112 protein-coding genes (2 of these 112 cut by a window edge) are annotated in these 115,343 nt (G+C 59.6%); 29 read left to right on the top strand and 83 right to left on the bottom strand.

The window, feature by feature from the left end:
- The 59 genes from IB250_RS23205 to IB250_RS22915 all read right to left on the bottom strand — a co-directional run.
- Nucleotides 1–9, bottom strand: the start of a protein-coding gene (locus IB250_RS23205) for a chemotaxis protein CheA (protein ID WP_192345722.1). It extends 2,232 nt beyond the left edge of the window; 9 of the gene's 2,241 nt are visible here — the first part of the coding sequence; it begins with the start codon at nt 7–9; the stop codon falls past the left edge of the window.
- A gap of 54 nt (nt 10–63) precedes the next feature.
- A complete protein-coding gene (locus tag IB250_RS23200; protein WP_095051772.1) occupies nt 64–852 on the bottom strand; it encodes a protein phosphatase CheZ in 789 nt (262 codons plus the stop codon).
- Nucleotides 853–882: 30 nt separating this feature from the next.
- Nucleotides 883–1,254 (bottom strand): chemotaxis response regulator CheY, encoded by a 372-nt coding sequence (locus IB250_RS23195; RefSeq protein ID WP_008072643.1) that lies wholly within the window; start codon nt 1,252–1,254, stop codon nt 883–885.
- Nucleotides 1,255–1,422: 168 nt separating this feature from the next.
- Nucleotides 1,423–2,163 (bottom strand): RNA polymerase sigma factor FliA, encoded by a 741-nt coding sequence (fliA, locus tag IB250_RS23190; protein ID WP_007894214.1) that lies wholly within the window; start codon nt 2,161–2,163, stop codon nt 1,423–1,425.
- On the bottom strand, nt 2,160–2,990 hold the full coding sequence (gene fleN, locus IB250_RS23185; protein ID WP_003222917.1) for a flagellar synthesis regulator FleN: 831 nt from the start codon (nt 2,988–2,990) through the stop codon (nt 2,160–2,162). The genes fliA and fleN overlap by 4 nt, the downstream gene beginning before the upstream one ends.
- A 116-nt stretch (nt 2,991–3,106) precedes the next feature.
- Nucleotides 3,107–4,435: a flagellar biosynthesis protein FlhF gene (gene flhF / locus IB250_RS23180; protein WP_192345721.1), complete on the bottom strand. Its 1,329-nt coding sequence runs from the start codon at nt 4,433–4,435 to the stop codon at nt 3,107–3,109.
- 11 nt (nt 4,436–4,446) lie between these two features.
- On the bottom strand, nt 4,447–6,576 hold the full coding sequence (flhA, locus tag IB250_RS23175) for a flagellar biosynthesis protein FlhA (RefSeq protein WP_192345720.1): 2,130 nt from the start codon (nt 6,574–6,576) through the stop codon (nt 4,447–4,449).
- Nucleotides 6,577–7,242: 666 nt separating this feature from the next.
- Nucleotides 7,243–7,455, bottom strand: coding sequence for a hypothetical protein (locus tag IB250_RS23170; RefSeq protein WP_192345719.1), 213 nt, complete (start codon nt 7,453–7,455; stop codon nt 7,243–7,245).
- A gap of 357 nt (nt 7,456–7,812) precedes the next feature.
- Nucleotides 7,813–8,952, bottom strand: coding sequence for a flagellar biosynthesis protein FlhB (flhB, locus tag IB250_RS23165; protein ID WP_192345718.1), 1,140 nt, complete (start codon nt 8,950–8,952; stop codon nt 7,813–7,815).
- A 3-nt stretch (nt 8,953–8,955) separates the two neighbouring features.
- Complete coding sequence (fliR, locus tag IB250_RS23160) at nt 8,956–9,738, bottom strand: flagellar biosynthetic protein FliR (protein WP_192345717.1); 783 nt, start codon at nt 9,736–9,738, stop codon at nt 8,956–8,958.
- A gap of 3 nt (nt 9,739–9,741) precedes the next feature.
- A complete protein-coding gene (gene fliQ, locus IB250_RS23155; protein ID WP_007948918.1) occupies nt 9,742–10,011 on the bottom strand; it encodes a flagellar biosynthesis protein FliQ in 270 nt (89 codons plus the stop codon).
- On the bottom strand, nt 10,008–10,766 hold the full coding sequence (fliP, locus tag IB250_RS23150) for a flagellar type III secretion system pore protein FliP (RefSeq protein ID WP_030130550.1): 759 nt from the start codon (nt 10,764–10,766) through the stop codon (nt 10,008–10,010). Before fliP ends, fliQ begins: the two co-directional genes overlap by 4 nt.
- Nucleotides 10,766–11,227, bottom strand: coding sequence for a flagellar biosynthetic protein FliO (gene fliO, locus IB250_RS23145; RefSeq protein WP_192345716.1), 462 nt, complete (start codon nt 11,225–11,227; stop codon nt 10,766–10,768). The genes fliP and fliO overlap by 1 nt, the downstream gene beginning before the upstream one ends.
- Nucleotides 11,228–11,686, bottom strand: a complete 459-nt coding sequence (fliN, locus tag IB250_RS23140) for a flagellar motor switch protein FliN (protein WP_095052254.1) — start codon at nt 11,684–11,686, stop codon at nt 11,228–11,230.
- 69 nt (nt 11,687–11,755) lie between these two features.
- Nucleotides 11,756–12,724, bottom strand: a complete 969-nt coding sequence (fliM, locus tag IB250_RS23135) for a flagellar motor switch protein FliM (protein ID WP_008072629.1) — start codon at nt 12,722–12,724, stop codon at nt 11,756–11,758.
- 9 nt (nt 12,725–12,733) lie between these two features.
- Nucleotides 12,734–13,237 carry a flagellar basal body-associated protein FliL gene (fliL, locus tag IB250_RS23130; RefSeq protein ID WP_008072628.1) on the bottom strand — a complete coding sequence of 168 codons (504 nt, stop codon included), beginning with the start codon at nt 13,235–13,237 and terminating at the stop codon, nt 12,734–12,736.
- Nucleotides 13,238–13,462: 225 nt separating this feature from the next.
- On the bottom strand, nt 13,463–14,824 hold the full coding sequence (locus IB250_RS23125) for a flagellar hook-length control protein FliK (protein WP_192345715.1): 1,362 nt from the start codon (nt 14,822–14,824) through the stop codon (nt 13,463–13,465).
- Between the two features lie 83 nt (nt 14,825–14,907).
- Entirely contained in the window at nt 14,908–15,276 is a 369-nt protein-coding gene (locus IB250_RS23120) for an Hpt domain-containing protein (protein ID WP_007894201.1), read from the bottom strand.
- A gap of 31 nt (nt 15,277–15,307) precedes the next feature.
- Nucleotides 15,308–17,011: a fused response regulator/phosphatase gene (locus IB250_RS23115; RefSeq protein ID WP_192345714.1), complete on the bottom strand. Its 1,704-nt coding sequence runs from the start codon at nt 17,009–17,011 to the stop codon at nt 15,308–15,310.
- 5 nt (nt 17,012–17,016) lie between these two features.
- Nucleotides 17,017–17,322: an STAS domain-containing protein gene (locus IB250_RS23110; protein ID WP_192345713.1), complete on the bottom strand. Its 306-nt coding sequence runs from the start codon at nt 17,320–17,322 to the stop codon at nt 17,017–17,019.
- Nucleotides 17,323–17,532: 210 nt separating this feature from the next.
- A complete protein-coding gene (gene fliJ, locus IB250_RS23105; RefSeq protein ID WP_063342911.1) occupies nt 17,533–17,982 on the bottom strand; it encodes a flagellar export protein FliJ in 450 nt (149 codons plus the stop codon).
- A gap of 6 nt (nt 17,983–17,988) precedes the next feature.
- Complete coding sequence (fliI, locus tag IB250_RS23100) at nt 17,989–19,347, bottom strand: flagellar protein export ATPase FliI (protein WP_123496036.1); 1,359 nt, start codon at nt 19,345–19,347, stop codon at nt 17,989–17,991.
- The gene (gene fliH / locus IB250_RS23095) at nt 19,337–20,146 is read right to left on the bottom strand and encodes a flagellar assembly protein FliH (RefSeq protein ID WP_192345712.1); all 810 of its coding nucleotides are present in this window, start codon (nt 20,144–20,146) and stop codon (nt 19,337–19,339) included. Before fliH ends, fliI begins: the two co-directional genes overlap by 11 nt.
- A gap of 7 nt (nt 20,147–20,153) precedes the next feature.
- Nucleotides 20,154–21,173 carry a flagellar motor switch protein FliG gene (gene fliG / locus IB250_RS23090; RefSeq protein WP_007894195.1) on the bottom strand — a complete coding sequence of 340 codons (1,020 nt, stop codon included), beginning with the start codon at nt 21,171–21,173 and terminating at the stop codon, nt 20,154–20,156.
- Nucleotides 21,166–22,953, bottom strand: a complete 1,788-nt coding sequence (gene fliF / locus IB250_RS23085; RefSeq protein WP_123496032.1) for a flagellar basal-body MS-ring/collar protein FliF — start codon at nt 22,951–22,953, stop codon at nt 21,166–21,168. The genes fliG and fliF overlap by 8 nt, the downstream gene beginning before the upstream one ends.
- 15 nt (nt 22,954–22,968) lie before the next feature.
- The gene (gene fliE / locus IB250_RS23080; RefSeq protein WP_008072611.1) at nt 22,969–23,298 is read right to left on the bottom strand and encodes a flagellar hook-basal body complex protein FliE; all 330 of its coding nucleotides are present in this window, start codon (nt 23,296–23,298) and stop codon (nt 22,969–22,971) included.
- 291 nt (nt 23,299–23,589) lie between these two features.
- Complete coding sequence (fleR, locus tag IB250_RS23075) at nt 23,590–24,975, bottom strand: sigma-54-dependent response regulator transcription factor FleR (RefSeq protein WP_192345711.1); 1,386 nt, start codon at nt 24,973–24,975, stop codon at nt 23,590–23,592.
- 5 nt (nt 24,976–24,980) lie between these two features.
- Nucleotides 24,981–26,186 (bottom strand): sensor histidine kinase, encoded by a 1,206-nt coding sequence (locus tag IB250_RS23070; protein ID WP_192345793.1) that lies wholly within the window; start codon nt 26,184–26,186, stop codon nt 24,981–24,983.
- 128 nt (nt 26,187–26,314) lie between these two features.
- Nucleotides 26,315–27,790, bottom strand: coding sequence for a sigma-54 dependent transcriptional regulator (locus IB250_RS23065; RefSeq protein WP_007894189.1), 1,476 nt, complete (start codon nt 27,788–27,790; stop codon nt 26,315–26,317).
- 172 nt (nt 27,791–27,962) lie between these two features.
- The gene (locus IB250_RS23060; protein WP_008006639.1) at nt 27,963–28,259 is read right to left on the bottom strand and encodes a hypothetical protein; all 297 of its coding nucleotides are present in this window, start codon (nt 28,257–28,259) and stop codon (nt 27,963–27,965) included.
- A gap of 10 nt (nt 28,260–28,269) precedes the next feature.
- Nucleotides 28,270–28,665: a flagellar export chaperone FliS gene (gene fliS, locus IB250_RS23055; RefSeq protein WP_123496026.1), complete on the bottom strand. Its 396-nt coding sequence runs from the start codon at nt 28,663–28,665 to the stop codon at nt 28,270–28,272.
- Nucleotides 28,666–28,791: 126 nt separating this feature from the next.
- The gene (gene fliD, locus IB250_RS23050; protein ID WP_192345710.1) at nt 28,792–30,222 is read right to left on the bottom strand and encodes a flagellar filament capping protein FliD; all 1,431 of its coding nucleotides are present in this window, start codon (nt 30,220–30,222) and stop codon (nt 28,792–28,794) included.
- Nucleotides 30,223–30,304: 82 nt separating this feature from the next.
- Complete coding sequence (locus IB250_RS23045) at nt 30,305–30,670, bottom strand: flagellar protein FlaG (protein WP_192345709.1); 366 nt, start codon at nt 30,668–30,670, stop codon at nt 30,305–30,307.
- Between the two features lie 71 nt (nt 30,671–30,741).
- On the bottom strand, nt 30,742–31,593 hold the full coding sequence (locus tag IB250_RS23040; protein ID WP_008072599.1) for a flagellin domain-containing protein: 852 nt from the start codon (nt 31,591–31,593) through the stop codon (nt 30,742–30,744).
- Nucleotides 31,594–31,846: 253 nt separating this feature from the next.
- Nucleotides 31,847–32,116: a hypothetical protein gene (locus IB250_RS23035; RefSeq protein WP_192345708.1), complete on the bottom strand. Its 270-nt coding sequence runs from the start codon at nt 32,114–32,116 to the stop codon at nt 31,847–31,849.
- Nucleotides 32,113–33,405 carry a motility associated factor glycosyltransferase family protein gene (locus tag IB250_RS23030; protein WP_192345707.1) on the bottom strand — a complete coding sequence of 431 codons (1,293 nt, stop codon included), beginning with the start codon at nt 33,403–33,405 and terminating at the stop codon, nt 32,113–32,115. Before IB250_RS23030 ends, IB250_RS23035 begins: the two co-directional genes overlap by 4 nt.
- A gap of 83 nt (nt 33,406–33,488) precedes the next feature.
- A complete protein-coding gene (locus IB250_RS23025; RefSeq protein WP_192345706.1) occupies nt 33,489–34,415 on the bottom strand; it encodes a ketoacyl-ACP synthase III in 927 nt (308 codons plus the stop codon).
- Nucleotides 34,416–34,645: 230 nt separating this feature from the next.
- A complete protein-coding gene (pseI, locus tag IB250_RS23020; protein ID WP_192345705.1) occupies nt 34,646–35,698 on the bottom strand; it encodes a pseudaminic acid synthase in 1,053 nt (350 codons plus the stop codon).
- Nucleotides 35,695–37,194, bottom strand: coding sequence for a UDP-2,4-diacetamido-2,4,6-trideoxy-beta-L-altropyranose hydrolase (gene pseG / locus IB250_RS23015; protein ID WP_192345704.1), 1,500 nt, complete (start codon nt 37,192–37,194; stop codon nt 35,695–35,697). The genes pseI and pseG overlap by 4 nt, the downstream gene beginning before the upstream one ends.
- Nucleotides 37,191–37,886, bottom strand: coding sequence for a pseudaminic acid cytidylyltransferase (gene pseF / locus IB250_RS23010; protein ID WP_192345703.1), 696 nt, complete (start codon nt 37,884–37,886; stop codon nt 37,191–37,193). The genes pseG and pseF overlap by 4 nt, the downstream gene beginning before the upstream one ends.
- A 6-nt stretch (nt 37,887–37,892) precedes the next feature.
- On the bottom strand, nt 37,893–39,056 hold the full coding sequence (gene pseC / locus IB250_RS23005) for a UDP-4-amino-4,6-dideoxy-N-acetyl-beta-L-altrosamine transaminase (protein ID WP_192345702.1): 1,164 nt from the start codon (nt 39,054–39,056) through the stop codon (nt 37,893–37,895).
- Nucleotides 39,053–40,054 carry a UDP-N-acetylglucosamine 4,6-dehydratase (inverting) gene (gene pseB / locus IB250_RS23000; protein ID WP_192345701.1) on the bottom strand — a complete coding sequence of 334 codons (1,002 nt, stop codon included), beginning with the start codon at nt 40,052–40,054 and terminating at the stop codon, nt 39,053–39,055. Before pseB ends, pseC begins: the two co-directional genes overlap by 4 nt.
- Before the next feature lie 30 nt (nt 40,055–40,084).
- Nucleotides 40,085–43,021: a TIGR00180 family glycosyltransferase gene (locus IB250_RS22995; protein WP_192345700.1), complete on the bottom strand. Its 2,937-nt coding sequence runs from the start codon at nt 43,019–43,021 to the stop codon at nt 40,085–40,087.
- A 51-nt stretch (nt 43,022–43,072) separates the two neighbouring features.
- Nucleotides 43,073–43,810, bottom strand: coding sequence for a cephalosporin hydroxylase family protein (locus IB250_RS22990; protein ID WP_192345699.1), 738 nt, complete (start codon nt 43,808–43,810; stop codon nt 43,073–43,075).
- A 16-nt stretch (nt 43,811–43,826) separates the two neighbouring features.
- The gene (locus tag IB250_RS22985; RefSeq protein ID WP_192345698.1) at nt 43,827–44,897 is read right to left on the bottom strand and encodes a class I SAM-dependent methyltransferase; all 1,071 of its coding nucleotides are present in this window, start codon (nt 44,895–44,897) and stop codon (nt 43,827–43,829) included.
- Nucleotides 44,887–45,744 carry an NAD-dependent epimerase/dehydratase family protein gene (locus tag IB250_RS22980; RefSeq protein ID WP_192345697.1) on the bottom strand — a complete coding sequence of 286 codons (858 nt, stop codon included), beginning with the start codon at nt 45,742–45,744 and terminating at the stop codon, nt 44,887–44,889. The genes IB250_RS22985 and IB250_RS22980 overlap by 11 nt, the downstream gene beginning before the upstream one ends.
- Nucleotides 45,741–46,967: a class I SAM-dependent methyltransferase gene (locus tag IB250_RS22975; protein ID WP_192345696.1), complete on the bottom strand. Its 1,227-nt coding sequence runs from the start codon at nt 46,965–46,967 to the stop codon at nt 45,741–45,743. Before IB250_RS22975 ends, IB250_RS22980 begins: the two co-directional genes overlap by 4 nt.
- Nucleotides 46,964–47,524, bottom strand: coding sequence for a dTDP-4-dehydrorhamnose 3,5-epimerase family protein (locus IB250_RS22970; protein WP_192345695.1), 561 nt, complete (start codon nt 47,522–47,524; stop codon nt 46,964–46,966). Before IB250_RS22970 ends, IB250_RS22975 begins: the two co-directional genes overlap by 4 nt.
- The gene (gene rfbG, locus IB250_RS22965; RefSeq protein WP_192345694.1) at nt 47,521–48,603 is read right to left on the bottom strand and encodes a CDP-glucose 4,6-dehydratase; all 1,083 of its coding nucleotides are present in this window, start codon (nt 48,601–48,603) and stop codon (nt 47,521–47,523) included. Before rfbG ends, IB250_RS22970 begins: the two co-directional genes overlap by 4 nt.
- Complete coding sequence (rfbF, locus tag IB250_RS22960) at nt 48,585–49,358, bottom strand: glucose-1-phosphate cytidylyltransferase (protein ID WP_192345693.1); 774 nt, start codon at nt 49,356–49,358, stop codon at nt 48,585–48,587. The genes rfbG and rfbF overlap by 19 nt, the downstream gene beginning before the upstream one ends.
- Nucleotides 49,359–49,610: 252 nt before the next feature.
- Complete coding sequence (locus IB250_RS22955; RefSeq protein ID WP_192345692.1) at nt 49,611–53,183, bottom strand: glycosyltransferase; 3,573 nt, start codon at nt 53,181–53,183, stop codon at nt 49,611–49,613.
- A gap of 94 nt (nt 53,184–53,277) precedes the next feature.
- On the bottom strand, nt 53,278–54,843 hold the full coding sequence (locus tag IB250_RS22950; protein WP_192345691.1) for a flagellar hook-associated protein 3: 1,566 nt from the start codon (nt 54,841–54,843) through the stop codon (nt 53,278–53,280).
- 13 nt (nt 54,844–54,856) lie between these two features.
- Nucleotides 54,857–56,917, bottom strand: coding sequence for a flagellar hook-associated protein FlgK (gene flgK, locus IB250_RS22945; RefSeq protein ID WP_192345690.1), 2,061 nt, complete (start codon nt 56,915–56,917; stop codon nt 54,857–54,859).
- A gap of 23 nt (nt 56,918–56,940) precedes the next feature.
- Entirely contained in the window at nt 56,941–58,239 is a 1,299-nt protein-coding gene (flgJ, locus tag IB250_RS22940) for a flagellar assembly peptidoglycan hydrolase FlgJ (protein ID WP_192345689.1), read from the bottom strand.
- 11 nt (nt 58,240–58,250) lie between these two features.
- Entirely contained in the window at nt 58,251–59,360 is a 1,110-nt protein-coding gene (locus tag IB250_RS22935) for a flagellar basal body P-ring protein FlgI (protein ID WP_008072568.1), read from the bottom strand.
- Between the two features lie 18 nt (nt 59,361–59,378).
- Nucleotides 59,379–60,074, bottom strand: a complete 696-nt coding sequence (gene flgH, locus IB250_RS22930; RefSeq protein ID WP_052966739.1) for a flagellar basal body L-ring protein FlgH — start codon at nt 60,072–60,074, stop codon at nt 59,379–59,381.
- Between the two features lie 52 nt (nt 60,075–60,126).
- On the bottom strand, nt 60,127–60,912 hold the full coding sequence (gene flgG, locus IB250_RS22925; RefSeq protein WP_008011001.1) for a flagellar basal-body rod protein FlgG: 786 nt from the start codon (nt 60,910–60,912) through the stop codon (nt 60,127–60,129).
- 45 nt (nt 60,913–60,957) lie between these two features.
- The gene (locus IB250_RS22920) at nt 60,958–61,698 is read right to left on the bottom strand and encodes a flagellar basal body rod protein FlgF (protein ID WP_008074885.1); all 741 of its coding nucleotides are present in this window, start codon (nt 61,696–61,698) and stop codon (nt 60,958–60,960) included.
- A gap of 321 nt (nt 61,699–62,019) precedes the next feature.
- Nucleotides 62,020–63,579: a sigma-54-dependent phenylalanine hydroxylase transcriptional regulator PhhR gene (locus IB250_RS22915; protein WP_008074886.1), complete on the bottom strand. Its 1,560-nt coding sequence runs from the start codon at nt 63,577–63,579 to the stop codon at nt 62,020–62,022.
- Nucleotides 63,580–63,977: 398 nt separating this feature from the next.
- Here IB250_RS22915 and phhA point away from each other — a divergent pair, with 398 nt between their 5' ends.
- The 6 genes from phhA (at nt 63,978) to IB250_RS22890 (ending at nt 68,388) form a co-directional block, all read left to right on the top strand.
- The gene (gene phhA, locus IB250_RS22910; protein WP_008074887.1) at nt 63,978–64,763 is read left to right on the top strand and encodes a phenylalanine 4-monooxygenase; all 786 of its coding nucleotides are present in this window, start codon (nt 63,978–63,980) and stop codon (nt 64,761–64,763) included.
- A 105-nt stretch (nt 64,764–64,868) separates the two neighbouring features.
- Nucleotides 64,869–65,225: a 4a-hydroxytetrahydrobiopterin dehydratase gene (locus tag IB250_RS22905; protein WP_010457024.1), complete on the top strand. Its 357-nt coding sequence runs from the start codon at nt 64,869–64,871 to the stop codon at nt 65,223–65,225.
- Nucleotides 65,225–66,418 (top strand): amino acid aminotransferase, encoded by a 1,194-nt coding sequence (locus tag IB250_RS22900; protein ID WP_225603749.1) that lies wholly within the window; start codon nt 65,225–65,227, stop codon nt 66,416–66,418. The genes IB250_RS22905 and IB250_RS22900 overlap by 1 nt, the downstream gene beginning before the upstream one ends.
- Nucleotides 66,419–66,695: 277 nt before the next feature.
- Entirely contained in the window at nt 66,696–66,827 is a 132-nt protein-coding gene (locus IB250_RS28835) for a hypothetical protein (RefSeq protein WP_256348506.1), read from the top strand.
- 75 nt (nt 66,828–66,902) lie between these two features.
- Nucleotides 66,903–67,085 carry a hypothetical protein gene (locus tag IB250_RS22895; protein WP_192345688.1) on the top strand — a complete coding sequence of 61 codons (183 nt, stop codon included), beginning with the start codon at nt 66,903–66,905 and terminating at the stop codon, nt 67,083–67,085.
- 103 nt (nt 67,086–67,188) lie between these two features.
- On the top strand, nt 67,189–68,388 hold the full coding sequence (locus tag IB250_RS22890; protein ID WP_192345687.1) for an MFS transporter: 1,200 nt from the start codon (nt 67,189–67,191) through the stop codon (nt 68,386–68,388).
- Here the strand turns inward: IB250_RS22890 and arfB are convergent.
- Complete coding sequence (gene arfB / locus IB250_RS22885; RefSeq protein WP_192345686.1) at nt 68,385–68,798, bottom strand: alternative ribosome rescue aminoacyl-tRNA hydrolase ArfB; 414 nt, start codon at nt 68,796–68,798, stop codon at nt 68,385–68,387. The two genes, IB250_RS22890 and arfB, sit on opposite strands and share 4 nt — an antisense overlap.
- 281 nt (nt 68,799–69,079) lie before the next feature.
- On the bottom strand, nt 69,080–70,501 hold the full coding sequence (locus IB250_RS22880; RefSeq protein ID WP_192345685.1) for an amino acid permease: 1,422 nt from the start codon (nt 70,499–70,501) through the stop codon (nt 69,080–69,082).
- Nucleotides 70,502–71,448: 947 nt separating this feature from the next.
- Here IB250_RS22880 and IB250_RS22875 point away from each other — a divergent pair.
- Entirely contained in the window at nt 71,449–71,586 is a 138-nt protein-coding gene (locus tag IB250_RS22875; RefSeq protein ID WP_192345684.1) for a hypothetical protein, read from the top strand.
- A 67-nt stretch (nt 71,587–71,653) separates the two neighbouring features.
- Nucleotides 71,654–72,619, top strand: a complete 966-nt coding sequence (locus IB250_RS22870) for a leucyl aminopeptidase (protein ID WP_192345683.1) — start codon at nt 71,654–71,656, stop codon at nt 72,617–72,619.
- A gap of 183 nt (nt 72,620–72,802) precedes the next feature.
- Here IB250_RS22870 and rluB read toward each other — a convergent pair whose 3' ends face one another.
- From rluB to IB250_RS22845, 5 genes are all read right to left on the bottom strand, one after another.
- A complete protein-coding gene (rluB, locus tag IB250_RS22865) occupies nt 72,803–74,068 on the bottom strand; it encodes a 23S rRNA pseudouridine(2605) synthase RluB (RefSeq protein ID WP_192345682.1) in 1,266 nt (421 codons plus the stop codon).
- A gap of 300 nt (nt 74,069–74,368) precedes the next feature.
- Entirely contained in the window at nt 74,369–75,343 is a 975-nt protein-coding gene (gene scpB, locus IB250_RS22860; RefSeq protein WP_192345681.1) for an SMC-Scp complex subunit ScpB, read from the bottom strand.
- An 11-nt stretch (nt 75,344–75,354) separates the two neighbouring features.
- Nucleotides 75,355–76,113 (bottom strand): segregation and condensation protein A, encoded by a 759-nt coding sequence (locus IB250_RS22855; RefSeq protein WP_192345791.1) that lies wholly within the window; start codon nt 76,111–76,113, stop codon nt 75,355–75,357.
- A 60-nt stretch (nt 76,114–76,173) separates the two neighbouring features.
- Complete coding sequence (locus IB250_RS22850) at nt 76,174–76,803, bottom strand: L-threonylcarbamoyladenylate synthase (RefSeq protein ID WP_192345680.1); 630 nt, start codon at nt 76,801–76,803, stop codon at nt 76,174–76,176.
- A 13-nt stretch (nt 76,804–76,816) separates the two neighbouring features.
- Complete coding sequence (locus IB250_RS22845) at nt 76,817–77,680, bottom strand: PHP domain-containing protein (RefSeq protein ID WP_192345679.1); 864 nt, start codon at nt 77,678–77,680, stop codon at nt 76,817–76,819.
- 87 nt (nt 77,681–77,767) lie between these two features.
- Between IB250_RS22845 and IB250_RS22840 the strand changes: the two genes are divergently transcribed.
- From IB250_RS22840 to IB250_RS22815, 6 genes are all read left to right on the top strand, one after another.
- Nucleotides 77,768–78,364, top strand: a complete 597-nt coding sequence (locus IB250_RS22840) for a septation protein A (RefSeq protein WP_123495966.1) — start codon at nt 77,768–77,770, stop codon at nt 78,362–78,364.
- Nucleotide 78,365: 1 nt separating this feature from the next.
- Nucleotides 78,366–78,665 (top strand): YciI family protein, encoded by a 300-nt coding sequence (locus IB250_RS22835; protein WP_008074905.1) that lies wholly within the window; start codon nt 78,366–78,368, stop codon nt 78,663–78,665.
- Between the two features lie 110 nt (nt 78,666–78,775).
- Nucleotides 78,776–79,189 (top strand): translation initiation factor 2, encoded by a 414-nt coding sequence (locus IB250_RS22830; RefSeq protein WP_192345678.1) that lies wholly within the window; start codon nt 78,776–78,778, stop codon nt 79,187–79,189.
- 7 nt (nt 79,190–79,196) lie between these two features.
- Nucleotides 79,197–79,874 carry a response regulator transcription factor gene (locus IB250_RS22825; protein WP_007895023.1) on the top strand — a complete coding sequence of 226 codons (678 nt, stop codon included), beginning with the start codon at nt 79,197–79,199 and terminating at the stop codon, nt 79,872–79,874.
- A gap of 366 nt (nt 79,875–80,240) precedes the next feature.
- Nucleotides 80,241–80,690 carry a Spy/CpxP family protein refolding chaperone gene (locus IB250_RS22820; protein ID WP_192345677.1) on the top strand — a complete coding sequence of 150 codons (450 nt, stop codon included), beginning with the start codon at nt 80,241–80,243 and terminating at the stop codon, nt 80,688–80,690.
- A gap of 176 nt (nt 80,691–80,866) precedes the next feature.
- Nucleotides 80,867–82,207, top strand: coding sequence for an ATP-binding protein (locus tag IB250_RS22815; protein ID WP_192345676.1), 1,341 nt, complete (start codon nt 80,867–80,869; stop codon nt 82,205–82,207).
- 124 nt (nt 82,208–82,331) lie between these two features.
- On the opposite strand, the gene IB250_RS22810 is transcribed toward IB250_RS22815, so the two are convergent.
- Entirely contained in the window at nt 82,332–82,898 is a 567-nt protein-coding gene (locus tag IB250_RS22810) for an NAD(P)H nitroreductase (protein ID WP_192345675.1), read from the bottom strand.
- 122 nt (nt 82,899–83,020) lie between these two features.
- On the opposite strand from IB250_RS22810, the gene IB250_RS22805 reads away from it, so the two are divergent.
- Nucleotides 83,021–84,475, top strand: coding sequence for a TrkH family potassium uptake protein (locus IB250_RS22805; RefSeq protein WP_192345674.1), 1,455 nt, complete (start codon nt 83,021–83,023; stop codon nt 84,473–84,475).
- Here the strand turns inward: IB250_RS22805 and IB250_RS22800 are convergent.
- Complete coding sequence (locus tag IB250_RS22800; RefSeq protein ID WP_225603743.1) at nt 84,432–85,493, bottom strand: AraC family transcriptional regulator; 1,062 nt, start codon at nt 85,491–85,493, stop codon at nt 84,432–84,434. The genes IB250_RS22805 and IB250_RS22800 overlap by 44 nt on opposite strands.
- 158 nt (nt 85,494–85,651) lie before the next feature.
- On the opposite strand from IB250_RS22800, the gene IB250_RS22795 reads away from it, so the two are divergent.
- Together IB250_RS22795 and IB250_RS22790 are read left to right on the top strand one after the other, a co-directional pair.
- Entirely contained in the window at nt 85,652–85,963 is a 312-nt protein-coding gene (locus IB250_RS22795) for an Mpo1-like protein (RefSeq protein WP_192345673.1), read from the top strand.
- Between the two features lie 156 nt (nt 85,964–86,119).
- Nucleotides 86,120–86,710: an HD domain-containing protein gene (locus tag IB250_RS22790; protein ID WP_192345672.1), complete on the top strand. Its 591-nt coding sequence runs from the start codon at nt 86,120–86,122 to the stop codon at nt 86,708–86,710.
- Between the two features lie 96 nt (nt 86,711–86,806).
- Here IB250_RS22790 and IB250_RS22785 read toward each other — a convergent pair whose 3' ends face one another.
- The gene (locus IB250_RS22785; RefSeq protein WP_192345671.1) at nt 86,807–87,622 is read right to left on the bottom strand and encodes a UDP-2,3-diacylglucosamine diphosphatase; all 816 of its coding nucleotides are present in this window, start codon (nt 87,620–87,622) and stop codon (nt 86,807–86,809) included.
- A gap of 136 nt (nt 87,623–87,758) precedes the next feature.
- Between IB250_RS22785 and IB250_RS22780 the strand changes: the two genes are divergently transcribed.
- Complete coding sequence (locus tag IB250_RS22780) at nt 87,759–88,517, top strand: helix-turn-helix transcriptional regulator (RefSeq protein WP_192345670.1); 759 nt, start codon at nt 87,759–87,761, stop codon at nt 88,515–88,517.
- 237 nt (nt 88,518–88,754) lie between these two features.
- Nucleotides 88,755–89,648: a DMT family transporter gene (locus IB250_RS22775; protein WP_192345669.1), complete on the top strand. Its 894-nt coding sequence runs from the start codon at nt 88,755–88,757 to the stop codon at nt 89,646–89,648.
- On the opposite strand, the gene IB250_RS22770 is transcribed toward IB250_RS22775, so the two are convergent.
- The 4 genes from IB250_RS22770 to recQ all read right to left on the bottom strand — a co-directional run bounded on the left by IB250_RS22770 (nt 89,642) and on the right by recQ (nt 94,696).
- Nucleotides 89,642–89,929, bottom strand: a complete 288-nt coding sequence (locus IB250_RS22770; RefSeq protein WP_192345668.1) for a SelT/SelW/SelH family protein — start codon at nt 89,927–89,929, stop codon at nt 89,642–89,644. The genes IB250_RS22775 and IB250_RS22770 overlap by 7 nt on opposite strands.
- Nucleotides 89,930–90,073: 144 nt before the next feature.
- The gene (locus IB250_RS22765) at nt 90,074–91,885 is read right to left on the bottom strand and encodes a FimV/HubP family polar landmark protein (protein WP_192345667.1); all 1,812 of its coding nucleotides are present in this window, start codon (nt 91,883–91,885) and stop codon (nt 90,074–90,076) included.
- Between the two features lie 128 nt (nt 91,886–92,013).
- Nucleotides 92,014–92,448: a MarR family transcriptional regulator gene (locus IB250_RS22760; RefSeq protein WP_008074924.1), complete on the bottom strand. Its 435-nt coding sequence runs from the start codon at nt 92,446–92,448 to the stop codon at nt 92,014–92,016.
- A gap of 121 nt (nt 92,449–92,569) precedes the next feature.
- Nucleotides 92,570–94,696 carry a DNA helicase RecQ gene (gene recQ / locus IB250_RS22755; RefSeq protein ID WP_192345666.1) on the bottom strand — a complete coding sequence of 709 codons (2,127 nt, stop codon included), beginning with the start codon at nt 94,694–94,696 and terminating at the stop codon, nt 92,570–92,572.
- A 422-nt stretch (nt 94,697–95,118) separates the two neighbouring features.
- Here recQ and IB250_RS22750 point away from each other — a divergent pair, with 422 nt between their 5' ends.
- The 4 genes from IB250_RS22750 (at nt 95,119) to lapD (ending at nt 98,993) form a co-directional block, all read left to right on the top strand.
- Complete coding sequence (locus IB250_RS22750; RefSeq protein WP_192345665.1) at nt 95,119–95,706, top strand: YecA family protein; 588 nt, start codon at nt 95,119–95,121, stop codon at nt 95,704–95,706.
- Between the two features lie 10 nt (nt 95,707–95,716).
- Nucleotides 95,717–96,112 carry a YbaN family protein gene (locus IB250_RS22745; protein ID WP_008074929.1) on the top strand — a complete coding sequence of 132 codons (396 nt, stop codon included), beginning with the start codon at nt 95,717–95,719 and terminating at the stop codon, nt 96,110–96,112.
- A gap of 210 nt (nt 96,113–96,322) precedes the next feature.
- Complete coding sequence (gene lapG, locus IB250_RS22740) at nt 96,323–97,030, top strand: cysteine protease LapG (protein WP_192345664.1); 708 nt, start codon at nt 96,323–96,325, stop codon at nt 97,028–97,030.
- Between the two features lie 22 nt (nt 97,031–97,052).
- Nucleotides 97,053–98,993 carry a cyclic di-GMP receptor LapD gene (gene lapD, locus IB250_RS22735; protein WP_192345663.1) on the top strand — a complete coding sequence of 647 codons (1,941 nt, stop codon included), beginning with the start codon at nt 97,053–97,055 and terminating at the stop codon, nt 98,991–98,993.
- Between the two features lie 26 nt (nt 98,994–99,019).
- Here lapD and IB250_RS22730 read toward each other — a convergent pair whose 3' ends face one another.
- The 10 genes from IB250_RS22730 to IB250_RS22685 form a co-directional block, all read right to left on the bottom strand.
- On the bottom strand, nt 99,020–100,075 hold the full coding sequence (locus IB250_RS22730; protein ID WP_192345662.1) for an AI-2E family transporter: 1,056 nt from the start codon (nt 100,073–100,075) through the stop codon (nt 99,020–99,022).
- An 82-nt stretch (nt 100,076–100,157) separates the two neighbouring features.
- Nucleotides 100,158–100,964, bottom strand: a complete 807-nt coding sequence (locus IB250_RS22725; RefSeq protein WP_192345661.1) for a DUF4892 domain-containing protein — start codon at nt 100,962–100,964, stop codon at nt 100,158–100,160.
- Nucleotides 100,965–100,972: 8 nt separating this feature from the next.
- Nucleotides 100,973–101,632, bottom strand: coding sequence for a glutathione S-transferase family protein (locus IB250_RS22720; protein WP_192345660.1), 660 nt, complete (start codon nt 101,630–101,632; stop codon nt 100,973–100,975).
- Between the two features lie 50 nt (nt 101,633–101,682).
- The gene (locus IB250_RS22715) at nt 101,683–102,537 is read right to left on the bottom strand and encodes an alpha/beta hydrolase (protein WP_192345659.1); all 855 of its coding nucleotides are present in this window, start codon (nt 102,535–102,537) and stop codon (nt 101,683–101,685) included.
- Nucleotides 102,534–103,340, bottom strand: a complete 807-nt coding sequence (locus IB250_RS22710) for an alpha/beta fold hydrolase (RefSeq protein ID WP_192345658.1) — start codon at nt 103,338–103,340, stop codon at nt 102,534–102,536. The genes IB250_RS22715 and IB250_RS22710 overlap by 4 nt, the downstream gene beginning before the upstream one ends.
- A gap of 277 nt (nt 103,341–103,617) precedes the next feature.
- Complete coding sequence (locus IB250_RS22705; RefSeq protein WP_192345657.1) at nt 103,618–104,061, bottom strand: hotdog fold thioesterase; 444 nt, start codon at nt 104,059–104,061, stop codon at nt 103,618–103,620.
- Between the two features lie 32 nt (nt 104,062–104,093).
- Nucleotides 104,094–105,761: an AMP-binding protein gene (locus IB250_RS22700; protein ID WP_192345656.1), complete on the bottom strand. Its 1,668-nt coding sequence runs from the start codon at nt 105,759–105,761 to the stop codon at nt 104,094–104,096.
- Between the two features lie 221 nt (nt 105,762–105,982).
- Entirely contained in the window at nt 105,983–106,435 is a 453-nt protein-coding gene (gene sixA, locus IB250_RS22695) for a phosphohistidine phosphatase SixA (RefSeq protein WP_192345655.1), read from the bottom strand.
- Nucleotides 106,432–106,779 (bottom strand): DUF4389 domain-containing protein, encoded by a 348-nt coding sequence (locus tag IB250_RS22690; RefSeq protein ID WP_008011673.1) that lies wholly within the window; start codon nt 106,777–106,779, stop codon nt 106,432–106,434. Before IB250_RS22690 ends, sixA begins: the two co-directional genes overlap by 4 nt.
- A 30-nt stretch (nt 106,780–106,809) precedes the next feature.
- Nucleotides 106,810–107,835 (bottom strand): NAD(P)H-dependent glycerol-3-phosphate dehydrogenase, encoded by a 1,026-nt coding sequence (locus IB250_RS22685; RefSeq protein WP_123495919.1) that lies wholly within the window; start codon nt 107,833–107,835, stop codon nt 106,810–106,812.
- Between the two features lie 196 nt (nt 107,836–108,031).
- Between IB250_RS22685 and IB250_RS22680 the strand changes: the two genes are divergently transcribed.
- From IB250_RS22680 to IB250_RS22655, 6 genes are all read left to right on the top strand, one after another.
- A complete protein-coding gene (locus IB250_RS22680; protein WP_192345654.1) occupies nt 108,032–110,155 on the top strand; it encodes a TonB-dependent receptor plug domain-containing protein in 2,124 nt (707 codons plus the stop codon).
- Between the two features lies 1 nt (nt 110,156).
- The gene (locus tag IB250_RS22675; RefSeq protein WP_192345653.1) at nt 110,157–111,089 is read left to right on the top strand and encodes an ABC transporter substrate-binding protein; all 933 of its coding nucleotides are present in this window, start codon (nt 110,157–110,159) and stop codon (nt 111,087–111,089) included.
- Nucleotides 111,086–112,987, top strand: coding sequence for a response regulator (locus tag IB250_RS22670; protein ID WP_192345652.1), 1,902 nt, complete (start codon nt 111,086–111,088; stop codon nt 112,985–112,987). Before IB250_RS22675 ends, IB250_RS22670 begins: the two co-directional genes overlap by 4 nt.
- Before the next feature lie 247 nt (nt 112,988–113,234).
- On the top strand, nt 113,235–113,750 hold the full coding sequence (gene fabA, locus IB250_RS22665; RefSeq protein WP_018926285.1) for a 3-hydroxyacyl-[acyl-carrier-protein] dehydratase FabA: 516 nt from the start codon (nt 113,235–113,237) through the stop codon (nt 113,748–113,750).
- Nucleotides 113,751–113,761: 11 nt separating this feature from the next.
- Complete coding sequence (gene fabB / locus IB250_RS22660; RefSeq protein WP_123495910.1) at nt 113,762–114,982, top strand: beta-ketoacyl-ACP synthase I; 1,221 nt, start codon at nt 113,762–113,764, stop codon at nt 114,980–114,982.
- Nucleotides 114,983–115,301: 319 nt separating this feature from the next.
- Nucleotides 115,302–115,343, top strand: partial view of a hypothetical protein gene (locus IB250_RS22655; RefSeq protein ID WP_192345651.1) — the 5' end (the start) only. 147 nt of this gene lie beyond the right edge of the window; only the first 42 of its 189 coding nucleotides appear in the window; its start codon is at nt 115,302–115,304; the stop codon falls past the right edge of the window.

Below are 115,343 nucleotides of genomic sequence, written 5' to 3'. Positions count from 1 at the left end.
GAAGCTCATTAAGGGGGGTGCTCCTGAGGTCTAAAAACCTAAAAAACCTAAAATGCCAAAACTCTAGAATCCTAGGCTGGATAACAAATCGTCCACATCGTCCTGACCGGACACAACGTCTTCTCTTTTATCGGCATGAATCTGCGGACCTTCACCCTGAGAGAGATGTTTTTGCGGATCTTTTTCAGCCAGCATCGCTTCACGGTCATGTTCGATACCCGCAAAGCGGTCGACCTGACTGGCCATGAGCACGAGCTTGAGCAGGTTGCTTTCAACTTCGGTGACCAACTGGGTCACGCGCTTGATCACCTGACCGGTGAGGTCCTGGTAATCCTGGGCCAGCAGAATGTCGTTGAGGTTGCTCGACACGATGCGGTTGTCTTCACTGCTGCGGGTCAGGAAACCGTCGACCCGCCGAGCCAGTTCGCGGAACTCTTCGGCCCCGACTTCGCGACGCATGAACCGTCCCCAATCCGTGCTCAGCGCCTGAGCTTCGTCGCTCAGGCTGTTGATCAGCGGTGTGGCGTTTTCCACCAGGTCCATGGTGCGGTTGGCCGCGGCCTCGGTCAGCTTGACCACATACCCCAGGCGCTCGGTGGCATCCGTGATCTGAGACACTTCCTCGGCTTGCGGCATGTGCGGGTCAATCTGGAAATTGACGATCGCGCTATGCAGCTCGCGAGTGAGCTTGCCCACTTCCTGATACAGGCCGCGGTCACGGGTCTGGTTGAGCTCATGGATCAGTTGCACAGCGTCGCCGAACCTGCCTTTTTCAAGGCTTTCGACCAGTTCGACCGCGTGTTTTTTCAGGGTCGACTCAAAATCACCCTGTGAAGATTCGTTATGCTCCATAGCTCCCCCGTGACGGACTGGCTTTGCACATCAACCGATGCGTTCGAAGATCTTTTCAATCTTGTCTTTCAACGCTTGAGCCGTGAATGGCTTGACCACATAGCCGTTCACGCCCGCCTGAGCGGCTTCGATGATTTGCTCGCGCTTGGCTTCGGCCGTGACCATCAACACCGGCAGGTGTTTGAGTTTTTCATCGGCACGCACGTGGCGCAGCAGATCAATACCGGTCATGCCGGGCATGTTCCAGTCCGTTACCAGAAAGTCGATGCTCCCGCTGTTGAGGACCGGAATCGCGGTAATACCGTCATCCGCCTCGACCGTGTTGGTGAACCCAAGGTCACGCAACAGGTTTTTTATGATCCGCCGCATCGTTGAGAAGTCATCAACAATGAGGATTTTCATATTCTTGTCCAATTCGACCTCCAAGCAGTCTTAAAACGCGCGCAGCACCTGAACGCGCCGTTAAATCAATTCGGCGTAACACTCAACAGTTGTATGGATTACAACGGGCCGTGGCCGATGCAGCAAAATGCCGTACCCACCTCGTTCGCAGTGTCCCCACACTGCCTGTCAGCGCGCTCGCCACTCCCCCAAACGCCCCCGCAAACGGGCCGCGCACTGGCTGTGTAACTGGCTGACCCGCGATTCGCTGACCCCCAGGACCTCACCGATTTCCTTGAGATTCAACTCTTCGTCGTAGTACAGCGCCAACACCAGTCGCTCACGCTCCGGCAAATTGGCAATCGCGTCCGCCAGCGCCGCCTGGAAGCGTTCATCTTCCAGATCGCGTGACGGCTCGAGATGAGCACTGGCGCCATCCTCGTGCAGCCCTTCGTGTTCGCCGTCCTGCAACAGATCGTCGAAACTGAATAACCGGCTACCGAGGGTGTCGTTCAAAATCCCGTAATAATCGTCGAGACTCAATTGGAGTTCGGCCGCAACTTCGTGATCTTTAGCGTCACGGCCGGTTTTAGCTTCAATCGAGCGAATTGCGTCGCTGACCATGCGGGTATTGCGGTGAACCGAACGTGGCGCCCAGTCCCCCTTGCGCACTTCATCGAGCATCGCGCCGCGGATTCGAATGCCCGCGTACGTCTCGAAGCTCGCGCCTTTGCTGGCGTCGTATTTGGTTGATACTTCAAGCAGGCCGATCATCCCGGCCTGGATCAGGTCTTCGACCTGGACACTGGCCGGCAAACGCGCCAGCAAGTGATAGGCAATGCGTTTGACCAGTGGTGCGTAACGCTCGATCAGCTCGTACTGCGCGTCACGTGCCGACTTCTTGTAGAGGTTGTAGCCACTGGCTGTCATAGGACGGGTCCTGCGGTCTGTTGCACGAGGCGTTCGACGAAAAACTCCAGGTGCCCACGCGGGTTGGCCGGCAGTGGCCAGGTATCGACCTTCTGCGCAATGGCCTTGAATGCCAGGGCGCATTTGGAACGCGGGAAGGCTTCGTAGACAGCACGCTGCTTCTGCACGGCCTTGCGCACGCTTTCGTCGTAAGGCACGGCACCAACGTACTGTAAGGCGACGTCGAGGAAACGATCCGTGACCTTGGTCAACTTGGCGAACAGATTGCGGCCTTCCTGCGGGCTCTGCGCCATGTTGGCCAGGACGCGGAAGCGGTTCATGCCGTAGTCGCGATTCAGCAATTTGATCAGCGCGTAGGCGTCGGTAATCGAGGTCGGCTCATCGCACACCACCAGCAGCACTTCCTGGGCTGCGCGAACGAAACTGACTACCGAGTCACCAATACCCGCAGCGGTGTCGATCACCAATACGTCGAGGTTGTCGCCGATGTCGCTGAAAGCCTGGATCAGGCCGGCATGCTGGGCCGGGCTCAAATGAACCATGCTCTGGGTGCCGGACGCCGCCGGGACGATGCGGATGCCGCCGGGTCCTTGCAACAGCACGTCGCGCAGCTCACAGCGGCCTTCGATCACGTCGGCCAGCGTGCGTTTGGGTGTCAGTCCCAGCAGGACGTCGACGTTCGCCAGTCCCAGATCGGCATCCAGCAGCATGACGCGCCGGCCGAGCTCAGCTAGAGCCAGGGACAAGTTCACTGACACGTTAGTCTTCCCGACGCCACCTTTGCCGCCGGTCACCGCGATCACCTGTACGGGATGCATGCTGCCCATGTTATTTCTTTACCTTGTCTTACTTAGACGGAGGCCACATTACTGGCTGCGCGTTCATCAACAGAACAATGCATGGCAGACCATCGATGTAGGTACAAAAACTGTTCATTAGTACCTCAGCCAACCTGCTTGGTCGGGCTGTGGTAAATATCAGCGAACATGTCAGCCATGGCTTCTTCGCTGGGTTCTTCCTGCATTTGCACGCTAACGGCGCGGCTGACCAACTGATGACGACGCGGCAGATGCAAATCATCCGGAATCCGCGGACCATCGGTCAGGTAAGCCACCGGCAGTTCATGACTGATGGCCAGGCTCAACACCTCGCCCAAGCTTGCCGTTTCATCCAGTTTAGTCAGGATGCAGCCGGCAAGGCCGCAACGTTTGTAACTGTGATAAGCGGCGGTTAGAACCTGTTTCTGGCTAGTGGTTGCCAAGACCAGATAATTTTTTGATTTGATGCCCCGTCCGGCCAGGCTTTCGAGCTGCATGCGCAGTGCCGGATCGCTGGCTTGCAGGCCGGCGGTATCGATCAGCACCACGCGTTTGCGCAGCAAAGGCTCCAGCGCCTGCACCAGCGATTGGCCCGGGTCGACGTGGGTGACCGACACGTTGAGGATGCGGCCCAGGGTCTTGAGCTGTTCCTGAGCGCCGATGCGATAGCTGTCCATGCTCACCAGCGCGATGTTTTGCGCGCCGTACTTGAGCACATAACGCGCTGCGAGCTTGGCTAGCGTGGTGGTCTTGCCCATGCCGGCCGGGCCAACCATGGCAATCACACCACCCTCTTCCAGTGGCTCGACTTGCGGAGTGGCGATCATCCGCGCCAGGTGCGCGAGCAACATGCGCCAGGCCTGACGGGGTTCATCAATATCGGTAATCAGTGCCAGCAGATCGCGCGACAACGGGCCGGACAGACCGATGCGTTGCAGGCGACGCCAGAGGTTGGCCTGGGCCGGACGGCTGCCTTGCAGCTGATTCCAGGCCAGCGAGCCGAGTTGCACTTCCATCAGTTCACGCAAGCTGTTGAGCTCGAAACGCATCGAATCGAAGGCTCGCGGGTCAACTCCACCGGAGGCTGGCGCGGGGGCTGGTGCAGCACGACGAGGTTCAGCGTAAGTCGATTCGATCAGTGGCTCGGCGGCGGTCAGCGGCAGGCCGGCGAACAATTGGCGATTGGTGCTGTTGTCGCTCTCGCCGTCGCTACGCAGGCTCAATTCGGCCTGGGCGGTCACGATCCGCGACTGAGTCTTGCGCAGCTCGTCCTCGAGCTCCATGTTCGGAACACGCGGGGCCAGCGCCGACAATTTGTAATCCAGGGCAGCCGTCAGCTCGACACCGCCGGCAATCCGGCGATTGCCAATGATGGCGGCATCAGCGCCCAGCTCATCACGAACCAGTTTCATGGCCTGACGCATATCGGCGGCGAAAAAACGCTTAACTTGCATAAACCACTACCTCAGCCGTTGGGCCCTACTGTCGCAACGATGGTCACTTGCTTGTTGTCAGGGATTTCCTGGTAAGCCAACACATGCAAACCCGGGACTGCCAGTCGGCCGAATCGCGAGAGCATCGCGCGAACCGGACCGGCCACCAGCAGAATCACCGGTTGACCTTGCATTTCCTGACGCTGCGCCGCTTCGATCAACGAACGTTGCAGTTTCTCTGCCATGCTTGGCTCCAGCAGAACGCCCTCTTCCGAGCCTTGTCCTGCCTTCTGAAGACTATTGAGCAATATTTGTTCCAACCTTGGCTCCAAGGTGATCACAGGCAGCTGCGACTCAGTGCCTACAATGCTTTGGACGATTGCACGGGATACGCCGACGCGCACCGCGGCCACCAAAGCGGCAGTATCTTGACTCTTGGCGGCGTTATTCGCGATGGCTTCGGCGATGCTGCGAATGTCCCGTACCGGCACCTGTTCGGCCAGTAATGCTTGCAAGACCTTGAGCAGCTGCGACAGCGTAACCACCCCCGGCACCAGTTCCTCAGCCAGTTTCGGTGAGCTTTTGGCCAGCAATTGCATGAGTTGCTGGACTTCTTCGTGGCCGATCAACTCGCTGGAGTGCTTGTACAAAATCTGGTTCAAGTGGGTTGCCACGACTGTACTGGCATCGACCACGGTGTAGCCGAGGGATTGCGCCTGGGCACGCTGGCTGATTTCGATCCAGACCGCCTCCAGACCAAAAGCCGGATCTTTGGCGGTAATGCCATTGAGCGTGCCGTAGACCTGCCCCGGGTTAATCGCCAGTTCGCGGTCCGGGTAAATCTCGGCCTCGGCCAGGATCACGCCCATCAGGGTCAGGCGGTAGGCGCTTGGCGCCAGGTCGAGGTTGTCACGGATATGCACCGTCGGCATCAGAAAGCCCAGGTCCTGGGACAGCTTTTTACGCACGCCCTTGATCCGTGCCAGCAACTGACCACCCTGGTTGCGATCCACCAGCGGGATCAGGCGGTAGCCGACTTCCAGGCCGATCATGTCGATCGGGGTCACGTCATCCCAGCCAAGCTCTTTGGTTTCCTGGGCGCGAGCCGGCGATGGCAACAGTTCCTGCTGACGCTTGACCTCTTGCAGGGCCTGAACCTTGACCGTGTTCTGCTTCTTCCAGAACAGGTAAGCGCCGCCGGCCGCCAAGGCGGCCATGCTGAGAAAGGAGAAGTGCGGCATGCCTGGCACCAGACCCATCACCGCCATCAAGCCAGCGGCCACTGCCAAGGCTTTCGGCGAGGCGAACATCTGACGATTGATCTGCTTGCCCATGTCTTCCGAGCCGGAAGCACGGGTCACCATGATCGCAGCGGCAGTCGACAACAGCAGTGATGGCAATTGCGCCACCAAACCGTCACCGATGGTCAACAAGGCGTACACCCGACCGGCATCGCCAAAGGTCATGCCGTGCTGGAAGATACCGACCGCCATGCCGCCGATCAGGTTGATGAACAGAATCAGCAGGCCGGCGATGGCGTCACCGCGCACGAACTTGCTGGCACCGTCCATGGAACCGTAGAACTCGGCCTCCTGGGCCACTTCCATCCGGCGCAGTTTCGCCTGGTTCTGATCGATCAGGCCGGCGTTCAAGTCGGCATCGATGGCCATCTGTTTGCCGGGCATCGCATCGAGGGTAAAACGCGCGCTCACCTCGGAAATCCGCCCGGCACCCTTGGTCACTACGACAAAGTTGATGATCATCAAAATCGCGAAGACCACGATACCAACCACGTAGTTGCCGCCGATCACCACCTCACCGAAGGCCTGAATCACCTTACCGGCGGCGGCATGGCCATCCTGCCCGTGGAGCATCACCACCCGTGTCGAGGCCACGTTCAACGCCAGTCGCAACAACGTCGCCACCAGCAGAATGGTCGGGAACACCGCAAAATCCAGTGGCCGCAAGGCGTACACGCAGACCAGCAACACGACGATGGACAAGGCAATGTTGAAGGTGAAAAACACGTCCAGCAGGAACGGCGGCACTGGCAGCATCATCATGGCCAGCATGACCAGCAGCAACAGCGGCACGCCCAGATTGCCCCGACTGAGGTCGGCAACGTTTGTGCGTGCAGTGTTGATTAACTGAGAGCGATCCACCGGTTTTCCCCGTTCCTTTAAAGCAAACTTTTGACGCCTGAAGCAGGCGCAGGGCGGCTATTGCAAGAAGCCTTCCAACTTTTGCTTCAGCGAAAAAAGGGCTTGCGGCAAGGAGTTATGACGCGGGATGAGGTGGCATCTGCAAGGTCGCTCGCGGGCATGCCTCGCCTACGATTCTGTGGGAGCGAGGCTCACCCGCGAGCGACCTTGCCTCCAACCAATCGGAACAACAACTTTCCGAGCCTGTAAAAATCTTGAACAGTTGTTCATTGGAATTAATATTTCCAGCATGACCGGAAAAACAGTTAGAGCCAATATGATAGATAAGCCCACCAAGTTCGGGCCGGACAGTATTGATAAAAACATTCAGATTACCGGGAATATGCTGCCTAGCCATTTCTTCGAAACGCTCGCCCCAAGAGACAACTTGCCCCCCACCAAATAACCGACAGTTCCCTCCAACTGCTTATATTCAGTCTTGCGTCGTTCCATAGGTCATCCATCAGACCTGAATTGATAGGGCACTGCCGCCTTTACCCAGCACGACAGAGCTAGAGGCGATGTTGTGGGTCAGTTCCAGCAGCCCGAGCCGGACTCATTAAAAATCCGATACCAGCTTAGGTATCGGATTCTGATTTTTTGCAACCAAAGATCAAGCAGAGAGGCTTATCGATTGGCATTAAGCTTTTTAGCTGCCAGTCCTACTAGATAGGCCGTTAAGGCCTCCCATTTCATTTCTTTTTCCTTATCAAAAAATTGGACTTCCAAGGTAAGACTCCCTTGGCCGCCGTGTGTAAAAAAATGCACATCGTGTAGTACACCGACATCAAAGTCGTATCTGGGCTCGATCGATTTTAGTTTAATTTCACTAGCTGCCATGTTCTCAACCCTCTATCCATGATAATTGCTGTTCCCTCGAAACTCGTCGAGACCACTGAGTTGCGGGGAAGTGTAGGGACGATTTCCCTGGCGCCATCACATCGCAGTTCCAGCCCCTCGTCTACTATCAAAAGTAACAGGTAGAGGAGGTTCTCCGACGGGCGGCTTGAAACAGTTAAGCCTTATTTGGAAAGGCGAGCACAAAGTTATCGCATACGTTGGGAGGGGCATATCTCACAAAACGTGCTCGCCTATGCTCGCCACACCAACAGACCAAGAGGTGCGGCCTGAATTAACAACAGATTACAACGTCGATGATGCTTGTCCGCACAGTACTTGCGAAATCACAATTTTCTCTCAGGCATCACGCCGCAAATCCGGTGGAATCGGCAAATCATCCTGGAGCGGATCCGGGCGTTTGCCCTTGCCGGCGCGGTACTGGCGAATCTGGTAGACGTAGGCCAGTACTTGGGCGACCGCCAGATACAGCCCACCGGGGATTTCCTGCTCCAGCTCGGTGGAGTAGTAGATCGAACGCGCCAGCGCCGGCGATTCGAGCAGCAGCACATTGTTGGCCACGGCGATTTCGCGGATTTTCAAGGCAAGGAAATCGCTACCCTTGGCCAACAGCACCGGCGCATTGCCTTTGTCCGGGTCGTACTTGAGGGCTACGGCATAGTGAGTCGGGTTGGTGATGACCACGTCGGCCTCGGGAATGGCCGCCATCATCCGCCGCTGCGACATCTCGCGTTGCAACTGGCGAATGCGCTGCTTGACCTCTGGTTTACCTTCCTGATCCTTGTGCTCGTCGCGCACTTCCTGCTTGGTCATCTGCAGCTTCTTGTGGCTTTCCCAGAGCTGCACCGGCACGTCGACCACGGCGATGATGATCAGCCCGCAAGCCATCCACAAGGTACTCCAGCCGACCACCTGCAAGCTGTGAATGATCGCCATGTCCAATGGCTCGTGGGCGATGCGCAACAGATCATCGATGTCCGACGACAGGACCGCCAACGCCACGAACAAGACGATGAAAAACTTCGCCAGAGCCTTGAGCAGCTCAACCAAAGCCTTGGCCGAGAACATCCGTTTCAGGCCCGCGCCGGGGTTCATGCGACTGAACTTGGGCGCCATGGAGCCGGCCGCGAACAGCCAGCCACCGAGAGAGATCGGGCCGATCAACGCAGCCAACAGCAAAGTGATCATCACCGGCTGAATCGCCAACAGGGCAATCTGTCCCGAGTGCAGCAAGAAGGTACCCATGTTGCGCTGATCCAGAATCACTTCCCGCGACAGCGTGAAGTTCATCCGCATCAGCTCCATCATGTCCTGCGCCAATGCACCACCGAAAATCAGTAGTGCACCGGCGCCGGCGAGCATGACCGCCAGAGTATTGAGCTCCTTGGAGCGCGCAATTTCGCCCTTCTCACGGGAGTCCTTTTTACGTTTCTCCGTGGGGTCTTCTGTTTTGTCCTGACCGCTTTCGCTCTCAGCCATGACTCAGCGCGCCCGTGCCAGTTCGCGTAACAACTGCAAAGCCTCGGCGGCCAGCGGTTGATACTGATTGAGAATGTCTGCCAGACCGACCCAGACAATGAACAGCCCGAGCACCAGGGTCAGCGGGAAGCCGATCGAGAAGATGTTCAACTGCGGCGCCGCACGGGTCATCACGCCAAACGCAATGTTGACCACCAGCAACGCCGTGATCGCCGGCAACACCAGTAACAGCGCCGCACCAAGTACCCAGCCGAGTTTGCCGGCCAATTCCCAGAAATGATGGACCATCAAGCCGCCGCCGACCGGCAGCGTGGTGAAGCTTTCGGTGAGCACTTCGAACACCACCAGATGGCCGTTCATTGACAGGAACAGCAGGGTCACCAGCATGGTGAAAAACTGCCCGATCACCGCCACCGACACACCGTTCGTAGGGTCGACCATCGAGGCGAAGCCCATGCCCATCTGGATCGCGACAATTTGCCCGGCAACCACGAACGCCTGGAAGAACAGCTGCAAGGAGAATCCCAGTACCGCACCGATGATGATCTGTTCGGCAATCAGCAGCAGCGCACTCAAGTCCAGCGCATTGACGGCGGGCATGGGCGGCAGCCCCGGCGCAATGACCACGGTGATCGCCAGCGCGAAGTACAAACGCACGCGCGTGGGCACCAGCGTCGTGCCGAAAATCGGCATGACCATCAGCAACGAACCGATGCGAAACAACGGCAACATGAACGTTGCCACCCAGGTGCTGATCTGGGTATCGGTCAACTGCAGCAGCGACATGGTTTAGCCGATGACCTGAGGAATACTGCCGTACAGCTGCAGGATGTATTCCATGAAAGTCTGCACCAGCCACGGACCGGCAACGATCAGCGTCACCAGCATCACCAGCAGGCGCGGCAGGAAGCTCAGGGTCTGTTCGTTGATCTGGGTGGCGGCCTGGAACATCGCCACCAACAAACCCACCAGCAAGCTCGGGATCACCAGCACGGCGACCATCATGGTGGTCAGCCACAGCGCTTCACGAAAGATGTCTACGGCCACTTCCGGCGTCATGGTGAAACGCCGCCAAAGCTGCTGGCCAAGGTACCGATGATCAACGCCCAACCATCCACCAGCACAAACAACATGATTTTGAACGGCAGGGAAATGATCAGTGGCGAGAGCATCATCATACCCATCGCCATCAACACGCTAGCCACCACAAGATCGATGATCAGGAACGGGATGAAGATCATGAAGCCGATCTGGAACGCGGTTTTCAGCTCAGAGGTCACGAATGCCGGCACCAGAATCGTCAGTGGCGCCTGATCAGGCGAAGCAATGTCAGTGCGCTTGGACAAGCGCATGAACAGTTCCAGATCGCTGCTGCGAGTCTGGGCCAGCATGAAGTCCTTGATCGGCACCTGTGCCTTGGTCACGGCATCCTGAGCGGTGAGTTTCTCCGCCAGATACGGCTGCAAGGCATCCTGATTCACGCGATCGAACACCGGCGCCATGATGAACATGGTGAGGAACAACGCCATGCCGGTGAGGATCTGGTTCGACGGTGTCTGCTGCAAGCCCAGGGCCTGACGCAGGATCGAGAACACGATGATGATCCGGGTGAAACTGGTCATCAGCATGACGAACGCCGGGATGAAACTCAGCGCAGTCATGATCAGCAGAATTTGCAGGCTGACCGAGTATTCCTGAGCGCCTTCGGCGTTAGTGCCCAAGGTAATTGCCGGGATCGACAACGGATCGGCGGCGAACGCCAGCGGCGCGGCCAGCATCAGGGCCAGCGTCAAGACGATGCGTAACGCACCCATTACTTCTTATCCTTCTGATCCTTGCCGAGCATTTTCAGCAGATGCTGGGCAAATTCCGGCGTGGCTTTCTCGGCATTTTCCAGCACCTGCACCGGTTCCTTGAGTACATGCAACGCGGTGATGTTGCCGGGACTCAGGCCGAGCAGAATCTGTTCGTTGCCGACCTGCACCAGCATCAAACGGTCCCGGGGACCCAGCGCGCGCGAACCGATCAGCTCGATCACCTGACCCTTGCCGGCCGGCCCGGCCTGCTGGACCCGGCGCAGCAGCCAGGCGAGGAAGAAGATCAACCCCAGCACCAGCACCAAGCCGAATACCAATTGCGTCAATTGCCCCGCCACACCGCTGCTGACGGCCGGCGTGGCAACCGCTGTCGCTGCTGTCGTTACCGGCTCGGCCGCCAACGCGCTGAACGGCAAGGCCAGCGCCAACCCCAGCACAAAACCCGGAACCTTTTTCACTCAGCGCAGCTTCTTGATGCGTTCGCTTGGGCTGATCACGTCGGTCAGGCGGATGCCGAACTTTTCGTTGACCACCACCACTTCACCGTGGGCGATGAGCGTGCCGTTGACCAGCACGTCCAGCGGCTCGCCGGCCAGACGGTCAAGCTCGATCACCGACCCCTGGTTGAGTTGCAGCAGGTTGCGGATGTTGATATCAGTGCTGCCGACTTCCATGGAAATCGACACCGGAATATCGAGGATCACGTCCAGGTTCGGACCGTCCAGCGTCACCGGATCGTTGTTCCTCGGCACGCTGCCAAACTCTTCCATCGGCAGACGGTTGGACGGCGAACCGGCGGCGTCGGCGGCCAGCAAGGCATCGATATCGTCCTGCCCGGCGTCACCGGTTTCTTGCAGGGCCGCAGCCCACTCATCAGCCAGTGCCTGGTCGTCCTGGGCGTTCATATCGTCGTTCATCATTTGTCCTCGGCGGGCACCTGCTCAATCAAGAGCAGTCAATTAAAGGGGGGGGGGGGAGAGCGCCGGTCAGCGGCGCTCGATCGGCTCGATCACTTGCAACGCGAGGTTGCCCTTGTGCGAGCCCATCTTGACCTTGAAGGCCGGTACGCCGTTGGCGCGCATGATCATTTCTTCCGGCATCTCGACCGGAATAATGTCCCCGGGCTGCATGTGCAGGATGTCGCGAAGGCGCAGCTGACGGCGGGCCACGGTGGCACCGATCGGTACATCGACGTCCAGCACGTCCTGGCGCAAGGCGTTGATCCAGCGTTCGTCCTGATCGTCGAGGTCCGACTGGAAGCCGGCGTCGAGCATTTCGCGCACCGGCTCGATCATCGAATACGGCATGGTCACGTGCAGGTCGCCGCCACCACCATCGAGTTCGATGTGGAACGTCGACACCACGACCGCTTCGCTCGGGCCGACGATGTTGGCCATGGCCGGGTTCACTTCCGAGTTGATGTACTCGAAGTTCACTTCCATGATCGCCTGCCAGGCTTCCTTCAAATCGACGAAGGCCTGTTCCAGCACCATGCGCACCACACGCAGTTCAGTAGGGGTGAATTCACGCCCTTCGATCTTCGCGTGACGGCCATCGCCGCCGAAGAAGTTGTCCACCAGTTTGAACACCAGTTTGGCGTCGAGGATGAACAGTGCCGTGCCGCGCAGCGGTTTGATCTTGACCAGGTTGAGGCTGGTCGGCACGTACAGCGAGTGCACGTATTCGCCGAACTTCATCACCTGCACGCCACCGACGGCAACGTCCGCCGAGCGGCGCAGCATGTTGAACATGCTGATGCGGGTGTAGCGGGCGAAACGCTCGTTGATCATTTCCAGGGTCGGCATGCGTCCACGGACGATGCGATCCTGGCTGGTCAGGTCGTAGCTTTTGACGCTGCCGGGTTCGGCAGCGTTATCGGTCTGTACCAGACCATCGTCGACGCCATGCAACAGCGCATCGATCTCATCTTGGGACAGCAGGTCCTGCACGGCCATGTCGTGTTCCTACTGCAGTACGAAATTAGTGAAAAGCAATTGTTCGATCACCACTTTGCCAAGCTCTTTCTGCGCCACTTCCTGGACGCTGGCGGTGGCCTTCTGGCGCAACATTTCCTGGCCGACCGGGGTCGCCAGCGTGGCGAAATCCTGACCGGAAAACAGCATCACCAGGTTATTGCGAATCACCGGCATGTGGACTTTGAGCGCTTCCAGATCGGCCTGATTGCGGCCCTGCAGGGTGATGCTCACCTGCATGTAGCGCTGGCGACCGTTCTGGTTGTAGTTGGCCACGAAAGCCGGCGCCATGGGCTCGAAGATCGCTGGCTGCTTGCCGATCACCGCCGTTTCAGCCGCGGGGGCAGGCTTGCTCTGGGCGCTATGCATGAAGAACCAGGTCGCCCCCACGGACAAGCCGATCGCCAGCAACAGGGCCACGACGATCACGATGATCAGCTTGATTTTGCCTTTGGTTGCGGGGTCTTTCACGGGTGCTGCGTCGCTCTTAGCCATGCCAATAATCCGTCACTATTCGGGTTTTCACAGTCGCACGGCAAGGCAAGAGCAAGTGTTATGCCAGAAGTGTCTGGAGGGAGTTGAGGCGCGGAGTTAAGAGACACCACAAAACAAATGTGGGAGCGGGCTTGCCCGCGATGAGGTCGTCACATTCAACATATAAGTCGAATGTTAGATCGCCATCGCGGGCAAGCCCGCTCCCACAAGGGGTGTTGCGCTTGATCAGGCGTAGTAGTCGACGGCGCTCGAACCAATCACGCTGGTAGCCGTAGCAGCCACCTCGGCGACAGTCGCGGGAAGCTCATCATCGGCAGACTCGAGGCGACCGCCATTGGCGTTGGCACGCCCACCCTGCCCCTGTTGAGCCTGTTCCTGACCCTGCCCCTGCCAGCCACGGGACTGATCGGAAACGTTGACGTCGACCTGGCCCATGCCCTGCTGCGCGAACATGTCACGCAGGCGATGCATTTGCCCGTCGAGCGCTTCACGAACGCTTGGATGGGCACTCATGAAGGTCACCTGGGTCTGCTGATCCGGAACCATGTTCACCCGAATATCCAGGCGCCCCAGCTCGGCCGGTTGCAACTGAATGTCGGCCGCCTTGAGATTGGCGCTGGACAGGTACATCACCCGGTTGACCACCTCTTCGGTCCAACCGCTCTGATGCATGGCGATTGGCTGGTTTACCGGTAATGCATTGGCAGTCTTCGGCGTTGCCGCCTGGGTCAATGCCGCCAGACGGTTGGCGAAATCATCGACACGGGTATCGCTGCTGGCGGACTTGAGATCCTTGAGGCCGTCATCGATCAGGCCACTGAAAGCCTTCTCGCCGCCCTGGCTGGTGCTGTCCTGATCGGCTTGCACATCGAGCATGCCCGCCATGCCCGTGGCAAAGTTCTGTGCCGAAGTTGGCTCGCCGTCGACTTGAGCCGAGATCGGTGCCGCCTTGGGCTGGGCCTGGCTGGCGGGCGAAACGTGCCCGCCCTGCTCCATGGCCATGCGCAAGGCTGGCAGCGCATCGAGAGGATCGGCTTCGGGATCGAAATCCGGATCGATGGTTGCAACAGTCTGTGCCGCAGCCGCAGTAACGACGGCAGCGACAGGTGCCTCAACTTGTGATTGCGCAGTGGCCACAACTGTTGGCGTTTCCGGCACAGGAGCGGGCAACACCGGCTGCACCACCAACGCAGGATCGAGGGCCGGATCGACAGGCGCGGTATCAGCCACCGGCGTCGACGCCTCGGCCGTATCCGACGCGTCATCGCTGGCCGTCTTGTCGTCAGCCTGCGCCGGTTTATCGGCGGGCAAGGATTTGCCGCTATCGGCAACCGTCGGTTCCGGGGCGGCAGACTTGTCGTTGCTGACGTCCTTTTTGCCGACGCTGTCCGAGACTTTGTCGCGTGCGGGTTTAGCCGAGCCGTCCGCCATGGCGGAGGGTTTATTCTGCGCCTGATTGGCATAGACCTGAGCGAAGCTGGAGGCCTTGTCCCCGGGCTCGGCCGTCAGCGCCGGTGCATTGGCGGATGCGGCTTGAGCCTTGGCCGTCGTGGCGGCCTGAAGAAGGATGTTTGGGGTAACGGGCATAAAACGGTCTCCGCTGCACTGGGATCGTAGGTACAGTTGAGTAAGTTATTAGCAAGGGTCGAGCCAGCTTTGTTCGCTGGCTGCTAAAAACGCCGGACGGATGCTGGTTCAGCCAGGGAACGCTGGCGTTCCGCCTCGTAGAGCGGTCGGACAATAGCGAATTCGCCGTCAATGTCATCAATGAGCCGTTCAATGCCAACAAGACTCTTTTCTTTGGCACGCTGCTCCAGCTCACCGCACAGTTTGGCCAGATAACTGGCGCCCATGTTGCTGCTGCTACCTTTGAAACTATGGGCAGCATTCATAAGCTGCGCGGCATCCTCGGCCTTTCGCAGGACGCGTAAACGCTCTTCGGAATCGGCGAGAAAGGTATCGAGCAATTCTGGATACCCGTCCTCCATAACTTCCTGCAACGCGCTCAGCACGTCACGGTCCAGATGTGTGTCGTCCACTTGTTCACTCCTTGATCAAGAATGCCTGGCATTATGCCAGAGCCTCCCAGAAAAACTCCACGCGAGCACTTCTTCCATTATCGGACCAGGTCGCATGATCGCTCAACTGGCGGATCAAATTGACCCCACGTCCTGACAGACGGACGTCATCGACGGGACGCGCCATGACCCGCGCCACATCGAAGCCTTTGCCACTGTCTTCGACCCGGACCACCAGGCAACCGCCCTCGCCTTTTGGCGTCACCTGCAAATGCACCCGCACATAGCCATCGCGCAACTCGTCCAGGCGTGCATTGCGCTGCTGATAATAACGCGCAAAACCTGCCGCATCGCGTTTCAAACTCGAATCCAGGCCCAACACGCCATGCTCCAGAGCATTGGAATAAAGCTCTGCCAGCACACTGTAGAGTGCGCCACTCTGAGCCCGCAGACCATGCACCTCAAGCAGCAACTGCAACAAGTACGGCAGAGGATTGAAGCGCTTGAGGGTGGCGGCGCGGAACTCGAAACTCACCGACCAGTCCAGCGGGCACGACTGGCCGCTGTCGGAATACACTGGCGTCGGCGGGCTCAGTTGCGCGGCCTCCAGCAGACGGACCTCGACCATGCTCACGTCATCACGAGCCTCGCCACGAAAATCCCGCAGTGCCTGCTCGATCTCTTCAAACAGTGCATCGGGCTGACGATTGGTTGCAAACACTTGCTCCAGCCGCTCTACGCCAAACAACTGCTCATTGGCATCACAGGTATCGATCACCCCATCGGACAGCAGGAACACCCGATCGCCGACGGCCATCGGGAACACCTCGGTGCGATCATCGAAGGTTTGCGAGCTCAGTACGCCCAGCGGCAAGTGCCGCGCCGTCAGCGCCGTGCGCTCGCCACTGGCGATACTGTGCAGGTATCCGTCCGGCATCCCGCCGTTCCATACTTCCACCGACCCTCGCTGAAAGCTCAGGCACAGCAGCGCCGCACAGCAGAACATGTCCACCGGCAAAATACGTTTGAGCTTGGCGTTCATCTCGCGCAGGGTTTCGGACAAACCGTAACCCTTGGCCGTCATGCCATAGAAGACTTCGGCCAACGGCATGGCACCGACAGCGGCCGGCAAACCATGGCCGGTAAAATCACCGAGCAGCACATGCATGTCGCCAGCCGGAGTGAACGCGGCCAGCAACAGATCGCCATTGAACAGCGCATAGGGCGATTGCAGGTAACGGATGTTCGGGGCATTCAGGCAACCGGAGTGAGCGACCTTGTCGAACACGGCTTTGGCTACCCGTTGTTCGTTGAGCAGGTAATCGTGGTGCCTGGCGATCAGGTCGCGCTGCTCCAGCACCGTGGCTTGCAAACGTCGCAAGCGGTCCATCGCCTTGACCTTGGCCGCGAGGATCACCTGGTTGTAAGGCTTTGCCAGAAAATCGTCGCCTCCGGCCTCCAGACAACGGGCCAAGGCTTCGCTTTCGGTCAGCGACGTCAAAAAGATGATCGGCACCAGGGTTTCGCCGGCCAGCGCCTTGATCTGCTGCGCCGCCTCGAAACCGTCCATCACCGGCATCATGGCGTCCATCAGCACCAGGTGCGGTCGCTGCGAGCGGAATACTTCAACCGCCTCGGCGCCGTTGGCGGCCGTCAGCACTTCATGGCCCTGGCGCCGGACGATCGTCGACAGCAGCATGCGATCGGCCGCACTGTCTTCGGCGATCAGAATCGTCAGCGGTTCGAGCGACTGCATGACGGTCAACTGATGTCGAACAGTTTGTCGAAATTGGAGATGGCGAGGATTTTCTTCACATCGGAACTGCTGTTGACGACGCGAATATCGGAGTTGTCGCCACCGGCGTGATCGCGCAGCAAGAGCAACATGCCCAACGCCGAGCTGTCGAGATAAGTGGCTTTCTTCAGGTCCACCACAATGGAATCGGGTTTACTGTTGAGTTTTTCGTAGGACTCGCGAAACTCCTGATGCCGACCGAAATCGAATCGCCCCTCGATCGAAATCGTCAGCTTTTTCCCATCTTGAGATACTTCTGTAACGACTGACATTTCACGGCTTCCTTGTCATTGGCGAACGAACGTACGTGTACAAGGTTTAGCACCTGATGGGTGCTGGAGCAAGGCTGAAGAGTTGTTCGGTTTGTGAAATCGCTTTCGCGGGCAAGCCTCGCTCCTACGAAAAATGGTCGAACACACCGTTGCGCTCGACACTGCCTCTGTAGGAGCGAGGCTTGCCCGCGAAGAACGATAACGCGGTCTTCAATACGGATCCTGACGCGGCAACCGCTGGGACAGCTCATCGAGCAGCTTCTGCTCGCGCTTGTCTTCCAGTTGCCGCGCTTCATCCCTGTAGCGCTGAACCAGTTTGCGCAAGCCTTCGACCCGGGCAAACGCCTGCTGCCAGGCTTCCCGGGATTTGTTCAGGTTATTTTGGTGCCAGTTCAGGCTCTGACGCTGCTGGTCGATGGCCGTGCCCAATTGTGCGAGAAACCCCTGATAACCCAGCAACCATTGGCCCGACACGCCGCTACTGCCGCGTACGATCCATTGTTCCTGGTATTCGAGGCGGAAGTTTTCCAGGTCGGCGAGTTTGCTTTCCGCCAGGCGAACCTGGCCCTGAAAGTGCCCCAGGCGCAGGACCGCGGTCTTTTCGGCCTTTTCAGCCATTTCCACCACAGGCGCCAGTCGTGCTGCGCGGCTCGAGGCCATGACGGGTTAACCGCCCGGCGCTGGCGCAAAGATCGAAGCGAGATGGTTCTCGCTGGCGCCCATGCTGATGTTGTCGTTCAAGCCCTGGCGCAGGTACATGGTCATGGCCGGTTGCAGACTGATCGCGGTATCGGTTTCGCGATCACCGCCAGACACATAGGCGCCGACACTGATCAAGTCGCGGCTCTGCTGATAGCGCGACCAGTATTGCTTGAACGTCTGCGCGTGGTTCATGTGCTTGATGCCCACCACCGACGGCATGACCCGGCTGATGGAGGCTTCGATATCGATGGCCGGGTAATGCCCTTCCTCGGCCAGACGCCGGGACAGCACAATGTGTCCGTCGAGCACACCCCGCGCCGAGTCGGCGATCGGGTCTTGCTGATCGTCGCCTTCGGACAATACCGTGTAGAACGCGGTGATCGAACCGCCGCCCTTTTCAGCGTTACCGGCCCGCTCCACCAGTTTCGGCAACTTGGCGAACACTGACGGCGGATAGCCTTTAGTCGCTGGAGGTTCGCCGATGGCCAGGGCGATTTCCCGCTGGGCCTGGGCGAAGCGGGTCAGGGAATCCATGAGCAACAGGACGTTCTTGCCCTTGTCGCGAAAATACTCGGCGATTCGCGTGCAGTACATGGCCGCGCGCAGCCGCATCAGCGGCGCATCGTCCGCTGGCGACGCCACCACCACCGAACGCTTGAGCCCTTCTTCACCGAGGATGTGCTCAATGAATTCTTTAACTTCTCGACCTCGCTCACCGATCAGCCCGACGACGATGATGTCGGCCTCGGTGAAGCGGGTCATCATGCCCAGCAGCACACTCTTGCCCACGCCAGTACCGGCGAACAGCCCGAGCCGCTGACCGCGACCCACCGTCAACAAACCGTTGATGCAGCGAATGCCCACGTCCAGTGGCTCGCTGATCGGTTCGCGCTTGAGCGGGTTGATAGTCGGGCCGTCCATCGGCACCCAATCTTCTGCCTTCATGCCCCCCTTGCCATCCAGCGCACGCCCGGCGCCATCGAGCACCCGCCCGAGCATGCTCATGCCCATGGGCAAGCGACCGGTATCAGCCAGGGGAACCACACGGGCACCGGGGGCGATGCCGGCGACGCTGCCAACTGGCATCAGAAAGACTTTGCTGCCAGAGAAACCCATGACCTCGGCTTCAACCTGCACCGGGTGATAACTGTCATCGTTGATGACCATGCAGCGGCTGCCCATGGCGGCGCGCAAGCCTTCGGCCTCGAGGGTCAGGCCGACCATGCGCAGCAGGCGACCTTCGAGGATCGGCGCACTGGCAAGCTCCGTGGCCTCGGCGTAGCTGCCGAGGCGCTTGGCGAAGCTGGTGCGATCAAGGCGCATCGGGATCGTCCAGTGTCGGCTCGACCGGTGTAACCGCGGGTTTTTCGTCGATTGGCAGTTCCAGGCTCAGGTCCGGTGCGGCCGGGTGCAGCGCCTGATCGTGCAATTGATCGAACAGCTTGGCCATGACTTGGGTAACACGGGTTTCGATGGTGGCGTCGATACGGCTGTGCTCCGTTTCGACCCGGCAGCCGCCCGGCAACAAGGACTCGTCCTCGACAATGCGCCAGGTTTCTTCATGGCGCTCGCGCAGGGCTTTGACCTGTTCGAAATCCTGCGGATTGATGTACAGCCGCACATTGCCCACACCCAGCGGCAAAAGCTTGAGCGCTTCGCGCATGACGTGTTCGATCTGCGTCGAGTCGATGGCCAGTTCGCGCTGAATCACTTGTTTGGTGATGTGCTGCACGAGGTCAACCAGCGATTTTTCGATCTGCGTGTCCTGCTCGGCAATCGGCTCGAACAGGTTGGTCATCAGTTGCTCCAGGCCCGCGATCTTGGCCGTCAGGGCCACTTCGGCTTCCTGACGGACCTTGAGCGTGGTGCTGTGAAAACCTTCTTTCTCGCCAACGGCGAAGCCTTCGTTGTAGGCCTCCTGGCGAATGCTCTCGAGCTCTTCGAGGGTCAGTGGCTGGACTTCTTCCAGCGGCACTTCTTCCATTTCCGGCGGTTCGGGTTCCGGTTCCGGCTCGGGTTCTGGCACAAACGGGTCGAAGCTGGGCAACGACCAGATGTCGAAACCACCGACGTCCTTGGCACGGATCAGGTCGGTATTGGACTCATCATGTTTGGACGACATAGTGACCTTAGATCATCTCTTCGCCGCCCTTCCCGCCGAGAACGATTTCTCCGGCTTCGGCCATACGGCGGGCAATGGTGAGGATTTCTTTCTGTGCGGTTTCCACGTCGCTGACGCGCACCGGGCCTTTGGCCTCGAGGTCGTCGCGCAACAGTTCGGCCGCCCGTTTGGACATGTTCTTGAAGATCTTTTCCTTGACGCCTTCGTCCGAGCCTTTGAGGGCCAGCACCAGGACGTCCGAGGACACTTCGCGCAACAGCGCCTGAATGCCACGGTCGTCGACATCGGACAGGTTGTTGAACACGAACATGAGGTCTTCGATCTGACCGGACAGGTCTTCGTCGACTTCGCGGATCGAGTCCATCAGCTGACCTTCGATCGAGCTGTCGAGGAAGTTCATGATGTCGGCCGCACGCTTGATGCCACCCAGGGTGGTGCGCGAGGCATTCGAGTTGCCGGAGAACTGCTTCTCGAGAATCTGGTTGAGTTCTTTCAGGGCTGCCGGTTGCACGGTGTTCAGCGAAGAGACTCGCAGGATGATGTCCAACCGGACCTTGTGGTCGAAGTTGCCCAGCACTTCACCGGCCTGATCCGGGTCGAGGTAGGCGACCACGATTGCCTGGATCTGCGGGTGCTCGTAACGGATCACGTCGGCGACGGCGCGAGGCTCCATCCACTTCAGACTGTCGAGGCCACTGGTGTTGCCGCCCAGCAGGATCCGGTCGATCAGGCCGTTGGCCTTGTCTTCGCCCAATGCCTGAGTGAGCATTTTGCGCACGTAGTCATCGGAGCCGACGCCCAGGCTGGTCTGGTCGCCGACGATGTCGACGAACTCGCTCATCACCTGTTCGACCTGCTCACGGTGCACGTTGCCCATCTGGGCCATCGCCACGCCCACACGCTGGACCTCTTTGGGCCCCATGTGGCGCAGCACTTGCGCAGCATCGGTGGAACCGAGGGACAGCAGCAGAATCGCGGCTTTGTCGACCTTGGTCAGTTTGGCGGCAACGGCTCGGTTATCACTCATCTGCGTTAATCCACTCTTTCACGACCTGGGCCACGCGACCCGGATCTTCTGCCACCAGACTCTTGATTGCGTTCAACTGTGCGTCATAGCCTTCGCTCGGGCTCGGCAGCAGGATGCTGGTCGGGCCACCAAGGCTGACGCGGTCGTTGGACAGTTCGCCGTCCAGGCCGCCCATGCCACCGAGCTCCACGTCGCTGCCCAGGCCTGCAAGTTGCTTGTCTTTGCCGCCACCGGTGATGTTGTTGAGCACCGGACGCAGCACACCGAACACCAGCACCAGGATGAACAACACACCCAGCACTTGCTTGACGATGTCCCAGAACCACGGCTGGGAATAGAACGGAATCTCGGCAATCACTTCACCGCGCTCGGCGGAGAACGGCATGTTGATCACACTGACGCTGTCGCCACGGCTGGCGTCGAAACCGACGGCGTCCTGTACCAGACGAGTGAAGCGCGCCAATTCATCGGCGCTCCACGGCGCGCGAGTCGTTTCGCCGTTGGCCGCGTTGACCTTGACCTGATCATCCACCACCACCGACACCGACAGGCGATTCAAACGGCCCTGCTGTTGTTTGGTGTGACTGATGGAACGGTCGAGTTCGAAGTTCTTGGTGGATTGTTGACGCTTGTCCGCCGGGTACGGCGCCAGCATCGGCTGGCCGGTGGCCGGGTCCATGATTTGCTGACCGTTGGCATCGAGCAATGGCTGGCCTGGTTGCACCATGCCGGCCGACGCGGTGGCGCCACCGGTGGTTTGCGGCGCCGAGGCTGGCGATGGCGGCTGGTTGCTCAGGGCACCCGGCACACCTTGCGGGCCATTGCTGGCGGTGCGCTGTTCGTTGACCGATTGCTCACTGCGCAACGCCGGCTGATCCGGGTTGAATTGCTCGGAAGTCGACTCGACGGCGCTGAAATCCACATCGGCCGACACTTCGGCTTTATAGCGATCATTACCCAACACCGGTTGCAGGATGTTGTGTACCCGCTGGGTCAACATGCTTTCCATGCGACGACTGTAATCGAATTGCTTGCCGGCCATGGTCAGTTCGGAGTTTTCCGCCTGATCCGACAGCAGGTTGCCCTTCTGATCGACCACTGTGATCTGCGACTTGCTCAGTTCAGGAACGCTGGTGGCAACCAGATTAATGATAGCGACGACCTGGCCCGGCTCCAGCGAGCGACCGGAATAGAGTTCAACCAGAACCGAAGCGCTGGGCTTGCGCTCGTCACGCACGAACACCGAACTTTTCGGAATCGCCAGGTGCACGCGGGCACCCTTGACGTTGTTCAGGCTGGAAATGGTCCGGGCCAGTTCGCCTTCGAGGCCGCGACGATAACGGGTCGCTTCCATGAACTGGCTAGTGCCCAGCCCCTGCTCCTTGTCGAGGATCTCAAAACCGATGTTGCCGTCGCTGGGAGTGACACCAGCGCCCGCGAGCTTGAGCCGCGCACGGGACAGGTCATCGGCCTTGACCAGCAAGGCACCGGAGTTCGGTTCAACGGTATAGGGGATGTCGGCTGCGGCCAGGGTTTCCATGACCTGCTTGGCGTCCATACCGGCAAGGCTGCCGTACAGAGGCCGGTAGTCTGGCTGCTGGGACCACAACACCACGGCAAAACCAATCGCCACGCTCGCGGCCAGGCCGACCAACAGGCCCACCTGACGCAACATGGTCATCTCGGAGAGGTTTTCCAGGAAGGACAACCCGAACAGCGGCGGTTTGCCGTCTATTGGAGTGGCCTTGGCCGGAACATTATCGGCGATTGCTTCTGCCATGACTCAATCTCGTCCTTAAACCGGCATCTGCATGATGTCTTGGTATGCCTGAACCAGCTTGTTACGCACTTGGGTCAACGCTTGAAAAGACACGCTGGCCTTCTGCGAGGAAATCATCACGTCCGTCAGATCGACGCCGCTTTTACCGATCTCGAAAGCACTGGCCAACTGATTTGACGCCTGCTGGGTGTCGTTCACTTTATTGACGGCCTGACCGAGCATGTCGGAAAAGCTGCTGCCACCCAATTCAGGGACTGCGGCAGTCGATTTCGGCGCAGACATGGCATCCATTTGCATGGAGCGCATATCCAGCATCAACCGATTGAATTCAATACCTTGGCTCATGGTTTCTCTCTTTGACGAAGCTACGTCTCTGGCTACCCGCAATTTTTTGACACTCACTCGGCGGGTAGTGAGGTGTTAGCAACAAGGGTGCCAGCTCGGTGATCGCTTTAAACAAAAGCCTTCCGGATCTTGCTCAACCTTGAACCACCGCAAAACAAATGTGGGAGCGGGCTTGCTCGCGAATACGGTTTCCCATTCAACAGAGATGCTGGCTGGTTTACAGCTTTCGCGAGCAAGTCGAATCGTCGCACCGCCGCTCCCACATTTGGATCGGTGTTGCTGCGTCAACTTTCAGGTGGCGAACAAGTAGCCTTCCACATCCATACCGGCGTCACGCATTTGCGCCAGCTTGTAGCGCAAGGTGCGCGGGCTGATGCCCAGTCGCTCGGCGGCTTCTTTGCGACGGCCACGCTCGGAACGCAAAGTGTCGATGATCATCTGAAATTCACGGCGCCGCAGGTCATCGCCGAGGGCGCCCGCCGATTCAGCTTCGACGTCCACCGTACGTGTGGGGGGCGACGCCAATGGCGGCAACGGCGCACACGCCACAGGCCCGGTCAGGCAAAAATCCTGCGGCTGGATCAAACCGCCCTGCTGCAGAATCAAGGCTCGCTGGATCGCGTTATCCAGCTCACGGACGTTGCCCGGCCACGGATAAGCGATCAGGCAAACTTGCGCCTCGGGCGAGAGCTTCGCCGCGGCATGCTTCATTTTATTGACGTACTTGGCCAACAGTCGCTCGGCCAGCGGCAGGATATCGGCGGTGCGCTCGCGCAGCGGACGCCAGGCCAGCGGGAACACCGAAAGGCGATAGTAAAGATCTTCGCGAAAACGCCCCGCCGTCACTTCGGCGGCAAGGTCACGGTTGGTGGTAGCCACCACTCGAATGTCCAGCGTGATCGGCTTGCGTGCGCCGACTCGCTCGACTTCACGCTCTTGCAATACGCGCAGTAATTTGGCTTGAAGGCCGAGGGGCATTTCGGAGATTTCATCGAGCAGAATCGTGCCGCCATCGGCCTGCTCGAACTTGCCGGCCTGCGCCGCAATGGCGCCAGTGAACGAGCCCTTTTCGTGACCGAACAAGGTGGCTTCGAGCATATTGTCCGGGATCGCTGCACAGTTGATCGCAATGAATGGCTGACTGGCGCGATGAGAATGCTGATGGATGTAACGTGCCAGCACTTCCTTGCCGGTCCCGGACTCACCGGAGATCAACACCGTGGAGTCACTGCGTGCCACCCGCGCAGCCAGTTCTAGCAATTGCGCACTGGCGGGCTCGAATGCCACGGGCCCTTCACTCTCGGTCACGCCCAGATTGCCCAGTGCGTGCCGCGCCACCAGGTCGAGCAAGGCTTTGGGCTCGAATGGCTTGACCAGATAATCCGCCGCGCCCTGACGCATGGCGTCGACTGCGCGTTCGACCGCACCGTGAGCGGTCATCAGTAATACAGGCAGTTGCGGCTGACGAGCCCGCAGCAATCCAAGCAGTTGATGACCATCCATGCCCGGCATGTTGACGTCGCTGAGCACCAGGTTAAATGCCTCGGCGCCGACCGCAGCCAGCGCCTCTTCCGCCGAACCGACCGCTGTGTAATCGTGACCGGCAAGGAGCAGCGTATCGGCCAATGCTTCCCGTAGCGCGCGGTCATCCTCGACCAGTAAAACCTTGATGGCCATGTCCTTCACTTCGCTCCCTGAGCGCTGGGTTGTTCAGCAGAAAAAAGCGGCAAGATCACCTGCGCGCAGGTGCCGCGACCCGGCCGCGAGCGCAATTGCAATTCTCCCTGATGGGCACGGGCGACTGCCTTGACCACGGTCAGGCCCAGGCCGGTGCCGGTGGTTTTAGTGGTGAAAAACGGTTCACCCAAACGCGCCAGTACCTTCGTGTCGATACCGCTGCCGCTGTCGCTGATGCACAAGCGCAGGTTGTTGCCGCGGGTATACAGGTGAACCTTTAAACGAACGTCGCCGGCGCTGGCCTGGATGGCATTCTCGATCAGGTTGAGGATCGCCCCGACCAAGGTGTCGCGATTACACAGCAACTCACCGGCGTGACTGTCACACTGCCAGCGAATCGGCAAGTCCTGAACGTGGGTCAGCGCTGCCGCTTGCAGCGACTGCATCAGCATCTTGGGGCTCACGCGATCGGTCAGCGGCAGCTCGCCGCGGGCGAACACCAGCATGTCGCGAACCTGGTGTTCGAGTTCATGCAGACGCTCTTTCAGGCGCCCGGCAAAACGTTGCTGGGTCTCGACCGGCAACTGCTGCTCAGTCAAATGACTGGCGTAGAGCAACGCAGCGGACAACGGCGTGCGAATCTGATGAGCCAACGAGGCAACCATACGCCCCAGAGACGACAGGCGTTCGTGGCGAGCCAGTTGATCTTGCAGATGACGGGTTTCAGTCAGGTCGTTGAGCAGCACCAACTGACCGGGCTCGGCGTCCAACGAACGCGTGGCGATCGACAGACGTCGACCGTCCTTGAGAGAGATTTCGTGGCCGTCGTCTTCGCGCGGTGCAAAGCATCGCGCAATCACATGACGCCACAGCTCGCCTTCGAGGGGCAGCCCGAGCAGTTCACTCGCGGCGGGATTTGCTTCGCGCACGATGCCTTGGGCGTCGATGACGATGACACCGCCGGGCAACAGATCGAGGAGATTTTGCAGGCGATTAGCCAGACGTTCTTTTTCCGCCAGCTCCTGCATGCGCTGAGCACTGACCACCGCCAGCTCGCCCTTGAGCTCGGTGACCCGGGCTTCGAGCATGCTGTAGGAATCGGTCAATTGGCTCGACATCTGGCTGAACAGCGCAAATGCCTGCTCAAGGCCAAGCCGGCTTGCCTGCTCTACGGACGACGGTTGCCCCGAAGCATCAAGGGCAGGAGACATCTGGGCGGCTTGGGGCATCGGGCTCTCTCGCGTGGTTGACCGTCAGTTAAACGGAACGTTGCGAGGGATGTAGCAATACCCGTGCCTAAAAAAAACCACCTATAAATGAAGGAGTTGAAAAACAGGCGTCAATCATCCGCCTGTTCATCACCGTCACGACGACTCATGCCGTACTTGCGCATCTTCTCCACCAGCGTGGTACGACGAATACGCAGTCGTTCTGCCGCCCTCGCCACGATGCCATTAGCATCATCCAACGCCTGCTGGATCAGCCCTTGTTCCAGACCACCGAGGTAGTCCTTCAAGTCCAGGCCTTCCGGTGGCAGCAGGGCATTGGCGGTGAAGTCCGGGGTATGACCGTTAATGGCCACCCGCTCTTCAAGATCGCTGCGCAGGCTGTCGACCAGTTGCTCGTCTTCGTCATCGACGTAGCGGAATTTCTTCGGCAACTCGACCACGCCGATCACCCCGTACGGGTGCATGATCGCCATGCGCTCCACCAGATTGGCAAGCTCGCGAACGTTGCCCGGCCAGCCATGACGGCACAGCGACATGATCGCCGCCGAATTGAAACGGATCGAACCGCGCTTCTCGTGCTCCATGCGCGAGATCAACTCGTTCATCAGCAGCGGAATGTCTTCGACGCGTTCGCGCAATGGTGCCATCTCGATCGGGAACACGTTCAAGCGATAGTAGAGGTCTTCGCGGAAAGTGCCGATCTCGATCATGCTTTCGAGATTCTTGTGGGTCGCCGCAATGATCCGCACATCGACGCTTTGGGTCTTGTTGCTGCCCACGCGCTCGAAGGTGCGTTCCTGCAAGACGCGCAGCAGCTTGACCTGCATCGGCAACGGCATGTCGCCGATTTCGTCGAGGAACAGTGTACCGCCGTTGGCCAGCTCGAAACGCCCGGCACGACTGGTGATCGCTCCGGTGAAGGCACCCTTCTCATGGCCGAACAATTCGCTTTCGAGCAACTCGGCCGGAATAGCACCGCAGTTGACCGGCACGAACGGCGCATCACGCCGCTTGGAGTGGTAGTGCAGGTTGCGCGCGACCACTTCCTTGCCGGTCCCGGACTCGCCGAGGATCAGCACGCTGGCATCAGTATCGGCCACTTGCTGCATCATCTGACGGACGTGTTGAATCGCCCGGCTGGTGCCGACGAGGCTACGGAAAAGATTGGGTTCACGGTGACGACCGCGCTCACGCGCCTGGTCATACATCTCGCGATAGACCTGCGCACGGTGCAACGAGTCGAGCAATTTGCTGTAGCTGGGTGGCATTTCGAGCGTCGAAAGCACTCGACGACGCTGGTCTTCCGGCAAGTCAATGGAAGAATTATCGCCCATTAACAAAACTGGAAGGAACTCATCCCAGGTTGAGAGTGTCTTTAACAGGCCCAAAAGTGCACCAGGAGCATTTACCGTCCCGATGAGGACACAGATTACTTCACGACTTGATGACAAAGAGCCGACAGCCTGCTGCCAGTCATGGCTGCCACAGGGTAAATTTTCTTCGCCGAGAAAATTTAAAATCACCGCCAAATCGCGGCGGCGGACGCTATCGTCATCAATCAGCAGAATTTTGGTTTCACGCCACATGCAATAGCAACTTCCCTAGTCAACTCAATGCCCAAAATGAGGGGCAAGCTAGACGCTTGCAGACACGTTATGCCTGTAGACGCCTGAAATCTGGAACCAGCCACTAGTTAAGTCAAAAAACCGTGCACAGTCAAATTTATGGCGCACTATGTTTGGATTAACTGAGGGTTAACTACCCAAACAGATGGTAAACCTTTGCCGCGCTCTGCGCTTGGTGGATCTGCGACATCTCGTCGACTATCGCCTGGCGCTCCCCCGTCGCCGCCTCCAGAAGCTGTTTATACACCCCCAGCAACTCCTCAAGGTTGTCGCGCAACGCGGCCTCGTCCACCGAAGCTTCACTCAAGACGTCTTCCATGCAGGAACGGCAAGCCAGGTCCAATTCACCAATGGCCTCCCAGTTGCGCTCGGCCAATGCACCGACGAGGGCATCGCGGGTTTGTTCGATTCGCTGCAAGACAAGACTCATGGTGATCTCCTTAAAACTGCGGACCCGGCGCGGCAATGGCATCCCAACCGTCTTTGACCGTGCGAAGCAGGTCAGCGACTTCGTCGAGAATTTTTGGATCGGTCTTGAGATTGGCTTCAGCCAGGCGCTTCATCATGTAGGTGTAGAGATTATCCAGCTCAGTCACCGAGTCGGCCTGATTTTCCAGATCCAGACCTTCACGCAAACCACCGATGATGCCGATGGCCTTACCGATCAGAACACCTTTATTCGGAATATCCTTACGCTCCATCGCGCCTTTGGCCTGGGCGATACGATCCAGGCCGCCTTCCATCAGCATCTGCACCAAACGATGCGGGCTGGCTTCGGAAGTTTGCGCCTGAGCGCCAATCTTCTGGTATTGGCGAAGGGCTAACATTGGATTCATGTTGTACCTCATCAGAAATCTGTGGTTCGTATAACCAGTGTATCGACGACGCGTCAAAAAACTTTAGATTCAAAAACAAAAAGCCCGGAGCGTGTGAACGCTGCCGGGCTTTTGGCACTGTAAAGGTTACGAGTTCTTCTGTTGCGCGGTCATCGCTTCAAACATCGACGTGATGTTGCTGGCTGTCGCCTTCAACTTGCCGACCAGGGTGTCCATGTCGTTGTACTTTTTGGTCAGTACCGCGGTCAGGGTCTCGATTCGGCGATCCAGGGCTGCCTGGTCATTGCTCAGCTTTTTCTTGGTTGAATCGAGGCTCTTGGCACGCGCATCCAGGATCGAGTCGACTGCTTTGCCATTGACGGTTTTACCTTCGGTGTAAGGCTTGATCGCATTGTTCATACGCTCAATCAGACCGTTGGTACCGGTGAACAGTGTCTGAACCTCACCGCCCAGCTTCTTGTCGTTCATTGCAGTGTTGAACTTGGTGCTGTCGAAATCCAGTGCGCCGGTCTTCTGGTTAGTGGTGATACCCAACTGGGAAAGCACGGTCAGCTTGTCGCCGGCACCGGTCTGGGACAGTGGGCCCCGCAAGGAATCCAGAATCGAACGTGGCAGCGGATCACCGGTCAGCGCCGCGGAAACGGTCAGCTTGCCATCGTCATCCAGGGACGGCTTGGTCAACGAAGTCACAGCGTTGGCGACGGCGTTGTACGCATCGACGAACTTCTGGATCGACGCCTTCAGACCATCATTGTTGGACGCCACGGTGACGGTCGACTTGCCCGTGGTGAGCAAACTCAGGCTCAACCCGGAGATCGTCTTGTCGATGGTGTTGGACTTGCTGGTCATCGCCAGACCGTCGACGCTAAACACCGCGTCCTGGGCCGGAGCACCAATAGCCCCCGAAGAAGTGGCAGTCGGCGGGGTGGCCATCGGGGCGGTCCCATCAATTTCCAGACCGGCAATACCGCTGGCAGAAATGTCGGAACCCGCGCCAGTCGTCGTGGAGCCCAGCACCAGGCGCGAGCCGAAGCTGTCGGTCACAATGTTGGCGCTCAAGCCACTGGATTGGTATTGGCTGTTGATCGAATCACGCACCGATTGCAGCGTGGCGCCTGCGCCCACAGTTACCGGATAGCTTTTGCCATTTTGCGTGATGGTCAGCGTGCCAGCAGGGATCGCACTGGTTGTACCACCGGCAAACGCAGCAGAGGCGACTTTCGAGGAGGTGGCCAGTGCGGTGACGTCGACCACGTAATTACCGGCGACAGCCGTGTTGCTGGACGTAGCGGTCAACACTTTTACATCGGACGACGTCGCGGCGAAACCCGTGAACTGAGGGGTTGTCGTACTACCCAGATCGGTAAGCGCTTTCTGAAACGTAGCCAACAGCGACTTCAAGGTACCAATCCCGGAAATACTCGCCGAGTTAGTGGCGGTTCCACGATCGATCTGACCTTGCTTGGCCGCTTTGTCAGCGTTTACCAAGGCTTTGACGATAGCACCAGTATCAAGGCCGGAACCTAAACCTGTGCCCGGTAGAATTGGACTTGCCATGTGGAACTCCCTTCAGTGTGTCGCCGGCCTTTTGACCACTACAACGCCCAAAAGAACATAGCAACAAAATTCGTGCCAGTTGTCAGGCCTTAGCGCTGAACAACAAGCTGCTTGCATCATTCAAACTATTGGCCAGTTTCAGGACTTCTTCGTTGGGGATCTGACGGATCACCTCACCGGATTCGCTGGCAATGACTTTGACGACCACTTTGCCCGATGGCTCATCGATCGAGAATTCCAGGTTGCGCTTGACCGACTGAACGAATTTTTCAATTTCCTGAACAGCCATCTTCAGTTTGTCCTGCTCGGTCTGTTCGCTCTTCTCTTTTTCCTTCACGACAGCTACTGGAGCAACTACCGCTCGAGGCTTCTCCGCCGGCTTGTCGGCAACAGTCGTCGCCTGCTTGGCCGCAGGATAAGACAAGTTCAGCTTGACGCTCATATCCATGTCCATCACCTCTTAAAGTAAAAAGCGAGAGAGCGCGACAAACGCACTCCCCCGCCAAAACGCATCAGCTATTACTGAAGCAGTTTCAGTACAGCGGATGGCAGTTGGTTGGCCTGAGCCAGAACTGCGGTGGAAGCTTGTTGCAGAGTTTGTTGCTTGGTCAGCTGTGCAGTTTCAGCAGCGAAGTCGGTATCTTGTACGCGACCCAGTGCAGCACTGGCGTTTTCGTTGATGTTCTGCAGGTTGGAGATGGTGCTGGACAGACGGTTTTGTGCAGCACCGAGGTCAGCACGGCTGGAGTTGATCTTGGCCAGAGCGGCGTCGATTTTGGTCAGCGCGTTGTTCATCGAAGCTTCGGCGGTTGCCGAGTTGTTACCAGTGATCTGAACGGTAGCCGAGTCAACCGACAGGGTAGCTGCGTCGAAGCCGCTGTCCAGGGTCAGAGTGATCTGGTTGGTAGCGCCGGTGTTGGAACCAACCTGGAAGGTCATGGTGCCAGCGGTGCCGTCGATCAGGTTCTTGCCGTTCAGGTTGGTCGACTTGGCGATACGAGTCAGCTCGTCCGACATCGAAGCGAATTCTTTGTTCAGAGCAGCACGGTCAGCAGTACCGTTCGAGTCGTTTCGCGATTGAACAGCCAGTTCACGCATACGCTGCAGAATGTTGGTCGATTCTTGCATCGCGCCTTCAGCGGTCTGAGCGATCGAGATACCGTCGTTGGCGTTTTTGATAGCCATGGTCTGACCGCGGATCTGCGAAGTCATACGGGTAGCGATTTGCAGGCCGGCAGCGTCGTCTTTAGCGCTGTTGATTTTCAGGCCGGAAGACAGGCGAGTCATCGACGTCGACAGAGCGTCGGAAGCGCGGTTCAGGTTTTTCTGAACGTTCAACGATGTGACGTTGGTGTTTACTGTTAAAGCCATGACGAATTCCTCGTTGGTTGGGTACTGCGGCTTCCGGCCCTGGCAACCGCCGGGTATGGCCTAGAGAACCTTCGTAATAGTTATCGTCGGGATTGGAACTTGCTTTAGGGGATTTTGAAAAATATTTGCCATCACGTTGCCACCCTCCGCAAATCAAGGGCTTGGCTGTGTTCAAGCAGCGAAAAAATGACGTCAGGGAAATGCCGGTGACAGACTGGCGAGGACTCGCCTGCACCGGCAGAAGGGAAATTGTTTAAATGGACAGACTGTCGCGCAGCAACTGGACCAGTTCGTATTCCAGATAGTCCGCCAGCGCCAGCCAATTTTGCGCCTCCTGGCATTCGAGCATCTGGCCGAGCAACAGCACCCACTGCTGCTGAACAACCTGCGGCGTCAGATCAAAGGACGGTTGCACCGCAACGATCAGCTCGATCATCGCCAGCCCGGCTTCTACATCACGTCCCAAACGGAACAATGCCGCGCATTGCTCAGAGTCGACGACAAAGGATTCAAGCCCGCTCATGACACCCACTCCGGATGAAAAGCCGTACCGGCAATCATCGCGCCTGCCCGGCTGCTGTTATAGAAGCGCACCTGAGGATGCCCTGCGATAAAGCGCTCCAGCTCACACAGGTAACTGCGAAAATTGAGCTGGGTCTTGATGCGTTGACCGTTACCATCGAGCACCCAATGCTTGGCGGCGCCCAGTTGCGGTCCCAGATCGCCATCGTTCCAGCCCGCATGGGTCTTGTCATTGGGAAAGGCAAAGTCGGCACCGAACAAGGTGATCTGTGCTGCGCCCATCTTCACCGCAAGGTCTACCGCGGGATGAATCACGCTACCGCCGACATACAGTTCGCCTTTGGGCTGTTGCCGACGCATCTGCTGGTAAATCGGGCTGGCGGAGTAACTGGCATAGCGCGGTCCCTGCCAGGCTTCAAGCACTAGGGGATCGACCATGGGCATATACGCCAGGATGATATCGGTCGTGCCTTCATAGGGTAGATGCCGTGCCGAGATGCGCTGGTCGATGCTGACCACCACATCAGGTCGGATCCCGTGATCGATCAGTGGTCGGTAAGCCGTATCGACACAGATGAACAACGGCCGTTCGGCCTGATTACGAATCGCGAGCAAGGTCTCGAAATGCTGCTCAAGGCTCGGGCCCGTGGCAATGACGAACACCTCCTGCCCTTTGCGCCAGCCGAATAACTCGGCCACATCTCGATCACCCTGCACCAGTTCCAGACTCGCCTGCAAGCGTTCGACGATGTCCGGAGCCTGAGGGTCGAACTCGCGATTATTGAACGCCAGGTGGGTTTCGCTGATCAGGCGATCGCGGATCTTGGCATTGAAGTCATCGGCCAGCACCAGCTCGGACGGCAAGGCAAAGAACGGCAGCTGAATTTCTGCCAGATCACCGGCATATAACAATTCAACTCGCGGATCGCTGAGCCACTGCTGCTGATCGAGCAATTGCAGCACCAAGGCAAACACCGCACCGTTGAGGATGTGCACATACAAACGCTCGAGCCCGGCGCGCTGTAGCAACTTCATCTGCAGATCGCCAAGACCAGTGCCGTAGACATGCACCACCGGACTGTCGATGGGCAGGCTGTCGGCCTGAAGCCTGGCCTCGCGGGTGCGGTCATGGCGACTGGTCAGCTGGATACCGTTGATGCTCAACGTCGAGCCCAGGCCTTCGACCAGATCGGCCTGCAACAGGCTCGCGTCTTCAACCAGCAAGCGCGCAGACAGCAGCGGCCAGCGGCGCTGTATGACCTCGGCGTTGCGCTCAAAGAACTCGCTCATGGAGCCTCGCTTTTCATTCGGGCAAAAAAATAGCGTTCAAGGTTACACCTTGAACGCTTTTTTTGTGCCTGGCTTTTAGAAGCTCAAGGACGATAGATGATCGCCGACCCCCAGGACAAACCAACACCGAAACCGCTGAGCGCCACGCGCTTCCACTTGGAATCGAGCACGTGTTTTTCCAGCAGCAACGGAATGCTCGACGACACGGTATTACCGGTTTCGACCATGTCCTTGATGAACTTCTCAGGCTCGCCCTCGAAGCGTCGCGCCACCGCGTCGACAATCGCCGCGCTGCCCTGGTGAATGCAGAAGGCATCGATATCGTCAGCCGTCAGGCCCGAGTCGCCGAGCAGCTCATGCAAATGCGCGGGCACTTTGAGCAGCGCGAAGTTGAAGACCTGACGACCGTTCATGAAGAACACCCCGTCGGAAACCTTCAGGTGCGGCGCGCCGGAACCGTCGGTGCCGAACTTGGCCTTGCCCAGCTGCCACGGGGCATCTTCGCCCATCCAGGTAGCGGTGGCGGCATCGCCGAAGAGCATGGTGGTGTTGCGGTCTTCCGGATCGACGATCTTCGAGTACGGATCAGCGGTCACCAGCAAGCCATTCTTCAGGCCCGCGGCTTCCATGAAGCCCTTGATGGCGTAGATGCCGTAGACGTAACCCGAGCAGCCCAGGGAAATATCGAACGCTGCCACGGTCGTCGGCAGGCCCAGTTTGTCCTGAACAATGGCAGCAGTGTGCGGCAGACCTTCTTCGTCACCGTTCTGGGTGACGACGATCAACACGTCGATGGCTTCACGCTTCAAATCGGGATTGTTGGCGAACAGCGCGTTGACTGCTTCGACACACAGGTCCGAAGTTTCTTGCCCCGCATCTTTGCGCGGCAGGAAGGCCGAACCGATTTTACCCAGGATGAATTCTTCATCCTTTTCGAATTTTGCACCTTGTGCGTAATTGTCCACGCCGGCTACAGGAACGTAGCTCGCAATGCTCTTTATGCCAATCATTACGGCTTCCCAATAATAAACAGCCCAATACCACCGCTCGCAAGGAATCGAGGGGCGCCGACAAACAACGAATAAACGTCGCCCTCAAGGGGGTGACAGCGGGAAGAATAAAAGGCCATCACTGGGCTAAAAACAGTCCAGGCGCCATCTCCCCTTTTCATACAATACAGTGAAGATGCGCGTTATGACTCGCAGGTCACGCTATTTTGCCGAATCAGCCGCACAAGCGGTTATTCAACCAACGACCAATCCAGCGGTGTTCCGCGCTTGATGGGCTGGCGCGCACGGCGGCCCAGAAGGGTTTCAGCGTGTTTGGGGGCCAGCCCCAGGCCAGGCCGGATGGCCCGCAGATTGGCAACGGTGAAAGGCTCACCGGCGGCCATGTCCCGAGTGACGTATAGCGAACGTCGGTATACCAGAGATTTGCGCTCGGCCTCGGTCACGCCGTAATGCACCTGTCCCATGGCCTGCCAGGCGCGTTCGGTCTCTACCACCAGGCTGGCGAGTTCAGCCGGTTCCAGGGAGAAGCTGGCGTCCACGCCACCGGCGGCACGGTCGAGGGTGAAGTGTTTTTCCACCACCGTCGCCCCCAGCGCTACCGCGGCGACGGACACTCCAACGCCCATCGAATGATCGGATAAACCGACTTCACAGCCAAACAACTCCCGCAGATGAGGGATGGTGCGCACGTTGCTATTGGCGGGCGTCGCCGGGTACGTGCTGGTGCACTTGAGCAACACCAGGTCCTTGCAACCGGCCTCACGGGCGGCGCGCACGGTTTCGTCGAGTTCGGCGATGCTGGCCATGCCAGTGGAGATGATCAGCGGCTTGCCGGTGGCAGCGACCCGCCGGATCAACGGCAGGTCGGTGTTCTCGAAACTGGCGATCTTGTAGGCCGGCACGTCCAGGCTTTCGAGGAAGTCCACCGCGCTGTCATCGAACGGTGTGGAGAACGCCAGCATGCCCAATTCCTTGGCCCGGGCGAAAATCGGCGCGTGCCATTCCCACGGCGTATGGGCCTTCTCGTACAGCGCGTACAGCGAAGAACCGGCCCACAGGCTGTTGGGGTCCTTGATGAAGAACTCGCCTTCAGACAGATCCAGGGTCATGGTCTCGGCGGTATAGGTTTGCAGCTTCAAGGCATGCGCGCCGGCCTTGGCCGCGGCTTCGACGATGTGCAGCGCCACGTCCAGCGACTGGTTATGGTTGCCGCTCATCTCGGCAATGATGAACGGCGGCGCATCGGCACCGATGGTGCGGTTGCCGATCTTGAAACTGGTCATGGGTGATCCTTTAAAACGCGTGTGAATACACAAGCACTCTGAGTGAAACCTGCCTCGCGGAAAACTTTCAGCGACGCTGAATTGGCCGGCAGCACCTGAGCGGTGATGGCTTCCAGTCGCGGCCAATGAGCGGTGACGAAGGCTTCGCCCCGCGCCAGCAGCGCCCTGCCCCAGCCCAGGCCAAATCGGCCTTCGAACAGATAAATCGAGACTTCGGCGCGAGCATCGTCGAGGTCGTAACGCAGCACACCGACCGGGCCATCATCCGCTTCGGCGATCAACAGCAACCGCCGCGGATTGCTCAGGCTCGCGGCCAGCCAGGTCTGATGCCGTTGCCAGTCAATGACGTGCGTGTCAAGCGACCAGCGCCGAACCGCTTCGGCATTGCGCCCATCGAACAACAATTGCGCATCATCCTGAGTGGCCTGACGAACCTGCAACACCGCCCCCGCCAGCGCTGCCGCCACCCGCTGCGCCCCACGGCCATCGACCAACTGCCGCGAACGTTCAGCCAGACTCTGACGAATCCCCTGATTGCCCACGACAAAACCGATGGTCTGATGCAACTGCTCGACGCTGACCCGGTCGCGATTGCCCAGGAACACATGAGCACCCGAGGTCGCCATCACCTCGCCGTTGGCCTGCTGATTATTCGAAACCGCAATGCAGATCGTCGGCAGCCCCATGGCCGCCCGCTCCCAGCTGGTACCGCCACCGGCACCGATGAACAGGTCAGCCTCGGTCATCAACTGGTAGAAATCGCTGACAAAACGGTGCAGGCGCCAGTTAGGACGATAATCCACCAGACTCTGCATCTGCTCCCAGGCCGGGTTGTCGGCACCTGCCACGAAATCAACTTCCAGCTCATGGAAGTCCGCCAATGCCAGCATCGCGTGATGGGTCTGCATGGCCGCGTCGAAGCCGCCGAAGTTCACCAGCACGCGCCTGGCTCGAGGTTTGATCTCGATCGCCGGGCAACAGAACTCATCGCGCAGCAAGGCAAACCGTGGGCCGAGTAAAGTCTGGCAATCGGGCGTCAGCAGTGAGGCATAAGCCTCTGGCGTGCCCGACAGATTTTGATTGAGCAGCAGATCGACGCTGTATTGCCGAGTGGCCAAATCGTCTACCGCCGCAATTCGTGGAGCCCAGCGGCGCGCGGCAGTCTGCCAATGGTGATCGAGACCGTAGTGGTCAGCGATGATCCAGTCGAAAGCCGGATGACTTTCCAATACTTGCCCCAGCGCTGCAATGTCTGCCTGCCAGGGCAGCATCGACTCGATGGCCTGCTGTGGGTCTTCATCGGGGTAGCGCTCCGGCAGCGCGAAGGTCTCGAAACCCTCGGCCCGCAGACTGTCCAGTCGATGCCCGGGCAACAGACGACAGGCGAAGGCAACGTGCGCGCCCTGCTTGCGCAATACCCTGGCCAGGGTCAGGCAACGGGCGACGTGGCCACTGCCAATGGTCGGCGACGCGTCGGCGCGGATCAGCACTCTCATTGCAGCTCACCTCCCGCCTTCAAGGCGATGTAGAGGTATTCGGCGCGTTTCCAGTCTTCGAGGGTGTCGATGTCCTGCACCAGATGCCGCGGCAGAATCACCGGCAGGCTCGCCGGCGAGAACAGCACATCGCCACGCAACCAGGCTTCGCTACGCCCCCAATAGAACTGGCCGGCATCCTGAAAAGCTTCGGGCAAGTCCTGGGAACGGGTCTCGCGAAACTCCGGGTAGAGCGAGGTCAAGGCGCCCTGCTCGTCGAGGGTCAAGGCCCGTTGTACCGGGAAGCCAAAACCGGCGACTGAAAACGCGAAAGACTTGTCCGGATGCTGCACCAGCAACTCATGCCCCTGACGCAGATAACGCGCCTGTAACAGTGGCGCCGTCGCGTAGACGCAGCACGCATAGTCGAACGGCGGCAATTGCTGCAAGGCATGTACGATCACCGCTGCAGTCCCGGTGAAATCGTCGGCCAGCGCCGCGGGCCGCATGAATGGCACTTGAGCCCCATAGGCCCGTGCGACCTCGGCGATTTCTTCATCGTCGGTGCTGACGATCACCTGGTCGAACAGGTTCGACGCCAGCGCCGTGCGAATCGAACGGACGATCATCGGCACGCCGTCGAACGGCTTGAGGTTCTTGCGCGGGATTCGCTTGCTGCCACCACGGGCCGGAATGATCGCAACACAACTCAAGAGTCTCTACTCCTCAAGGATCAGTCGTCGCAATTGCTCGACCACATAGTCCTGTTGTTCATCGCTTAGCAGAGGAAACAGCGGCAGGCTGATGGCCTCGGCGTAATAACGTTCGGCCAGGGGGAAATCCCCCTCGGCAAAACCCAGGTCGCGATAGTACGGCTGCAAGTGCAGCGGAATATAGTGCAGGTTCACACCCACCCCTGCCGCTCGCAAGCCTTCGAACACCTGCCGATGGCTGAGGTTGATCCGTTCCGTCTGCAAGCGCACCACGTACAGATGCCACGCCGACTCGGCCTCGGGCTGCGCGCTGGGCAAGGTCAGCGGCAAGTACGCCAGCAACCGCTCATAACGCGCCGCCAGTTCACGCCGACGTTCGATGAAACCATCGAGCTTGTTCAACTGTGACAGACCAAGAGCCGCTTGCAGGTCGGTGATCCGGTAATTGAAGCCCAGCTCCACTTGCTGGTAATACCAGGGGCCGTGACTGGGTTCGGTCATCTGCGCAGGGTCACGGGTCATGCCGTGACTGCGCAGGCGCTGCAAGCGCTCGGCCAGCTCCGGACGATTGGTCAGAACCATGCCGCCTTCGGCGCTGGTGATGATCTTCACCGGGTGGAAACTGAACACCGTCATCGCCGCGAAATCGCCGCACCCTACCGGACGCCCGGCATAAGACGCCCCAACCGCGTGGGAAGCATCCTCGATCACGGTGAAACCATAGCGCTCGGCCAATTCAGCGATCATGCGCATATCGCAGCTCTGCCCGGAGAACGCCACCGCCACCAGCACTTTCGGCAGCATGCCGTCGCGCTCGGCGATCTCAAGCTTCGACGCCAAAGTGCAGGCGTCGAGGTTCCAGGTCAGCGGGTCGATGTCGACAAAATCGACCTCGGCGCCGCAGTAGCGACCGCAATTGGCCGAGGCCAAAAAGGTGTTCGGCGTGGTCCACAAGCGATCGCCCGGCCCGAGGCCGGCGGCGAGGCAGGCAATGTGCAACGCCGCCGTGGCATTGCACACCGCCACCGCGAAATCGGCTTGGCAACGCTCGGCCATGGCCTGTTCGAAACGCTCGATGGTCGGCCCCTGCGTCAGCCAGTCGGACTGCAACACGGCAACCACCGCGTCGATGTCTGCCTGATCGAGACTTTGCCGACCGTAGGGAATCATGCCGACAGCTCCGCGTGCAGATCAGCGATCTGGCCGACCGACAGGAAGTGCGGGTTGGTGTCGGAGCGGTACTCGAAATCTTCGCTCACCGGCCGGCCCTGCTCGCCCAGTTTGTCGACGGCAAAATCCACGTCGACGCTGGTGAAGCGAATCGACGGCTGAATGGTGTAGTGATCATCGAACTCCAGGGTCATGCGCGCGTCGTCCAGCGGCACCATCAGTTCATGGAGCTTTTCCCCCGGACGGATGCCGACGTTTTTGTGCGGCAAATGTCCAGCCATGCCCTGCGCCAGATCGACGATGCGAATCGACGGGATCTTCGGCACAAACACTTCACCGCCGTGCATGCGGGCAAAGCTGTCGAGCACAAACGTCACACCGTGATCGAGAGTTATCCAGAAACGCGTCATGCGCTCATCGGTGATCGGCAGCTCTTTGGCGCCCTCGGCAATCAGCTTGCTGAAGAACGGCACCACCGAACCCCGCGAGCCAGCCACGTTGCCGTAGCGCACCACGGAAAAGCGAGTCTGCTGTTCGCCTGCAATGTTGTTGGCGGCCACGAACAGTTTGTCCGACAGCAGCTTGGTCGCGCCGTACAGGTTGATCGGGCTGGCCGCCTTGTCGGTAGACAGTGCGACGACTTTTTTCACGCCGTTGTCGATGGCAGCGGCGATGATGTTTTCCGCGCCGTTGACGTTGGTACGAATGCATTCGGTGGGGTTGTATTCCGCAGCCGGCACTTGCTTCAGGGCCGCGGCATGCACCACGTAATCGATACCGCGCATGGCCTGACGCAAACGCTCGGCGTCGCGCACATCACCGATGAAGTAACGCATGCACGGCGCGTTGAACGTCTGCTGCATCTCGTACTGCTTGAGCTCATCGCGGGAGAACACCACCACCCGCTTGGGCTGGTACTGCTCCAGCAAGCGGCGGATGAAGTTGCGCCCGAACGAGCCGGTGCCACCAGAGATGAAAATCGATTTACCGTTGAACATGCCTTGAGTCCTTTTACCTGTCAGCCAGGCTTATGCGAGCAACTGCGCCCAGTTCACGCTGGTCGGTTCGCCGAGAGTAAAGCCCTTGCCGGTCAAGGCCAGGTTCTGGTTGTAGGCCGAGTCGTGTTCGAATCGGGCCTGCCACTTGTCGCGCAAAGCGGCGCGTGCTTGAGGCGCATCGGGCAGCAGGCCCGGGTGCAGTAATTGTGCTTGTGGCGTCCAGACTGTCAGGTAACCGGCATCGGCGACTTTCAGGCACAGGTCGATATCGCCAAAAGCTTCGTCGAAATGTTCCTCGTCCAGACCGCCCACCGCTTCGAACACGTCTTTGCGAACCATCAGACAGGCACCGGATATTGCCGAATAGTTCTGCTCGACCTGATGGCCGTTCATGTAGCCCTTGGCGTCTTTACGTTCATCGACAAAGACCGAGCCGATCTCGCCATTCAAACCCAGGACCAGACCGGCCTGGGTGGTGACGCCACGAATGTCCATCAGTTTGGCGCCAACGATGCCGACTTCCGGACGCTGGGCCTGGTTGAGCATGGCGTCGAGCCAATTGACATTGACCACTTCGGATTCCGCCGACAGCAGCACCAGGTAGTTCCCCTTGGCCTCGGCACAGGCAAAGTTGTTCAGCGCCGAGGCACTCAGGCGCTGATCGCTGCGCACTACGCGAAGTCGATCGCCCTTGCCTTCAAGGCTGCTCAGCCAGGTCGCCAGTTCTTCGGATTGGCTGTGATTGTCGGCAATCAGCACTTCGTGACGTTGATAACGGGTGCGCTGCAGCACGCTGACCAGCGCTCGTTGCAGCGACTCAAGGTTGTCCTGGCTCTGGAGGATAATCGATACCAGCGGCCGCTCAGCGTGTTGATAGTCGATCTGGTAAGTCAGCGGCAGCGTCGAGCTGACCTGAGCGCGATACCCACGCGCAGTCAGAGAACGGGTCAGCACCTGACGCTCCTGAACGCTGACTTCCTCTACCGGGGCATTGCAAATCAGCAGCGGCTCGGCCAGATGCGCCAGGCCCGCCAGCCCGCCATCCTCGATCAGACGCAGCAACAGATCGAATTCCAGCGCCTGACTGTACTCGGCCGAGAAACCGCGTGCCTGAGCCAACACATCACGCTGGATCAACCAGTGGCGCGCCATCAGCGACGGCACGCTTTGCAGCAGGTCGAGATTGACCCCGGGGCGGAACACATCCGCCAGAGCACCGTTGGCCTGACGCTGAAGCTCGTCCATCGCCACTGCACGGACACCCTCGGCACCGGCCAGCTCCAGGCTGGCGCGCAGCAAACCGCTGGCAGTGAACTGATCACCGGCCTCGGCCAGCAACAGCCAATCGGCGGTGGACTGAGCGACGATCTGGTTGATGCGCTCCACATAATTGGTCGCGGTGACTTTGACAAAGTGCACGGTGTCGCGCACGGATGTCGTCGCCGGTAAATCACCGGTAGTGAACACCACCACGTTGAACGCTTTGCAGTGACCACCGACCAAGCTGTCGAAGGTCGCCTGCAACTTGACCATGTCGGCATCCAGATCCAGCAACAGAATGCCGAACTGAGGACCGCCATTATGCTTGGCCAACTGTGCAGCGATTGCCTTGAGCTGCGCGGCATCCGGGTTGCGCGCTTCGAGCCAGCTCAGCAAGCGGCCGGACGGCATGTTCTCGAACAGTCGGCGGTCTTGCTGACCCGGTAAAGCGTTCAGTCGCTCAGCCCAGGCTTGCAGCTTGAGGCCTTCTTCCGGCTCGTCACTGTCTTTCAATGACTCCGCCAGGCGCTTGACCACCGTGCGGTTGAACACGTTCAGGCTCAAGGCCTCCCACAACCGGCTACGCACGGTGCGGTCAGTGTCGTTGGGGTGAACGCGCATCAACTCATGCTGCTTGAGCAGGATGCCTTCCAGCTCCTGAAGTTGCAGGCGACCGGCAGGCATGGCGTGCAGCAGGAATTCGAACTCGGTCAGCAGATCGAACACCGGTTTGTTGTAGAACGGCATTTCGACGAATTGCTCGGGGCCGAATGAACGAATCGGCTCTTCCCCCGCCTCGCGCCAGGCCGAGCGAATAATCATGGTGCCTTTGAGCGAGCGGCCTTCGACCAGGCAATCGGCCATGGCGGCAAAACTGTCCAGGGCAATTTGTTTGACCCGGGCCGGATCCTTGTTGTCGCTGAGTGGCGTCGGGATCGAGGCCAGGAATTGGGCAAACTGCTCGCGTTCGGCAACGCTTTTGGCGTCTTTGAAAGTCAGCACCGTCAACACGTTGGTGTTGTGGTCCGAAGCGCCATAGTTCATTTCCCGCACGGCGAACGGAATCGGCAGGATCCGCGCCTTCGCGCAGGCCAACAAGTAGAAGGTGTGGCCGATTTCCTGCCATTCGAAACTGGTGCCCGCTGGCAGAAGGCTGTACCACTGTTGCAGCAAGTCGGTACGGGTGACCGCATAGAACGGCGGCAGGAAATTATCCATGAACCGCACCACACGGTCTTCGGCCTGCTCCGAGTTGTAATCCTCATGAACCTTGCGGTCGCGACGGAAGTAGTTCACTTCCGTGGCACGGGTCAGGTACATGATCCCGTAGCCATGGCACAAGCCGTAGTCGGGATTGGCTTCGAGAAACTCCACCGACTCGGTCAGTGCGCGGTGCAGCAGGAAGTCGTCATCGGCGGCAAACACCATGTAGGGCGTGGTGACCTGATTGACACCGTAGGTGAGTTTTTCCTGCAGTCCCTTGTAGGTGTATTGCGGCAAGTGGCGATAGTCGACCGACGGGAAGTCCCGGACCATGTTCTCGTCACCCTCAGCGGACGAGTCCAGAACCAGAATCGTGCAGGGATAGCTGCTGTAGTACTGCAAGGTGCGCCGCAGGAACGCGTTCCGGTTGTGGGAAATCACCACTACCGTAAACCGCTCGTTCAGCGGTGCAACGTTGTTTTGAGCACTGTTTTGAACCTGCATCTTTCTATCCCCACAACCGGCCAATCGCCAAGAACCTGAAACCACTTTTGATTAACGAACGCGACGCAGATAGCCGTCCGGCGCTACGGTGATCAGCAGCTTGTTTTGCAGTTGCTGGTCAATTTCGAAGTCCTTGTTCTCTTCCAGGTACTTCCATACCGCAGTCTTCGGGTTGTCGCCCGGGCCCCATGGACGATCCGGAAAGAAGTCGGCCGGCATGTCTTCAACCACGGTGTCCATCACCACGCAGTAGCTGTCCACCGAAACCAACGGCGCATACAGACGCAGCTCTTCGAGCACGTGGTCGTGGGTGTGGTTGGAGTCCAGCACCAGGATGACTTTCTTGCCTTCGGCGGCAGCGCGCACTTGTGCGGCGATCGCAGGATCGATGCTCGAGCCTTCGATCATCGAAATGCGCTTGCTCATCGGGTGGCTTTCGATGGCTTCGCGGTTGTGCGCACGGATGTCCAGGTCGATGCCCAGCACTTCACCGTGGCCTTGCAGCTCCAGCAACGATGCGTAGTAGATGATCGAACCGCCGTGGGCAATGCCGCACTCGATGACCAGATCCGGTTTGACCTGCCAGATGATCTCTTGCATCGCCATCATGTCTTGCGGCAGCTGGATGATCGGACGGCCCATCCACGAGAAGTGATAGCTGTATTTGTGCTTGGCCGATTCGTTGAAGAAGTCACGGGCCAGGCCGGTGAGTTTCTGGTCGTCACCTTGGCGGGCGATTTCTGCCTGGCATTCAGCTTCGAAGGCCTTGTTGATGCTGTTGTCGGTCATTTCAAATTCTCATTGGTCACTGGAACGAAGCGCTGTCGACGGCGTGGTAGACATAGCGCCCACCAGTCATCCGCTTGATTTCTTCGAGGTAATTGGAGTTCATCACAAACAGGTTGGCGCCTTCGGGCAAGGCATCCATGGCCTCTTGGGGCGAGGACACCCGCACGCCGCTCAGGGGCAGATAACGGCCCTGTTTGGCCGGGTTGATATCCACCACGCGATCCACCGCCACACCCGCTCGTTGCAGGAACAGCGAATAAATCACGCCTTTGGACGACGCGCCCCAGATCGCCGAACCTTGCTCGGGCGCGGCCTGGATGATCTGCACGGCGCGGTCGAGGCTGGCGGTGAAACCTTCGGGCAGCGTCAGGCGCGGCACCGGTTGTTCCGGGGTCAGGCGCAACGTGGACAGGTCGGCGACGATGTACAGATACTGGCCACCGAACAGGTGACCGGCCTCATGCACCGTGCCGAACATCCGGCGCAGGTCATCGAGGCGGAAATAATTGACGTGTTCGTAGAACAGGTCGAACCAGGCACGGTGTTCGAGAATCCAGTCGAAACACGGCACTTCGACGTAGATCTGCCCGCCCTGATTGGCCTCGGCCATCTCGGCGAGAAAACTCATCGGGTTCTGGATATGCTCCAGTACATGCCGAAGCACGATGGCGTCCGCCGACAGACCCAGGCCGCGAGTGAACGGCGCCTTGATCACATCGCCGTTGTCGCCTTCGTAGGCCGGATCGATACCGGTGATCGAGTAACCCAGGCCTTTGAGCAGCTCTAAAAAATACCCCTTGCCGCAGCCGACTTCGATCAGCTCTTGCCCCTTGAAGTGGCGAGCAATGATTCCTTCGACATCGTTCAGGTGCTTCTGGAACTGGCCGGAATGCGCCTGCTCGTTCTGATAGTCAGCGTCGTAGCTGAGTTTGTCGCCGTCGAAGGCCTGATTGAAGATCAGCCCGCTCGCCTCGTCCTGCACCAACAGCATGTCGGCGCTGGCCGAAGCCCTGGCCGACTCTGGGTCGGCAAAGGTACGGTTCTGCAACACCGGCAGGTCGGCGACCCGATACAACTCATGCCTCATGCTCTGCTCCCAGTAGCTGTTGCAAGCGGTCCGCCACGCCCCAGAACGCCATCGGTTCATGGGTCGGGTAAGGGTAATGGCCCAGGTTCAAAGTGATCGATGCGCCGCGTTCACGCAGACGTTGTTCGACCAGCGCTCTGACCGATATCGGCTGGCCGCTGCAGCAATTGATCACGCCATCAAATTCGCGCTGTTGCAGGATCGCGGCGAGGTAACCGGCGGCTGTGTCGATCGCCAGGTAATCGCGCAATTGCTCGCCGGCCGACATGTTGAAGCTGGCGTCGCCGGCCTCGATTGCCCGGTCCAGCGCAGCCAATAAACTGTTAGGGTTCTGCCCTTCCCCGTGCAGGTAAAACAGCCGCGCCCATTGCAGGGTGAACGGTTGAACCTGCTGCAGATTTTCGAGGAACAGCCGTAGCGTGTTTTTCGCCAACCCGTAAGGGTTACTCGGCCGCGCCTCGGTCTGCTCGCTGAGCGGTCCGCTTTGCAGGCCATATTCAAAACAGGTGCCCGTCACCAACACCTGCGACACGTCCGCCTCGACCGCCCCCTTGATAAACCGGTAATCGGCCATAAGGTTGTGTTCGAAGTGAAACAGCGCCTGATAGTTCGGCAACCCTGGCCAGGCGAGATGCGCCAAGGCATCGACGCCATCGGTGAGTGCAGCGAAGTCCAGGTCGGCGGCATGAATATCCGCTGCCACGAATTCCACGGCGTTGATCCACGGCAGTTGCGCGGCGGTCTCGACGTTACGCGCCACGGCCCGCACCTCGCAGCCACGGGCGAGCAAGGCCGCGACAAGATGTCGGCCGACGAACCCGGTGGCACCGGTCACCAGCACTTTCACAGTACGGTCAACTCAGGCACGGCGATCACGAAACGGCCGTCCCACTGCCGTACCTGCGCCAGTTGCTGACTGACTTCGTGCAACAGATTCCATGGCAGCACCAGGATGTAATCGGGTTTCTCCAGATCGATCTGTGCCGGCGAAACGATCGGAATGCGACTGCCCGGCAAGTACTTGCCCTGTTTGTGCGGGTTGGCGTCGGCCACCCAGGCCAGCAGGTCCGGTTTGACCCCGGCGTAGTTGAGCAAGGTGTTGCCCTTGGCCGCCGCGCCATAACCGACCACGCGCTTGCCGTCGGCCTTGGCCTGCAGCAGGAAACGCAGCAGTTCGTGCTTGATACGTTCAGCCGCTGGCGCCAGGGTTGCGTAGTACTCGGTGGTTTTCACACCCGCATCAAGCTCAGCCTGCAACTGCTCGCGCACCGTCGATTGCACGGTGCGGCGTTCGCCGTCCTTGCGCTGCACGAACACCCGCAACGACCCGCCATGAGTCGTCAACTGGCTGACATCGAACACCTCCAGCCCATTGCGCTCGCACAGAATCTGCACGGCGGTCAGGGACAGATAGGAATAGTGCTCGTGATACAGCGTGTCGAACTGCTGCCCCGCCATCAGCGTCAGCAGTTGCGGAAACTCGAACGTCGCCACGCCTGTCGGCTTGAGCAAGGTGGCGAAACCACCGAGGAAATCATTGATATCCGGCACATGCGCCAACACGTTGTTGGCGGCCATCAGGTCAGCGGCCCAGCCTTCGCTGTTAAGCTGCGCAGCGGTATCGCGACCGAAGAACAATTCGCGAATCTGCAGGCCTTTTTCCCGCGCCGCCTGCGCGGTGCTGCGGGTCGGTTCGACGCCCAGACAAGGGATGCCGCGCCCCGCCACGTACTGCAACAGGTAACCATCATTGGCGGCGATTTCCACCACGCGGCTGTCGGCGGTCAGGCCGAAGCGTTCGACCATCTCGGCGACATAGCGCTCGGCGTGGGCCAGCCAGGTGCTGGAGAACGAACTGAAATACGCATACTCGGCATCAAACAGACTGTCGGCGCGGGTGTAATCCTCGGTCTGCACCAGCCAGCACTGCTGACACACCGCGACCTTCAGCGGCACCCATTGCTCGGCTTGTTCCAGGCGATCCGCATGCACGTAGGCATTGGACGGCGGCGAGGTGCCGAGATCGATCAGCGGCAGGCTCAGCGGTGCAGCGCAACCACGGCAATTCATAGACGCACTCCAGCGAAGTGTTCATCGAGCAAGGGATGGCTGGAATCCCTGGCCGACAGATTATTGACAGGCAACGGCCAGGCGATGGCCAACCGTGGATCGTTCACGCTCAAACCACCCTCATGCGCAGGCGCGTAATCGTTGCTGTGCAGGTAGAGCAATTCGGCGTCGTCGGTGAGGGTCTGGAAACCATGGGCGAACCCGGCCGGGATCAGCAGGCTGCGGCCGTCCCCGGCCTTCAGGTGCTCGGCGTGCCAGTGCAGGAAGGTCTCGGAGTCGGGCCGCAAGTCCACCGCGACATCCCAGACCTCGCCGCGCAGGCAGGTAATCAACTTGGCTTCCGGCGCATTGGAATTTTGATAATGCAGGCCGCGCACACTGCCCCGCTCGCGAGTGCAGGAATGATTGATCTGGCGGATATGAAACGTCTGGCCGAAGGCGCTCAGGCTGCCTTCGCAAAACAGCCGAGCGAAGTGCCCGCGATCATCTTCGACGCGTTTGTGTTGCACGCTGAACAGACCGGCCAGCGGCAAGGCTTTCAACAGAAATTCGCTCACAGCGCGCCTCGGTACAGGTTCAACTGGTTCAGGGTGACTTCACGCATGTCATCGCCGTTCTGCCATGCCAGGTGCCAATCGAGGGTCTGGGTCAGGCACTGCTGCAACGACCAGCGCGGTTGCCAGGCCAACAGTTGACGGGCGCGGCTGCTGTCCAGACGCAGCAGACCGGCTTCATGCAAATCACTCGGTTCGATGCGTAAGCCGCGCGCTTGCGGCCAGCGGCTGGCGAGCAACTCGACCACTTCACCGACGCTGCACATGTCCGCTTCGCTCGGGCCAAAGTTCCACGCACCGGCAAACGCCGGGCCTTGCTCGTAGAGGCCGGCGGCCAATTGCAGGTAGCCGGCCAATGGTTCCAATGCGTGCTGCCATGGGCGCACGGCTTGCGGGTAGCGCAGGGTCACCGGCTCATCCGCCGACCAGGCTTTGAGTACATCGGGAATCAGGCGCTCAGGCGCAAAGTCGCCACCGCCCAACACGTTGCCGGCACGCGCGGTGGCCAACGCCAGGCCGTGCTCGGCGTACTTGTCGGCCGGGAAAAACGATGCGGCGTAAGACTGCGCCAACAATTCGCAGCAAGCCTTGCTGCTGCTGTAAGGATCATGACCGCCAAGGGCTTCGTCCTCGCGGTACGGCCACAGCCATTCCTTGTTGGCGTAGACCTTGTCAGTGGTCACCAGCACGCAGGCGTGCACGCCGCCGACCTGGCGGATCGCTTCAAGCAGATTGAGCGTGCCCATGACGTTGCTGGAATAGGTGCCGAGCGGATCGCGATAGCCTTCGCGCACCAGCGGTTGGGCCGCCAGGTGCAGAACGATTTGCGGCTGGGTTTCGGCGATCAACTCCAGTAAGGCACCGAGATCACGCAGGTCACCGCGCTGATCATTGATGCCCTCGTGCACGCGGGCCAGTTCGAACAGGCTCGGCTCGGTGGACGGATCAAGCGAAAACCCGCTGACCTCGGCACCGAGGCTTTGCAGCCACAACGTCAACCAGCTGCCTTTGAAGCCGGTGTGGCCGGTCAGCAGAACACGTTTGCCGCGCCAGAATTGCGGACTCAGTCCCATTGCTTCCATGGGGCCTCCCCGCTCTGCCACAGCGCTTCGAGGTGGTTCTTGTCGCGCAGGGTGTCCATCGGATGCCAGAAACCTTCGTGTTCGAAGGCCTTCAACTGTTCATCCTGGGCCAGACGCGCCAAGGGCTCGGCTTCCCAAGTGGTTTCGTCACCGCCGATGTATGACAACACTTTGGGCGAAAGCACAAAGAACCCGCCATTGATCCAGCCACCGTCGCCACGGGGCTTTTCGGTGAAACCAAGCACCTGATCGCCGTGACGCTCCAGGGCACCGTAACGGCCCGGCGGTTGTACGGCGGTGACGGTCGCCAGGTGACCGTGGGCGCTGTGGTAGTCCACCAGTTGACGGATATTGATATCGGAGACGCCGTCGCCGTAGGTGAAGCAGAACGCCTCTTCGTCCTTGAGGTAACGGCCGGCGCGCAACAAGCGGCCACCGGTCATGGTTTCCTCGCCGGTGTCGATGAGGGTGACGCTCCACGGCTCGCTGTAGTTCTGATGCACGTCCATGCGGTTGTTGCGCATGTCGAAGGTGACGTCGGAGGTGTGCAGGAAGTAATTGGCGAAGAAGTCCTTGATCGCATAGCCCTTGTAGCCAAGGCAGATCACGAAATCATGAATCCCATGGGCAGAGTACTGTTTCATGATGTGCCAAAGAATTGGCTTGCCACCGATCTCGATCATCGGCTTGGGCTTGAGGTGCGACTCTTCGCTGATGCGCGTACCGAGACCACCCGCCAGAATTACTGCCTTCATCGCTGTCCTCTTGCTCTTCGCGCGGCGCGGCAGCCCCCCGCAAGGGTCGGCGAGCCGTCATGCACATCATTTACCCGCAGCCATTGGGCCGGTCATCCCCTCAGGGGTGAAGGTTTTATGGCGATATACGGGCGACTTGCAGGAAGTGAGCCAATTGCGCAGGACAAAAAAATCGCAGCCTTCGCCAGTCAACACATTCCTGTGAAGCTGTCGAAGGCTGCGATTTTTGATACTTGGAAGGTAATAGCAGAATCAGTCCGGCAACCAGCCCCATAACCAGTGATTGAGGTTGTCGCCACGCAACATGAAATCGCGATGCACCGCTTCACGCAATTCATCGCCCATGCGGTAGCTGGCATCCGGGTCAGCCAGGTGCATGCGGATCGCCTGCAGCCATTCGTCCGTGCTGTTGCTATAGACCTTGGTACACGGCAAGTGGCCACGGTAGGCCTCGGTGTCGGTGCAGATCACCGGGTACCCGCAGGCGCCGTATTCCAGCAGGCGCAGGTTGCTTTTGCAGTCGTTGAAGATATGGAATTCCAGCGGTGCCAGCGCCAGGTCAAGGTTCAGGCTGGCCAGTTTGAATGGGTAGCTCTGCAAACCGATGGTGGAGTGAAACTCGTGAACATACGGACGCAAGGCGTCAGGGCACATGCCGAAGAACACCCACTCGACTTCGTCCGCCAGTTCGCGCACAACCTCGGCAATGATCTCCAGGTCACCGGTGTGGCTGGTGCCGCCCCCCCAGCCGACTCGCGGCTTGCCGGAGGTGCGACGGTGACTGGTCAGTGTCGCCCATGGGTCCGGCGATAGCATGTTCGGCACCACGCGGATCTCGCTGTGCATACTCGACAAGGCATCGGCCAGTGGCTGAGTGGTGACCACTACGCGATCGCACAGGCCAATGCCTTCGCGCAACAGCTGCTCGGTATTGACCGGTTTGTTGCGGGCGTGGGTGTTTTTCTTCGGCGCACTGACGATGTAGTCGTCGAGTTCGAAAATTCGTAGCGCGCTGGAATACTTTTTCATCCGCAGAATGTCACCCGCGGCGCCTTCGCTGTAACGCCCTTGCAGAATGATCGTGTCGGGTGACAGACGCTCGATCTCCACGGTCGACGGCGACTCATAGGCCACCCGCGCGATCACCCGACCGGCTGCTTCGAGTTCGGCCAGCGGCGCGGTTACCCGGTAATGGCCAACGGCGGTGCTGTTAACCGGCAGACCGAGAATCAACGGCAAGGCACGGGTACAAAACGGGTTCCAGTTATTGCGCAGTGACGGCTCCAGACTGAAGCTGGAAATCCCAAGGCTCAGCGCCGGGCTGTAGGCCGGATCCTTGGCGATCTTCGGCAGCCATTTGCGATAAAAGTCCTCCTGTTCACGCTCGCGCAGCGCCAGTGTCGAAGGCTGTGCCGGCGACACATCTTGCGGCACCCATACCACGCTGGCGTAAGGCGTCCAGACCACCAGGTAGCCATCCTTGGTCGCCCGCAAACACAAATCGACGTCGCTGAGGCCTTGGGTGAAGGTCACCTCATCGAACTGCTCGAGTTCATCGAACACTTGCTTGCGCACCATCAGGCAGTGACTGCTCACCGCACTCCAGTTCTGGGTCACGTGCAAACGCTGCATGTAGCCGCGAGAACCGGCCGCTTCGCCATAAAATGGCGAACCGACGGGTCCGGCAAGACCAAGAATCAACCCGGCACTGACGATCGAGCCCTCAGGGCTGAGGATGCGGGCACCGACCACACCCACTTCGGGGCGCTGGGCGTGATTGAGCAATTCGTCCAGCCAGTCGCTGTCGCAGATTACCGTCTGCGCACTGAGCAGTAGCAAGTACTCGCCATGCGCCAGGCTCGCGGCAAAGTTACGGATCGCCGCGTCGTTGGCGTCACCGGCGTAACGCAAGACTCGCAGCATTGCGGCGCCCAGTTGCGCCATCGCTTCCAGCCAGTCGAGCATCGCCGGGTCGTCCGTGCCACTGTCGACGATCAGGATTTCGTATTGGCTATAAGCCGTGCGCTCGATCAGGCCTTCGATGCATCGCTGCAACGCGTATAGCGAATCGCCGGTCTGGATGATGATCGACACCAGCGGTCGCACCCCATGAAGGTAGTCGATGCGGTTGATCAGCGGCAACGCTTCCTGCCGGATCGCGTGCGCCACGCCAATACGATCCAGGTGTGCGCTGACCATGCCGGCGTTGCTCTCGATCACTTCGGGCAATGACAGCCAGGCGGCGAAAGACTGAGTCGACTCTACCTGGATTTCGGCGATGTGCTCGATGGTTTGCGGCCCGGCCTCTTCCACCAGACGCCATAACAAATCGTGCGGTGCCAGCTCACCGTGAGCCGGATCGAAACCGCCCAGCGCCATGAAGCGCTGCCGCTCGAAGGCCAGGGTTCGACCGACGTAGGGATAGGCGCGCATCAGGTCGAGGTTGAAATCGGGTTTGAACACCGGATCGATCGACTCGCCATCGATCAGCGCGCCTTCGTCACTGTAAGCACAGAGAATGCCCGCCGAACCGGCAATGCGTTCGGCCAGGATCAGCAGAGCCGACTCGCGCAAGGTGTCGCCAGCGTGCAGCAGATAAAACCAGTGAGCACCTTCCAGTTGCGGTACCACGGCGTTGAGCTGTTGCGCCCAATCCGCCTGGAACGGCAACTGCACCACGCGATCGTCGGTCGCACACAAGGCATCGGACAACACCAGCACTGCCTGAGGCGCGTACAGTTGCTGGCTAATACTCTGCAACGTCGTCTTGAGCCCCGCACCGTCAGCTGTGCTGTCGATCACGATAGGCACGATCTGCGGACGGTACGCCCAACTGTCGAGACGTTGCGGCATGAGCCGTTGCTCGACATCGGAGAACCTGCGGATCGTCAGCCATTCGCGATAGAAATCGGCGTAGCTTTCGCTCTCCCCGCCCACCCGGCCATTCACCACCGTGTTGCGATTGCCCAGAATGCGCACCACACACAGCTCTTCCCAGGCGTGGGGCTGGTCGGTGATTTTAGTCAGCTCGATGTAGCGCACCCAACCCGATGCCGGTGCCGATTCACCGCTGCGCGCCGCGAGCATCTGCGAAAGCCAGTTCCACTCCACGGCTGCGGCCTTGACCATTTCAGGGGTTTTGCTCAGGCGCTCCGGATACAGACGTTCAGTGCTCAACACAGTGCTCAGCGACACCAGATTGCCGCGACGCATCAAGCACACGAACAAGGCGAAATCGAGCATGGCGACGAAACCGGCACCTTCCTGAATCAGCGCCGGCAACAGCTCCAGTACATCGGTGCGGCGCATCAGGGTCGAACTGAAATTGCCGAGGAAATTCTTTGGCGTGCCTTCAAAGATCGCCAGCATGTCATCGCCCTTGAGCAAGGCGTCGTTCGGTGAGAACCGGCAGTTATCGACCCGTGGCGGCAAGATGAAATTGCCGGCGTCGCTGAGCATCCGCAGGGCAAACACCACATTCACGTCCGCGTGGTCGATCAACACCTGCGCCTGCAAGGCAATGCTCGGTGAAAACAGACGGTCGTCGTCACACAGCACTTTGATGAACTCGCCCCGGGCTTGCTCGACGCAACGCAATACGTTCTTCTGCAAACCCAGACGCTGCTGATTGCGCAAGTAACGAATCGGGTGAGCCGGCTCGACGAAGGTCTCGACAATGTCGCGGATTTCGTCGCTGGACGAATCGTCGCAGATGACGATCTCGACGTGCTCGTAGGTCTGGGCGAGCGCACTTTCCAATGCCTGGCTGAAGAAGCGCGGGTTGAAGGCTGGGATGACGATGCTGACGAGGGGGCGTTGATTCACGGCGGAAACTCTCGAGCGGCGGGCCTCTACCCTTTCAGGCAGAGGCCCCGGAACCGCTTAAAAAAAGACGGTTGGCTGCTCGGCAGGCGCAGGCTCAGACCTTGTTGAACAGGCCCAACTGAGCAATCTTGCTGAAGGCCAGTTGCGAGGCTTGCAACATGGTTTGTTGCAGGGTCAGACGGGTCATCACTTGCGCCGGATCGGAATCGCGGATCGATGATTGGGTCTGGGCATTGGCCAGCTTCAAGCTCTGGTTGGTATCGCTCTGGGTATCCAGGGCAGCACCGCGACCACCGACCGAGCTCAAGGCACTGGACAGCTGATCGGTGCCGCTGGCCAGGTTGGCAATACCGGAAGCCAATGACGCTTGCAGCTTCTGAGTAGCGATCGGATCACCGTTGGTTGGCGTATTCAGCGCGGTTTTCAACTGGCTCACGGTGTCCAGGATGTTCTGGGTTTCGTGAGTGTTGACCGCGATGCTGAACTGATCGTTGGCAGCCGGCGTACCGCTCAACGTGAAACTCACACCCGATGCAGTGGCGACGCTGCCGGCCATGGTTCCGCTAGACACAGGCTTACTGCTGGCCGTCAAAGGCGCCGCATACAGGTCGAAGGCGGTGGCGCTGGTGAACTTGAGGATCGCCGAACCGGTAGGGAAACTGGCGTGGTAATCCGCCGGGTTGGTGATGCTGCTGGTGGTGACCTGCGCCGCCGAAGGGTTGCCCGGGCTGCCGGTTGCGCTGAAGGTGTCCGGCTTGGCCGCCAGGGTAAACGTGTGGCCAGGCAGCACGGTCGCCGCCGTGTCGCCGGCGCTCAGGTTGATGTTCAGGGTCAGCTCGACGCCACGGAAAGTGACGGCCTGGCCGGTCTTGCTGGCAGGATCGAACGCGCCGCCCTGACTGGCTTCGGCAGTCACGTCATTGCCGCCCGAGTCAGTGATTTTCAGCTGGGTGCCGCTGACGAAGTCCACGGTATACGGCTCGCCGCTGCGGAATTTGGCGTTGTAGGTGACGTTCGACGACACTTGGCCGTTGGACAGGGTCACGCGGCCGTCATCCACGACCGGCGCGGTCCGGGTGACCTCGCTACGGCTGGTGTTGATCGCTTGCTGGAATGCATCCCAACCGGTGCTGTTGGTGGCCATCGACATGGTGTCGCCGATCGCCAGGTCAAGCGTTACCTGGTCACCGTTGTAGCTGTAGGTGCCATCGTTGTTACGTGTGAACGGCACGGTATCGCCCTTGGAACCGGCGAAGATGTATTTACCGTTCTCGTCTTTGCTGTTCATCAGGCTGAGCAGCTGCTCTTCGATCTGCCCCAGCTCCGATGCGTTAGCCTGGCGGTCGGCATCGGTATAACCGGCGTTGCCTGCGCCCACGGCCAATTCCTTGGCGCGTTGCAGCACGTTATTGATGCTGGTCATCACTGCTTCCGTGGTGCCCAGGGTTGCCTTGATGGTGGTGGTATTGGCTTCGTACTGATCAAGCATCGAAGCCTGCTGACCCAGTTGCAGCAAACGCGAAGCGCCGACCGGATCATCCGCCGCGGTATTCACACGAACCAGGCTGCTGGCCTCTTCGCTGCTCTTGACCACGTTGGCGAAGTTCTTCTGATAGTTGGCGGCAGAGGACTCGTAAAACTGGGCGGTAGAAATGCGCATGGGCTACGACTCCTTAAAGACTGTTGATCAGTGTGCTGAAGATTTCCTGCGCAGCCTTGATGATCTGCGAAGACGCGGTGTAGTACTGCTGATACTTGACCAGGTTGCCGGTTTCCTCATCGAGGTCGACCCCGGACAAGGAATCGCGAGCGCCCTTGGCGTTGGCCAGGATCGCTTCGGTGGCAGCGCTGTCGAGCTTGCCTTGGGCGGCTTTGGCGCCTACGCCCTCAACCAGTTTGCCGTAGGCGTCGGTCAGGGAAATGCCTTTGCTCGCCGAACCGGTATCCACGGTCTGCCTGGTCTGCAAGCCGGCCAGCGCGGTACCGTTGCGGTTGTCCAGCGTACCCGGTTGGCTGAGCGAGACGTTGATCGCAGAGCCTTGACCTGGCGAACCGGCCACGGTCATGTCAAACGACACAGTGCGCTGCACAACTGGCGGTCCCGGGTCATTGATCGCGGCGCCGCTGGCGTCGACCAGTGGAATGGTCAGGCTCAGCGTATTGTTCTGGCCCGGCACAATGGTGCCGCTGCTGAGCGGGTTACCTTTGGCATCAAGCATTTGATAAGTCTGGGTCGTACCACCCGCCGCGCCGAACACAATCTTGACCGGAGTCGACGTCTTCAGACCGTTCTGGATCGTGGTGGTGGTCGCCGTGTCGTAGATATCGAACTTCGTGGTCAGGGTTGGTTGACCGCTGGCCGGAATCGTCAATGTGCCGCTGCCGCCCGGCGCGATGGCGGCGCCCAAGGGTGCCGCGATGGCCAGGCGCTTGGAGTCGGTCATCTCGGTCTTGATGGTGGTCGCCGCGTTGCGGGTCGGGGTGATCTTGAAGGTGTCGCCGGCGGCTGCGGTGCCACCGGTGAGCTTCATCGAGAAACCATCGATCACTGGCGGCGGCGTGGTCAGCGTGCTGAATGCGCCCATGGCGGTGCCTTCAGGCAGGCGCTGCACGGTGTAGTTCGTAGCGCTGGTGAAGGTGACCTTGTAATCGTTGATGGTCAGCTTGCCGCTGTCCTCGATGCTCACCTCGAAGTTGCCTGAGCCGGCGCTGTTGCCGACCGTGGCGACGCTGCGCTGAGCCATTTGCGCGGCACTGTTGATGCTGTTGAACAGGTTCGAACCGAAGTCACCGTTCTTGTCGATGCCCTGGGCCTGGATGGAGTTCATCTGATCGGCGACGACCAGTGCCACACGCCCCAGCTCGTTCATGGCCGGGTCCAGCACGGTGCTGCGATAGCGCAGCAAGCCGCCCATTTCGCCACCGGTCATCACCGAAGTGATGTCGATGGTGCTCGAACCACGATTGAGCTGAATGGCCGAGCGCGAAGGGTCGTCTTTGCTCGGCACCACTTCCAGTTTGCTGGCGGTGCTGCCCATGACCAGCGGCTGACCGCTGCCCAGGTAAATGTCGAGGTTACCGTCACGCTCCATCACCTGCGCACCGGTGAAAGTGGACAATTGACGTACGGTCTCGTTGCGCGCATCGAGCAAGTCGTTGGGCTGGCCGCCGGCTTTGGAAACTTCGGAAATCTTCTGGTTCAGCTGGGCCACGGTGGCGGCCAGCTTGTTGATCTGATCGGCCATGTCCGCCAGGTTGCCGTTGACGTTGGCGTTCTGCTGCGTCAACTGGCTGGAGATCGAGTTGAACCGGTTGCTCAGGGCTTGCGCATCGCTAAGCAGCAGTTGGCGGGAAGCATCGTCGCCCGGCTTGGCGTTGACGTTCTGTACCGAGGCGAAGAACTTGGTCAAGGCACCATTGAGGCCGGTGCCGCTGTCCGAGAGCAACTTATCGAGCGGGCTGATCTGCCCGGCGTAGGCAGCCGAGTCGCTGTTAAGCGAAGTGGTGGTCTGCAGTTGCGCATCCAGGTAGCTGTTGTACACCCGACGCACATCGGCCAGGGTCGTACCGGTGCCGATGTAGACATTGCCGAACTGATTCGAAGCCTTGGTGCCCTGCACGGTTTGCTGGCGTGAGTACCCGGCGGTGTCGGCGTTGGCAATGTTATTGCCGGTAGTCATCAGCGCGGATTGGCCAGCGGCCAGACCCGACATCCCGATATTGAGCAAACTCATGGTTCAGACCTTATGCCTTATGCCTATAAAGGCGTAGTGGAAGCGCCCGCCGCAGCGTAGTTTTGGTAACTCGTCATCTGCTTGGCTATCTGCGAAATCTTGCTTGCGTAATCCGGGTCGGTTGCATACCCGGCTTTTTGCAACTCGCGTACAAACTGTTCTGGGTTATCGGCCGACTTCAGCACATCTTGATAGCGATTATTGCTTTGCAGCAGCGTCACAAGGTCATGGAAGCTGTCTTTGTAAGAGGCGTAGGAACGGAACTCGGCCGTCTCCTTGACCATCTCGCCATTTCTGAATTCGCTGGTGATCGCCCGCGCCGAATCGCCCTTCCAGTTACTGCTGGCCTTGATGCCGAACAGGTTGTGGCTGCTGCTGCCATCCTGGGCACGCATGACCGATTTGCCCCAACCGGTTTCCAGGGCAGCCTGAGCCACCAGGTAACGTGGATCGACACCGATACGGTCGGCAGCTTCTTTGGCCATCGGCAGCATGGTGTTGACGAATTCGTCGGCGGAACTGAAGGCTTTCTTCGCCGGCGCCAAGGGTATTTGAGCCATGGCACGACCATAAATCTGCAGGCGCCCGCTGGCCGCTGTATCCGTTTGCGCAGCCAGCCAATCGCCGTTGTACAGAGGGCCGGAACCGGTCCTGGTGCTCTGCGGCATCTGGATAGTGTTCTGCGCCGTTGTGGCCGTTGTTGCAGCGGTCGATGCCGACGGCACCAGCCCGGCGAGCAAACGATCAGCCAGTTTCGGCGGCAGCGCCAGACGCCGCTGATTGATCAGCGCCATGTCGTTGCGATGAGCGCCCTCGCCCGCGCTTGTCGGCGTCTTCACCGAGCGCGAAGCCCACAACGGACGCTCACCATTGAGACGCGACAGCGGCCCGTTGGTGGCGCCCGTACCGGCGGCAATCGGTGTTTCCACGGCGGCTTTCGCGGCAGCTTGCTTGGCGGCAGACGCTGCCGCAGCCTCACCCGGCGCCATCGGTTTGTTCTTCGACATCTGACGCATCAGCACATCCGCCAGGCCAATACCGCCGCCTTCGCGGGACAGGGAAACGGCCAACTGCTGGTCGTACATTTCCTGGTATTGCTTGGCTGCCGGCGTGTTGAGCGGGTTGTCCTGGCCCAGCGCTTCGGTGGCCGAACGCATGGACTTGAGCATTTCACCCAGAAACAGCGATTCGAATTCCTGCGCCACTTTGCGCATGTTCGCATCGCTGTTCTTGTCGCCGACCTTGAGCTGATTCAGGCGGTTCAGGTCCGAGTAGGAACCCGAATCGCTGCTGCTGACCAGACCGCTTTTGCGCATATCCATGGTCGCCGTCCTCAGATCACAATCAGATCGGCTTGCAACGCGCCGGCCTGCTTCAGCGCTTCGAGGATCGCCATCAAGTCACCCGGTGCCGCGCCGACCTGGTTCACCGCACGGACGATTTCGTCGAGGGTGGTGCCCGGGCCGAATTTGAACATCGGCTTGGCTTCTTGCTGAGCGTTGACTCGCGAGCGCGGCACAACCGCCGTCTGCCCGTTGGACAGAGGGCCGGGCTGGCTGACAATCGGATCTTCGGTGATGGTTACGGTCAGGCTGCCGTGGGTCACGGCGGCCGGGGAAACCTTGACGTTCTGGCCGATCACGATGGTGCCGGTGCGCGAGTTGATGATGACTTTCGCCACCGCCTGACCCGGGTCGACTTCGAGGTTTTCGAGGATCGACAAATAGTCGACCCGCTGGCTCGGATCGAGTGGCGCAGTCACGCGGATCGAACCACCGTCGATGGCCTGAGCGACGCCAGGGCCAAGCATGTTGTTGATCTTGTCGACGATGCGCTTGGCGGTCGTGAAGTCCGAACGGTTGAGGTTCAGGGTCAGGCTGTTGCCCTGATTGAAACCGCTTGGCACGGCACGCTCGACCGACGCACCGCCAGGGATGCGACCGGCCGACGGAACGTTGACGGTGATCTTCGAACCGTCACGTCCTTCGGCATCGAAACCGCCCACCACCAGGTTGCCCTGAGCGACGGCGTAGACGTTGCCGTCGATACCTTTGAGCGGCGTCAGCAACAACGTACCGCCACGCAGGCTCTTGGAGTTACCGATGGACGCAACGGTGATATCTATCTGTTGACCCGGCTTGGCGAACGCCGGCAGATCAGCACTGATCGACACCGCCGCGACGTTCTTCAATTGCACGTTGCCCGAACCTGCCGGCACCTTGATGCCGAACTGCGAAAGCATGTTGTTGAAGGTCTGCAGGGTGAACGGGGTCTGGGTCGTCTGATCGCCGGTGCCGTTAAGCCCGACCACCAGGCCGTAGCCGATCAATTGGTTGGAACGCACACCGGAAATACTGGCGATGTCCTTCAGCCGCTCGGCTTGGGCGTCGAAGGCTGCGGACATCAGGAGCGCAGCCACCATCAGGTGTTTGAAGTTCAACATGCTCACCAGAGAAGCCACCTAGAAAGGGAACAGCGGGCTGAGGAAGAAACGGTCGAACCAGCCTGGCTGACTCGCATCGGCAAACGCACCGGTGCCCGAATAGGTGATGCGTGCATCGGCGACGCGGGTCGACGACACGGTGTTGTCGGTGGCGATGTCATCGGCGCGAACGAGGCCGGCAATCCGCACCAGCTCATCACCGGTGTTCAGGGTCAGCCACTTCTCGCCGCGCACGGCGATGATGCCGTTGGGCAACACGTCGGCGACGGTCACGGTGATCGAACCGGTCAGGCTGTTGCTCTGGCCGGACTTGCTGTCGCCCTTGGTGGCGCGGTCACCTTCATAACCGACGTCCAGGCTCAGGCTACCGCTGCCCACTGGATCACTGGTGCTCAGGCCGCCCCCGAAAAACGAGCTCAGACCGATGTCGGTCTTGCTGTTCTTGTCGATCTGCGAGTTGGCGTTCTTGCTCGCCTGGGTGCGCTCGTTCAGGGTGATGGTGATGATGTCACCGACCCGGAACGCCTTGCGATCGCTGTACAGGTTCTGTTCGAAACCGGCCTGGTAGATCGAGCCATTATTGGCGGCAGCCGGCAGCGGCGTGCGCGGCAACACCGGGGCGTAGTAAGGGTCATTGGGCTTGGGCGGCGGGGCAACGCAGCCCGCGAGCACGACGACCCCACTCAGTGCCAGAACAGATACAAAGCGATTCATGACCCTACCTCACGGTATTGCAGGCGACCTCATGGCCGCCTCATAGACTTGATTACAGATTCTGCGTTACGAACGAGAGCATCTGGTCGGCGGTGGAGATCACCTTGGAGTTCATCTCGTAGGCGCGCTGAGTGGTGATCATGTTGACCATCTCTTCAACGGTGCTGACGTTGGACGTCTCCAGGGTGTTCTGCAGCGTGGTGCCGAAACCGGCGAGGCCCGGGGTGCCGACTTGCGGCGCGCCACTGGCAGCAGTTTCCAGGAACAGGTTGTTACCCACCGCTTGCAGACCGGCCGGGTTGATGAAGTCGGCGGTTTGCAGGTTGCCGATCACCTGGGAGGCCGGGTTGCCGGCAACGGTGATGGACACGGTGCCGTCTCGGCCGACGGTGAAGGTCTGGGCGTCGTTCGGAATGACAATGGCCGGCTCCAGGGCGAAACCGCTGGCGTTGACGATCTGGCCGTTGGAATCCAGGTGGAACGTACCGTCACGGGTGTAGGACGTGGTGCCGTCCGGCTGCAGGATCTGGAAGAAGCCGCGACCGTCGATGGCCATGTCCAACGGTTGCTCGGTGGTTTGCAGGCTGCCGGCGGTGAAGTTTTTCTGGGTGCCGACGATGCGCACACCGGTACCCACTTGCAGACCCGACGGCAATTCGCTGTCCTGGGTCGACTGGGCGCCTGGCTGGCGTTTGATCTGATACAGCAAGTCCTGGAACTCGGCGCGGTCACGTTTGAAACCCGTGGTCGATACGTTCGCCAGGTTGTTGGAAATGGTGGTGAGGTTGGTGTCCTGGGCGGACAGACCTGTTTTGGCAACCCATAGAGCCGGAAGCATTCGATTCTCCTCGTGCGCCTGTTTTACGGCGCGACGTTCTGATAATTAGCTGATCTGCAAGACCCGAGCCATGGCCTGGTCATCGTCTTTGGCGGTGTTCATCATCTTGATGTGCAGCTCGAACTGCTTGGCCAGCGCCAGCACCGAAGTCATTTCTTCCACGGCATTGACGTTGCTCGACTCAAGGAACCCGGACACCAGTTTGACGTTGGCGTCGGCCTGCGCCGGCTTGCCGTCCTTGGTGTGGATCGAACCGTCCAGGCCTTTGGTCATGTTCTTGAAGTCCGGGTTGACCAGTTTGATACGGTCGACTTCGGCCATCACGCGAGGGCCTTCACCCATCGCACGGATGCTGATGGTGCCGTCTTCGCCGACTTCGATTTGCTGCTCAGGCGGCACGGCAATCGGCCCGCCATTGCCTACCACCGGCATACCGTTGCCGGCACGCAGCACGCCCAGGGCGTCAACGTTCAAGCTGCCGGTGCGCACGTAGCTTTCACCGCCATCGGGGTTCTGCACGGCGATCCAGCCGTTGCCCTGCACCGCGACATCGAGGTCGCGACCGGTCTCTACCAGCGAACCAGGGGAGAAGTCGGTGGCCGGACGTTCGCTCATGGCAAACGCACGCGCCGGAAAGCTGTCACCAAACACCGGCATCGAACGAGCCTGTTCCAGGTCCTTCTGAAAACCGTTGGTAGAGATGTTCGCCAGGTTGTTGGCATGAGCCTTCTGCGCCAGTGCATTCTGGCTGGCGCCGGTCATTGCCACATAAAGGTACTTGTCCACACTCTTTCCTCTGCATGCCGGACGTTTGCCGCCCACCGCTGTACTGCTGAGCCATAAGCAATTTGCAGACCAACTTTTTTCTGGCGGCGCAGGGCCCGGCAAACAAAGGACTTGAGGGATTCAGAGGGGATTGGGGGAATGTATCGAAGACGAAAAACCGGCGGTGTTATGCCGGTAGGTGGCAACGGTTGACCTTGAGGTTGACTGGACTACCGCCTTCGCGAGCAAGCCCGCTCCCACATTTAATTTGTGTTCGACTCGATCAAATGTGGGAGCGGGCTTGCTCGCGAAGGGTCCATCACAGGCAAAAATAGCTATCGGCTAAGACTCAGTCTTGCCGACCTCATACTCACGCAACTTATTGGCAATGGTGGTATGCGACACCCCCAACCGCTTGCCCAGTTGCCGACTGCTCGGATGCTCGGAATACAAACGCTCCAGCACCGCTTTCTCAAAGCGCCCGACAATCTCGTCCAAGCCACCCTCAAGCGAAAAATCGCCAAGCGGCTGACGCACGCCGTAGTCCGGCAGGCGAATATGCTCGGCTTTGACGGTGCCGCCGTCGCACAGGGAAACGGCCTGGAACAGTACGTTTTCCAACTGCCGCACGTTACCCGGCCAATGATAATGACTGAGCCGTTCCATGGCCGCTGGCGCCAGTTTCGGCAACGGACAACCGATCTGCCGACTGGCCTGATCGAGGAAGTGCTCCACCAGCGGCGCCAGTCCGTCGAGGCATTCGCGTAGCGGCGGGATGTGCAGCGAGAGCACGTTCAAACGGTGGTACAAATCCTGGCGAAACTCACCGCGAGCGCACAGCTCGGACAAGTCCACTTGCGTTGCGCAGATCACCCGCACATCCAGATAAACCTCTTCATCGCTGCCGACACGACGGAAGCAACCGTCCTGCAAGAAGCGTAGTAATTTCACCTGCAAGCGCGGGCTCATTTCGCCGACGCCGTCGAGGAACAACGTACCGCCCGCCGTCAACTCCAACAGCCCAAGCTTGCCTTCGGCCCGCGCCCCTTCGAAGGCGCCGGGGCCGTAGCCGAACAATTCGGTCTCGGCCATGGACTCCGGCAGACCGGCGCAGTTGAGCGCCATCAATGGTGACTGCCCACGTGGGCTCGCCAGGTGACAGGCCCGCGCCAACAACTCTTTGCCGGTGCCGGTTTCGCCTTCTATCAATAGCGGCGCATCCAGTGGCGCCATGCGTCGTGCCTCGCGCACCACCGCCGCCATCACTTTCGAGCTCTGGAAAATGCTGTCGAAGCCACGCAATTCCTGCTTGCGCACGTTATAAATGCGCTCGCCCACCCGATCCGCCCGGTGCAACGTCAACACCGCACCGGCCATGGCCTCGCTTTCGTCATGCTCCGATTGCAGCGGCGCGATGTCGGCGAGAAACACATCGCCCTTGACCTTGACCCGCAAGCCGTTGATCCGTGACTTGTTGGCGCGCACCAGTTCCGGCAAATCGAAATCCTCGGCGTACCGCGACAGCGGTATCCCCGGCACCTCGTCCACCCGCACCCCGAGCAACTGCGCCGCTGCACGGTTGGCCGCGACGATGGAGCCGCCCATGTCGATCGACAGCACCGGAAACTCCAGGGCGCCGAGCAAGGCATTGAGTTCCATGTGCCGACGCTCACTGGGCATCAGCCCTACGCGTTTGACGCCAAATACCCCGCCAATCGCCTCAAACTTCGGACGCAACGCCTGAAACTGAATGTTGATCAGGTTCGGGCAGTGCAGGTAGATCGCATTGCCGTGCTCACCGCCCACTTCGCCGCGAGCGACGTTGATCCCGTACTCGACCAGCAGGTTGAGAATGTCGCGCAGGATACCGATGCGGTTCTGGCAGTGAACTTTGATACGCATATAAAGGCCCACAAAACGGTGAGTGAGGTTGATGCCGAGCGCACAACCTGTGGGAGCGGGCTTGCTCGCGAAAGCGTCGGACCATCCAGCATTGATGTATCAGACCGACCGCCTTCGCGAGCAAGCCCGCTCCCACAGGGTACTTGGCAGACCGACGTATTTTTCTGCCGAGGCACTCAAATAGTCGTCAAGATTATGTGACACCCGTGCGCCATTTCAAACCCGCAAATATCAATACTTGCGCCATAGCCACCAATCCGTAACAAATACTTTACGAAAAGCCGGGGTTTTTCCAACTCTCACCGCGGATCACCTGCTGCAACACCGCACGCCTTGGGGTATTTCTAGGTCTATAGCTGTACACACAACAAGAACGTATCCCCTAGCAGGAGAGCAGCATGAAGCAGACGCAATACGTGGCTCGTGAGCCCGATGCGCAAGGTTTTATCGACTACCCCGCCGAAGAACACGCGGTGTGGAACACGCTGATCACTCGCCAACTGAAAGTGGTCGAGGGCCGTGCGTGCCAGGAATACCTGGACGGTATCGAAAAACTCGGTCTGCCCCACGACCGCATTCCGCAACTCGGTGAAATCAACAAGGTCCTCGGTGAAACCACCGGTTGGCAGGTTGCCCGAGTCCCCGCACTGATTCCCTTCCAGACCTTTTTCGAATTGCTGGCGAACAAGCAGTTCCCGGTGGCGACGTTTATTCGTACCCGCGAAGAGCTGGATTACCTGCAAGAACCGGACATTTTCCACGAGATCTTTGGCCACTGTCCGCTGCTGACCAATCCCTGGTTCGCCGAATTCACCCACACCTACGGCAAACTTGGCCTACAGGCTTCCAAGGAAGAACGCGTGTATCTGGCGCGCCTGTACTGGATGACCATCGAGTTCGGCCTGGTCGACACGCCACAAGGCCTGCGCATCTATGGCGGCGGCATTCTGTCCTCGCCGAAAGAAACCGTTTACTGCTTGTCGAACGAGCCTGAGCATCAGGCCTTCGACCCGCTTGAATGCATGCGCACGCCGTACCGCATCGACATTCTGCAACCGCTGTACTTTGTCCTGCCGAACCTCAAGCGCCTGTTCGATCTGGCCCACGAAGACATCATGGGCATGGTCAAGCAAGGTATGCAGCTGGGGTTGCGCGCGCCGAAATTTCCGCCAAAAGCCGCGTGACCCGCGTCTTTTGGCATCAAGTGAGTCTGTTACGGATCGCCGCTTTGCTTTAGCGTGGTCCCACTGACGACCGTTTTTCAAAACACTCGATTTCAGGAACACATCATGTCCACATTAAACCAAGCCCATTGCGAAGCCTGCCGCGCCGACGCCCCTCAGGTCAGCGACGAAGAATTGCCGATCCTGATCAAGCAGATCCCTGACTGGAACATCGAAGTCCGCGACAGCGTGATGCAGCTGGAAAAAGTATTCCTGTTCAAGAACTTCAAACACGCGCTGGCGTTCACTAACGCCGTCGGTGAAATCTCCGAGGCCGAAGGTCACCACCCGGGCCTGCTGACCGAGTGGGGCAAAGTCACCGTCACCTGGTGGAGCCACTCCATCAAAGGCCTGCACCGCAACGACTTCATCATGGCCGCGCGCACTGACGAAGTGGCGAAGAACGCCGAGGGCCGCAAATAATGCATTTCGACGCCATCGGCCGAGTGCCCGGCGACCCGATTCTCGGCCTGATGGAGGCCTATGCGCTGGACCCTAATCCGCGCAAATTCGACCTTGGCGTGGGTGTCTACAAAGACGCCCAGGGCCAAACGCCAATCCCCGAAGCAGTGAAGCTCGCCGAGCAACACCTGGTGGATCGTCAATCCACCAAAACCTACATCGGCGGCCACGGCAATGTAGCGTTCGGCAAAGTCATCAACGAGTTGGTGCTTGGTGCGGATTCGGCGTTGATCGCCGAACAACGGGCCGGCGTCACTCAGACGCCGGGCGGTACTGGCGCGTTGCGTTTGAGCGCCGACTTCATCGCCCAATGCCTGCCGGGCCGTGGCGTGTGGTTGAGCAACCCGACCTGGCCGATCCACGAAACCATTTTCGCGGCGGCCGGGGTCAAGGTCAGTCATTACCCATACGTGGGCAGCGATAACCGTCTCGATGTGGAAGCAATGCTGGCGGTGCTCAATCAAGCACCCAAGGGCGATGTGGTGCTGCTGCATGCCTGCTGCCACAACCCGACCGGTTTCGATTTGTCCCATGACGATTGGCGTCGGGTGCTGGACGTGGTGCGCAGTCGCGATTTGCTACCTCTGATCGACTTCGCTTATCAGGGTTTCGGTGACGGCCTGGAGCAGGATGCCTGGTCGACGCGGCTGTTCGCCGCCGAGTTGCCGGAAGTGCTGATCACCAGTTCCTGTTCGAAAAACTTCGGCCTGTACCGCGACCGCACCGGCGCATTGATTGTCTGCGCGAAAACCGCCGACAAGCTGGTGGATATCCGCAGCCAACTGGCCAACATCGCCCGCAACCTGTGGTCGACGCCGCCGGATCATGGCGCCGCCGTGGTCGCGACCATCCTCGGTGATCCAGAGCTGAAAAGCCGCTGGGCCGACGAAGTGGAAGCCATGCGTTTGCGTATCGCCCAGTTGCGCAGCGGTCTGGTCGAAGCACTTGAACCCCATGGCTTGCGTGAGCGATTTGCGCACATCGGCGTGCAACGCGGGATGTTTTCCTACACCGGTTTGTCGCCGGAGCAGGTTAAGCAACTGCGCGAGCATCACAGTGTGTACATGGTGAGCTCGGGCCGGGCTAATGTGGCGGGGATTGATGCAACTCGCCTGGATCTGCTGGCCGAAGCTATCGCCGACGTCTGCAAATAAATATCAGACACTACACATCCCCTGTGGGAGCGGGCTTGCTCGCGAAAGCGGTGTGCCAGGCAACGATGATGTTGAATGACACTCCGCTTTCGCGAGCAAGCCCGCTCCCACATTTGAATGGGGTCGCCCTCTCTTGCTGACCTGTCTAGACAATCCCATCCGTCGCAACAAATGGATATAAAAGTCTATTTGTCATTTCTCCTGCTGTATCCTGCGCAGGCTTTTTTAAAAGCGCGGATCTACCAGATCTATCAACAGACTTAGCGAGGAGCGCGACATGCACGAGATCCCTAATCTCCCCTTCCCAAGCCTGCACGAAACTGAGCAGACAACCACGCAACAAGCCGGCGCCCAACAGCCCGAGATGAAAGAAGCACCTGAACGCCGCCAGGCCGACAGCGAAGACTGATACACCTGCAATGCCAGACCGTGTGGAAAGCGCTAACATGCGCTTTCCACACCGCCTGAACCGCGAGCCCGCACCATGAGCGATGATTTCACTGAAGCCCAGGCCAGCGTCCTGATCGGCACCGCCGAGAAGATGATCAAGATCTGGAACCGCCTTTCCCCCGAGAAACAAGCCGCGTTGCTGGCCCGCTTCGGCAGCGAAGAAAACGCCCTGGCCGCTCTGGTCACGACGCAACTGGTTGCCCCCGCCAAAACCTGACTCACCCCGCCTGGCAAATAGTTTTACTTTTTCACGCCCCGCGACCGTCCACGCCGCTATCATAAGCAGCCTATCTATCCTGCTGCCCCGTGGACCTTTACCCATGTCAGAAACCCAGCGCCCCATGGCGGTCACGCTGCAAGTCGTTTCCATCGTCCTGTTCACGTTCATCGGTTACCTGAATATCGGCATTCCCCTGGCTGTATTGCCGGGCTACGTCCACAGCGACCTCGGTTTCGGCGCCGTGATCGCCGGGCTGGTGATCAGCGTGCAATACCTGGCCACCCTGCTCAGCCGCCCTTACGCCGGACGCATCATCGACAACAAGGGCAGCAAACTGGCGGTGATGTACGGCCTCGCCGGCTGTGGTTTGAGCGGTGTGTTCATGTTGATTTCGGCCTGGACGCAAAGCCTGCCGACGTTAAGCCTGATCAGCCTGTTGATCGGCCGACTGGTGCTCGGCAGCGCAGAAAGCCTGGTGGGTTCCGGGTCGATCGGCTGGGGCATCGGCCGGGTCGGCGCAGCGAACACCGCCAAGGTCATCTCCTGGAACGGCATCGCCAGTTACGGCGCGCTGGCGGTCGGCGCGCCGCTGGGGGTGTTACTGGTGAGTCAACTGGGTTTATGGAGCATGGGCGTGAGCATCGTGCTGTTGGCCGTTCTGGGTCTGGCGCTGGCCTGGCCAAAAACCGCTGCACCAATCGTTGTCGGCGAACGTCTGCCGTTCATGCATGTGCTGGGGCGGGTGTTTCCTCACGGTTGCGGTCTGGCCTTGGGTTCCATCGGCTTTGGCACCATCGCTACATTCATCACCCTGTATTACGCCACTCAGCACTGGTCCAACGCGGTGCTGTGCCTGAGCCTGTTCGGCGCCAGTTTTATCGGTGCGCGATTGTTGTTCGGTAACCTGATCAATCGCCTCGGCGGCTTTCGCGTGGCGATTGCCTGCTTGTCGGTGGAAACCCTCGGACTGTTGCTGCTGTGGTTGGCACCCGATGCCCATTGGGCACTGGCCGGGGCGGCGCTGAGTGGTTTCGGTTTTTCACTGGTGTTCCCGGCCTTGGGCGTGGAAGCGGTCAACCTGGTGCCCGCCTCCAGCCGTGGCGCGGCAGTCGGGGCGTATTCGTTGTTCATCGATTTGTCGCTGGGGATCACCGGACCGCTGGCGGGTGCGATTGCGGCTGGATTCGGGTTTGCCTCGATCTTCCTGTTTGCCGCGTTGGCCGCTTTGAGTGGATTGATGCTGAGCGTCTACTTGTACCGGCAGACACCAAAGTATCGTGAAGAAAGAGAAGCGCGTTAAAAGACGACCTTTCCGCGCCCAGCCTTGATGCTGCCGCGCTTGGTCTTGGATTCGAGCCGACGCTTTTTCGAACCGAGTGTCGGTTTGGTCGGACGGCGCTTCTTCTCGACCTTGGTGGCGCTGAGGATCAACTCGGTCAACCGCTCCAGCGCATCGGCGCGATTGGCTTCCTGCGTGCGGTATTGCTGGGCCTTGATGATCAACACGCCGTCGCTGGTGATGCGACTGTCGCGCAGCGCCAGCAGCCGCTCCTTGTAGAACTCGGGCAAGGACGAGGCCGGAATGTCGAAGCGCAGGTGCACGGCGCTCGAGACCTTGTTGACGTTCTGCCCACCGGCGCCTTGCGCACGAATGGCCGTCAACTCGATCTCGGCATCCGGCAGATGCACGTTGTTGGAAATCACCAGCATTGAAAAAATTCCGGTATCAGGGCGTTCAGGATACCGCGAATGATGGATTGACCGGGCCGACCCTTTCGCGGACATGTATGGAATGTTCGCCGTACGCAGGACCAAATGTGGGAGCGGGCTTGCTCGCGAAAGCGGTGTGTCAGGCAATATTGATGTCGACTGATACTCCGCTTTCGCGAGCAAGCCCGCTCCCACAAGGGGTCCGTGCAAGTCCAAAGTTTTTTGCATCGCCCACAAAAAACCCGGCACATGGCCGGGTTTGTTGTTTCTGCGCTTTGCACTTACTTGGCTGCGGAACCTGCAGCCTGCAACGCATTTTGCGCACTACGCTTGTTCTTGATGCCGTAGCAGATCCACATGAACGCGACCCACACTGGAATCGCATACACCGAGATCTGGATGCCCGGGATCAGCAGCATCACGCCAAGGATGAACACCACGAACGCCAGGCAAACATAGTTGCCGTACGGGTACCACAGGGCCTTGAACAGCGGCGTCTGTTTGGTCTTGTCCATGTGCTGACGGAACTTGAAGTGCGAGAAGCTGATCATCGCCCAGTTGATCACCAGGGTGGCCACCACCAACGACATCAACAGTTCCAGCGCATGTTGCGGAACCAGGTAGTTCAGCAGCACGGCGACCAGGGTCACGGCAGCCGACGCCAGAATCGAACGCACCGGCACGCCACGCTTGTCGATCTTCGACAAGGCCTTTGGTGCATCGCCCTGCTCGGCCATGCCCAGCAGCATGCGGCTGTTGCAGTAGGTGCCGCTGTTGTACACCGACAGCGCCGCGGTCAGGACCACGAAGTTGAGGATGTGCGCGGCGGTGTTGCTGCCGAGCATCGAGAACACTTGCACGAACGGGCTACCGCTGTAGGCATCGCCGGACGCGTTCAGCGTCGTCAGCAGGCTGTCCCAAGGCGTCAGCGACAACAGAACCACCAATGCACCGATGTAAAAAATCAGGATCCGGTAGATCACCTGGTTGATCGCTTTCGGGATCACGGTTTTCGGTTTGTCGGCTTCGGCTGCGGTGAAACCGAGCATTTCCAGGCCGCCGAAGGAGAACATGATGATCGCCATGGCCATCACCAGACCGCTGACGCCGTTCGGGAAGAATCCGCCGTGTTCCCACAGGTTGGTTACGGAGGCTTGTGGGCCGCCGTTGCCGCTGACCAGCAGGTAACTGCCGAGCGCAATCATGCCGACGATGGCCACGACCTTGATGATCGCAAACCAGAACTCCGCCTCACCGAAGACTTTGACGTTGGCCAGGTTGATCAGGTTGATCAATACAAAGAACCCGGCTGCCGATACCCAGGTCGGGATATCCGGCGCCCAGTAGTGGATGTATTTGCCGACCGCGGTCAGCTCGGACATGCCCACCAGGATGTACAGAATCCAGCAGTTCCAGCCCGACAGGAAGCCGGCAAAACCGCCCCAGTATTTGTGCGCGAAGTGGCTGAACGAACCGGCGACCGGCTCTTCGACGATCATTTCGCCTAGTTGGCGCATGATCATGAAAGCGATGAAGCCGCAGATGGCGTAGCCGAGGATCATCGACGGGCCAGCGGATTTGAGCACGCCGGCCGAGCCGAGGAACAACCCGGTACCGATCGCGCCACCGAGGGCGATCAGTTGAATATGGCGATTTTTCAGGCCGCGTTTCAGCTCGCCTGAATGCGAGTTTTGTCCACTCATGAAAAGGGTCTCACGCAAGGTTTGATGATGTTCAGTAGACGTTGCTGCTCGGTTGCGATTTCAAGCAGCGCCGATCAAACCCCAGCGCAGGCACCAGGAGTTCAGCGTTTTTACGACAGTCATGCGTCACCTGTTTGTTTTTATCTGTGACGAAATCGAACCCGACACGCTCGTGACGCGGCGGAGTGAACAAGGCGGATAGCCTTGAGGTTTGCGCTGTTGCGCAGAGGGTCACAGTTAAAACGCGGCGCATTGTACACCTGTAACCCCCTGCTGCCAGACACCGCTGGATCAGCGCGTCGGTTGCCGGGATTGCCTGTGTCCGCCTCGAGAGTCTCGGGCGACTGCAAAAATTGAGTCAGACCTTTGCAGGTCATCGATAAGGGCAGCGGAAAAATCGCCCTTGGGGGAGAGATGGAGATGAGTCACGGCGTACATTGCGCCTCCTTCTTGTTATGCACCTGCACGACAGGCATGGGGGGCATCTCACCCTTCATACGCTGCTGAAACAAGCGCGCCAGAGCCCTTGCAGACTACAAACTCGCCGGCTGACGGCAGGTTTTCCTTACAGACCTTTCCCTTGCGGCATTCCACGGGGTTTGAGAGCCCTTTTCGTAAGGTTTTATTGACAAGGCGTAACGTAAATTTTCCAAATCAGATCCAGAAGCCCACTGACTGTAAATTGACGATAGGAAGCTTCCTAAGGAAATTTTCGGCTTAGTTTTCTGTTTTTTATTAAGAAAATTGGCTTTCGAAAAATGGAACAAATAGTTCAAATGAAAATTGTTTAATTATTTTTTTGCATTCCAAAACCCTGTGAACTAGGTTTTCAGCGACTTGCCGAACTGCATCGCCCGGCACGTTGACGCGCTCTTCAACGAGTGAAAAGCACGCCGCTGTTCTTACCGAAGCTGTTCTTACCAAAGAAGTCATCTAGGAGATTCACCATGCAAGCACTGGACAAAAACCTGGACACTGAACTGCAACTGGACGATTGGTTTGAAGCACCGACCCACGAAGCTGCCGTCGAAATGATGCAAGCCGACGCGGTTGTTCCGTTCGGCACGGCGATGTGGCCTCTGTAAGACATCCCGGCAGGCACGATCCGGCCGGTCGTGCCTGCCACTTTCTCGGTTTGTCAGGGAGGACTACATGGATAAGCAACGCGCCATCTCGCATTTCCTTTACTACCTCGAACATCACCCTGCCGTTGCCGGTATCAATCCGGCGAAAGTCTTGCTCGGCCATACCGCTGATTACGAGGCGCACACCTGCGCCATCGCCGAACAGGCCGGTAACAGCCCACGGTTCAGCTTCAGCGCGATGCGTCTGGACCTCGAACCCACCGAGTTGCTGGCCCAGGCAATTACCGACAGCGATCTGTACATTTTTTTCTACGACTCTTCCACCCTGCCCAACCCGCGTCCCGACGGCCCGGAGTTTGTCCGTGCACTGCAAGACGTGATGGCGCAGAACTGGAAGAAGTCATTGCTGTTCAAGGATTACGGCGATTACTTCTACGACACCTTCAGTGTCACCCCGCAGCGAATTGCCGGGTTGAATAGCCACTTGATCCAGCGCATGTCCCACGCCACCACCCTGAGCTTCAAAGATGATCACGGGTCGTGGTTCGAAACACCCTTGAGCAGTATCAAGAAGTGGACCGACATCAACGGTATCGGCAACTTCGACCTGGCGCCCGGCGAGATCGCTACTCATAGCGAGGCCATTAATGGGCGGGTGAAGTTTATGGGGACTTTCCTCAGTACGATTCCGTTTGCCCGCAAGTACGGCGTATTGGCGTCACCGCTGGAGTTGTGGATCGAGAACTCTACTATCAGCAAAATCGCCACCGATGTGCCGGGGCTGGAACATGACTTCAACAAGTACCTGGACGCCAATCCGTCCAATCGGCGAATCGAGGAACTGGGGATCGGCACCAACGAAGGCGTGAAAGATTTGTATGCGCGCAATGCCGGGTTCGAGGAGCGCCATTGCGGTTTGCACCTGGGTCTGGGTGGAGGTGCCAAGGGTAGCCATCATTTGGATCTGATCTTCTCCAGTGGCGTGTTGGCCCTGGATGATGACCCACTGTTTGATCGGCGGTTTGTGTTTTAAGCGAGATTAAGGGTGTTCGGACCGACGCCTTCGCGGGCAAGCCTCGCTCCTACAGGTACAGCAGTGTCCTTGTAGGAGCGAGGCTTGCCCGCGAAGAGGCCCTCACAAACACCACAAAACTAAAGACAGCCCAAAAAAAAACGCCATCCCGAGGGATGGCGTTTTTCATGCAGCGCTCACCGATTACTCAGGCTTGCGACGACCGAAGCCCGGGCGCTGGCCGGAACCGGCTGGTGCACCGCGGCGTTTGCCCGATGGCGCGTCACGGTCGACCAGGACGATGCCTGGGCGTTTCTTCGGCGCCGGCTTGGCCGGGCGCTTGGTGTCGGCCGGGCGGTCTGCCACGGGCGTACCACGACCGGCAGGCGCACCGCGATCGCTGCGACCACCGGACGGCGCGCCACGGCCTTCGCCACGCTCAGTGCGACCGTTGGCCGGACGTGGCGTGCGTGGACTGCGCTCGCCGTCCTGACGTGGTGCTGGCTTGCGGGCCGGGCGTTCGCCTTCGATCTGTGGCTCGCGGGATTCGCGCGGGCTGGCGGCGGTCGAACCCGCAGCTGGACGCAGGGTACGCACGCGTTCGGTCTTGCCCACCGGACGGGACGATTTGCGCTGCATACGCTCAAGCTTGTCTTTGCTCTTGGCGTTCATTTGCGGCATCGCCACCGGGGTCAGGCCGACTTCAGCACTGAGAATGTCGACTTCGTACTGGCTCATTTCGCGCCAGCGGCCCATCGGCAGGTCGGAGTTGAGGAACACCGGACCGAAACGCACGCGCTTCAGGCGGCTGACCACCAGGCCCTGGGATTCCCACAGACGACGGACTTCGCGGTTACGACCTTCCATCACCACGCAGTGGTACCAGTGGTTGAAACCTTCGCCACCCGGAGCCTGTTTGATGTCGGTGAACTTGGCCGGGCCGTCTTCGAGCACCACGCCTGCCTTCAGGCGTTCAATCATCTCGTCGTCGACTTCGCCACGTACACGTACCGCGTATTCACGGTCCATTTCGTAGGAGGGGTGCATCAGGCGGTTGGCCAATTCCCCGTCGGTGGTGAACATCAGCAAACCGGTGGTGTTGATGTCCAGACGACCGATGTTGATCCAGCGACCTTCTTTGGGGCGCGGCATCTTGTCGAACACGGTCGGACGACCTTCAGGGTCGTTACGGGTGCAGATTTCACCATCGGGTTTGTTGTACATGATCACGCGGCGTACCGACTCGGCGGCTTCTTCGCGCTTGATCACCCGGCCATCGATGGTGATGGCGTCATGCAGGTCGACGCGCTGGCCGAGGGTGGCGTCTTTGCCATTGACCTTGATGCGGCCGTGGCTGATCCAGGCTTCTACGTCACGGCGCGAGCCGACGCCGATACGGGCGAGGACTTTCTGCAGCTTTTCGCCTGCTGGGCCGATTTCCTGGTCGTCTTTCTGGTCGTTGATACTCATCTGGGCACCTCCCGGTGTGGTCTGTTCAGGCTTGTGCCTGAAGATGTGAAAGCTGGTCGTTTGACGAAGAGATCGCCAAAGGGTCGCGAATCATACGCTCATGGAGACGTTCGCGCATCAGAGACTAGCTGATGAATGAAGAGTTACCCGGATTTCCGCCGACTGGTGGCCGCCGAGTTTGAATTCGATACAGATCCAATGTGGGAGCGGGCTTGCTCGCGAAGGCGTTGTGTCAGGCAGCATCGATATTGAATGTGCCGCCCCCTTCGCGAGCAAGCCCGCTCCCACATTGGGTTCGTGTCAGTCTTCGAGTAGGCGGCGTTCGTTTTCGATCGCTTCGGCGAGGGCCTTGGCTTCGGCTTCTTCGTCGGTCAATTCGGGCTCGGGTTTCGGCTGTTCGAGCGCGGCGACAGCGGCCAGGAGCTTTTCGCGAGCCTCGGCGACACCAAGAATGTCGTCTTCCTGCTCTGGTTCGACTTCGGCGTCAGCCTCGACCTGAGGTCCAACTTCGGTTTCAGGCTCGGGTTGAACCGACTCCCCTTCCGTCTCGGTCATCGCCCCATCGCGCAACAAATCGTCGAAGTCGGTCTTGAGCCCCTCTTCCATGGTGTCCAGTTCCAGCAACAGAGTGTGGAAACTGGTTTCTTCCTTGGGTTCTTCCGGCTCGGCGCTGGCATCAGCCAATTCCTGCAGGCTGGCAGGCACGGGCGCGTCGTCAAAATCGAGCACAGGATCGGGTTCAAGTTCGCGCAGTTCAGCCAGCGGCGGCAGGTCGTCGAGATTCTTCAGGTTGAAGTGATCGAGAAACGCCTTGGTGGTGGCGAACATCGCCGGTTTGCCGGGTACGTCGCGGTAACCGACGATGCGGATCCACTCACGCTCCAGCAGGGTTTTCACGATGTGGCTGTTGACGGCCACGCCGCGCACGTCTTCGATCTCGCCCCGGGTGATCGGCTGGCGATACGCGATCAGGGCCATGGTTTCGAGCATGGCGCGGGAATAGCGTTGCGGCCGCTCTTCCCACAAACGTCCGACCCACGGCGCGAACTTTTCGCGGATCTGCAGGCGATACCCGGAGGCGACTTCCTTCAACTCGAAAGCACGGCCATCGCAGGATTTGGCCAGAATCGTCAGCGCTTTCTTGAACACAGGGGGCTCGGGCCGCTCGCCTTCTTCGAAGAGTTCGAACAGGCGTTCAAGCGATTGCGGTTTTCCCGAGGCCAACAGAAAGGCTTCAAGCAGTGGCGCCAGCTCGCGGGGTTCAGTCAGGTTCATGATTCAACTCGTTATTCGGCTCGGGCCCGGACATGGATCGCCGCGAACGGCTCATTCTGCACCAGCTCGACCAAGGATTCCTTGACCAGTTCGAGGATCGCCATAAAGGTCACCACCACCCCCAGGCGCCCTTCTTCAGCGGTGAACAGCTCGACAAAAGGCACAAAACCGCCGCCCTTGAGCCGTTCCAGTACATCGCTCATGCGCTCGCGGGTGGACAGCGCTTCACGGCTGATCTGGTGGCTTTCGAACATGTCGCCACGGCGCAAGACCTCGGCCATGGACATCAGCAACTCTCCCAGACTCACATCCGGCAACAGCTTGCGCGCCCGGGCTTCAGGGGCGTCGAGCTTGGGCACCACCACGTCGCGGCCGACGCGACTCAAGCCATCGATGCCTTCGGCTGCAGCCTTGAAGCGCTCGTATTCCTGCAAGCGGCGAATCAGCTCGGCGCGAGGATCGTCCTCTTCGTCTTCGATCGTCTCGGCACGGGGTAACAGCATCCGCGATTTGATCTCGGCGAGCATCGCGGCCATCACCAGGTACTCGGCGGCCAGCTCCAGGCGCACCGACTGCATCAACTCGACATAGCCCATGTACTGCCGGGTGATTTCCGCCACCGGGATGTCGAGGATGTTGATGTTCTGTTTGCGGATCAGGTACAGCAGCAAGTCGAGCGGGCCTTCGAAGGCCTCAAGAAAGACTTCGAGCGCATCCGGCGGGATGTACAGGTCCAGCGGCATTTCCATGACCGCCTGGCCATAGACCATGGCGAAAGGCAGTTCTTGCTGGGCGCCGGCCTGGCTGTCGACGGGTTCTACTGCAGACATCTAGGCCTCGGCCATGAAAGGCGCAGGGTCGCCGCAACCGACACGGATGATTTCCGGTTCGCCGTCGGCGAGGCTGATCACGGTGGACGCCTTGATCCCGCCGAAACCGCCGTCGATGATCAGGTCGACCTGATGCTCAAGCAACTGGCGCATTTCGTAAGGATCGCTCAACGGGTCGGTGTCGCCTGGCATGATCAGGGTCACGCTCATCAGCGGCTCGCCGAGTTCTTCCAGCAATGCCAGGGCAATCGGATGGCTTGGCACACGCAGGCCGATGGTGCGTTTTTTCGGGTGCAACAACAGCCGCGGGACTTCGCGGGTGGCGTTGAGAATGAAGGTGTAAGGGCCAGGCAAGTGAGCCTTGAGCACACGGAAGGTGCCGGTGTCGATCTTGGCAAACAGCCCCAACTGCGACAGGTCGCTGCAAATCAGCGCGAAGTTGTGCTTATCATCCAGCTGACGCAGCCGACGCACACGCTCCACGGCGTTTTTGTCGCCGATCTGGCAACCAATGGCGTAGGAAGAGTCTGTGGGATAAATCACCACCCCGCCGTTGCGGATGATCTCGACAGCCTGTTTGATCAGGCGCGCTTGCGGGTTTTCCGGATGAATCTGGAAAAATTGACTCACATTCTCTACCTGTTCAGACGACGGCAATAATTGGGTCATGTTTGAATCGACACCACAGTGGTGGCAGATCCTCCGGAACCGGGCGGTATTCACCGATCTCGGACCAGCCTCCAGGGCCATGAAAATCACTGCCGGCGCTGACCAGCAGACCAAACTCGCGGGCTAGAATCGCCAAACTGCCCACCTGCTCGGCGGGTTGATGGCCATTGACCACTTCTATCGCGTGGCCCCCTGCTTGAATATAGTCGGCAATCAGGCGACGACGCTTGCTGCGAGTGAAATCGTAGTGCCAGGGATGCGCCAGGCTGACCCAGGCGCCCGCGGCGCGCAGGGTTGCAACGGTGTCTTCCAGGGTCGGCCAGTGTTGTTTGACGTCGCCCAGTTTGCCGGCGCCCAGCCATTTGCGGAACGCTTCGGCGCGATCCTTGACGAAACCTTCACGCACCATCCAGTCGGCGAAGTGCGGACGGGCCGGCGCGTTGCCGCTGTCGCCCAGCTCCTGTTGAATGGCCCGAGCGCCGTCGAGCGCCCCCGGCATGCCCTTCAACGCCAACTTGCGGCTTATTTCTTCGGACCGTAACCAGCGGCCATCGTGCAATGTTGCGATGGCCTCGACCAACGGCGGCGCATTGACGTCGAAACCGTAGCCCAGCACATGGATGGTTGCCCCGCCCCAGGTGCAGGACAATTCGACGCCATTGACCAGTTGCATCCCCAGCGCCGTTGCGGCGCTACGGGCCTCGTCGAGGCCTTCAAGGGTGTCGTGATCGGTCAAGGCCAGGACTCGCACGCCTTTCTCGAACGCACGCGCAACCAGTACCGCAGGCGCGAGGGCGCCGTCGGAAGCCGTGCTATGGCAGTGCAAATCAACATTCACAGGACTGTGTAACCTCAAATCAGCTGACGCTATCGCGCGTCAATATGTTTGTTATTATGCCGCCACATCCTGCTTCTGGCTGCCACTGTGAAACAATTCATCGACTTCATCCCGCTTCTGCTGTTTTTCATCGTCTTCAAAATCGATCCACGGGTCGTCGATATCGGCGGTTATCAACTGTCTGTCGGTGGTATTTACAGCGCCACCGCCGTGCTGATCATCAGCTCCCTGGTGGTCTACGGCACGCTGTTCATCAAGCAGCGCAAGCTGGAGAAGAGCCAGTGGCTGACCCTCATCGCCTGCCTGGTCTTCGGTAGCCTGACCCTGGCGTTCCACAGCGAGACCTTCCTGAAATGGAAAGCCCCGGTGGTCAACTGGCTGTTCGCCCTCGGGTTCATCGGCAGCCACTTCATCGGTGACCAACTGCTGATCAAACGCATCATGGGCCACGCACTGACCCTGCCGGAGCCGGTCTGGACCCGTCTGAACATCGCCTGGATCGGGTTTTTCCTGTTTTGCGGTGCCGCCAACCTGTTTGTTGCGTTCACCTTCCAGAGCTACTGGGTCGACTTCAAAGTCTTCGGCAGCCTGGGCATGACGTTGCTGTTCCTGGTCGCCCAGGGCATTTACCTGTCCCGCCACCTGCACGACGCTGATACCACCACGCCAAAAACCGAGGACTGACATGCTTTACGCAATCATTGCCACAGACGTCGCCAACTCCCTGCAAGCCCGCCTGGCCGCACGGCCTGCGCACCTTGAGCGCCTGCAAGTGCTTAAAGGCGAAGGTCGTATCGTACTGGCCGGCCCGCACCCGGCCGTCGACAGCAATGATCCGGGCGCGGCGGGTTTCACCGGCAGCCTGATCGTCGCTGAATTCGATTCGCTGAGCGCCGCACAGGCCTGGGCCGATGCCGACCCGTACATTGCCGCAGGCGTCTACGCCAACGTTTTGGTCAAGCCGTTCAAGCAAGTCCTGCCGTAAAGTCCTTCAGCGCGATGAACCTTGTCGGTTCATCGCGCGTTCAATCGCTCATTATTCTCGTTTACCGGCCGACAACCTGCCCAATACTCGTATTGGAATCAGGAGTTGCGATGCGCAAAGGTCCGTTGTGTCTGATGTTGGTGACGTTGTCGATCATGGCGCCCGCCCATGGTGAAGAAAGCGCCAATGGCGGTAGTTCAACGCCGCTGTCCTTGAGCGCCGGCAGCCAGATCACCGAGTTGCAGCAGCGCTTGAAGGTAAGCGAACAGCAACGAGAAGAACTGAACAAACAACTGCAAAATACCGATAGCGAACGCGAAAGCGCTCAGTTGAGCCGGTTGCGCCAGGAGAATCAGCGCCTCAAGCTGCAACTCAAGGAGGCTCAGGCCAGCAGCCCGCTGCCACGCCTGCTGACAGATCAGCAGCAATGGTTCGTGATTGGGGGCGCAGTAGCGCTATTGGCCCTTCTCTGCGGTATCTTCGCCAGTGGTGCAACCAGAAAACGTCGGCAATGGCTAAATTGAGTGAGTCATGAGCGAGCTGTTATTAATTGATGATGACCAGGAGCTGTGTGAGCTCCTGAGTAGTTGGCTGAGCCAGGAAGGCTTTCAGGTCCGCGCCTGCCACGATGGCCAGAGCGCGCGCCGTGCGTTGGCTGAAACGTCCCCGGCGGCCGTGGTGCTGGACGTGATGCTGCCGGACGGCAGTGGCCTGGAACTGCTCAAGCAACTGCGCAACGACCATCCGGATTTGCCAGTGCTGATGCTTTCGGCCCGTGGTGAACCGCTGGATCGCATTCTCGGCCTGGAACTCGGTGCCGATGATTACCTGGCCAAACCGTGCGACCCACGAGAGCTGACAGCCCGCCTGCGCGCAGTGTTGCGCCGCAGTCATCCGACGGCAGTTTCCAGCCAGCTCGAATTGGGTGACTTGTGCTTCAGCCCGGTGCGTGGCGTGGTCAGCATCGATGAACAGGAGTTCACCCTCACCGTCTCCGAAAGCCGCCTGCTCGAAGCCCTGCTCAAGCAGCCCGGCGAACCGCTGGATAAACAGGAGCTGGCGCAAATCGCCCTCGGTCGCAAACTGACCCTGTACGACCGCAGCCTGGACATGCACGTGAGCAACCTGCGCAAAAAAATCGGCCCACACCCCGACGGTCGCCCACGCATCGTGGCCCTGCGCAGTCGCGGTTACTACTACAGCCTCTGAATCTGACGCGCCTTTGTAGCAGCTGTCGAGCCCCAGCGAGGCTGCGTTCGGCTCTGTAGTAGCTGTCGAGCCTGCGAGGCTGCGTTCGGCTGCGCAGCAGTCGTGATCCGCTTGACGCGGTGTATCTGAAAGAACATGCAAACAGGTTTTACGACTGCTGCGCAGCCGAACGCAGCCTCGCTGGGGCTCGACAGCTGCTACGAAGGCCATGTTTCGTCAGAGAGAAATCGGCGAAGTGTTGGAATTGTCAGGAAGGTAGAAAATCGTCTTTACCCAAGCTTTACGCTCCGCTGACCGCCGCTGACCTTGATCTGCGTAATCTGCACACATCCGGAACGTACCGGGAACGAGACAAGGAGATACACCATGCGCAAGACTCTTATCGCTCTGATGTTTGCTGCCGCCCTGCCGACCGTTGCCATGGCCATGCCTGAAGGCGCAGGTCCCATGGGTGACCACATGGACGGCTCACGCCACGGCGGTCAGATGCACGGCATGCACGGTAAAGGCCCTTACAGCCAACTGGACCTGAGCCGCGAACAGCGCGATCAAATCCGCAAGATCATGGGCGAGCAGATGCATGAGCGTCAGCAACTGGTCGACAAGTACCTGGAAAAACTCTCGCCAGCCGATCAGAAAGCCCTGAAAGACGAGATGGCGGCCAAGCACAAGAAAGCCGAAGCCGACGTTCGCGCACTGCTGAAACCGGATCAACAGAAGCAATTCGACGAGATCCAGAAGAAAAAGGCTGAGCGTCGCGCCGAATGGGCCGAGTTCAAGGCCTGGAAAGCGCAGCAAGCGCAAAAAGCGCAATAATGCGCTAACCCCGGACCCGACGACTAAACCCCCGTTGGGTCTGATACCACTCAGTCTAATGTGGGAGCGGGCTTGCTCGCGAAGGCGGTGTGTCAGGTAAAGCATTTGCTGACTGACACACCGCCTTCGCGAGCAAGCCCGCTCCCACATGGATTTGCGCTAGTTGAGGATTTTCTGTGCGCTCATTGTTCTGGCGTATTCTGGCCAGCTTCTGGCTGGCCATCGCTCTGGTTGCAGGGCTTTCCATTCTGCTCGGGCACATGCTCAACCAGGACGCGTGGATTCTCAGTCGCCACCCTGGCCTCAACACCTTGGCCGAACAGTGGACGCAAACCTACGAAAGCCAGGGCGAAGAAGCCGCCCAAGACATTCTGGAGCAGCGCAAGCGTCAATATCACATCAACGTTCAAGTACTCAACGAGGCAGGTGACCCGGTGGTACGCGGCACCTTTCCACGGCGAGCGGCGGCCTTCGAGGCACGGCAGAACCATGAAGATCGACGCCTGCCATGGCGGCGTCTGACCGATGAATACACCAGCGCCAAGACAGGCGACACCTATCTGCTGATCTATCGCGTCCCGCACCCGGAACTGGACGCCTGGCACCGCGAAAGCCTGCTCTGGCCGTTGAGTGCACTGGGCATCGCACTGGTGGTGTTGACTCTGTTCAGCTTGCTGGTGACCTTTTCCATCACGCGACCACTGAGCCGTTTACGAAGCGCCGTGCATGACCTGGGGCAGACAACGTATCAACAAAACAGCCTGGCGAAACTGGCCAACCGCCGCGATGAATTCGGTGTGCTGGCCAACGACTTCAATCGCATGGGCGCACGCCTGCAAAGCCTGATCGGCAGCCAGCGACAATTACTGCGGGACGTGTCTCACGAATTACGCTCACCCTTGGCCCGACTGCGCATTGCCTTGGCACTGGCCGAGCGGGCCAACCCTGAGGAGCGGGAAAAACTCTGGCCACGCCTGACCCGTGAATGCGATCGACTGGAAGCGTTGATCAGCGAAATCCTGGTACTGGCGCGCGTCGATGCCGACAACGCCAGTGCTGAAGAGGTCGATCTCAATGCGCTGCTCACTACCCTGCAAAAAGATGCGCAGTTGGGTTCGCCCGAACAGAACGTGCACCTTGAGGTCGAGCCACAACTGAACCTCAAAGGCTGGCCGACCATGATCGAGCGTGCCGTGGACAACCTGCTACGCAATGCCCAGCGCTTTAACCCGGTCGGGCAACCGATTGAAATGCAGGCGTCTCGCCAGGGCGACAGGATTGTCGTCAGCGTGCGCGATCACGGTCCCGGCGTAGAAACCGAGCATTTGAATCTGTTGGCCGAACCCTTCTATCGGGCACCGGGGCAGACAGCGGCCGGGCATGGCCTCGGGCTGGCCATTGCGCGTCGTGCGGCGGAGCGCCATGGCGGCAGTCTGGTGCTGGCCAATCATCCGGAGGGCGGATTTGTTGCCAGTCTGGAATTGCCGTTGGTGCCGGGGGCTTTGGTGCAGCCATAAGTGCAGTGGTGATGCAAAAAGATCGCAGCCTCGTTTCACTCGACAGCTCCTACACAGCTCCTACAGATGTACATATATCCCTGTAGGAGCTGTCGAGTGAAACGAGGCTGCGATCTTTTGATCTTCAGGCCTTACCGGGCCAGGCGCTGACAAACTCGGCCAGATCGACCTTCTCCGCCACCCGCGGCTCTTTCTGCGGCGTGCCCAGGTAAAGAAACGCAATCACCTCTTCCCCTTCCGCCAATCCCAAACCTTTGGCCACATGCGCCGAATAAGCCAGCTCACCGGTGCGCCACACCGCGCCAATGCCTTGCGCATAGGCCGCCAGCAAAATCCCGTGAGCTGCACAACCGGCCGCCAACAGTTGCTCGGACTTGGGATACTTGGCGTGCTCCTGCAAACGCGCAATCACCACAATCACCAGCGGCGCACGCAGCGGGCCGTTGCGCGCCTTGTCTAGCAAGGCTTCGGACACATCACGGTCTTGCAGCTTCGCCGCCTCGGCCAACAACTCACCCATTTGCTCGCGCGCTGCGCCTTCGACTGTCAGAAAACGCCAAGGCTGCAAGTGGCCATGGTCTGGTGCGCGCATCGCGGCGGCAAACAGCACTTCGCGCTGCTCGGCAGTGGGTGCCGGATCAAGCAGTCGTGGGACGGAAACACGGTTGAGCAAAGCGTCGAGAGCCTGCATCGGCCACCTCCTGTAGAAAATGTTTGGCTATTCTAGCGTCAACTGTCGCGACGGCGTCGGTTTACATGCCCTGCCCCGCAGGTAGAATGGCGCCCTTCTTACTATCAGCCCGAGCGGATTTCATGGCGTTGCCGACCTTACGGATCATTGGTTTCATCATCGGCATCTTCCTGATCACGCTGGCCATCGCCATGGTTATACCCATGGCCACCCTGGTGATCTTCGAACGCACCAGCGACCTGCCGTCGTTCCTTTGGGCCAGCATGATTACCTTTGTCGCAGGCCTGGCCCTGGTGATACCCGGGCGCCCCGAGCACATCCATCTGCGTCCGCGAGACATGTACCTGCTGACCGTCAGTAGCTGGCTGGTGGTGTGCATATTCGCCGCCCTGCCGTTCCTGCTGACCCAGAAAATCAGCTACACCGACTCGTTCTTCGAAAGCATGTCCGGCATCACCGCCACCGGAGCGACGGTACTCACGGGCCTGGACAACATGTCTCCCGGTATCCTGATGTGGCGTTCATTACTGCACTGGATTGGTGGCATTGGTTTTATCGGCATGGCGGTAGCGATTCTGCCACTGCTGCGCATCGGTGGCATGCGGCTGTTTCAGACCGAGTCGTCGGACCGTTCCGAAAAAGTCATGCCCCGTTCGCACATGGTGGCGCGTTTGATCGTTGCGGCCTACGTCGGCATCACCATTTTCGGCAGCCTGGCGTTCTGGTGGGCCGGGATGAACCTGTTCGACGCCATCAACCATGCGATGTCAGCGATTTCCACCGGTGGTTTCTCGACCTCCGACCAGTCTTTGGCCAAGTGGCCGGAGCCTGCTGTGCATTGGGTCGCGATCGTCATCATGATTCTCGGTGCCCTGCCGTTCACCCTGTATGTCGCCACGTTACGCGGTAACCGTCGGGCACTGATCAAGGATGAACAGGTTCAAGGGCTGCTCGGTATGTTGCTGGTGACTTGGCTGGTACTCGGCACCTGGTACTGGTGGACTACCCAGCTGCATTGGCTGGAAGCCTTGCGGCATGTGGCGCTGAACGTGACATCGGTGGTGACCACCACCGGTTTTGCACTGGGGGACTACAGCCTCTGGGGCAACTTCTCACTGATGCTGTTCTTTTATCTGGGGTTTGTTGGCGGCTGCTCGGGTTCGACCGCTGGCGGGATCAAGATTTTCCGCTTCCAGGTTGCCTACATTCTGCTCAAGGCCAACCTTAACCAGTTGATTCACCCGCGCGCGGTGATCAAGCAGAAATACAACGGCCACCGTCTCGACGAAGAGATCGTGCGCTCGATCCTGACCTTTTCGTTCTTCTTCGCCATCACCATTTGCGTTATCGCACTGCTGCTGTCGCTACTGGGCGTGGACTGGATGACAGCGCTGACCGGCGCGGCCGCCACGGTGTCTGGCGTAGGCCCGGGGCTTGGCGAAACGATCGGCCCGGCGGGTAACTTCGCCAGCCTGCCGGATGCCGCGAAGTGGATTCTCTCGTTCGGCATGCTGCTGGGCCGGCTGGAGATCATTACGGTGTTTGTCCTGTGTATCCCGGCGTTCTGGCGTCACTGATCCGCATGGGCGCTTCCATCAGCCGCGTCCGGTATTCGCCGGGGGTGGAATCGAACCAGCGTCGGAAGGCGCGGAAGAAGTTGCTCGGATCGGCAAACCCCAGCAGGTAGGCAATTTCCAGCAGGGTCATGTTCGGTTGCGCCAGGTATTGCTCGGCCAGTTCACGTCGGGTGTCATCCAGCAAGGTCTGAAAACTCGTGCCTTCTTCCTGCAAGCGACGCTGCAAGGTGCGTTGCGACAAGTGCAGCGTCTGGGCCACCGTATCACGCTTGGGTTCACCCTGAGGCAGCAGACGGCATAACACCTGCCGTGCCTTGTGGGTCACGCGGCTCTCGGAAAACCGCACCAGGTACTCGCCGGCAAACCGGTCGTGCAGCCGCGCCATGGCCTCGTTGGCGGTGGGCAGCGGTGCCTCCATGTCGGCGCGCTCGAAGATCAAGGCGTCATAAGGCGCGTTGAACATCAACGGGGCATGAAAGGCTTGTTTATAAGGTTCAAGATCAACAGGGTTAGCGCCTTGCAGCAAGACCTTGCGCGGCTGCAGCGTACGACCGGTCAGCCAGCCGCAAAGTGCCAGGGCGCAGGCCATTGATGCTTCGGCACTCTGTCGGGTCGGCGGCAGGTGGTCGCCATGCACCGTCAGAATCAGCGCATACCCCTCATCCAGCAATCGGAAACTCAGGTCGGCACTTTCGGCGATGATTCGCTGATAACGCACCAGACGTTGAAAGCCTTCAGCCAGGGTCTGGCTGGACATCAACGCATAACCGGCAACATGGAAGGACGCCGGTCGCACCACCTTGCCCATGTTCAGTCCGATCGCCGGGTTGCCGGACAGCTCGACCGCGCGCTGCCAGAGCCGCGTCATGGAGTCTTGCGGGAAGCGCGCATCCGGGTCATCCAGTGCCGCATAGTCGAGCCCTAGCTGCTTGAACAGAACCCGGCAATCCAGGCCGTCCATTTCCAGTGCTTTGACAATCCCCATCGCCCAGCTTGCAGAAGTCGTTCGTTCGCTCATGGCGTTTACTACGTAATGGCCGCATGCCACGACCCAATACCCAAGGATACTAAAGTGGCGCCTATTGTCACTGGCTGATACCAATGATCACTCTAGACTTAAATAAGCTACCCGCAGAGCAACTTGTCGCGTGCACAGCCACCACAGAGATCGCAGTCGTGGAAAACATCAAGCGCTTCAATAGCTTCGCTGAGTTTTACCCGTATTACCTCAGCGAACATCGCAACAGCACCTGTCGACGATTGCACTTTGTCGGCACCTCTCTGGTTATCTTCATTCTGGCGCTGACCATCGGCAACAGCGCCTGGTGGATGTTGCTGGCCCTGCCGCTGGCCGGTTATAGCTTCGCCTGGGTCGGGCATTTCTTCTTCGAGAAGAATCGCCCTGCCACCTTCCAGCATCCTCTTTACAGCCTGCTCGGCGATTTCGTCATGTACCGCGACATGATTCTGGGTCGAGTGCCGTTCTAGGGGGCGTTCTCAATTAGTTTCCCCTCCGCGCCGGAACTAATTGAGAATGCCCCCTAGGCTCCATGGGCCACAAAAGCGTCTTGTGTAGCCAATGCAGCGTTGGATCCAAGTCCTACACTCAACACATCCCTTTCGATCAGAACAAGAGGATAGCCGATGAATGCCCATGCCCGTTTTACCCATATGCAGGACGGCACGCAGGAAGACTGGGCGATCATCGCCGCAGATTTCAGCGCCTATGCCCGGCAATTGCCCAAACGGATCGTGGCGCACCTGAAGTTACTGGAGGGGGATTTCGGCGGTTTCCCGGTGGATCGTCTGACCCACTCCCTGCAAACCGCCAGCCGCGCCTGGCGCGATGGTCGCGACGAAGAATACGTGGTCTGCGCCCTGCTCCATGACATCGGCGACACGCTGGGCTCCTACAATCACCCGGACATCGCCGCGGCGATCCTCAAGCCGTTCGTCAGCGCCGAGAACCTGTGGATGGTGGAGAAGCATGGGATTTTCCAGGGTTATTACTTTTTTCATCACCTGGGCATGGATCGGCATTTGCGCGAGCAATTCAGCGGTCATCCGCAGTACCAGGCGACCATCGAATTTTGCGCCCGGTACGATGCGGCGGCGTTTGATCCGGCGTACGACACGCTGCCGCTGAGCTTCTTCGAACCGATGATGGAGCGGCTGTTTGCACAGCCGAAGAATTCGATCTACAAGGCGGCGATGGAAGAGCATTCGCCGGCCTAAGATCAAAAGATCGCAGCCTTCGACAGCTCCTACAAGGAAACGCGATCCCCTGTAGGAGCTGCCGAAGGCTGCGATCTTTTGATTTTGCTTTGTCTTCTATACCGGCTCCGCGACCTTCACCGCCTTCAACTCGGCCTCCCGTGCCTGGGCATCGGCCAACCGATACAGCTCGATCGAGCCATCCCAATGCTCGATCAGTGCCGTGCACGACTCCACCCAATCCCCGCAATTGAGGTAATCCACCCCGCCAACCTTGCGAATCTCGGCATGGTGAATGTGCCCGCACACCACGCCGTGCAACTCGCGTTTGACGCATTCGTGGGCGATGGCTTCTTCAAAATCACTGATGAAGCTGACGGCTGTCTTGACCTTGTGCTTGAGGTACGCCGACAACGACCAGTAGCCGTAGCCATAACGGGCACGCCAATGGTTGAGCCAGCGGTTGAGCGTCAGGGTGAATTCGTAGGCCGAATCGCCGAGAAACGCCAACCAGCGGTGGTAGCGGGTGATCACGTCGAACTGGTCGCCGTGAATCACCAGCAGATGACGGCCATCGGCGGTCACATGCACGGCTTCGTCCACTAACTGGATGTTGCCCAAAATCAGCTTCGAATAACGGCGCAGGAATTCGTCATGGTTGCCGGTGACGTAGATCACTTCTGTGCCGCGCTTGCTCATGGTCAGCAGGCGACGAATCACATTGGTATGCGCTTGCGGCCAATACATGCCGCTGCGCAGTTTCCAGCCGTCGATGATGTCGCCGACCAGGTAGATCTTGTCGGTGTGGTAGCCCTTGAGAAATTGCGACAGGTGTTCGGCCTGGCAGTCCCGGGTGCCCAAATGCACATCGGAAATCCACAAGGTCCGCACACGTTGCTTACGGCTGGGTTTGGCGAGCTCGGCGCTGGTCATGGGCAACCCTCAGGACAAGTTTTGGCAAGCTTGCGCCGGTCGAGTGAATTGCCCATGACAGTGGCAAGTCAGTCTTGTGACAGCGCGAGTCGGGCCGCACCCGGTGTAGACTGGCGACCTGCACAGGAGACCTGCGATGAGACCGATCCTCACGCTACGCCAGTACACCCACGACCTGATCGTCCACAGCCACGACCACGCGCAACTGGTGTTCGGGCTGTCGGGCGCACTGGACTTCGAGGTCGAAGGGCGTGGTAGTCAGGTGGTGCAGCAGAGTTTCGTGGTGGTGCCGTCGGGCGCGCATCATGCCTGCGACAGCGCCCATGGCAGTCGTTGCCTGGTACTGGATGTGCCGAGCGACCAGTGGGTTTCGCAGTCCCTTGGCGATCACGCCGAAGCCAGTCGCCGCTTGCTCGACAATGCCGGGCGCCTGTCGCTGGACGCCGGGCAAAGCCAACTGGTGAGTTGGCTGGCAGGCAGTCAGATCAAAGATCCGCTGATTGCGCAGCAAGGCGCGGTGCTGTTGCTGGCCAGCCTGAACAACGCCAAACCTGACAGGGCAGGCGGTCGGCGTCTGCCTTATGCAGCGCTGAATGCGCACATCGATCAATACGCGGCCTATCCACTGCAAGTCGCCGATCTGGCGCGCATTGCCGGCCTGTCCAGTGCCCGGTTGCATGCGCGGTTCGTGGCGGAATGCGGGCAAACGCCGATGGACTACATTCGCAGTCGTCGGCTGCACATTGCCGTGGGCCTGTTGCGCGATTCGGCGTTGCCCATTGGCGAAATCGCCTGTCGGGTTGGTTACAGCTCGCAGAGTGCGTTCGCCGCGGCAATGCTGCGTGAGTTCGGAGCCTCGCCCGGTAAATTGCGCCGCGAGGCTGGCGACAAATGACGCGAGTCTGGCGACAGACATAACCAAGCGCTGCGCGATTAAATGTAGCAGCTGGCGAAGCCTGCGTTCGAGCGCGAAGCGGTCGCAATCGGAACAATGTGGTTTGCCTGGCACTGCGCATGCGCTGGTTTTACGACCGCTTCGCGCTCGAACGCAGGCTTCGCCAGCTGCTACAGAAGACCGCGGTATCTGAGAGGATGTCGTCGGCTTCGCTCACTACTTTCATCAAGGATTGCAATGACTCCCCGTACCGCCCTTGGCGCTCTGCATATCGGTGCACTGATGTTCGGCCTGACCGGCGTATTCGGCAAACTCGCCGCCGCTTCGCCGGCCATCATCGTGTTCGGCCGTGCCGCGTTTGCTGTCCTCGCCCTGGCGTTTTTCGCACGGTTCGCAAGCGGTACCCGTTGGCAGAAACTCGACGCCGTGGACCTGCGTCGCCTGCTGCTCAGTGGCTTACTGCTGACCGGGCACTGGGTGAGTTTCTTTATCGCGGTGAAGGTCGCCGGGGTGGCAATCGCGACCCTGGGGTTTGCCAGTTTCCCGGCGTTTACCGTGATCCTGGAAGGGCTGATCTTCCGCGAGCGCATCCGCGCCAACGAAATCCTGCTGGTGGTGCTGGTCAGCATCGGATTGGTGCTGGTCACGCCGGATTTTGATCTGGCCAGCGGCGCCACCACTGGCCTGCTGTGGGCGGTGGCTTCCGGCTTGTTGTTCGCCCTGCTGTCCCTGACCAACCGCGCCAGTTCTGGACGCATTCCGCCAGTGCAGGCTGCTCTGTGTCAGAACGTAGTGGTAGCGATCTGCCTGCTGCCGGTGGCGGCGCCCCAATTGAGCGAAGTGAGCGCCATCGACTGGCTGTGGATCGGCCTGCTCGGGGTGTTCTGTACCGGCGTCGCCCACAGCCTGTTCGTCGCCAGCCTGGCGGTGATCAAAGCCCGTACCGCGTCAGTGGTGTTTGCTCTGGAGCCGGTTTACGGCATCACCCTGGCCTGGTTGTTGTTCGATGAAAATCCGACCCTGCGCATGTTGATTGGCGGCGCGCTGATCATCGTGGCCATCGTGGCTTCCAGCCGGTTGTCCGGCAGTTCTAGCAAGAACGCCGCGGCGGTAGAAGCCGCGTCTCACTGAGGGCGGTCGTTGTGACCCAGGTCGCGGTCCGGATCGATCTGATCACGGACCCGCTGCTTGAGCACCTTGGCCTCGGGAAAACCACCGTCGGCCTTGCGCTCCCAGAGCTGCACATCGTCACAGAAAATGTGAAAAACTCCGCCAGTGCCGGGCACCAGAGACACTTTGCCCAGGTCATCGCCGAAGGTACTGAGCAGTTCCTGGGCCAGCCAGGCAGCGCGCAACAGCCATTGGCATTGCGTGCAATAGGTGATGACGATTTCCGGTTTACGTGCGGTCATGATTGGCAAAGTTCCTGAGCCTGGGGGCGTCGCCATGATAAACCGCATAACCGAAAAGATCGCAGCCTCGTTGCACTCGACAGCTCCTACAGGGATATGTGTACATCTGTAGGGAGCTGTCGAGTGCAACGAGGCTGCGATCTTTCAGCGAATACCGGCCAACAGCGTCCGGGCCGTTTCCTTGAGCGGTTCGTCACCTTCCTTGAGTAACTCGTTAAGCAGCTCGATGGCGCTGTCCAGATCGCCGTCGTCGATGCAGGTCTGGGCCTGTTCGAGTTTACCCGCGTTGCTCGGCCCGGCCGGTTCAAGACCCATCAACTCAGCACTCAGCGGCTCAAGCTCCAGCGGCTGGCCGGGGTCGCTGAACTCGTTGAGAAAGGTCTCGTCCAGCGATTGAGCGTCTGGTTCGGCGATCCATTCAAGCTCGGGCTCGTCCAGCGTCGGCTCCTCGGGCATTTCGAAAACATCGGGCAACACGTGCAGGTTCGAGGTGAACCCGGGCTCGTCTGCCTGCGCTGGTTCATTCGACGGTTTGGCGCTGGATGATGAGTTTTCGAAGGGGCTGATCAGGTCCCAGTTCGAATCCATCGACAGGTCATCGAGGTTCAACTGGAATTCATCGCTCGGTGCCGCTTCAGGGATTGCAGGGGTGGGAGGAACCACTGCCACGGCGGCGATCACCGGTGCGGCGCTGATCAGTTTCGGATGGCGGGCGCGGATGTCCTGAAGCTGCTGTGCATCGAACCCGGCGTCTCGCAGGCTGCTTTCCTGCGCATCATAAGCTTGCACGTCGCCCTGTTTACCAAGGACCTCCAACAGCTGCACGGCCAGATCGGTGCGCTGGGGTTCCCTGGCCAACGCGTCTCGCAACAAACCGGCCGCCTCGGACAAACGGCCATACGCCAGATAGATACCCACCCCTTCCAGCACGTCGCCTACGGGAGTCTCTTCGGCCGATCCAGCTAGCGGTTGCGGCCGCGACGTCGGCCTGATCGGTTCTTCCGTGCGGAGGGGCACCGGTTCATGACGCAACGGCTGCACAGGTAACGGCTCGGCCTGGACCTGAGCCTGAGCTTGCTGTCGTTGGCGGCGAATGTAGACGGCGAGCGATAGCAACGCCACCAGTGCCAGCAACCCGATGATCAGCAGCCACGGAGTCGGTTCAGATTCCTCTCCTACAACGGGCGCAGGTGCCGTCACCTGGGGCACGACCGGCTCTACCGGTGCCTGTTTGACTTCCGCCAATTGGGTTTGCAGCTCGATCACCTGCTTTCTCTGCCCGGCGATCTGCTCGTCCTGAGCCTGAAGCTTGGCATTGAGTTCATCGATGGTCTTTTGCAACTGTTGGTTCTGCAGCACGCTGGCGGCCAGCTGTTCGGCAATAGCATCATTCCCAGGCACGGCAGCTGGTTTATCGATATCAGGCTTGGGCGTCGCCGCCTTCGCAGCAGGTGGCGGTGCAACAGCCGGTTCGACGGACGGGAATGCGGAAGACTGAGGGCGCGGCGCGGGGTCGTCGTTGACGGGAACAATTCCTGGTGACCCCGGAGGATCGATCAGCACTGTGTACTCACGCAGCAAACGCCCGTTGGGCTGATTGAGCTGCACCAGAAAATTCAGGAAGGGTTCATTGACCGGCTTGCTGGAGGTTACCCGGATCAGGCTGCGGTTGCCCCGCAGGATCGGTGTGAACTTCAGGTCGTTGAGGAAGAACACCCGCTCAACACCGGCGCGGCTGAACTCGTCCGCCGTCGCCAGGCTGACCGATAGCTCGCCCTCCGCCAGGCCGCCAGCGTCCACCAAAGCAATGTCGGCATTGAACGGCTGATTCAACGCCGAATGCTGGGTGATCTCACCCAACCCGAGCGCAGGGGCCAATGCCGAGTAAGTGACAGCACCACCGACCAGCAGCAGCCTGGTGCAACACCGCAATACAACGTGCCAACTCTCGAGCATGAGCATCCCTTAGATAACCTGAACCAACCTGTACGTATTCGCACATCCGGTACGAACACGATATTACCTAGTAGTTCTTTATAGTCTGCCCAACGGGGTATCTCAAAAGTCCGGCGCGTGGTTATGCCTCAAGATTTTTCCAGGTTACCCAGGATGTGCCCGTGGACGCGCATGCAGACTTTCAAATCCGCCTCATCAACGCCTTCGAACAGTTCGTGGCGCAATTGAGTGGCAATGGTTTCAATTTGTTCGATCAAGGGCCGGGCCGGGGCACAAAGGACGATTTTTTTTGCCCGACGGTCTTCCAGCACGGATTGGCGTTGCACCAGGCCCTGACTTTCCAGGCTGTCGAGCAGTCGGGCCAGAGTGGGCCCTTCGACGCCGACGCTTTGCGCCAGTTCGCGTTGGGTGGGGGCAGTCTCGAAACGTGCCAAATGCAGCAGCACCAGCCAGCGCGCCTGGGACAGACCCAGGCCAGCCAATCGGCGGTCCAGTTCGGCACGCCAGCCCCGAGACATCTGGGCCAGTTGCATGCCAAAGCGGTGTTGATCGGTTAACGGCATAAAACACTCATGGTTAGACTGAAAATAGAGAAAAGCTAATTATTAGTCAGCTAAGCATGACCTTTGGCTATAGGCAAGGCTTGCTCCTGTACTGAATCGTTACATCTATGCCGCAGGTCATTCAGACTTCGAATTCCGACTGCAGGGCGGCACGAACGCAATACAAAACGCCTTCCGGAACTCTTCCCGCGAACAGCGCGGCAATCTCTGATACCGATGGCAACTCGCCCTCGCCGTCGAGGAAAGCGTCCTGAACTTCGCCCATCAACTCTTCAGGCAGGTCCAGCGCCTGTTCCAGTGACAGCTGCTGCTTGCCGATGGCCTCGGCAAGCATTGTGTAAACGTTCTTTTCCGAGCATTGCAGCTGACCGGCGATCTGCAGCGGAGTCATGCCGGCCCGGGCCAGCGTGATCAACTCGTGACGCACATCGGCCACCACTTTCGGCGCCTCGACCTGGCCGCCGAGCACTTCGAGGAAGGCCTCGCCGTAACGTTCCAGTTTGCGCGCACCGACACCGCTGACCGTGGCCATTTGCGCCAGCGAAGTTGGCTGGCTGCGGAGCATTTCCAGCAGCGTCGAGTCGGGGAAGATGACGTACGGCGGCACGCCATGCTCTTCGGCCAGTTTGCGACGCAGGGCACGCAAGGCTTCCCACTGTTCGCGTTCTTCACCGCGAACCAGTTGGCTGGCCTGGCTCTTGCTGCTTTTGGCGGTGGTTTGCGGCTTGAGGTCGCGGCGCAGTTCCAGGGTCACTTCGCCCTTGAGCAATGGCCGGCAGGTATCGCTCAGGCGCAGGCCGCCGTAGCCTTCGAGGTCGATGTCCGCCAGACCACGGGCAACAAGTTGTCGGAACAAGGAGCGCCATTCGCTCTCCCCCATCGCTTTGCCTACGCCGTATACCGACAAATGCTGATGACCGAAGCTGCGGACCTTTTCGTTGTCCTTGCCCAGTAGCACGTCGACCAGATGACCGACGCCATAACGCTGACCGGTGCGGTAGATCGCCGACAGCGCCTGACGGGCCGGCTCGGTGGCGTCCCAGGTCTGCACGCCGTCGACGCAGTTGTCGCAGTGGCCGCAGGGCTCGGGCATGTCTTCGTCGAAGTACGCGAGCAGGGTCTGGCGGCGGCAGCGGGTTTCTTCGCAGAGCGAGAGCATGGCGTCGAGCTTATGCTGCTCCAGACGCTTGTGGCGCTCGTCGCCTTCGGAGTTTTGCAGCATCTGCTTGAGCATCACCACGTCTTGCAGGCCGTACGCCATCCAGGCATCCGCCGGCAGGCCGTCACGACCGCCGCGACCGGTTTCCTGGTAATAGGCCTCAAGGGACTTCGGCAAATCCAGGTGCGCGACAAAACGCACGTTGGGCTTGTCGATGCCCATGCCGAACGCCACGGTGGCGACCATGATCAGCCCTTCCTCGTTGAGGAAGCGCTTCTGGTGATGGGCCCGCATGTCGTTGGCCAGGCCGGCATGGTATGGCAACGCCGGAAAACCTTGCTCGCTGAGGAACACCGCTACTTCATCAACCTTCTTGCGCGACAGGCAGTAAACAATGCCGGCGTCGCTGCGCCGCTCGGCGAGGAACGCCAGCAACTGCTTGCGCGGCTGTTCCTTGGGCACGATGCGATAAAAAATATTGGGGCGGTCGAAACTCGAGAGGAAACGCTCGGCATCCTGCAAATGCAGGCGATCGACGATTTCTTCCCGGGTGCGCTTGTCGGCGGTCGCGGTCAGGGCAATGCGCGGAACGTTGGGGAACAATTCCGCCAATTGGCCAAGTTGCAGGTATTCCCGACGGAAATCGTGACCCCATTGGGACACGCAGTGCGCTTCATCGATGGCGAACAGGGCGATTTCAAGGCTTTGCAGGAAGGCCAGCATGCGTGGCTGAACCAGGCGCTCGGGCGCCAGGTAGAGCATTTTCACCTCACCGCGCTTGATCCGCGCCGCCAGATCACGCTGTTGCTCAGCGCTCAGCGTGGAGTTCAATGCCGCCGCGGCGACACCCAGCTCTTCGAGGGTCGCGACCTGATCGTCCATCAGCGCAATCAGCGGCGATACCACCACCGCCAGGCCTTCGCGCAGCAGCGCCGGCACCTGGAAGCACAAGGACTTGCCGCCCCCGGTAGGCATCAGCACCAGGGCATCGCCGCCACTGGCCACGCGCTCAATGATTGCACCCTGACGGCCACGGAAACTGTCGTAGCCGAAGATGTCCTTGAGGACGCGTTGAGCCTGTTCGAGCATAAAAACTCCAAAAATCACCGAAACATCCCTGCAAGGCTGGTTCAGAATCATGAAAGCTGCACCGACAAATCGTAAGTGCGCATTGCATGACGCTGCATATCTCAGCCGTGACGCCAGCAGGGCATCACAAAACGCGCGAGTATACCCGAGCCCTCCCCTGCAAAGGGCGCCGCTGATAAGACACATGAAAGCCAATGCAATACAGACCTTGTGGGAGCGGGCTTGCTCGCGAAAGCAGTGTGTCAGTCGACATTAATGCCGCCTGACACACCGCTTTCGCGAGCAAGCCCGCTCCCACAGGGTTTTCTATTGCCCCCAACCACAGATTCCATCACAAGGGTTCAAATACACCGCGCGGCTGGCCCAAGCGCTCAAGAAGGCCTAGAATTCCCGCATCGTATATTCCCCAAGGTAGCCCTTTAATGTCCTTCGCTGAGCAACTAACCCGCCTGCAAGTCTTCCTCGACGCCGACGAGCTGCATGACGAGGCGCTGGACTACGTGGCCGCCCACGGCTACCTCACCGCGCTGTCGATCTGTTCCGAGAGCGTTCCCGACCGTGAATGGATCGACGCGCTCTTCGCCGAAGAGCCGCATTACGCCGACGACACCGAGCGTGAAGTGATCGAATCCACCCTGCTGCTGCTCAAGGCGCACATCGCCCGCCAACTGGCGTCCGATGAAGAGTTCGAGCTGCCATGCGAGCTCGATCTGGGCGACGACCCGGACGATTCCGACCTGCGCGGCTGGTGCATCGGCTTCATGGAAGGCGTGTTCCTGCGCGAAGCGGCCTGGTTCGAAACCGCCGAAGACGAAGTCAGCGAAATGCTGCTGCCGATCATGGTCGGTTCGGGTCTGTTCGACGAACAGCCTGAGTTCTCCGACATCGCCGCCGACGCCAACCTGATGGACGACATGATCGTGCAGATCCCGGAAGCCCTGACCGCGCTGTACCTGCTGTGCAACGCGCCAGACGAAAAACCGGCGATTCTCAAGCCACGTCACCACTAAGGTTTTGCCTATGGACAACCCCATAGGCAACCGCCCCCTGATGTTGCGCTACGTGCTGCTGGCCATCGGCTGGCTGAGCGTAGCGCTGGGGGTGATCGGGATTTTCCTGCCGGTGCTGCCCACCACACCGTTCCTGTTGCTGGCGGCCGCCTGTTTCGCCCGCAGCTCGCCGCGTTTCTATCAGTGGCTGGTGGAACATCCACGGCTTGGGCCGTGGGTCCGCGACTACCTGAGCGGCAATGGCATTCCCCTCAAGGGCAAGGTCTACGCCATCGGTTTGATGTGGGCGAGCATCCTGCTTTCCTGCTACCTGGTGCCCCTGCCTTGGGCGCGCGGGTTCATGCTGACCAGTGCAGTGCTGGTGACGGTTTATATCCTCAAGCAGAAAACCCTGCATAAACCCTGATCCCATCTTGATCATTCCCACGGTCCCCGTGGGAATGCCGCCCGGGACGCTCCGCGTCCCCTTCGCCGGTGTGACGCAGAGCGTCACAGGATGCATTCCCACGCAGAGCGTGGGAACAATCATCCGCCGACGTCCATTCGTCCGACGACCTGCCCTTCCTCGCTGAAAACACCGCCTAGACTTCAGACATCTGCACCCGAGCAGCCAGATATGTCCCGCAGTCCGCGTAGCCCAGGATGGTCAACGCTCCGACTTCGGTTCGGCGGATGGCTGCTGCTGATGAGTTTTCTGCTGGTCGGGTTGGGCAGTGCCTGGGCCGACCGTGATTTTGCGCAGATTCTGCAAACGGCTGAAAAACGCTACGGCCCCCTTGGCCCGGCTCGGGGGCGGATCGAGGCCTGGAGTCAATTGCTGCAAAGCGAACTGAACCAGCCTGAGCGCGAACAACTGAACGCGGTTAATCGCTTCTTCAATCAACAACTGAATTTTCAGGATGACATGCGCATTTGGCGTCAGACTGATTACTGGGCCACGCCGGTGGAATCCTTGATCAAAGCCGCTGGTGACTGTGAAGACTACGCCCTGGCGAAATATTTCAGCCTGCGTCACCTCGGAATTCCCAGCGAGAAACTGCGCATCACCTACGTCAAGGCCCTGAACCAGAATCAGGCGCACATGGTGTTGACCTTCTATAGCAGCCCCACAGCCGATCCGCTGGTGCTGGATAACCTGATCGGCGAGATCCGCCCCGCGTCCCAACGCAAAGACCTGCTGCCGGTATATGCCTTCAACGCCGAAGGCCTGTACTTGCCGGGAGCCCATGGCGGCAAACGCAGCAGCGACTCGAAAAAACTGTCGCGCTGGCAAGACGTGCTGCAAAAGATGCAAATCGAAGGGTTCGCCGTGGGCGAAGGCTAGCCGCTACAGCAAGGAGCGTTTTATGTCACTGCGCAAACAGTTGTTCCTGGCCATTTGCCTGTTCTTGCTGGTGGCTTTCAGCGGCAGTTTTTTTGTCAGCCTGGAGAGCTCCCGTGAGCAGGTGCTTAGCCAGTTACGCTCCCATGCCCAGGACGCCGCCACGGCGCTGGGCCTGTCATTGACGGCACAGATCGACGACCCGGCGATGATCGAATTGATGGTCAGCTCGATTTTCGACAGTGGTTATTTCAGCAGCATCCGGGTCATCGACATCGAAAATGAACAGGTGCTGGTGGAACGCAGCGCCCCCGCACAAATAGAAGGCGTTCCGCAGTGGTTTGTGAGCGTGGTCAATCTGCGCCCGCAAGGTGGTGACGCACTGATCACCCGTGGCTGGCAGCAGGCGGCGCGAGTCGAAGTGTTGAGCAATCCGCAATTCGCCTTGGCCAAACTCTGGGACAGCACCCTCGGCAGCCTGATCTGGCTACTGATTTGCGGACTGCTCAGCGCCGTGTTCGGTGGCTGGTTGTTGCGCCGGCAACTGCGCCCACTCGACAACATGGTCAAACAGGCAGAAGCCATCAGCAAACGCGAATTCCGCAGTTTGCCGAAGCTGCCGCGCACGCCGGAACTCAAACGCGTAATGCTGGCCATGAATCAGATGGTCGAAAAGCTCAAGGCGCTGTTCGCCGAGGAGGCCGCGCGCAGTGAAAATCTGCGAGCCGAATCTTATCAGGACGCCCTGACAGGCCTGGCGAACCGGCGCTTGCTGGATGAACAGTTGGCCGACCAATTACTGGTTTCCGAGCAAAGCCGCGACGGTCATTTGCTGATGCTGCGGATCAATGACCTGATCGGCCTCAACCAACGCTTGGGCGGCCAGCGCACCGATGCCCTGATCAGTGCCGTCGGCGAATTGCTCAAGCGCCTGACGCAACCGCCGGAGCGTCGAACCTGGCTCGCGGCACGCAATCGCGGCGGCGAATTCAGCTTGTTGACCCCTGGCCTGGACAGCAAGGATGCTGCACGCGTTGCCAGCGAAATCAGCGCTACCCTGGAAAACCTGCGTCTTACCGGCGCCAGCGACTGTATGCCGGTGGCGCACCTGGGGGTGGTCGCCTTTCACCCCGGCGAACCAACGAGTGAGGTGCTGCTACGCCTCGATCAGGCGCTGACCCAGGCCCGGCAACATCCCGAGCGCCCCTGGGTATACCAGGCCTACGCCGATACCGCGCCGAACCATTCCCAACACGATTGGCGCAGCTGGATCGACGAGGCACTGACCGAGGGCAAGATGCAGTTGTATTTCCAACCGGTGGTGCAGTGCGCCGACACCAGCCAGGTGCTGCACCACAAAGTCCTCGCTCGCCTGCTCGATCCGCAGGGCGAGGCGATTGCCGCCGGGCATTTCCTGCCGTGGATCGAACGCCTTGGCTGGTCGGCGCGATTCGATCTGGCGATGCTCGAAACAACCCTCGAATACCTGGCCGCCAACCGTTGGCCCCTTGCGCTGAGTCTGTCCGGCAGTACCCTGCGCGATCAGGCGCAGCTGCAACATATCCTCGACCTGCTCGAATCACTGCCAGAACTCGCGCCGCTGCTGATCCTGGAAATCGACGAACGCCAACTGCCGCCGCCCGAAGAATTGCAACGCCTGAGCCACAGCCTGCTCAACACCGGTTACCGCATCGGGTTGCAGCATTTCGGCGGCAGCTTCAGCCAGATCGGCAACCTGACGCAACTGGGGCTTGCTTACCTGAAAATCGACGGAGCCTACATACGGGGTATCGATGAACAGACTGACAAGCGCCTGTTCATCGAGGCGATTTTCCGGGCGACCAACAGCATTGATTTGCCGTTGATTGCCGAGATGGTGGAAACGCAGGGCGAATTGGAGGTCATTCGGGAGCTGGGTTTGTTTGGGGTGATGGGAAGATTGATTGGACCGCCGGAGCCGATGTGAGGCAGCCGCGAGCAGGCTCGCACAGGTCAGGGCCGGCGATCCTCAACCCGAACCTGACTCTTGCTCCAATCGGTCAGCAGACTGTAAGCCACGGCCAGCAATGTCGGGCCGATGAACAAGCCGATAAATCCAAACGCGATCAACCCGCCAAACACCCCGAGCAGCACAATCACCAATGGCAAATTCCCGCCCCGGCTGATCAGGTACGGCTTAAGTACGTTGTCGACCCCGCTGATAATGAACGTCCCCCAACAGCCAAGGAACACCGCCATCCCGTACTCCCCTTTCCAGGCCAACCACGCCGTGGCTGGAATCCACACCAACGGCGGCCCCATCGGAATCAGGCTGAGCAGGAAGGTCACGATCCCCAGCACCAACGCCCCGGGAACACCGGCAATCAGGAAGCCGATCAACGCCAGAACAGCCTGAGCCGCCGCGGTGCCGATCACCCCATTGACCACCCGCTGCACGGTACCCGCCACCAGTTCGATGTAATAGCTGGCACGGTCACCGATCAGCCGCTCCAGCAGCCCATGAACAAACACCGCCAACCGTGGCCCGTCGCGGTAGAAAAAGAACACGAACACAATACTCAGCGTCAGCTCGAGAATCCCGCCGCCAATCTGCGCACTGCGCGCCAGCAACCAGTTACCGACCTGCCCCAGATAAGGCTTGATCGCCAGCATCATCGCCGCGCCTTGCTGATCGATGCTGTTCCAGATACCCACCAACCGCTCGCCGACCAAGGGAATACCGCCCAGCCAGGTCGGCGCCTCAGGCAGGCCATCGACCTGTATATCCTTGATGAGCGCCGTGGCATCGCGCACATGATCCGCCAGATTGAATCCCAGCCACACCAGCGGCACCGCCACCAGCACCATCCAGCCGAGTGTCAGTAGCAGCGCCGCCAGGGATTCACGGCCATTGAGCCAACGGGTCAACAAACGCATCAGCGGCCAACTGGCAAACGCCAGCACCGCGCCCCAGAACAGCGCCGACCAGAACGGCGCCATCACCCAAAAGCTCGCGCCAAACAGCACCAGGAGCAGAATTTGCACCAACAGCCGATCGTTATTGGGCATGTATGATCCTGAAAAAAGTCAGACGAAAAAGTCATTCAGCAAAGAGTAGGCGAACGCGCAGAACGCGCTCGCCCAATGAAGCTTATCGCAACAGCTCGAAGTGCAGACCAGAGCCTTCGACGTTGCCGGTTTCCATCCGTGCCGCCCGTACGCCCTGGCCGATCAGCGCCTGACGCCAGGTTTCGGCATTGGGCCCCGAAACATTAACGCGCAGTGTGGTGTCCAGGTTCAGGCCTCGGGAAATCAGACGCAGCCAGGTTTCGTCCGGGTCGCCGCCGAGTTTGGGGAAATCGAGTTTTCCAGTGCTTTTTAGCTGTCGCAGCAAGGTCGCGGAAGTGGGCACCAAATCGCCCAATGGTGCAGCAGCGTCGAACTGCTCGACGTGCAGATAGGCTTTGCGATTGCCGCGAGTGATGCTGTAAAGCGCCACCAATGTGTTGTCTTGAGGGGCTGCCAGACGCAGCAGTAGATAAGCCTGCTGATTATCGGCGCCATACAGCTTGGCGTTGCCGAAGACTTCATTGGCCCACAGACTGCTTTCGCCACAATCCCGGGCCTGGCACCAGAACAGCAACTCGGCGCCCTGTTTCTGCAAGGCTTCGCGAGCGGTGGTGAAGGCATCGGTCGAGGAATGCTCCGGTGGCAACTCGTAAGTCACCGAGGTGGTTTGACCCCGGGCGGTGACTTGGCCGTCAAAGCGCAGCTGGCCACTGATCTTGCGGATCGAACCCAGCGGGTAGATCCGCTCAAGCTCGACAGCCGGGCGATAGTCGACGATCTGCGCATCGGCCATACGCGGCACGATCGGCAAGTCCTGACTGCCAGGGATATCAGCGGCAAATAGCAGAGGACTGAAACAACACAGCGCCAGAAGACTGAGAGAACGCATGGATAGACTCATCGAATCAGCATGGCCTGGGCGCCCTTGATGACACTGTCGTCATCGATGCGCTCGGGCACCAGTAGACCGCGTTGTACCGCAGGGCGTGCGTCCATGGTCGCCATCCAGCGCTGCAAGGCTGACAAGCCATCCACCGCGACACCGGACCATTCATGGCCACGTACCCACGGAAAAGTCGCGATGTCGGCAATGCTGTATTCGCCCGCCAGGAACTCTACGGCTTGCAAACGCGTGTCCAGCACCTCATACAAGCGCCGGGTTTCATGTTGATAGCGGTCGATGGCGCCCTGGAGCTTTTCCGGAAAATAGCGGAAAAACACATTGGCCTGGCCCTGCATCGGGCCGATTCCGCCCATCTGGAACATGAGCCACTGCAGCACCACCGAGCGCCCTTTCGGGTCCTGGGGCAGCAGTTTGCCGGTCATCTCGGCGAGGTAAATCAGGATCGCACCGGATTCGAACACGGCGAAATCGCCATTGGCGCGGTCGACAATCGCCGGAATCCGCCCATTGGGATTGATCTTGAGAAAGTCCGGGGACTTCTGTTCCTTTTTGTCGAAACTCAAGGCATGCACCGTGTAGGGCAGGCCGAGTTCCTCGAGCACGATAGAGACCTTGTGGCCATTCGGGGTCGCAGCGGTGTACAGATCTATCATGGTTGTCTCCCATTTCAACCCGCCCAGCCTCGACAGTTGCCCGACGCAAGTCAAGGAATGGCGAAGAACCGATTGAAACAGTCTGCGACAAGGTCTGCACCGGATTCGTCATTCAGGTGCAAATGATGCCCGCCAGGCAACTGTTCCCGGCTAAAGGGTAGACGCTCCAGCAACTCTGGATGTTTGGCGAGCATTCCGTCAGCTGCAACCACCAGGTGTGCGGGACAACCGACGCGCTGGACGAAGGCCATCGCCTGTTCCGTGGTCAGACGTAGCGGCGATGGCAGGGTCAGGCGGTTGTCGGTGCGCCAGGTATAACCGCCGGGCACCGGCATCAAGCCGCGCTGGGCCAGCAGTTCGGCGGCTTCGCGACTGACCGCCACCAAGCCTTTCATTCGTGCTTCGATGGCGCGGTCGAGGGTGTTGTAGACCGGTTTGCGTTTTTCCCGCAGATCCAGCTGCGCTTGCAGGGCCATGCCCATGCGCTCGGCGGCGTTTTCGCCTTTGTCTGTAGGAGGAATGACGCCATCGATCAAGGCCAGATGCGTGACCCGCTCCGGCAACGACCCGGCCAGCACCAGCGAGACGATCGCCCCCAGGGAATGCCCCAGCAGCGCAAAACGTTTCCACCCCAACTGCTCGGCCACTTGCAGCACATCGTGGACGTAGTCCCACAGCGCGTAACCGGCGCCGTTCGGTCGATGCCCCGAGTGACCATGCCCGGCCATGTCCAGCGCAATGATGCGCAAGCCTTTGAGCTTGGGCGCCAGCCGGGCAAAGCTGTTGGCGTTGTCCAGCCAGCCGTGCAAGGCGATCACCGGCAAGCCGTCCTCGGGACCGAACAAGTGCGCCGCCAACTCGATATGCGGCAGGCTCAGGCGAACTTCTTCGACGACGCTGTTCATGCGCAATCCTGTTGGCGGCGACCGTCCCAGCGACTGAACAGATTCTTCAGCAGCGTGGCCGTGTCTTGTGGACGTTCGAGGGGAAACATATGGCCGCCGGGCATGGTCAAGGATTCGCCCAGGGGCATGCGCCCGACGGAACGGGCGTGATGTCGCATCACCACGCGGCTCTTGTGCCCGCGAACCACCGCCAGCGGCACTTTCACCTGCCGTGCACGGCCGGGGCTGGTGTGGGGCACGCCGCGGTAGATGCTGATTTCCGTGGCCGGGTCGAAACGCAGGCGCAGCTTGCCGCCGACAGTGTGCAAACCATGTTGAAGATAGGCCTCGAAGCATTCCGGATCGAAGCCACGAAACAGGGTTTTACCGGCGAAATACAGGCGGGCTGCGTCCAGATCGGCGAACTCTTCCCGTCGTCCCAATGTGCGGCCGGCCGGGGTGAGGTGATCGATGAAACCGAAGCGCTTGGCGGCGCGGATTACCCATTGATCGGCGCGGGTCAGCACCGGCGAATCGAGCATCACCACGCCGCGATACAGCTCGGGGCAACGCAACGCGGCGTGCAAATGCAGGACGCCGCCGAAGGAATGGCCGACGCCCCAGACCGGTTCCGGTTGCTGCTTGAGGTGATAAATCAGTTCGTCCACCAGATTGTTCCAGTTGTCGTCCGCGGGAAAACGCGGGTCATGGGCGTGCTGCTCCAGATGCGTCACCTGATACTCGGGCGCCAGCGCCGCGAACAACTTGCCGTAGGTCCCCGAAGGAAAGCCATTGGCGTGGGCGAAAAATATCTGTTGCGACATACCTGCAAATCCATGAGCGAGAACGGGGGTTGATTGTCCGTAAGACCGTGTCCTACAGCAATGACCGTAACTGACAGGAATGATGACAGGCCGGTCATGGCTATGGCGCAAGGATGACTCTGATCCTTGGTAGCAGCTGGCGAAGCCTGCGTTCGGCTGCGAAGCAGTCGCAAAACCATTCACCGCAGTGTTTCAGGAACATCAAGGTGGCAGGATTGACGACTGCTGCGCAGCCGAACGCAGGCTTCGCCAGCTGCTACACCGAGCGTGCCGAAACTCAACGCGCCGGTGGATTTTCACCCAGCGGCACCACCGCCATGGTCAGCCGCGACACGCAACTGGCCTTCCCTTCATCGCTGGTAAGGCGAATATCCCAGACATGCGTCGTGCGACCGATGTGAATCGCCTTGGCCACCGCCGTCACTCGCCCACTGCGCAGGCCGCGCAAATGGTTGGCGTTGATTTCCAGACCCACGCAGTAAAACTTGCTGGCGTCGATGCACAGGTAACTGGCCATCGAGCCGACGGTTTCGGCCAACACCACCGAGGCGCCGCCGTGCAGCAAACCAAAGGGCTGATGCGTGCGATGGTCGATAACCATACTGGCAGTCAGGGACTCGTCATCGAAGGCTTCAAAGCGAATATCCAGCACTTCGCTGATGGTATTTTTTCCGATTGCGTTCAACTGCTCGACGTTGGGAATGGTGCGCCACAGACTCATCGTTACGTTCCTTTGCTGGAGTTGTTCGTGGCTCAATCCTGCCATAGCACCGCCTCACTACGCTCGCTCCATTCTTCAAAGCGCGCACCGTAAGCCGCTTCGATCATGTTGCGCTTGATCTTCAGGGTCGGTGTCAGGAAGCCGTTTTCCACCGCCCAACTGTCCTTGACCACCACCAATCGACGCAAACGCTCATGCCTGTCGAGGACGCCGTTGACCTCCTCCAGCAGTTTTTCCAGGCTTGAATGCAAGCCCGCCCGGGCCGATCCCTTCGCGTCCTGCTGACCGACCGCCGACAACACGCACAACCCCAGCGGTGCGCTCAGCCCATCGCCAACCACACACACCTGTTCGATCCGCGCATGCACCGCCAGGCGATTTTCAATCGGTGCGGGGGCGACGTATTTGCCTTTGCTGGTTTTGAAAATTTCCTTCAGGCGCCCGGTCAGGCGCAGGTTGCCTTCGGCGTCTTCCTCGCCCTTGTCGCCGGTGCGCAGGAAACCGTCCTCGGTGATGGCTTCGGCGGTTTTCCCAGGTTCCTTGAAATAGCCGAGCATGGTCGCGCCGCTGCGCACCAGAACTTCACCAGACGGTTCGATGCGCACTTCGACCTCCGGGCATGGCTTGCCGATCCAGCCGGGTTTGTTCTGACCCGGCTGGCCGATGTGGGAATAACCGCAGCTTTCGGTCATGCCGTACACCTCAAGCACATCCAGCCCCAGTTTTCGGTACCAGAGCAGCAAGGTCTGCGGCACTGGCGCCGCGCCGGACAAGGCGATGCGCAAGGCGTCCAGCCCCAGCCCGGCAAGGACTTTGTACCCTACCCGTTTGCCAATGAAGGGCAAGCCGAGCAGGAAGTCGAGGCGTTTAGCCGGGATTTTGCTGTAGACCCCCATCTGGAATTTGGTCCAGATTCGCGGCACGCCGAACAGCGCAGTCGGCCGGGCACGTTTTAGATCAGTGAGAAAGGTATCGAGGCTCTCGGCAAAAAATACCGTTTGCCCGGTATAAATCGACGCCAACTCGACAAACATCCGTTCGGCGACATGGCACAGCGGCAGGTAGGACAGCAGGCGATCCGACTCATTCAAGCCAAACAACTGCGTGCCGCGAGTGGTGGCAAAGCCCAAGTTGCCGAAACTGTGCATCACACCTTTGGGCTGGCCCGTGGTGCCGGAGGTGTAAATGATGGTCGCCAGCTGATCGGCGACAGGTTTTGGGTCGTCCTGAATCGGCGAACTGCGCTGCAGATCGGCCCAGCTGAAATCGAAGGGGCCGGCCGGGCACAGCGGCAGGCTGATGGTTGGCAGATCGGACCTGACCCCGGCGGACATGCCCGGCCAGTCATCCAGCTTGCCAATAAATGCCAGCGCAGCTTCGGAATGATCGAGCACCTGGGCCACGGAATCGGCGGTCAGATTGGGATACAGCGGCACCGAGACATGCCCGGCCATCCAGATCGCCAGATCGGCGATGATCCAGTGGGCGCAGTTTTTCGAGATCAGCGCGATGTGGCTGCCTTGCGGCAATTCGCGAGCCCGCAGCCAGTGGGCGGCACAGCGCGCCTGATGGCCGACGTCGGCCCAGGTCAGCGTCTCGACCTGACCGCCCCCCGTCGGCTGCACCAGAAAGCGTTGGCGGGGATGTCGGGCTTCACGCTCGTAGAAGGCGTCCAATGGCAAACGGGAAGCAGCAGACATGCGACTTGCTCCTTTATTTTTTGTCTGGAGCAAGCGTAGTCAACCAAGCAAGTGCTTGGTTGACTATTTCACACAAAAACCAAGAACAAATACGGAACGCCACCGCCCCTGTAGGAGCGAGGCTTGCCCGCGAAGGGGCCTTCGAAAACGCTAAAAGCTTCGCGGGCAAGCCTCGCTCCTACAAAAGCAGAAGCAAAGGCCACAGCTAGAACAGAAGCAAATTACGGGTGCTTGATGCCGTTAAGCTTCATCGACCCGATCAGCAGTTCATTGTTCTCAAGCTCAGCCAGGCCGGCGGTGCTGACTTTTTCCGGTGGATGGCCGGCGCCGTGCTGCAGATAGCTCAGCAAGTTGCCCACCAGCGGATTGTGACTGACCAACAGGACTTCACTCACCGATACGAGCTGCTCCGCCACCTTGTCCGGATCGGTATCCGGGGTCAGCCAGTCGACGGTGCGAATCTCCGGCGCGAAATTGAGCGCCGCACGCACAATTTCTGCCGTCTCCTGCGCTCGCTGATAAGGACTGGCATAAATGGCGGTGAGTGGCTTGCCCATCAAATAGGCGGCAGCACGTAACACCTCTTCACGGCCATGGGCGGTCAATTTCCGCTCGGAGTCGGGGCGAGTACCGTGAGGTTCGGCTTCACCATGACGCAATACCCAGAGTTTCATAGCTTCGGTTCCTCATCTCGGGCCGGGTGCGGTGCCGGCGCCACAACGTGCGGGGCTTCACCTTCCGGTGTACGCGGCGTCGGCCAGTCGGCGAACGGCCAGGGCTTCTGGTCGCTGTGAAAGCTGCCGAAACGACCGATCTGCGCCAGAAACTGGCTCAGACTGTCGCCGAAATTCATCAAGCTGGCGCTCGGTGCGCCATAAATCAAACGATAGATCAGCTGCACAAACACCACCGCACCGAGGATCAATTGCGCCACTTGCCAGACCAGCACATAGACAATCATCCACAGCACCCGCAACAGGATGGATTCGTACTTGGCTTCTACCTTCGGATCATTCATGTTTCGCTCCCTGCCCTGTAGATGGGGTATTTAGTTGAAACCGCTGGTGGAGATAAAATCGACGTCGGTTTTAGGCTCGGCACGCATCAGTAGACCGATGACCTGCTCCAGCGTGCGCCCTTCGAAGAGGATGGCATGCAATCCGGCGACCAGCGGCATATACACGCCGGCTTCCTGCGCCTTGGCCTTGAGTACCTTCAGGGTGTTCACGCCTTCGGCGACTTCGCCAAGACGCGTCACCGCATCCTCAAGGCTCAACCCCTGACCGAGGGCAAACCCGACCTGATAGTTCCGGCTTTTGGGCGACGAGCACGTCACGATCAAGTCGCCCACGCCCGCCAGCCCAAGGAACGTCATCGGGTTGGCACCCTGATTCACCGCGAAGCGGGTCATTTCCGCCAATGCCCGGGTGATCAGCATGCTCTTGGTGTTTTCACCCATGCCCAACGCCACCGCCATGCCGGCGATGATCGCGTAAACGTTTTTCAACGCCCCGCCCAGCTCCACGCCATAGCGGTCGGCGCTGGCGTACACACGAAAGGTCTTGCCGTGCAGCGCTTCCTGGACCCGTTGGCAAAGCGCTTCGTCTTCGCTGGCGACCACCGTGGCGGTCAGCGCGTGTTCGGCGATTTCACGGGCCAGATTCGGGCCCGACAGCACGCCGATGCGCGCTTGCGGGGCGATTTCTTCAAGGATCTCGCTCATCAGCTTGAACGTATGGGCTTCGATGCCTTTGGTCAGGCTCACCAGCAGTTTGCCGCTCAAACGTTCGGCGTGAGGGACCAGCACCGAGCGCAGCGCGCTGGACGGCAGCGCGACGAAGCACAGGTCGCAGGCCTCCAGGGTGGCTTGCAGGTCTGTGACCGCTTCCACTGCCGGAAGAATCTTGATGCCTTTGAGGTAACGCGGGTTCTCACGATTGACCCGAATGGCCTCGGCCTGTTCGGGGTCGCGCATCCACAGCCGGACCTGATGCCCATTCTCGGCCAGCAGATTAGCCACGGCGGTACCAAAACTTCCGCCTCCCAGGACCGCAATTGGGCGCTGTTCAGTCATATGCAATCCGTTAATCCATACCAGTGGCGATGCCGGCATTATACGGAGCGGCCCGGTCGCGGCCAGCCCCAGCATCAATTACCGACACTTGTAGGAAGAAGACCAAGAAAACCGAGGAAAATGCCCATAACGTGACTGGAAAAGTCTTTGCGCTCGGTTAACATGCGCGCCAACTAACCGCTATCAAGGCCGTGCCGTGTCTTTTGGCTTTCCCCGTGCTCGTTCGCCGCTGGTATTGGCGCTGATCTTCAGCTCGCCATTGCTGGCCGACGATCTGTTCCTCGACAATGATCCGCTGCCGCAAGTGCTGACCGCGACGCGCCTGAAGCAATCGCCTGCGGCCGTGCCGGGAAGCATGACGGTGATCGACAGTGAACTGATCAATGCCAGCGGCGCGCGGGATATCAGCGAGCTTCTGCGGCTGGTGCCGGGGATGATGGTCGGCAATATCAGCGGCAATCAGGCGGCGGTGAACTATCACGGCACCAATGCCAGCGAAGCGCGGCGCATGCAGGTGTTGATCGACGGCCGCTCGGTGTACCGCGCCGGCCTGGCCACGGTGGACTGGAGTGATATTCCGGTGGCCATGGAAGACATCGAGCGCATCGAGGTTTTCCGTGGCCCGAACACCGTCAGCTACGGCGCCAACGCGCTGATGGCGGTGGTCAATATCATCACCCGTAAACCGGCCGACAGCCACGGCACGCGGCTGAAAGTCACCCGTGGCCAGCGCGGTATCAATGATTTCTACGCCAGCCAGGGCATGGGTTGGGACAGCGGCGACTTGCGTCTGTCGTTGTCCGGCCAACAAGATGACGGCTTCGACTCGGATCGCACCGGCGCCGATTACCGCGACAGCCGTCGCTTGAACCGCTTCAGCCTCGCCGTCAGCCAGACGCTCAATGACAACCAGAGCATCGACTGGCAACTGAATGCCAAGGACGGGACCAACCAGCGGCCCTATACCTACCGTCCGGTGTTCTCAGGGATTACCGCCGCGGGGAACAATTCCGACGTCATCGCCAAGGATTATGCTGGCTCGCTGCGCTGGAATCTGGACATCAATCCCGATCACAGCCTTTATATTCAAGGCTCCGCGCAACACTGGGACCGCCAGCAAACCTGGCGTGCCTGTGATGCCGAGGTCTCGTTCAGCCCGGAACTGACCCAACTTTGGCAGCTCAATCCCAATTACACCGAACGTCTGGCGCGCAACATGAACCGCTACGCCGGTTCGGGCGCGCCGGCGGGTACGGCGGCTGAACAAGCGCTGGCCAATCAGGTTCTGACGCAATGGCGAAACGGCGCCAGTAAAACGCTGTGCGGCGACATTGACCAGAGTGCCCGGGAATCGCGCTACGACCTCGAACTGCAAGACACGCTCAGCCTGTCCGACAGTCTGCGGCTGGTCAGCGGCATGAACTATCGTTACGACCGGGCCAACTCCGAGACCTACTTCAATGGCACGCTCGACGACACCACCTGGCGGGCGTTCGGCCAACTCGAGTGGCGCGCCACCGAACACTGGTTGTTGCAGGGCGGGGCGATGTACGAAGACACGCACTTGACCGGCAACTCGCTGACCCCGCGGGTGGCGGTCAATTACCTGATCAACCCGCGCCACGGCTTGCGCGCGGTGTATTCGGAAGCCATCCGTTCGCCGGACATGTTCGAGAACAACGTCAACTGGAGCTACCAGGTCACCAACCTGAAGCCCAGTGCCTACGGCCAGTCCAGCGCCCGTTATTTCGTCAAGACCCGTGGCCCGGGCGACCTCGAACAGGAACGCATGCGCTCCCGGGAATTGGGTTACAACGGCTACTTCGCAGAGTGGGGGCTGGCGGTCGATGTAAAGCTGTTCTACGACGAAATCACCGGCATGATCAGTGAACCGCTACGCAACAACCAGTACATCGCCAGTAACTCGAACAGCTCGCGCTTCTCCGGGACTGAAACCCAACTGGATTGGCGCGTCAGCAGCGCCGATCGTCTGCGCCTGACCTATGCCTACGTCGATGCCGAGGCCAGCAACCCGCTGGATGCACAACAGACTGCGCGCAACAGCGGCTCCGCCGGTTGGCTTCGCAACTGGGGCCTGGGCTGGAACAGCGCGCTCTTCTACTATGGTGCCGACGCCCTCAATGGCTATCGCTTCGAACGGGTCGACACCCGCATCGCCAAACGCATCGGTTTGGGCAAAGCCAATCTGGAGCTGGCCGGGGTCCTCCAGCAACGCCTCGACAATCAGCCCACCACCTTCGTCGACAACAACTACGACGATCGCCGAGTGCTCTACTTCAGCGCGGAGCTGGAGTTCTAAGATGCAACATCGCCCGCCACCGAAGACGCCAACCCTTGGCCGCCTGCTGGCGGGGTTGTGCCTGGTGTTTATCGGGCTGCTGTGCCATCTGCCGGCACGGGCCGCCGACATTCTGCTGACTGGCGCCGAGGACAATCCCGGCGTGCAGTCTTTCGTTCAAGCCCTCAGCGAGTTGCGCCCCACCGACAATGTGCGCTTCCAGCCTGTCGCCAGCCTGCCGGCGCCAGGCCAATTGCCCGTCGGCACCCGCCTGGTTCTACTCGACTTGCCCAGCCTCGACTGGCGCTTGCAAGACGCCCAAGGCCCGGCGACGCTGGTGTTGCGCATCAGTCGTTTGCAAGCCCATCAACGCTTGGGCAATGACCTGCCATCGCACCTGAGCCTGCTCTGGAGCGATCCGCCGCTGGAGCGACAGTTGCGCCTGACCCGACTGCTTCTGCCTGAGGCCCGCCGGGTCGGTGTGCTTTTCGACAGCCACAGCGAATTCCTTTTGAAAGAACTGCGTCAGGCTGCCCTGCCCCTGGGCCTTGAAGTGGTCACCGAGCGTTGGGATAACACCCATGACAGCCGCCCCTTACAGGCCCTGCTGAAAAACAGTGACGTGCTGTTGGGCCTGGACGACCCTGATCTGTACAACCCGAAAACCGTGAAAAACTTGCTGCTCAGCAGCTATGCCCGGCAACTGGCGTTGATCGGTCCCAACGCAGCCTTTGTCAGGGCCGGTAGCCTGGCCAGTACTTACAGCGACCAGAACGATTGGCTGAAGATTCTCGACGAACTGCTCGACCGCCCCTCGAGCACCTGGCCACGCGCACTTTATCCGCAACACTTCAAGGTCTTAAGCAACCCGCAAGTGGCTCGTTCACTGAGTATTGAACCGATGAATGAAGCCTCTGTCGCAACACAGCTGGCCGAAGGAGAACGCCGCCCATGACCTTCCGTCGCGGTTGGGACATCAATACCCGCACTCAGATCATCAGCCTCGGCCCGGCACTGTTGCTGACCTTGCTGCTGATCAGTTTTTTTACCTTCGTGCGAATCCAGGACCTGCGCCAGGAACTCAATCACACCGGTCAGCTGATCGCCAATCAACTGGCGCCGGCCACCGAATACGGGGTGATTTCAGGCAACAACGAGGTGCTCGAAAGTTTGCTCAAGGCCACCCTGGCCACGCCCAACGTACGCTTTCTGGAAGTACAGGACAGCGCCAACCGGATTCTGGTGTATGTCGAGCAACCGTCGGAAGCGCACAACCGCTCGCATCAAGTCGAAGTGTTCCAGGCGCCCGTGCGCCTGCAACGCATCGCGCTCAACAATGACTTTTTCCAGAACAGTCGTACCGTTGCCAGTGCACCGGGCGAGGATTATCTGGGCCGGGTGATCGTCGGCCTGTCCAATGACGCGTTCAACCAGCGCCAGCAGGAAATCCTCTTCAAGGCCGGGATCCTGGCCTTGTTCGCTCTGCTGTTTACATTTCTGCTGGCTCGGCGCCTGGCCAGCAGCCTGTCTCAACCGATCCACGACATCGGCAATGCGGTCAAGGCGATCCAGGAAGGCGACTACAAAACGCCCCTGCCGATTGTCGACGACACCGAACTGGGCGCCCTGTCGCAACACATCAACAACCTTGCCCAGGGTCTTGAGCAAGCCAGTCGCGAACAGCATCAGGCGATGGCGCAATTGATCCAGACCCGCGAAGAAGCGGAAAAGGCCAACAACGCCAAATCCGATTTCCTGGCGATGATGAGTCACGAGTTGCGCACGCCGATGAATGGCGTGCTGGGCATGCTGCAACTGCTGGAAACCACCGAGATGACCGAGGAGCAGATCGAGTACGCGGCGCTGGCCTCGGAATCCACCGAACACCTGCTCAAAGTGATCAATGACATTCTCGATTTCTCGCGCATCGAGCGCTCGGAACTGGAACTGGAACATATTCCGTTCAACCTCGCAGACCTGATCAGCAGCTGCGCCCAGTCGTTCCAGCACAGCGCGGTGCAACGCGGCCTGGACATGCAACTGCGCATCCCCGAGGACATGCGCGCCCTTCAGGTTCAGGGCGATCCAACGCGAATCCGGCAGATTCTGGTCAATCTGGTCGGCAACGCGCTGAAGTTCACCGAACGGGGCCGCGTCACGATCGAACCGCAGTGGCAGTCCCTGGATCATGAACTGCTGTGGTTCACCTGCACCGTACGCGACAGCGGAATCGGCATTGCGCCCGCTAGCCTGGAGTTGATGTTCAACGCGTTCCAGCAGGCCGACAGTTCTATTTCAAGACGTTACGGCGGAACCGGGCTGGGGTTGCCGATTGCTCGCACCCTGGCTGAGCGGATGGGTGGCACCTTGCGCGCGCAGAGCGAAGAAGGCATTGGCTCGGCGTTCACCCTGGAAATCCCTTTGGCGCTGTATAAGCAGCCACTACCGGTGCTGACCCCGCGAGGGCATACCGGCGATGACCACGGCGAAGGTCGCAATGTGCTGCTGGTGGAGGACAACCCGGTCAACCGCACCGTTGTCGAAGCAATGTTGCGCAGTCTGGGCTTTACTGTCAGCGTCGTCACCGACGGTGCACAAGCAGTACGCAGTGCCGAGAATCTGACTTTCGAAGCGATTCTGATGGACTGCCGATTGCCGGTCATCGACGGCTACGAGGCCACCCGACAGATTCGTCGATTGCCCGGCTGTGCTGACGTGCCGATCATCGCCCTGACGGCCAATGCCTTGCAGGGCGACCGCGAAGCCTGTTTATCAGCGGGAATGAACGATTACCTGGCCAAGCCCTTCAAACGCACTGATCTGCAGCAAATTCTGCAGCGATGGGTGCAGTAGAACAGGCCATTCGGCTATCTGCGACTGGCGTGAACGACGAAAGTGCGGCAGTCTTAGGCACCCGAACAGGCCCGAAAAGGGGCTTGAATAATAATTTCAGTGCACAAGTGTACATTCATGTCCTTGGTGCTGTGACTTTCACCACAACGCAATAGTCTATGAGTAGGCTGCTGACTCGAGGCATGAACGCTTCGATCGGCCGGGAAGATTCGCCCCACCCTGCCGCATGGACTATTGAGGAGCTCGCATGACCAAACAAAACGCCTTTACTCGGGAAGACCTGCTGCGCTGCAGTCGTGGTGAGCTGTTCGGCCCAGGTAACGCGCAACTGCCCGCCCCGAACATGCTGATGGTCGATCGAATCACCTTGATCAGCGAAGAAGGTGGCAAGTACGGCAAAGGTGAATTGGTCGCCGAGCTGGATATCACTCCGGACCTGTGGTTTTTCGCCTGCCACTTCGAAGGTGATCCGGTGATGCCGGGCTGCCTGGGTCTCGACGCCATGTGGCAACTGGTCGGCTTCTTCCTCGGCTGGCAAGGTCTGCCGGGCCGCGGTCGCGCCCTGGGTTCCGGCGAAGTGAAATTCTTTGGCCAGGTACTGCCGACCGCCAAGAAAGTCACCTATAACATCCATATCAAACGTGTCCTGAAGGGCAAGCTGAACATGGCTATCGCCGATGGTTCGGTGACCGTTGACGGCCGCGAAATCTACACCGCCGAAGGCCTTCGGGTCGGCGTTTTCACCTCCACTGACAACTTCTAAGGGTTATTCGCATGCGCCGCGTCGTTATCACTGGTCTGGGCATCGTTTCGTGCCTGGGCAATGACAAAGAGACCGTCTCCGCTAACCTGCGTGCAAGCCGCCCTGGCATCCGGTTCAACCCGGAATATGCTGAAATGGGTCTGCGTAGCCAGGTTTCCGGCTCCATTGACCTTCCCCTCGAAGAGCTGATCGATCGCAAGATCTATCGCTTCGTCGGCCATGCGGCGGCTTACGCCTACCTGGCCATGAAAGATGCCATCGCAGACTCCGGCCTGACCGAAGAGCAGGTTTCCAACGTGCGTACCGGCCTGATCGCCGGTTCCGGTGGCGCGTCGACCTTGAACCAGATGGAAGCGCTGGACATCCTGCGCGAGAAAGGCGTCAAACGCGTAGGCCCGTACCGCGTCACGCGGACCATGGGCAGCACCGTTTCGGCTTGCCTGGCGACGCCGTTCAAGATCAAGGGTGTGAATTACTCGATCTCCTCCGCGTGCGCCACCAGTGCTCACTGCATCGGTAACGCTGTGGAGCAGATCCAGTTGGGCAAGCAGGACATCGTGTTCGCCGGCGGCGGTGAAGAAGAACACTGGAGCCAGTCGTTCCTGTTCGACGCCATGGGCGCATTGTCCAGCCAGTACAACGAGACCCCGGAAAAAGCTTCCCGTGCCTACGACGCCAAGCGTGACGGTTTCGTCATCGCCGGCGGTGGCGGCATGGTCGTGGTCGAAGAGCTGGAACACGCTCTGGCCCGCGGCGCGAAGATCTACGCGGAAATCGTTGGCTACGGCGCGACCTCCGACGGCTACGACATGGTCGCCCCAAGCGGCGAAGGCGCCATCCGCTGCATGCAGATGGCCATGGCCACCGTCGACACCCCGATCGACTACCTGAATACCCACGGCACCTCGACTCCGGTCGGCGACGTCATGGAAATGAAAGGTGTGCGTGAAGTGTTCGGCGACAAGGCTCCAGCCATCAGCTCCACCAAGAGCTTGTCGGGTCACTCCCTGGGCGCCGCCGGCGTTCACGAAGCGATCTACTGCCTGCTGATGATGGAAGGCAACTTCATGGCGGGTTCCGCCAACATCGACGAACTGGACCCGGAAGTGGCAGACATGCCAATCCTGACCAAGACTCGCGAAGACGCCACCATCAACACCGTGATGAGCAACAGCTTCGGCTTCGGTGGCACCAACGCCACGCTGGTACTGAAGCGCTGGGCCGGTAAGTAATACCTCCCCCGCTACGCTGCACACAAAAACGCCCCGACTGGTTCGGGGCGTTTTTGTGTGCCTTGAAAATGACCTCACCGTCGCTCCCTTGTAGCAGCTGGCGTGTCGACCGCGGTTTTTTTGCCTCTTGAACATGAAACATTTGTCATGAAACTCAATGGCCTGCGACTGAATGTCGCGTATTTCGCGGGCTGCAGGACTTTTGCCGATTCTGCAAGAATGGGTTGCCTAACTCTGCCGTTTACTTAGCCAGCTAACAAAACATATAACGGAGGCCTGCACACGCCTTGCTGCAGATAACAGAGATTGGAGCTAGCAGATGACTGTAAAAGTAACTGAACGCGACGATTCACATATGTCC

It is taken from the genome of Pseudomonas sp. PDM09 (assembly GCF_014852305.1).
Classification (GTDB): Bacteria; Pseudomonadota; Gammaproteobacteria; order Pseudomonadales; family Pseudomonadaceae; genus Aquipseudomonas.
Note: the sequence above shows the minus strand (reverse complement) of the source record. Positions and strands in the feature narration are given on the sequence as shown.

Excerpts from the sequence above, each read along its gene's own strand:
- fliN (WP_095052254.1), bottom strand. The coding sequence starts at position 11,686 with ATGAACGACGATATGAACGCCCAGGACGACCAGGCACTGGCTGATGAG.
- lapG (WP_192345664.1), top strand. The coding sequence starts at position 96,323 with ATGTCCCGCAGTCCGCGTAGCCCAGGATGGTCAACGCTCCGACTTCGG.
- IB250_RS22675 (WP_192345653.1), top strand. The coding sequence starts at position 110,157 with ATGCAACATCGCCCGCCACCGAAGACGCCAACCCTTGGCCGCCTGCTG.
- fliP (WP_030130550.1), bottom strand. The coding sequence starts at position 10,766 with ATGGGTGCGTTACGCATCGTCTTGACGCTGGCCCTGATGCTGGCCGCG.
- fliS (WP_123496026.1), bottom strand. The coding sequence starts at position 28,665 with ATGAATCCAATGTTAGCCCTTCGCCAATACCAGAAGATTGGCGCTCAG.
- IB250_RS22985 (WP_192345698.1), bottom strand. The coding sequence starts at position 44,897 with ATGAGGCATGAGTTGTATCGGGTCGCCGACCTGCCGGTGTTGCAGAAC.
- fliE (WP_008072611.1), bottom strand. The coding sequence starts at position 23,298 with ATGAGCCAAGGTATTGAATTCAATCGGTTGATGCTGGATATGCGCTCC.
- IB250_RS22670 (WP_192345652.1), top strand. The coding sequence starts at position 111,086 with ATGACCTTCCGTCGCGGTTGGGACATCAATACCCGCACTCAGATCATC.
- fliD (WP_192345710.1), bottom strand. The coding sequence starts at position 30,222 with ATGGCAAGTCCAATTCTACCGGGCACAGGTTTAGGTTCCGGCCTTGAT.
- IB250_RS23110 (WP_192345713.1), bottom strand. The coding sequence starts at position 17,322 with ATGTCAGTCGTTACAGAAGTATCTCAAGATGGGAAAAAGCTGACGATT.
- IB250_RS22725 (WP_192345661.1), bottom strand. The coding sequence starts at position 100,964 with ATGCGTTCTCTCAGTCTTCTGGCGCTGTGTTGTTTCAGTCCTCTGCTA.
- IB250_RS22900 (WP_225603749.1), top strand. The coding sequence starts at position 65,225 with ATGCATTTCGACGCCATCGGCCGAGTGCCCGGCGACCCGATTCTCGGC.
- IB250_RS22875 (WP_192345684.1), top strand. The coding sequence starts at position 71,449 with ATGCAAGCACTGGACAAAAACCTGGACACTGAACTGCAACTGGACGAT.
- fliG (WP_007894195.1), bottom strand. The coding sequence starts at position 21,173 with ATGAGTGATAACCGAGCCGTTGCCGCCAAACTGACCAAGGTCGACAAA.
- fabB (WP_123495910.1), top strand. The coding sequence starts at position 113,762 with ATGCGCCGCGTCGTTATCACTGGTCTGGGCATCGTTTCGTGCCTGGGC.
- IB250_RS23040 (WP_008072599.1), bottom strand. The coding sequence starts at position 31,593 with ATGGCTTTAACAGTAAACACCAACGTCACATCGTTGAACGTTCAGAAA.
- IB250_RS22775 (WP_192345669.1), top strand. The coding sequence starts at position 88,755 with ATGACTCCCCGTACCGCCCTTGGCGCTCTGCATATCGGTGCACTGATG.
- pseG (WP_192345704.1), bottom strand. The coding sequence starts at position 37,194 with ATGAGAGTGCTGATCCGCGCCGACGCGTCGCCGACCATTGGCAGTGGC.
- IB250_RS23195 (WP_008072643.1), bottom strand. The coding sequence starts at position 1,254 with ATGAAAATCCTCATTGTTGATGACTTCTCAACGATGCGGCGGATCATA.
- IB250_RS22800 (WP_225603743.1), bottom strand. The coding sequence starts at position 85,493 with ATGAGCGAACGAACGACTTCTGCAAGCTGGGCGATGGGGATTGTCAAA.
- pseI (WP_192345705.1), bottom strand. The coding sequence starts at position 35,698 with ATGACCAGTTTCAAGATCGGCAACCGCACCATCGGTGCCGATGCGCCG.
- flgH (WP_052966739.1), bottom strand. The coding sequence starts at position 60,074 with ATGAATCGCTTTGTATCTGTTCTGGCACTGAGTGGGGTCGTCGTGCTC.
- fliQ (WP_007948918.1), bottom strand. The coding sequence starts at position 10,011 with ATGACGCCGGAAGTGGCCGTAGACATCTTTCGTGAAGCGCTGTGGCTG.
- IB250_RS22870 (WP_192345683.1), top strand. The coding sequence starts at position 71,654 with ATGGATAAGCAACGCGCCATCTCGCATTTCCTTTACTACCTCGAACAT.
- flgG (WP_008011001.1), bottom strand. The coding sequence starts at position 60,912 with ATGCTTCCGGCTCTATGGGTTGCCAAAACAGGTCTGTCCGCCCAGGAC.
- IB250_RS22880 (WP_192345685.1), bottom strand. The coding sequence starts at position 70,501 with ATGAGTGGACAAAACTCGCATTCAGGCGAGCTGAAACGCGGCCTGAAA.
- sixA (WP_192345655.1), bottom strand. The coding sequence starts at position 106,435 with ATGAAACTCTGGGTATTGCGTCATGGTGAAGCCGAACCTCACGGTACT.
- IB250_RS22805 (WP_192345674.1), top strand. The coding sequence starts at position 83,021 with ATGGCGTTGCCGACCTTACGGATCATTGGTTTCATCATCGGCATCTTC.
- IB250_RS23045 (WP_192345709.1), bottom strand. The coding sequence starts at position 30,670 with ATGGATATGAGCGTCAAGCTGAACTTGTCTTATCCTGCGGCCAAGCAG.
- fliI (WP_123496036.1), bottom strand. The coding sequence starts at position 19,347 with ATGCGCCTTGATCGCACCAGCTTCGCCAAGCGCCTCGGCAGCTACGCC.
- IB250_RS23065 (WP_007894189.1), bottom strand. The coding sequence starts at position 27,790 with ATGTGGCGTGAAACCAAAATTCTGCTGATTGATGACGATAGCGTCCGC.
- scpB (WP_192345681.1), bottom strand. The coding sequence starts at position 75,343 with ATGAACCTGACTGAACCCCGCGAGCTGGCGCCACTGCTTGAAGCCTTT.
- IB250_RS22730 (WP_192345662.1), bottom strand. The coding sequence starts at position 100,075 with ATGCCCAATAACGATCGGCTGTTGGTGCAAATTCTGCTCCTGGTGCTG.
- IB250_RS22700 (WP_192345656.1), bottom strand. The coding sequence starts at position 105,761 with ATGTCTGCTGCTTCCCGTTTGCCATTGGACGCCTTCTACGAGCGTGAA.
- IB250_RS22935 (WP_008072568.1), bottom strand. The coding sequence starts at position 59,360 with ATGTTGAACTTCAAACACCTGATGGTGGCTGCGCTCCTGATGTCCGCA.
- IB250_RS22830 (WP_192345678.1), top strand. The coding sequence starts at position 78,776 with ATGCGCAAAGGTCCGTTGTGTCTGATGTTGGTGACGTTGTCGATCATG.
- fabA (WP_018926285.1), top strand. The coding sequence starts at position 113,235 with ATGACCAAACAAAACGCCTTTACTCGGGAAGACCTGCTGCGCTGCAGT.
- rfbF (WP_192345693.1), bottom strand. The coding sequence starts at position 49,358 with ATGAAGGCAGTAATTCTGGCGGGTGGTCTCGGTACGCGCATCAGCGAA.
- phhA (WP_008074887.1), top strand. The coding sequence starts at position 63,978 with ATGAAGCAGACGCAATACGTGGCTCGTGAGCCCGATGCGCAAGGTTTT.
- IB250_RS22715 (WP_192345659.1), bottom strand. The coding sequence starts at position 102,537 with ATGAACAGCGTCGTCGAAGAAGTTCGCCTGAGCCTGCCGCATATCGAG.
- IB250_RS22810 (WP_192345675.1), bottom strand. The coding sequence starts at position 82,898 with ATGCAGGCTCTCGACGCTTTGCTCAACCGTGTTTCCGTCCCACGACTG.
- flhF (WP_192345721.1), bottom strand. The coding sequence starts at position 4,435 with ATGCAAGTTAAGCGTTTTTTCGCCGCCGATATGCGTCAGGCCATGAAA.
- IB250_RS22905 (WP_010457024.1), top strand. The coding sequence starts at position 64,869 with ATGTCCACATTAAACCAAGCCCATTGCGAAGCCTGCCGCGCCGACGCC.
- IB250_RS23070 (WP_192345793.1), bottom strand. The coding sequence starts at position 26,186 with ATGTCTCCTGCCCTTGATGCTTCGGGGCAACCGTCGTCCGTAGAGCAG.
- fliJ (WP_063342911.1), bottom strand. The coding sequence starts at position 17,982 with ATGGCCTCGAGCCGCGCAGCACGACTGGCGCCTGTGGTGGAAATGGCT.
- IB250_RS22835 (WP_008074905.1), top strand. The coding sequence starts at position 78,366 with ATGCTTTACGCAATCATTGCCACAGACGTCGCCAACTCCCTGCAAGCC.
- rluB (WP_192345682.1), bottom strand. The coding sequence starts at position 74,068 with ATGAGTATCAACGACCAGAAAGACGACCAGGAAATCGGCCCAGCAGGC.
- IB250_RS22915 (WP_008074886.1), bottom strand. The coding sequence starts at position 63,579 with ATGCGTATCAAAGTTCACTGCCAGAACCGCATCGGTATCCTGCGCGAC.
- IB250_RS22720 (WP_192345660.1), bottom strand. The coding sequence starts at position 101,632 with ATGATAGATCTGTACACCGCTGCGACCCCGAATGGCCACAAGGTCTCT.
- IB250_RS22890 (WP_192345687.1), top strand. The coding sequence starts at position 67,189 with ATGTCAGAAACCCAGCGCCCCATGGCGGTCACGCTGCAAGTCGTTTCC.
- IB250_RS23025 (WP_192345706.1), bottom strand. The coding sequence starts at position 34,415 with ATGATTGGCATAAAGAGCATTGCGAGCTACGTTCCTGTAGCCGGCGTG.
- IB250_RS22975 (WP_192345696.1), bottom strand. The coding sequence starts at position 46,967 with ATGAATTGCCGTGGTTGCGCTGCACCGCTGAGCCTGCCGCTGATCGAT.
- IB250_RS22950 (WP_192345691.1), bottom strand. The coding sequence starts at position 54,843 with ATGCGCATTTCTACCGCCCAGTTTTACGAGTCCTCTGCCGCCAACTAT.
- IB250_RS22785 (WP_192345671.1), bottom strand. The coding sequence starts at position 87,622 with ATGACCAGCGCCGAGCTCGCCAAACCCAGCCGTAAGCAACGTGTGCGG.
- arfB (WP_192345686.1), bottom strand. The coding sequence starts at position 68,798 with ATGCTGGTGATTTCCAACAACGTGCATCTGCCGGATGCCGAGATCGAG.
- IB250_RS22760 (WP_008074924.1), bottom strand. The coding sequence starts at position 92,448 with ATGCCGTTAACCGATCAACACCGCTTTGGCATGCAACTGGCCCAGATG.
- fliL (WP_008072628.1), bottom strand. The coding sequence starts at position 13,237 with ATGGCTAAGAGCGACGCAGCACCCGTGAAAGACCCCGCAACCAAAGGC.
- IB250_RS23035 (WP_192345708.1), bottom strand. The coding sequence starts at position 32,116 with ATGAGCGGGCTTGAATCCTTTGTCGTCGACTCTGAGCAATGCGCGGCA.
- IB250_RS22750 (WP_192345665.1), top strand. The coding sequence starts at position 95,119 with ATGTCCTTCGCTGAGCAACTAACCCGCCTGCAAGTCTTCCTCGACGCC.
- IB250_RS22705 (WP_192345657.1), bottom strand. The coding sequence starts at position 104,061 with ATGAGTCTGTGGCGCACCATTCCCAACGTCGAGCAGTTGAACGCAATC.
- lapD (WP_192345663.1), top strand. The coding sequence starts at position 97,053 with ATGTCACTGCGCAAACAGTTGTTCCTGGCCATTTGCCTGTTCTTGCTG.
- fleN (WP_003222917.1), bottom strand. The coding sequence starts at position 2,990 with ATGGGCAGCATGCATCCCGTACAGGTGATCGCGGTGACCGGCGGCAAA.
- IB250_RS22855 (WP_192345791.1), bottom strand. The coding sequence starts at position 76,113 with ATGGTCTATGGCCAGGCGGTCATGGAAATGCCGCTGGACCTGTACATC.
- flgK (WP_192345690.1), bottom strand. The coding sequence starts at position 56,917 with ATGAGTTTGCTCAATATCGGGATGTCGGGTCTGGCCGCTGGCCAATCC.
- IB250_RS22825 (WP_007895023.1), top strand. The coding sequence starts at position 79,197 with ATGAGCGAGCTGTTATTAATTGATGATGACCAGGAGCTGTGTGAGCTC.
- IB250_RS23060 (WP_008006639.1), bottom strand. The coding sequence starts at position 28,259 with ATGAGTCTTGTCTTGCAGCGAATCGAACAAACCCGCGATGCCCTCGTC.
- IB250_RS28835 (WP_256348506.1), top strand. The coding sequence starts at position 66,696 with ATGCACGAGATCCCTAATCTCCCCTTCCCAAGCCTGCACGAAACTGAG.
- fliF (WP_123496032.1), bottom strand. The coding sequence starts at position 22,953 with ATGGCAGAAGCAATCGCCGATAATGTTCCGGCCAAGGCCACTCCAATA.
- IB250_RS22690 (WP_008011673.1), bottom strand. The coding sequence starts at position 106,779 with ATGAATGATCCGAAGGTAGAAGCCAAGTACGAATCCATCCTGTTGCGG.
- fliA (WP_007894214.1), bottom strand. The coding sequence starts at position 2,163 with ATGACAGCCAGTGGCTACAACCTCTACAAGAAGTCGGCACGTGACGCG.
- IB250_RS23125 (WP_192345715.1), bottom strand. The coding sequence starts at position 14,824 with ATGCCCGTTACCCCAAACATCCTTCTTCAGGCCGCCACGACGGCCAAG.
- IB250_RS23200 (WP_095051772.1), bottom strand. The coding sequence starts at position 852 with ATGGAGCATAACGAATCTTCACAGGGTGATTTTGAGTCGACCCTGAAA.
- fliM (WP_008072629.1), bottom strand. The coding sequence starts at position 12,724 with ATGGCCGTGCAGGACCTGCTGTCCCAAGATGAGATCGATGCGCTGTTG.
- IB250_RS22820 (WP_192345677.1), top strand. The coding sequence starts at position 80,241 with ATGCGCAAGACTCTTATCGCTCTGATGTTTGCTGCCGCCCTGCCGACC.
- flgJ (WP_192345689.1), bottom strand. The coding sequence starts at position 58,239 with ATGGATATGCGCAAAAGCGGTCTGGTCAGCAGCAGCGATTCGGGTTCC.
- pseC (WP_192345702.1), bottom strand. The coding sequence starts at position 39,056 with ATGATTCCCTACGGTCGGCAAAGTCTCGATCAGGCAGACATCGACGCG.
- IB250_RS23030 (WP_192345707.1), bottom strand. The coding sequence starts at position 33,405 with ATGAGCGAGTTCTTTGAGCGCAACGCCGAGGTCATACAGCGCCGCTGG.
- pseB (WP_192345701.1), bottom strand. The coding sequence starts at position 40,054 with ATGTTCAACGGTAAATCGATTTTCATCTCTGGTGGCACCGGCTCGTTC.
- IB250_RS23170 (WP_192345719.1), bottom strand. The coding sequence starts at position 7,455 with ATGGCAGCTAGTGAAATTAAACTAAAATCGATCGAGCCCAGATACGAC.
- IB250_RS22990 (WP_192345699.1), bottom strand. The coding sequence starts at position 43,810 with ATGACCGACAACAGCATCAACAAGGCCTTCGAAGCTGAATGCCAGGCA.
- flhB (WP_192345718.1), bottom strand. The coding sequence starts at position 8,952 with ATGGCTGAGAGCGAAAGCGGTCAGGACAAAACAGAAGACCCCACGGAG.
- IB250_RS22780 (WP_192345670.1), top strand. The coding sequence starts at position 87,759 with ATGAGACCGATCCTCACGCTACGCCAGTACACCCACGACCTGATCGTC.
- rfbG (WP_192345694.1), bottom strand. The coding sequence starts at position 48,603 with ATGGAAGCAATGGGACTGAGTCCGCAATTCTGGCGCGGCAAACGTGTT.
- IB250_RS22995 (WP_192345700.1), bottom strand. The coding sequence starts at position 43,021 with ATGCAGGTTCAAAACAGTGCTCAAAACAACGTTGCACCGCTGAACGAG.
- IB250_RS22790 (WP_192345672.1), top strand. The coding sequence starts at position 86,120 with ATGAATGCCCATGCCCGTTTTACCCATATGCAGGACGGCACGCAGGAA.
- fleR (WP_192345711.1), bottom strand. The coding sequence starts at position 24,975 with ATGGCCATCAAGGTTTTACTGGTCGAGGATGACCGCGCGCTACGGGAA.
- IB250_RS22895 (WP_192345688.1), top strand. The coding sequence starts at position 66,903 with ATGAGCGATGATTTCACTGAAGCCCAGGCCAGCGTCCTGATCGGCACC.
- IB250_RS22685 (WP_123495919.1), bottom strand. The coding sequence starts at position 107,835 with ATGACTGAACAGCGCCCAATTGCGGTCCTGGGAGGCGGAAGTTTTGGT.
- IB250_RS22765 (WP_192345667.1), bottom strand. The coding sequence starts at position 91,885 with ATGCTCGAGAGTTGGCACGTTGTATTGCGGTGTTGCACCAGGCTGCTG.
- fliR (WP_192345717.1), bottom strand. The coding sequence starts at position 9,738 with ATGTCGCTGCTGCAGTTGACCGATACCCAGATCAGCACCTGGGTGGCA.
- fliH (WP_192345712.1), bottom strand. The coding sequence starts at position 20,146 with ATGTCGTCCAAACATGATGAGTCCAATACCGACCTGATCCGTGCCAAG.
- recQ (WP_192345666.1), bottom strand. The coding sequence starts at position 94,696 with ATGCTCGAACAGGCTCAACGCGTCCTCAAGGACATCTTCGGCTACGAC.
- IB250_RS22770 (WP_192345668.1), bottom strand. The coding sequence starts at position 89,929 with ATGACCGCACGTAAACCGGAAATCGTCATCACCTATTGCACGCAATGC.
- IB250_RS23115 (WP_192345714.1), bottom strand. The coding sequence starts at position 17,011 with ATGCAGTCGCTCGAACCGCTGACGATTCTGATCGCCGAAGACAGTGCG.
- IB250_RS22745 (WP_008074929.1), top strand. The coding sequence starts at position 95,717 with ATGGACAACCCCATAGGCAACCGCCCCCTGATGTTGCGCTACGTGCTG.
- IB250_RS22710 (WP_192345658.1), bottom strand. The coding sequence starts at position 103,340 with ATGTCGCAACAGATATTTTTCGCCCACGCCAATGGCTTTCCTTCGGGG.